Origin of the sequence: Streptomyces pseudovenezuelae, from assembly GCF_029892565.1 — a bacterium.
GTDB classification, from domain to species: domain Bacteria; phylum Actinomycetota; class Actinomycetes; order Streptomycetales; family Streptomycetaceae; genus Streptomyces; species Streptomyces pseudovenezuelae_A.
This window is the reverse complement of record NZ_JARXVH010000010.1, coordinates 1-115,343: the sequence shown is the minus strand read 5'-3', so window position 1 is coordinate 115,343 and position 115,343 is coordinate 1. Positions and strand designations below refer to the sequence as shown.

The following is a 115,343-nucleotide window of genomic DNA, read 5'->3' as shown; positions in this document are numbered from 1 at the left end:
CATCGCGGTGAACACCGACAGCGGGGGCGACTTGCCGTAGCCGGGCGGGGCCACCAGGCAGCCGGCGCCGTTCGCGCCCACGCCCACCTCGCCCGTCGGCACCAGCTTCGGCAGCTGATGGTGGATCAACTCCTGCGGCACCGCGGCGTAGTGGTCCAGGAACGCCTGCAGATGGCACAGCTGCGAGACGCTGCTGTCGCCCGCCACGGAGCCGGCGAGGCCGGGCATGGACAGGAAGACCAGGAGGTTCGCGGCGATCAGCGCATACGTCACCCAGGGGGTGCGGCGCACCGGGTTCACGTCATGGACGGGGATGACCACAAGGAATAAGTGCCCGCGATGGGCCCGGCGAATCGGTGAACACCGGCACGCGTGCGTGCGTATGTGTCGACAACTGCCCGCGGCACGGGGAAGGCGGGTCGCGGGGACGACGTGAGGAACAGGCGATGAACGACCGAGTTACTCCTCCGATGCAGGCCACGCCGGACGGCGAGGCGGAGATCTCCCTGGTGATCCGGCTGCCCTGGGAAGACGTGGCCCGGCTGGGCCAGGAGGCGGGACGGCTGGCCGCGCAGATGCAGCGGCCGGTGACGCTCGATGAAGCGGTGAGCAATCGGTTGCGGTCCACTCGGCCCGCGGCCACGCATGCGAAGCCCGCGGGGGAGCAGCCTGTCGCCATGCCGGCGGCCGCGTCGGTTTCATCGTTGCCGCCGAGGCCTCCGGCGGATCAGGCGCGTCAGGCTATCGAGCGCATCAATGGGACCGCCTGACAGTCCCGCGCCCCTCAAGGGCGTTGCTGTACCGCTCTTGACGCTTTGCGGGCCGCTACCAGTACCGGGTCCCAGACTGGGCTGAACGGGGGTGCGTAGCCCAGGTCCAGGGTCGTCATCTGTTCCACCGTCATGCAGGCCGTGAGGGCTACCGCTGCGATGTCGACCCGCTTGCCCGCGCCCTCCCTGCCGACGATCTGGACGCCCAGGAGGCGGCCTGTTCGGCGTTCGGCGAGCATCTTGACGGTCATCAAGGAGGCGTTGGGGTAGTAGCCGGCGCGGCTGGTGGATTCGATGGTGACCGCTTCGAATTGGAGGCCGGCTCGGCGGGCGTCCTTTTCGCGTAGGCCGGTGCGGGCGATCTCCAGGTCGCAGACCTTGGACACCGCCGTGCCCACGACGCCGGGGAAGGTGGCGTAGCCGCCGCCGATGTTGGTGCCGATGACCTGGCCGTGTTTGTTGGCGTGGGTGCCCAGGGCGATGTGGCGCTCCTGGCCGGAGACCAGGTCGAGGACCTCGACGCAGTCGCCGCCGGCCCAGATGTTCTCGTGTCCGCGGACCCGCATCGCGAGGTCGGTGAGCAGGCCGTGGTGGGCGCCGAGGGGGAGGCCGGCCGCGACGGCGAGCGTCGTCTCCGGGCGTACGCCGATGCCCAGGACCACCACGTCCGCCGGGTACTCGGCGTCCTGTGTGGCCACTGCCCGGACCCGGCCGTCCTCGCCGGTGAGCACCTTGGTGACCTGGGTGTTGTTGACCATGGTGATGCCGAGGCCCTCCATGGCCTCGTGCACCAGGCGCCCCATGTCCGGGTCGAGCGTGGACATCGGCTCGCTGCCGCGGTTGACGGCCGTCACCTCGTAGCCGCGGTTGATGAGCGCCTCGGCCATCTCCACCCCGATGTAACCGGCGCCGACGACCACCGCGCGTCGCCCACGCGTGCGTGCCAGCGAGTCGAGGAGGGCCTGGCCGTCGTCGAGCGTCTGGACGCCGTGCACGCCCGGCGCGTCGGCACCCGGCATGTCCGGGCGGATCGGCCGGGCACCGGTCGCGATCACGAGTTTGTCGTATGACGTCCAGGACTCGGCGCCGGAATCGACGTCACGCGCGCGTACGCGTCCGCCGGCCACGTCGATCTCCGTGACCTCGGTACGCATGCGCAGATCGATGTCCCGCGCGCGGTGCTCCTCGGGCGTACGGGCGATCAGCTCCTCGGGAGCCGAGACGTCACCGCCCACCCAGTACGGGATGCCGCACGCCGAGTACGAGGTGAAGTGGCCGCGTTCGAACGCCACGATCTCCAGCTCGTCCGGACCCTTCAGACGGCGTGCCTGCGACGCCGCGGACATTCCCGCGGCGTCGCCGCCGATCACGACCAGTCGTTCCCGTGCAGCACTCATGTCCATGCGAACACGCTACGGGCACACGGCATTTCAGTCCTGCTCGCCGCCCTCCCGGCGACCGGTGGTGTCGGGTACGGGCCGGGCCGAGGGCAGCGGGCCCAGCGCGCTCGTCGCGGGCGCGGTGGCCGGGCGGCGCGGCAGCCGGGGCCGGATCAGCCGCAGCCAGGCCAGCACCAGCAGGGCCGCCACCGCGAGGAACGGCAGCACCGCGCCGAACGCCACCGCCAGCCAGCGCAGCATCGTCACGAACGCGTCCCAGCCCCCGGCCAGCGCGTCCACGAACCCGGTGTCGTCGTCCTTCGCGACCGCCTTCACGGGTGTCTCCGTGAGGGAGAGGGTGATCGTGGCCAGGCTCGTGCGGTCCTTCAGGGACGCCTGCTGGGCGAGCAGCGCCTCCAGGTCCGACTCCCGGGTGCTCAACTCACCCTCCAGCTCCAGCACGTCGCTCAGCTTGGTGGCCTGGTCCATCAGCTCCCGCACCCGGGCCACGCTGACGCGCTGCGACTTGATGCGGCTCTCCACGTCGACGACCTGGTCGGTGACGTCCTGGGCCTTCGCGGTCCGGTGCAAGAGCTTGCCCGCGCCCTGCAGATCGACGAGGACCTCGTCGTACTTCTCGACCGGCACCCGCAGCACCACGCGCGTGTGCTCGTCGCCCTCCTCGTCCCGGCTGGTGGTCTCGTCGCCGACGTAACCGCCCGCGTTCTCGGTGGTGGTACGGGCCTCGTCGAGCGCCTTCGGTACGTCCTTGACCTGCACGGTCAGCGAGGCCGTGCGGATGATGTGGCTCGCGGAGAGCTTGGGCGCGGTCGGTGCCTTGCCACCGCTCGCGTTCTTGTCGCCGGCGCTGTCCTGCTCGCCGCCCGGAGCCGCCTCGGCCGCCTGTGGGCCGCTCTTCGCGTCGGCGGCGCTGGTGGTGCCGGAATCGCTGCTGTCCGAGCCGCCGCAGCCGGCCAGCGCGAGCGACGCGGCGAGCAGGAGTCCGGTCAGGGCGTGGACCGGTCGTACGGAATGTCGTGTGCGCATGAGGCGTACCCCCGAGTGTCATGACCGACTGATGCTTCTTCGACGCCCGGAGGGGCCCGGACGTTGGGGTGGATCGGTCCCGATGAGGTCACGGTCGGGACTCGTGCCGGACACCGGGCCCCGGCGGGAGTGTCAGTGGGGTCTGCGAAAGTGGAGGGCATGAGCGCAACGGGTAGCAGTGCGGGGCACGTCGTCGTCATCGGAGCCGGTATCGCGGGTCTCACCGCGGCCCACCGGCTGCTGGAGCGGGGCGTGCGGGTCACCGTGCTGGAGGCGTCGGACCGGGTCGGCGGCAAGCTGCTGCCGGGCGAGATCGCGGGCGCGCGCGTCGACTTCGGCGCCGAGTCCATGCTGGCCCGCAGACCGGAGGCCGTGGCCCTCGCGCGCGAGGTCGGGCTGACGGACCGGCTCCAGGCACCGGCCACCGCGACCGCCTCGCTCTGGACCCGCGGCGCCCTGCGCCCCATGCCCAAGGGCCACGTCATGGGCGTACCCGGCACCGCCGCCGCCCTCTCCGGGGTCCTGTCCGACGAGGGCCTCGCCCGCATCGAGCGCGACGCGGAGCTGCCGCGCACGGAGGTCGGGGACGACGTGGCGGTGGGGGAGTACGTGGCGGAGCGGCTGGGCCGCGAGGTCGTCGACCGCCTCGTGGAGCCCCTGCTCGGCGGTGTGTACGCGGGCGACGCGTACCGCATCTCGATGCGCTCGGCCGTCCCGCAGCTCTACCAGGCCGCGCTGACGCACGACTCCCTCACGGAGGCGGTCCGCGAGATCCAGGCCCGGGCCGCCGCGGCCCAGCAGACGGGGCCGGTGTTCATGGGCATCGAGGGCGGCGTGGGCCAACTGCCGTTCGCCGTCGCGGAGTCGGTACGGGAGCGTGGGGGCGAGATCCTGACCGGGACGCCGGTGCGGGAGTTGCGCCGCAACGGCGCATCGGGTTGGCGGGTCGTCGCCGGAGAGCGCGTGCTCGAAGCCGACGGTGTGATCGTCGCCGTACCCGCTCCGGCCGCCGCCGGACTGCTGGGGGCCGAAGCGCCCGCCGCCGCGGCCGAGTTGGGCGCCGTCGAGTACGCGTCCATGGCCCTGGTCACCCTCGCCTACCGCCGCGCCGACACCGACCTCCCCGACGGCAGCGGCTTCCTGGTGCCGCCGGTCGAGGGGCGCACCATCAAGGCGTCGACGTTCGCATCTCAGAAGTGGGGCTGGATCGCCGACGAGAACCCGGACGTGGTCGTGCTGCGCACCTCCGTCGGGCGGTACGGCGAGACGGCGGTCCTGGAGCGGGACGACGCCGGCCTGGTCGACGTCTCCCGGCACGACCTGCGCGAGGCGACCGGCCTCGCGGCCACGCCTCTGGAGACCCGCGTCACCCGCTGGACCGACGGCCTGCCCCAGTACCCCGTCGGCCACCACGCGCGCGTGGCCCGCATCCGTGAGCACGTCGCCAAGCTCCCGGGCCTCGCGGTCTGCGGCGCACAGTACGACGGCGTCGGCATCCCGGCCTGCATCGCCAGCGCGTATGCCGCGGTCGACCAACTGGCGGGCGACCTGACGGCGGTCCGGGAGCTCACCGCCAACCCGGTGCAGAGCCTGCACGGCGGAGCGGGAGAATAGCCGCATGAGTGACGACGCCCCCACCACCGAGCCCGGCCGTGTCCCGAACAAGGGCAAGCTGGCCAAGGACCTCAACGAGGCCATCCGCTACACCCTGTGGTCCGTCTTCAAGCTGAAGGACGTGCTCCCCGACGACCGCGCCGGTTACGCCGACGAGGTCCAGGAGCTGTTCGACCAGCTCGCCGCCAAGGACGTGACCATCCGCGGCACGTACGACGTGTCGGGCCTGCGTGCCGACGCCGACCTCATGATCTGGTGGCACGCCGAGACCGCCGACCAGCTCCAGGAGGCGTACAACCTCTTCCGCCGCACCAAGCTCGGCCGCGCGCTGGAGCCGGTCTGGTCGAACATGGCGCTGCACCGTCCCGCAGAGTTCAACCGCTCGCACATCCCGGCCTTCCTGGCCGACGAGACGCCGCGCAACTACATCAGCGTGTACCCGTTCGTGCGCTCCTACGACTGGTACCTGCTGCCCGACGAGGACCGTCGCCGCATGCTCGCCGACCACGGCAAGATGGCCCGTGGCTACCCGGACGTGCGCGCCAACACGGTCGCCTCGTTCTCGCTCGGCGACTACGAGTGGATCCTGGCCTTCGAGGCCGACGAGCTGTACCGCATCGTCGACCTCATGCGCCACCTGCGCGCCTCCGAGACCCGTCTGCACGTCCGCGAGGAGGTCCCGTTCTACACGGGCCGCCGCAAGGAGATCGGCGAGCTGGTAGCCGGCCTGGCCTAGGGCCCGGCTTTCGATGCCGGTGCGCTCCGCGCCCCGAAAGGGGCGCGGGGAACTGCGCGACCAGCCCAGGACGGCCTGCGGACGGCGTTATTCGGCGACCCCAGGCTTCGGCTCCGCATGCCCCGCACAAGCAGCCCGCCGCACCGGCAGCCGCCCCTCCAACAGATACGCGTCGAGATACCCGTTGACGCACCGGTTGGGGCCGCCCGCGATCCCGTGAGTCCCGGCATCCCGCTCCGTCACCAGGACCGAGCCCGACAAGCGCCGATGCAATTCGAGGGCTCCGTCATAAGGTGCCGCGGCATCCCGCTCGGCCGCCAGGATCAACGTCGACGGCAGCTCCCCCGGCGCAGTCCGCACATCGACGGCCTGCTGACGCGGCGCGGGCCAATACGCGCAGGGCAGGTTCATCCAGACGTTGTCCCAGGTCTCGAACGGCGCCACGCGCGCGAGGCGCGTGTTGTCCCGGTCCCAGACCTTGAAGTCCGTCGGCCAGGACGCGTCGTTGCACTCGACGGCCGTGTACACGGCGTTGGAGTTCTCCGCCTCGGCCGCCGCCTCCGGATGCGGTCCCGCCTGCTGGATCAGCGGCTTCGGGTCGCCCTTCAGATACGCCGACAGCGCCTGCGCGCGGTGCGGCCAGTAGTCGTCGTAGTACCCGGCCGTCAGGAACGCGCCCTGCAACTGGGCCGGTCCCACCTTGCCGCCCGCCGGCTCCGCGGCGAGCTGTGCGGCCGCCTTGTCGTAGCTGCCCTGCACCGCGTCGGCGGTGTCGCCGAGCCCGTACACCTTGTCGTGCTCGGCCATCCACTCGCGGAAGTCCGTCCAGCGGCCCTCGAACGCGGCCGACTGGTCGAGGTTGTTGCGGTACCAGATCTGCTCCGGGTCCGGGTTCACCGCCGAGTCGAAGACCATCCGCCGCACGTGCGAGGGGAACAGCGTCGCGTACAGCGCCCCGAAGTAGGTGCCGTACGACGCCCCCATGAACGTCAGCCTCTCCTCGCCCAGCGCCGCCCGCAGGACGTCCAGGTCACGGGCGTTGTTGAGCGAGGTGTAGTACCGCAGCGAGCTGCCGGTCCGCTGGGCGCAGCCGCGCGCGTAGGCCTTCGCCTGCGCGATGCGTTCCTGCTTGTAGGACTCCGAGGGGTACGTCGGCGACTGCGAGGGCGCCTTGCTGAAGTGCTTGGGGTCCTGGCAGGAGACGGGGGCGGAGCGGCCGACCCCGCGCGGGGAGTAGCCGACCAGGTCGTACGCGGACGCGATGCGCTTCCACTCCGGCATCAGGCCGATCAGCGGGAAGTAGAACCCGTCGCCGCCGGGGCCGCCCGGGTTGTAGACCAGGGCGCCCTGGCGCGGCACCCGGCGCTTGCTGTTGCGCGGGTCCTTGTGGGTGGCCCGCACCCGGCTGACGGTCAGCCGGATCTGCTTGCCACCGGGGTGCGCGTAGTCGAGCGGGACGGAGACCGTGCCGCACTGCATGCTGCCGGGCATGTCCTGCGCGTCGGCGCAGTTCCCGAAGTCGACGCCGGCGGCGGCGGCGCGCGATGCGGCCACGGCGGTGCCGCGCTGTTCGACGGCGCCCGGGACACCGGGCAGACCGGTGGCGGGGGCGGTGGCGAGGGTGGTCAGGAGCAAGGATCCGGCGGCCGAGTAGAAGGCGGCTGCTCTCATCGCGTATCCCTTCGGTGCACGGCGGCGACAGAAGGGATGTTTCGTACGAGTTCGGGCGAAGGCAAGCACCGCCCGCCGGTGTCGGGCTCAATGCCCCCTATGCGCCCCCGGCGTGTGGTTCGCGCCACGGCTGGTCCCGGTGCTCGAAGGCCTCGCGCAGGTCCGGTTCACCGATCGCGCGGACCCCTCGTACGGCGACGGAGGTGAGGTACGTACGGTCGTCACCGCCCCCGGCGCGCCGGGTCAGGGCGCCCAGGAGGCGCTGGCCGGCCGGGGAGGCCCAGCGGGAGTACGGGTGGACCTCGACGCGGGCGATCGCCAGGCAGCTCAGGGCCAGGGCCAGCGGCAGCGCGAACCACAGGGCGACCAGGCCGCGCGGCATGTCCGGCGGGGCCGGCAGCAGCAGCGCCGCCACCCCGAGGCCGAACACGGCGAGCGCAGCGAACTGCACCTGGCGGATGCCCGCCGCGATGCCGCCGCGGCCGTCGGCGGGCACCGCGAGGCCCGCGCTGACCAGCCGGTCGCCGAGGCTGCCCACGGCGTCCGCCGAGGCCGTCGCGGCTCGCACCGGGGCGATACGGCTCTGCCCCTCGGGCCCGATGGCCCCTATCACCGAACGCTCCATCTCGTCGCGCCCGCGCGGGTCGACGACCGTCGCCCAGCCGGTGCGGGCCAGCAGCAGCCGCTGCTGCCGGGCCATCGAGACCATGGTCAGATCGGCGACCCGCCCGGGGCCGCCGGACAGGAACGCCGCCTCGTAGAGCGTCAGACCGCGCCCCCGGACGTCCGTGCCGGCATCCGCGTCCACGGCCGCCACACGTACGGCGGCGAGACACAGCCGTGTACAGGCCGAGCCGGCGACGGCCCAGGCCAGCAGCAGAAGAAGGACCCAGAACATGCCGCGTTTCTATGCCAGGGGCGCGGGGAAGCGCCATGCCCTGTTCACAATCCGGACGGAGTGTTGTCGGTATGTGACGTTCCGATTGGCGTGAAACGGCCTACGGCAGTGGCTACGGCTGTGGGGGCGGCGGGCTGGAGGCGGGCGGCGGGAGCGTGAACGACGACGGCGGCGGCTGGAAGGTCGGTGACGCCGACGGTGCCACCGGGACCGGGTCGGTGCTCAGCCCCGTCGGAGAGTTGGCGAGCGGGGGAGTGCTCGCGGCGGCCATGTCCCGGGCCAGGGCGTCCCAGTCGACGTACCCGGTGGCCTCCAGCACCTCGATGTGGTCCAGCACGGTCGTGTTCGCGTCGTCGGCCAGCGTGCGCACCAGCGAGTTGCGGGTGCTCGCGCGGACCTGGGCGACGACCGAGAACACCTTGCCGTGCGCCACCCGCAGCAGGTTGGCGAACTTGCTGTCGTAGTCGACGCCCTGGGCCGTGTTCAGCGTCGCGAGCCACTGCTTCTGCTGGTCGTTCGGTTCGTTGGGCAGCGCCAGCCCGAGCTTGGCCGCGACGTCGCGCACCCGCTGGTCCAGGAAGGTGTGCCCCTCGACGAGGTGCTGTCCCGCCGTCCGTACGGCCTGGGTCGTGCCCTTCTGCTCGGCCTGTTTGCCGGCGGGCAGCTCCCACAGCCCGGCCAGCCGCACCTTGGTGATGAACTCGCGGTCGAGCGCGGACAGCGGACCGTAACTGGTCGACACCGTCTGGGCGTTGAGCACGTTCGCGTCCGCGCTGACTCCGGACCGGTCGGCGTAGGACCAGATCGGAAAGATCAACGCCAGTAGCGTCGCGGTCAGGCCCATGATGATGAGCCCGGTGCCACTGAAGATGCCCCGTCCTCTGACAGGGGGTCGCGGTCGCATGGCCCCTCCCGGTGCGGCACCGCACAGCAGTGTGCTCAGGGTGCGGAAGTTGCTATGTTACCGCCCGGTCTGCCCCGCGATGCTGTGTGGCCCCTCACGTGGCCACTCCCGCAACCCTTCGCTCAGCCCCCACTCAGCGGCGCAGCAGCACCCGTCGCGTCGCCCTGGCCAGCCGCACCCCGGGCCGCCGCGAGTGCGGCACAGGACCCGACCGCTCCAGCCACCACTCCCGCAGTTCCTGCCGTGCTCCCGTCTCTTCGACCAGCCCGGCGAGCAGCAGATGTTCGGCGAAGTCCAGGGCGTCCCGCCGGTAGCCGCCGGTCATCGGGTGCCCATGGGCGTACGCGAGGAAGTGGCCGCGATAGTCCGCACCGAGGATCTCCGGCAGCTCCGGCGCGAGCTTGCCCACCACATCGGCCCGCTTCCCGTCCAACGCCCGCGCCTGCACGCCGAGCCGGACCCGGTCGAACCCCTCGGGCACGGGCGTACCGGCGACGAGAGCGGAGAGCAGCGCGGCCTGGGCCAGGGCGAGGCGCTGGCGGGCGGGGGCGACGGGGGTCGCGGGCTCGGTCGGTTCGGTGGGGGTTGTCGGTGCCGGGTCGGTTGCCGCTCGCCCGGCGGACCGCAGCTCCCCGGTCCCGTGTCCCGCCGCGACGCCCTCCCGGGCTACGCGCCCCACCGTCAGCGCCTTCCTGATCGCCGCCAACTCCCCTTCCAGCTTCGCCGGTTCGGGGAAGTTCTCGTCCCGCTCCAGCAGCACTCCGGGCGGCGACACCCGCGATGCGAGGTCGGTCAGGATGTCGAGGACCGGGCGCGCAACGGGGTGGGCGTGGCTGTCGTGCCAGACGCCGTCCCGCTCGAAGCCGCCCGCGACATGGACGTACGCGATGGCTTCCAGGGGGAGTTCGGCGAGGGCCTTGGCCGGGTCCTCGGCACGGTTGACGTGGTTGGTGTGCAGGTTGGCCACGTCGATGAGGAGCCGTACGCCGGTCCGGTCGGCCAGCTCGTACAGGAACTGTCCCTCGGTCATCTCCTCGCCGGGCCAGGCGATCAGCGCGGCGATGTTCTCGACGGCGAGCGGTACCGGCAGCGCGTCCTGTGCGATGCGGACGTTCTCGCAGAGCACGTCGAGGGCGTCCCGGGTGCGCGGGACGGGCAGCAGGTGCCCGGCCTCCAGCGGCGGGGTCGCGGTCAGTGGGCCGCCCGCCCGGACGAACGCGATGTGCTCGGTGACCAGCGGCGATCCCAGTGCCTCGACCCGCTCGGCCAGCGCGGCGAGGCGGCCGGCGTCGGGCCGGTCGGCGCCGCCGAGGCCGAGGGAGACACCGTGCGGGATCACGGTCACCCCGCGCTCGCGCAGCCGCCGCAGCGACTCGGGGAGGTGTCCGGGGCACACGTTCTCGGCCACCGCCTCGACCCAGTCGATCCCCGGCATCCGCTCCACGGCGTCCGCGATCTCCGGCCGCCACCCGATGCCCGTCCCCAGCCTCGTCACTCGCTCCATCGCCCGTCCCCTCCTCGGCTTCCTCCGCATGTCCGTGCCGTCTGCGTCGACGTGGAGGGGGTATGGCCCCGGCCGCCGCGCGTGAACCGCTCCCCCTCCGCCTTCAGAGCAACATTTGAGGTTGGGACGCGTCCGCGGCCTACGGGGTCACTGGAGGACGCCCGCCGTGTCCACCGGGTCCGGGCGGCCGGTGTTGACGGTGCCGGGTGCGCCCGGCGACGGCCGGGACGTCGTACCGATGTCACCGCTGGCCTCGGCGGCCGGGGCCGAGGGCGCCACCTGGCCGGGGACGGGCGCCGCCGGGCCGGTCGGGCTGGCCGTGGTGCCGGCCACCGCGTCGTTGGCAATGGCGTCGAAGTCGACCTTGCCGGTCTTCTCCAGGATCGTGATGTGGTCGAGCACGGTCTGGTTGGCGTCCGAGGCGAGCTGGCGGACGAGCGTGTTGCGGGTGGTGTTCCGTACGGTGCCGATGGCCGGGAAGATCTTGCCGTGCGCGGCCCGCAGCAGGTTCACGAACTTGTACTCGTACTGCGAACCCTGCGCCGCGCTCATCTCCTGCAGCCACCCCTGCTGCTGCTCGTTCGGCTGGTTCGGCAGCGCCACCCCGAGCTGGGCCGCGATGATCCGCACCCGCTTGTCCAGGTCGGTGTGGCCGACGATGAGATGGTCGCCCGCCTCCTTGATCGCCTGGCTGGGCGCCCGCTCGATCGCCTGCTGCCCGGCCGGCAGCTCCCAGAGCCCGGCCAGCCGTACCCGCACGATCAGGTCGCGGTCCGCCGCGGTCAGCGGTCCCCACTGGGTGTTCACGGTGCTCGCCGCCACGTTCGCCTGCCCCGTGCCCATGCGGTCGGCGTACTGCCACATGGGGAACGCGAGCGCGCCGAGGGTGGCGACGAGTGATGTGACGAAGACGGCTGTGCCGTTGATGCGCGGCAAGGGTGCCTCCCGGATGAGACCGACGGTGCCAGGAGGTACGGGCGGGACGATGGCGATGTTCAAAGAACGGGCAAAGATCTAAAGGGTCGGCAAAAGGGTGAGGTCGGGGGCTTGCGGTCGGTGTTGGCGGCTTGGGAGCGAGTTCGGCGGTTCAGGACGACTTCGCGCCGGCCCGCAAACCGTCCATCAACGACCCGATCAACCGGTCGCCTTGGGCTCTCCAGTCCCCGGACGCGTCCAGCCGGAGCAGTCCGCTCATCGCCAGCACCACGTCGGCCGTCTCCAGGTCGGAGCGGATCGTCCCGGCGGTGACGCCCGCGGTGACGAGGGCGCCGATGGTGTCGGTGACCTTCGCGTAGGACTCGGACGCCCAGGTGTCGCCGGTGCCTATGGTCCGCAGCGCCTCGGACATGTGCTGCTTGGTGACCAGCAGGCTCGCCAGGTGCCTCTGATGTTGGGGCCCAGACGGGCCGCCTCCGCCAGCATCCGCGCCTTGGTCGTCGCCTCGCCGCTCAACTCGGAGGCGCGCAGCAGGGTGGTGATGGCACCGACGGCGTCACCGCGGCGCAGCGTCCCGTAGGCCACGCGGTGGAGCAGGGACGCCACCTGATCGTCCGGTCCGACGGCCGCCGCGGCCAGGTGCCGGGCCCGGCGCTCGGAGCCTTCAGGGAACTCACCGGCCAGGGCCAGATGCCCTCGCCGGCGCTCCGCACTCGTCGACAGTTCCATCACCGCGGAACGGGTGAGCGGGTGCCGGAAGACGAGCCGGCCCGTCACGGAATCGACCTTCACCAGCCCCGCCTTCTCGGCGGGGCCCAGCTCGGTCAGCGCGTCGGAGCTGCTCATGGACCGCTCCAGGACATGCAGATCGCCCGAGGCGTCCAGCACGGCGAGCAGCAGCAACTCCCTTGTGGCGTACGGGAGTCCACTGACCCGTACGGAGAAGATCCGCTTGAGCCGCTCGGACAGCGGCAGTACGGCCGGCAGCGGTCCGCGCTCCGTCTGCTGGGCCTCGTTGAGCGTGCCGGGCAGTTCCAGCAGCGCCAGCGGGTTGCCGGCGGCCTCCGCGACCAGCCGCTGGCGGACCCTGGCCGCCATGGCCGGGAAGCGCTCCGCCACCAGTTCGTTCGCGGACTCCTCGTCCAGCGGCTGCACCTCGTACGTGGGTATCCCGGTGCTGCTCAGGAACGACTCGTCGCCGGTCCGGGAGGCCGCGAGCAGGGCCAGCGAAGCCCTCAACGGCGCGGTCAGCGACCCCTCTTGGCAGACCAGGCCCAGCTGGTACCTGGTCGCGGCCGACGACCGGATGATCCCGCCGCCGGCCCAGCGGGCGATGGCCGAGCGCGCCGGTGCCACGGTCGCCGAGGCGCCGGGCAGCCACTCCATCTACGTGTCGCGGCCCGACGCGGTCGTCGACCTCATCAAGCAGGCCACCACCGGCTGACCCATCGGCCGCCCCATGACGCTCCGGCCCGCTGCAGACCCTCCCCCCGGACTGCACGCGGGCCGGAGTTCTCTCATGTGGTCGGGGGATTCCCCGCGATGTCCCGCTCCATGGCCAGAAGGTCCTCATTCGGCACCGCACCGCCGAAGCGGCGGTCGCGGGAGGCGAACTCGACGCACGCCCGCCACAGATCACGACGGTCGAAATCAGGCCACAGGACGTCCTGGAAGACCAGTTCCGCGTACGCGCTCTGCCACAGCAGGAAGTTGGAGGTGCGCTGCTCCCCGCTGGGCCGCAGGAACAGGTCCACGTCCGGCATGTCCGGGTAGTACAGGTACTTCGCCAGGGTCTTCTCATTCACCTTGGACGGGTCCAGCCGGCCGGCCTTCACGTCCTCCGCCAGGGCCTTCGCCGCGTCCCCGATCTCCGCCTGGCCGCCGTAGTTCATGCAGAAGTACAACGTCAGCCTGTCGTTGTCCTTGGTCTGCTCCTGCGCGATCAGCAGCTCCTTGGCCACCGACTTCCACAGCCTGGGCATCCGCCCCATCCACCGCACCCGGATCCCGAGTTCGTCCAGGGTGTCGCGGGTCTTGCGGATGAAGTCACGGTTGAAGTTCATCAGGAAGCGCACCTCGTCCGGCGACCGCTTCCAGTTCTCGGTGGAGAAGGCGTACAGGGAGATCGCGCCGACGCCCCCCTCGATCGCCCCCTGAAGCACATCCAGGACACGCTCGGCGCCGACCTTGTGGCCCTCGGTACGCGGCAGCCCGCGCTCCTTGGCCCACCTCCCGTTGCCGTCCATGACGATCGCCACGTGCTTCGGCACCAGCTCACCCGGCAGCTTCGGCGCCCGGGCGCCCGACGGGTGCGGCTCCGGCGCCTTGTACTCACGACGCTGACGCCCCAGGAACCCGCGTACAGCCATGACTCTCTCCTCAGATGATGTGGGCGGTGGATCGGGCCGCGGCCTGCTGGGCGGCGACGCGGTCCACGCGGACCGTCTCGCCGTCCTCGACGACGGGCTCGCCCGCGACCCAGACGTCCTTGACCGCACGGGAGCCGGCCGCCCACATGAGGTTGGAGACGAGGTGGCTGTCCGAGACGTCCAGGCCCGCGGCGAAGTGGGGCCCGTCCACGGAGATGTGGACCAGGTCCGCCCAACTGCCCGCGCGCAGGGCGCCGATGTCGGTCCTGCCGAGGGCCGCGGCCCCTACCGTCGTGGCCATGAGGAACGCGTCCTCGGCGGTGAGCGCCAGGGGGTCGGCGGTGGAGAGGCGGGCGAACATCATCGCGAGCCGGGCCTCCTCCCACAGGTCGAGGTCGTCGTTGCTCGCGGGTCCGTCGGTGCCGAGGCCGACCGCGACGGATGCCGCGCGCAGCTCGTGCAGCCGGGCCGTTCCGGAGGCGAGCTTGGCGTTCGAGCCCGGGCAGTGCGCGACACCGGCGCCCGCCTGCGCCAGCAGGGAGATGTCGTCGTCGGACAGGTGGACGGCATGGGCGGCCAGCAGTCGCCCGTCCAACAGCCCGGTCTCCTTGAGGAGTTGAGGGGCGGATCCGAACCGCTCCCGGGTCGCGATGTCCTCGGCGGTCGTCTCGGCGGCATGGATGTGGACCAGGGCGCCGCGCCGCGCGGACTCCTCCGCGGTGACGCGCAGGGCCTCCGGCGGCAGGGTGTACGTCGAGTGCGGCCCGTAGCACAGCTCGATACGGTCACCCGGACCGAAGCGGAGGCCGTCCGTGTCGATCCACTTGCCGATCGCGGCGATGTCGCTGCGCCAGTCCGTTCCGGGCAGGTCGAAAACGGCGGGGGCGACGAGGACCCGGCTCCCGGCCTCCAGGGCCGCGTCGACGACCTGTTCGGCGTGCGCGTACATCTCGGCGCTCGTCGTCACACCGAACCGGAGCATCTCGACGCAGCCGAGCAGCATTCCGGCGCGGGCGTCCTGAGGCCGCATCCGTGCCTCGGCCGGCCAGATGGCGTCCTGGAGCCACTGCAGCAACGGCAGGTCGCCGCCGAGGCCCCGCAGCAGGGTCATCGGGGAGTGCGCGTGGGTGTTGACCAGTCCCGGGGTGAGGATTCCGGTCAGGTGGGTGCGGGGGATCTCGTCGACGATGGGGGGAGCCGCGGCGGCCGTACCGCAGTACGTGATGCGGCCGTCCGGGCCCACGTCGAGGACCGCGTCGCGGATCACGGAGCAGGACGGGTCGGCGGGCAGGGCCACCGGGGCATGGAAACGTCGTGACGTCGACATGGGTCGGGGTGGTTCCAATCTGGTGCGGGGGAGGGGCGGACGGATGTCACCGCACACAAGACGGTAGGCCGGTGCGGGAGTTCGTTCCGCGGTGGGTGATCCCTCTCACAGAAATGCCGTGGTCGGTGACGACGGTTGTCGCCACCGACCACGGCCGGGCCGCCCTCAACGCCCTTGAGGGCAGCCGCTTCAGGAGTCGCGTGTGTCCTTCACTCGGCGCAGCTTGCCCACCGACCGCTCCAGGGTCTCCGGGTCGACGACGGCGACCTCGACGGTCACGCCGATCGCGTCCTTGATGCCCCGCGTGATGTCCTTGACGGCCGCCTCGCGCTGAGCGGGCTCGCTGCTGGGCCGGGCCTCCACGCGGACGGTCATGTGGTCCATCCGGCCACGCCGGCTGAGCTGGATCTGGAAGTGCGGGGCCACCGCCGGCGTCCGCAGCACGATCTCCTCGACCTGGCTGGGGAAGACGTTCACCCCGCGCAGGATGATCATGTCGTCGCAGCGGCCGGTGATCTTCTCGATCCGGCGGAACCCGGGCCGGGCGGTGCCGGGCAGCAGCCGCGTCAGGTCCCGCGTGCGGTAGCGGATGATCGGCAGCGCTTCCTTGGTGAGCGAGGTGAAGACCAGCTCGCCGCTCTCGCCCTCGGCCAGCACCTCGTCGGTGAGCGGGTCCACCACCTCGGGGTAGAAGTGGTCCTCCCAGACGTGCAGCCCGTCCTTGGTCTCCACGCACTCCTGCGCGACGCCGGGGCCGATCACCTCGGACAGCCCGTAGATGTCGACCGCGTGGATGTCGAGGCGCTCCTCGATCTCACGGCGCATCTCCTCGGTCCAGGGCTCGGCGCCGAAGATGCCGACCTTGAGCGAGGTGGAGCGGGGGTCGACGCCCTGGCGCTCGAACTCGTCGAGGAGGGTGAGCATGTACGAGGGCGTGACCATGATGATCTCGGGCCGGAAGTCCTGGATGATCTGCACCTGGCGCGCGGTCATGCCGCCGGAGGCGGGGATCACCGTGCAGCCGGCCCGTTCGGCGCCGTAGTGGGCGCCGAGTCCGCCGGTGAACAGGCCGTATCCGTACGAGACATGGACCTTGTGGCCGGGGCGGCCGCCCGCGGCGCGGATGGAGCGGGCCACCACGTCCGCCCACATCGAGAGGTCGTTCTCGGTGTAACCCACCACGGTCGGGCGGCCCGTGGTGCCGCTGGAGGCGTGCACGCGCCGCACCTGGTCCATGGGCACGGCGAACATGCCGAAGGGGTAGGTGTCCCGCAGGTCCGCCTTCGTGGTGAAGGGGAAGAGAGCGAGGTCGTCCAGGGATGTGCAGTCGTCGGGGGTCACCCCGGCCGCGTCGAACTTCTTGCGGTACAGCTCGACATGGTCGTAAGCGTGCCGCAACGTCGTGCGCAGCCTGGTGAGTTGGAGAGCCCTGACCTCCTCGCGCGACATCCGCTCGGCGTCGTCCAGCAGTGCCTCGGGAAGCGGGTCCCCTCGGCGGGCTCCCAAGGGCGACATCACTTCGCTGCTCATTGCGGCTCCTCATGTTGTGTGCTGCGGAGGGTGCGACTGCGGCCGCGGAACTCAGCGATCACTTCGTCACCGCGCAGGACACTCACGTCGTAGATGCCGCTACGGCCGAACCGGATGCGCTCGCGCGCGGTGGCCACCAGTTCATCGCCCTCGTGCGCGGGGGCGATGAAGTCGACGTCGGCGGCCGCGGCGACGGTCACGGGTCCGTGACTGTTGCAGGCGCAGGCGAAGGCCGTGTCCGCGAAGAGGAACAGGTAACCGCCGTGGGCGATCCCGTGTCCGTTGACCATGGCGGGCGTCACGGTCATCCGCAGTACGGCTGTCCCTTCGCCGTACTGCACCAGCTCGATGCCGAGCCGCTGTGATGCCTCGTCCGCGGCGAACATCTGCTCGACGGGACCAGGTGTCGTGCCAGGTGCCTGGGTCGTCATTTCCACCACCTTGTGGACCGACCGAACATTCGGTTAGCGTGCGACACGGCCAAGTAATCCAGCAAGACCCCTGCATGTCAAGAGGTGGATCGCATGCCACAGCACAACCCCGGGGGGCCTGACCATCTCCGGCGTCACCGCACGTTGACCGAGTCCGCTGTCGAGGAGTCCGCCTGATGTCCGACGTCTATCTCATCGACGGGGCCCGCACCCCGCAGGGCCGCTACGGCGGTGCCCTGGCCTCCGTACGGCCCGACGATCTCGCGGGTCTCGTCGTCGCGGAGGCCGTCCGCCGCGCCGGCGTTCCCGGTGAGGTCGTCGACGAGGTCATCCTGGGAGCCGCCAACCAGGCGGGCGAGGACAACCGGGACGTGGCACGGATGGCGGTGCTGCTCGCAGGGCTGCCGCACACCGTGCCCGGCTACACCGTCAACCGCCTGTGCGCCTCGGGCCTGACGGCGGTGGCCTCCGCCGCCCAGGCGATCCGCGCAGGGGAGGCGGACCTCGTGGTCGCCGGGGGAGTGGAGTCCATGACCCGCGCGCCCTGGGTGATGGAGAAGCCCGGCACGCCCTGGGCCAAGCCGGGACAGGTGCACGACACCGCACTGGGCTGGCGGTTCACCAACCCGCGCTTCACCGCCGCGGACCGGGCCGTGCCCGAGGGCGCCGACCCGCTGACCACCAAGCTCACGCTGACCATGGGGGAGACCGCGGAAGAGGTCGCAGCCCTGGACGGCATCACCCGCGCCGAGTCCGACGCCTTCGCCCTGCGCAGCCATCAGCGTGCCGTGTCAGCCCGGGACGAGGGCCGCTTCGACCGCGAGATCGTGCCGGTCCCGGTGGGCGACGGCGAGGTGACCCGCGACGAGGGCCCCCGCCCCTCCACCACGCTGGAGAAGCTGGGCTCCCTGCGGACCGTCTTCCGCGAGGACGGCATCGTCACGGCGGGCTCGTCCTCACCGCTCTCCGACGGCGCCGCCGCTCTGGTGGTCGCCAGTGCCGAGGCGGTGGACCGCTACGGGCTCACGCCACGCGCGCGGATCATCGCCTCCGCGTCGGCCGGCGTACAGCCCAACCTCATGGGCCTGGGCCCGGTACCGGCCAGCGAGAAGGCCCTCGGCCGGGCCGGCTGGCAGGCCGGCGAGCTGGACGCCGTGGAGCTCAACGAGGCGTTCGCCGCACAGGCGTTGGCCGTCATCCGCCGGCTCAAGCTGGACGAGGACAAGGTCAACGCCGACGGCGGCGCCATCGCGCTGGGGCATCCGCTGGGCTGCTCCGGCGCCCGCATCCTGCTGACGCTGCTCGGCCGCCTTGAGCGCGAGAACGGCCGCCGTGGTCTGGCCACGCTGTGCGTGGGTGTCGGCCAGGGCGTCGCACTCCTGGTGGAGCGGGTATGACGGCCACGACCGACCGCCGGTCCTACGACACCCTGCTGGTGGAGGAGCGGGCCGACCGGGTCGTGGTCACCCTCCACCGCCCCGAGGCCCGCAACGCCATCAGCGGCCGCATGATCAGCGAACTGCACCAGGTGTGCGAGCTGCTGGAACGCGACCCCAAGCTGCTCCTGCTGACCGGCCACGGCGGTGTCTTCGCGGGCGGCGCCGACATCGCCGAGCTGCTGCAGCGCGGTCGCGACGAGGCGCTGCGGGGCATCAACAGCCGCCTCTTCGAGCGCGTCCGGCGCCTGCCCATGCCGACCCTCGCCGCCGTCGAGGGCTGGGCCCTGGGCGGCGGCGCCGAACTCGCCTACGCCTGCGACCTGCGGATCGCCGGCCCCGCTGCCGTGTTCGGCAACCCCGAGCAAGGCCTCGGCATCATCGCCGCGGCCGGTGCCTGCCGGCGCCTGCCCGAGCTGGTCGGCGAGTCGGTGGCCAAGCAGATCCTGCTCGCCGGACGCAACCTCGACGCCCGTGAGGCGCGGGCGGCGGGCCTGGTCATGGACGTCGTACCGACCGAGAAGCTGCTGGAGGAGGCGCACGCGCTGCTGGACCGCATGGCCCGCTCGTCGGCCGCGGCCCTGCGGCTGACCAAGCTCGTCGTCGACTCGCCCGGCGCCCACCCCGTCGCCGACGACCTGGCCCAGGCCGTGCTGTTCGAGGGCGAGGACAAGAAGGACCGTATGACACGCTTTCTCGAACGAAGGAGCCGCGCATGACCTCGGCACCCAAGACCGTCGGCGTCATCGGCGGTGGTCGCATGGGCGCGGGGATCGCCCAGTCCTTCGCCACCGCCGGTTCGGTCGTGACCGTGGTGGAGAGCGGGACGGAGGCCGCCGCGGCGGCCCTGGAGCGGATCGGCGCCGGTCTCAGGCGGGCCGAGGAGCGCGGCCATCTCGACGAGCCCGCGGAGCGGGTGACCCGCCGCGTCACCGTCGTACCGGCGGTGGACGCCCTGTCCGCGGACACCGAACTGGTCGTGGAAGCCGTCCCCGAGGACGCCGGGCTCAAGTCCCGCGTCCTGAAGGCGGCCGAGGAAGCCGTCGGGGGTACGACGGTGCTCGCGACCAACACCAGCTCGCTGTCGGTCGCCGATCTCGCCGCCGTCCTGGACCGGCCTGACCGCTTCCTGGGCATGCACTTCTTCAACCCGGTGCCCGCCTCCGCGCTGGTCGAGATCGTGGTCGCCCCCGACACCGCCGCGCACACCGTCGAGGCCGCGCTGGAGTGGACCAAGGCGCTGGGCAAGCAGGACGTCGTCGTCAGGGATTCCCCCGGCCTCGCCCTCGGTCTGGAGGCGATCCGCATGGTCGAGGAGGGCGTCGCCGCGCCCGAGGCCATCGACGACGCGATGCGGCTCGGCTACAAGCACCCCATGGGGCCACTGCGCCTGACGGACCTCGTCGGGCTCGACGTGCGGCTCGCCATCGCCGAGTACCTGCACGCCACCCTGGGCGAGCGTTTCGCACCGCCGCGGTTGCTGCGCGAGAAGGTGGCGCGCGGGGAACTCGGGCACAAGACGGGACAGGGCTTCTACCCATGGTGACCGGGACAGGGCCGTTCCGGATGGGAACCCGCGGCCCAGAGCTTGCCAGCCCGTGGGGGGTTCACCGTATGATGAACCGAACGAATGGTCGGTAGGGGAAAGGTGGTAGAGATGTCCACGGCACACGCCGCCGCGTCGCCCGACAGTGACGCCGTGCAGGAGCTGGAGTCGCAGTTCGACGCGACGATCGCGCGCGACCAGCGGATCGAGCCGCGTGACTGGATGCCGGAGGGCTACCGCAAGACGCTGGTCCGGCAGATCGCCCAGCACGCCCACTCCGAGATCATCGGTATGCAGCCCGAGGGCGAGTGGATCACCAGGGCGCCCTCGCTGCGCCGCAAGTCGATCCTGTTCGCCAAGGTCCAGGACGAGGCCGGCCACGGGCTGTACCTGTACTCGGCGGCCGAGACCCTGGGCATCGACCGCGCGGAGCTGACGCAGCGGCTGCTCGAAGGGCGCCAGAAGTACTCCTCGATCTTCAACTACCCGACGCCCAGCTTCGCCGACGTCGGCGTCATCGGCTGGTTCGTGGACGGCGCGGCGATCTGCAACCAGGTTCCCCTGTGCCGCAGTTCGTACGGGCCCTACGCGCGCGCGATGGTGCGGATCTGCAAGGAGGAGTCCTTCCACCAGCGCCAGGGCTACGAGTTGCTGCTGACGATGATGCGCGGCACCCGGGAGCAGCGGGAGATGGTGCAGGACGCGGTGGACCGCTGGTGGTGGGCCTCGCTGATGATGTTCGGTCCGCCCGACGACGACTCGCCCAACTCGGCGCAGTCGATGGCCTGGAAGATCAAGCGGCACAGCAACGACGAACTGCGCCAGCGCTTCGTCGACATGACCGTGCCGCAGGCCGCCAAGCTCGGCGTGACCCTGCCCGACCCGGAGCTGCGCTGGAACGAGGAGCGCGGCCACCACGACTACGGCACCCCTGACTACTCCGAGCTCAAGCGGGTGATCAGCGGCGACGGCCCGTGCAACGCCGAGCGGATGGAGCGGCGCCGGGCCGCCCACGAAGAGGGCGCCTGGGTACGCGAGGCCGCGAGCGCCCACGCCGCCAAGCAGGCGGCCCGAGCCCGTGCGGAGGCGGCGGCATGAGCGACACGCAGAACGAGAAACGCGAGTGGCCGCTGTACGAGGTGTTCGTGCGCGGCAAGCGCGGACTCAACCACGTCCACGTCGGCTCGCTGCACGCGGCGGACGACCAGATGGCCCTCACCCACGCCCGCGACCTCTACACCCGGCGCAACGAGGGCGTCAGCATCTGGGTCGTGCGCTCGGAGCACATCGCCGCCTCCACCCGGGACGAGAAGGACCCCTTCTTCGCGCCCAGCGCCGACAAGGTCTACCGGCACCCGACCTTCTACGACATCCCCGACGATGTCCCGCACATCTAGGAGCCGGGTATGAGTGACGACCACGTCTACATGACCCTGGCCGAGGGGCACGACGACAGCGACGCCCGCTGGGCGTTCGGCACCGGCTTCGAGGACCCGCTGCACGGGGTGGACACCACCGTCCCCGAGGGCGTCGACGCCGTCGAACTGGTCGCCCTCTGCGCGGCGTTGGGCGACGACGCCCTGGTCCTGGCCCAGCGGCTCGCCGAATGGGTCACCCGGGCCCCGGAGCTGGAGGAGGAGGTCGCGCTCGCCAACATCGGGCTCGACCTGCTCGGCCAGGCCCGGCTGCTGTACGCGCGCTGCGGCCAGGTGGACGGCACCGGGCGCGGCGAGGACGCCTACGCCTACTTCCGCGACGCCGACGAGTTCCGCAACGTACGCCTGGCCGAACTGCCCAACGGAGACTTCGCGTTCTCCATCGTGCGGTTGCTGGTGCTGTCCAGCTGGCGCCTCGCCCACTTCGTCGAGCTGTCCGCCTCGCCCGACCCGGTGCTCGCGGCCATCGCGGCCAAGGGCGTCAAGGAGCTCACCTACCACCGGCAGTACGCCGCCGAGTGGACCGTGCGCCTGGGCGACGGCACGGAGGAGTCCCGCGCGCGCACGGAGGTGGCGCTGGAGTCGCTGGCGCCGTACTGGGAAGAGCTGTTCGTCGCGCACGACGTGCGTGACGCCGTGACGGAAGACCTCCGGCAGGTCCTCGGCGCGGCCGGACTCCCCGTGCCGCAGGCCGAGTTCCTGCCCGGTGCCGGCCGGCAGGGCGCGCACACCGACCATCTCGGCCCGCTCGTGACCGAGATGCAGAGTGTCGCCCGCGCTCACCCGGAGGCGACATGGTGACCGTCCTGCACGACGTCCGACGCGCCCGGTACCTCGCCGAACAGGTGCCGGACCCGGAGCTTCCGATGCTCACCCTGGCCGACCTGGGTGTCCTGCGCGACGTCACGATCGAGGACGACGGGACGGTCGTCGCGAGCCTCACCCCGACCTACTCGGGCTGTCCCGCCATGGCCGAGATGCGCGCGGGCGTCGACGCTCGGCTGCGCGAGGCCGGCTTCGACCGGGTCGAGATCCGTACGGTGCTGAACCCGCCGTGGACGAGCGACTGGATCACCGCCGCCGGGCGCCGCAAGCTCGCCGAGCACGGCATCGCACCGCCGACGGCGGCCCCGAGGCACTCGGCGGGCCCCGTTCCGCTGAATCTGTCGCCGACCCGGCGCACGATCGCGTGTCCGCTCTGTGGTTCGGTCGACACCGAGGAGACCTCGCGCTTCGCGGCCACCCCCTGCAAGGCGTTGTGGCGCTGCCGCACCTGCCAGGAGCCGTTCGAGTACGTCAAGGAGATCTGATGGCAGAGGTGATGACACCGATCGCCGGTGCCCCCGCGGCGACCGTGCGTCGGCGCCGGGCGGCGTTCCATCCGTTGCGGGTCGCCGCGGTGGAGCGCCTGTGCGAGGACGCGGTCGCTGTCAGCTTCGAGGTCCCGGACGCTCTCGCGGACGAGTTCGCCTTCAGCCCCGGCCAGTCGCTCACCCTGCGCCGTGACATCGAGGGACGTGACGAAAGGCGTTCGTACTCGATCTGCTCACCGGCGGGCGCACCGCCGCGCATCGGCGTCCGTGAGGTCCCCGAAGGCCTCTTCTCCTCCTGGCTCGTCCACGAGGTCGAAGCGGGCGACACCGTCGAAGTCATGGCCCCCGTCGGAGCGTTCACCCCTGACCTCACCGCGCCGGGCCACCATGTGCTCATCGCGGCCGGCTCGGGCATCACCCCCATGATGTCCATCGCCGAGTCGGTCCTGGCGTCCGACGACCGCTCCCAGGTCACGCTCTTCTACGGCAACCGCCGCACCGACACGGTGATGTTCGCCGACGAACTGGCCGACCTGAAGGACGAGTACCACACCCGCTTCCAGCTCGCCCACGTCCTCTCCCGCGAACCCCGCGAGGCCGACCTCCTCTCCGGCCGACTCGACGGCGACCGCCTGGCCGCCCTCATCGACGGACTGGTCGACGTCGAGGGCGTCGACCACTGGTGGCTGTGCGGCCCCCACGGCATGGTGCTCGACGCCCAACAGGTCCTCGCCGGCCTGGAGGTACCCGGCGAGCGGGTCCATCAGGAACTCTTCTACGCCGATGAGCCGCCCAGCCCGGTCCACCACGAGGAGAAGGCGGCCAGCGGGCCGGTCAGCCATGTCACCGTCACCCTCGACGGCCGCTCCACCACCGCCGGACTGTCCCGCGAGAGCACGCTGCTCGACTCCGCCGCCCGCATCCGCCCGGACCTCCCGTTCGCGTGCAAGGGCGGGGTCTGCGGCACCTGCCGGGCGCGGATCACGGACGGCGAGGTGGACATGCGCCGCAACTACGCCCTGGAACCCGCCGAGGTGGACGCCGGCTATGTACTGACCTGCCAGTCCTACCCGGTGTCCGAGAAGGTGACGGTCGACTACGACAGCTGAGCCCTGGCCGGCCGAGGGCGGTCACTTTTGCAGCTTCTGGTCCAGGAACCCGGTGATGATGCCCATCACCTTCTGCGTCGACCAGGGCAGGCCGGCCTTCGGGTCGCCGAGGAACGACATGTCTCCGTGGTCGGCTCCCTTGATGACATAGCGCGTCGCCTCAACTCCCTTCGCCTTGAGGGCGTCGAGAAGTATCAGCGACTGGCTGGGGGAGATGATCCGGTCCCTGTCCCCCTGGAGCAGGATGAAGGGAGCGGAGGTCGAACTCAGGTAAGTGGCAGGGTTCGCGGCCTTGTTGGCGGCCGGGTCCGTGGTGACGGTCTCCTTGGATCCGGGACCGAAGACGTAGGCGTTGACGAAGCTGCCGGGCGCCTCGTACGTCGCCTTGGTCGCCGCGACGTAGTCGTCGGCCAGCTTCGCCAGGTCGCCGGCGCCGAACTCGTCGACCACGGCCTGGACATCACTGCCCTGGTCGAGGTCGTCCCCCGAGACGAAGTCCTTCGTCCCGCTGGTGGCGCCGGCCATGGCAGCGAGGTACCCGCCGGCCGACTGACCCCAGACGGCCACCTCGCTGGTGTCGATCCCGTACGTGCCGGAGTGGGCCCGTAGATAGCGGATGGCGCTCTTCACGTCCGCGACGCCGTCCTTGTAGGTGGAGCCGGTCGACGTGGTGCGGTACTGGAGCCCATCCGGGGGATCGGCCGGCTACTCCGCTTTCGGCGCGGGCCTGACCAGGCCCATCACCTGCTCCACGGTCTCATTGCCGAGGCTGGGAGTCGTCAGGGGCGGATTGTCGGGGCGTTGCCTGAGGCCGTTCAGAAGGATCTCGATGTAGCGGCGCCAGATGTCAGGCCGCTTGCCCTGGGTGAACTGGGTGGCCTGACTCAGCATGTGCACCATGACGGGGATGTCGGAGGGAGTGACCTCCTCGCGCAACTGACCGCTTTCCTGGGCCCGACGGATCAGTTCCTCCAGAAAAGGGAGCATGCCGCCGCGTGCCGTTTCGAGGGGCGCGGAGCTGTGATTGCCCAGCATGATCACTTCGTGCAGACCGCGGTTCTCGGCGAGGTCTGCCGTCATCAGCATCAGGAAGTCGACGAGGCCCTGCCAGGGGTCGGGCTGAGCGAGCGCCTCCTCGGCCGACTTCTGCCGCAGGGCCAGGTCGTGCTCGAACAGGGCACGCACCAGTGCTTCCTTGGTGGGGAAGCGGCGGTACACCGTGCCGACCCCGACTCCGGCATGACGGGCCACGTCGTCGAGGGTGACCCCCAGCCCGTGCTGACCGAAGATCTCGCGAGCGGCGTGCAGAATTCGTTCCCGGTTCAGGGCGGCGTCTCGCCTCAAGGGGCGGCCGTCGTCCGGCGTACCTCCCCGGGAACTGTCAGTCATAACCGTATGCTAACCCCGTTGATCACACCCCCGGTGATCACTCCCGCTCAGGTGTGCCGGATATGATCGCCGAATCGCGCCGCGACGGCGCGCATCGAGGAACCCCGCTTGTGCGAACGCAGTGAATCCACGGAGTAGCGGTGACCCACGACCCAGCAGATGTGAGTGACTTCGAGCCGTTCGTGGACGAGTCACGTCTGCGCCGTGATGTCGAATTCCTCAGCGCACACCCGCGAAGCCGACGCCGGGCGCCGGACATCATGTTGCGCGCCGAGTCATATGTGTCCGAGGAGTTGGTCTCCGCCGGCTGGCAGGTGGAACGCCAGCCTTTCGATCTGCGCTGGCGGATCGGCGCGACCGACCAACAGGGCCACCGGGCCATCGCGTTGAAGCCGCGACTGCACCGACGCCTCCAAGGGGCCAACCTCATCGCGTCGTTGCCCGGTGCCGACAACTCCACCACGGTGCTGATCGGGGCACACCTGGACAGTGTCGACGGCAGCCCCGGCGCCGATGACAACGCGTCAGGAGTCGCCGCGGTACTGGAGATTGCGCGCCTGCTGGCCCGGCTGCCCGTCGCGCCCTCGGTCTCGCTCGCGCTGTTCGACATGGAGGAGCTCGGCCTGATCGGGGCCCAGCACGCCGCGCGCGTACTCACCTCCAGGCAGCGCGTGTCGGGGATGATCTGCCTCGAATCGGTCGGCTACTTCGTGGACGAGCCCGACACCCAGCGCCTCCCGGCCGGCTTCTCAACCGCCTTTCCCGGGGCGGCCGCAGCCACCGAGGCCAATGGCTTCCGGGGGAACTTCACCCTCGTCGTCCACCGCAAGACCTCCACCGCCGCTGCCAGGTCCTGGGAGCGGGCCGCCGCGGCCACGTCGACCGGGCTGCCGAGCATCCTGCTGCGCGACCCGAGGCCCGACGGACTCCTGGGCATGCTCATCGGGTTGGTGGTCCCACCGGCCAACCACTTGGGCCGCAGCGACCACGCACCCTTCTGGAACCGCCGTATCCCCGCAGTCATGTTGACGGACACGGCCAACTTCCGGAACCCGAACTACCACCGGCCGACCGACGTGCCGGACACCCTCGACTTCCGACGTCTGGCCGCGGTCACCGCGGCGACGGCCACCACCGCGGTCAACTGGGTCTGACCATGTGCACCGGCAAACAGCCGGGTCGGTCGAGCGTGCGGGCCAGGTGAGTCCTGTGGCGGTCGAGGTGTCAAGGGGAGACGTTCAACGGTTGCCCTGGGCACGGTCTTTCCCGGGCAAAATCCCATCCGTACAGCTCCCTTGACACCGGGTGCACGGCTCCCTTTACTCACCAATCACCAAACGACCAATCGTTCGGTCGGTTGGTCTTCAGTCGACGGGAAGGGCCCGGGCGCCACCGTGCCCCTGCCTTCCGTCGGTCAGTACTGGCGCTGCCGGTTCACCCATCCCGTGACCCCATGGACGCCAGTCGCGCAGCGCCCTGTTTGAGCCGCGACCTCAGCTGAGTGAGTCCGTCCGTGGCTTCGTTTCGGCATGCGTTCCTCTCCCCGAGCCCCGTTGAACAGCGTCTGCGGCACCGCTCACCCTGCCAGGAGACAAAAGTGACCATCGACCGAAATCTGTCCGAGGCGGTCACGCCACAGCGGGTCCGTCCGCCGCGGGTGGCCACGGCCAGCTTCATCGGAACGGCCATCGAGTGGTACGACTACTTCATCTACGGCATGGCCGCGGCCATCGCGTTCGGGCCGCTGTTCTTCCCGACCGTCTCCCCGGCGGCGGGCACCCTGGCCTCGTTCGCCACATACTCGGTCGGATTCGCGGCCCGGCCGATCGGCGGCATCGTCATGGGGCACTTCGGTGACCGGGTCGGCCGCAAGTCGATGCTGGTGATCTCCCTGCTCACCATGGGTCTCGCGACGGTGGGCATCGGCCTGCTGCCCACCTACGCCACCATCGGCGTCTGGGCGCCGGTCCTGCTGGTCACTCTGCGGTTCATCCAGGGCCTGGGGGTCGGCGGCGAGTGGGGCGGCGCGGTCCTGATGGCCGTCGAACACGCCCCGGACCGCAAGAAGGCCTTCTACGGCAGCTTCCCGCAGATGGGCGTGCCGGGCGGGCTCATCGTCGCCAACCTGGTGTTCCTCGGACTCACCACCAACCTCAGCAGTGACGCCTTCCTGTCCTGGGGCTGGCGCGTGCCCTTCCTGGCCAGTGCCGTCATGGTCATCGCCGGCCTGGTGATCCGGCTGACCATCTCCGAGAGCCCCGACTTCGAGGCGATCAAGCAGACCAGGTCCGAGCAGCGCATGCCCTTGGTGGTCGTGCTGCGGGAGAGCTGGCGCGAGGTGGGCCTGTCCGCCGGTGCCTTCATCGGGATCAACGCGGTCGGTTACATCTTCATGGCCTATCTGCTGGCCTACACGACCGCGGGGCTCGGACTGAGCCGGAACCTCATCCTCACCTTCACCCTCATCGCTTCCTTCGTGTGGCTGGCGGTCATCCCCTGGGCCTCGGCCTACTCGGACCGGAACGGCAAGCGCAGGGTGCTCATGGTCGGTTCCATCGGCCTGGTCGGCTGCGCGATCATCCTGTTCCCGCTGGTCGACACCGCCGAATCACCACTGATCCTGCTCGCGCTCCTGGTGACAGCGGTGTTCATGGGCCTGGTCTACGGCCCGATAGCCGCGCTGTTCTCCGGACTCTTCAAGGCCGAGGTCCGCTACAGCGGAGCCTCGCTCGGCTATCAGCTGGGAGCCATCCTGGGCGGCGGCCTCGCCCCGATCGTCGCCACAGCCCTGTACGACAACTGGTCGTCGACCACACCCATCACCATCTACCTCACGGCGGTGACCCTGATCAGCCTCGGCTGTGTCTGGGTGCTCATGCGCAGGCAACGGGTCGACCTCACCTAGAACGCCCGGGTCGGCATGTGTACGCAGGGGACGGGACGCACCCCCGGTGCGTCCCTACCTCGGATGCGTCCCCACCTCGGGGTCGGCGGACCGCAGCCCGCCGAAGACCAGAGTGGCCACGGCATCGGCGAGAACCGGCACGGGAAGCTCCCCGTCCGGTCGGTACCACTCGATGAGGGAGTTGACCGTGCCGAAGATCAGCCGGCTCGCGAGATGCGGATCGATGTCCGCACGGATACCGCCTTCCCGCGCCGCGAGGACGACGAGTTCGGCGACGCGGTGGTCGAACTCGCGCCGCCGCTTCAGGGCCCGCTGTTCGGTGGTGCTGTTTCCATGCACCCTCAACAGCAAGGTGACATACGGCAGTTCGGCCGCAAGTACCTCGACGCTTCCCCGCACGATGTGCTCAAGCCGGGCGGTCGGGGTGAGCTTGGCCGCGACGGGTTCGTCGATGAGGGCGAAGAGGGCGTCGAGCGCTCGGCCGACAGCGAGTCCCAGCAGCTCCTCCTTGCCGGAGACATGGTGGTAGATGCTGGACTTGCTCAGGCCCAGCCGCCTGGCCAGCTCCTCCATGCCGGTGCCGTCGTAACCGCGTTCGTTGAACACCTCGACCGCGATGTCGAGAATCGATTCGCGGTCGTAGTTGGGTCGGCCGCGGCGACCCCGGTCCTGTGCTGCTGACGCGTCGTTCACGGGCCCATTGTGGCAAGGGTGCCGCCGAGGACTTCCCAGGTGGCATAAGTGGAGATACATTCTCCATATCGTGGTGATTGCGGGGAGTGCGGGTGCAGGCCCGCGATCTCGGGTCAGGAGGAGAAACCCATGGCGGCATCGAGACCTGCCGGCCCGCTGGCCCGAGGCCTGGGTGCTCTGCACGGCAAGGTCGTGGGGCTGCCTCCGGCCCGTACGCGGTACGGCGTCCGCAGGGCGGTGCGCGTGCCGACCCGTGACGACGCCGAACTGCTCACCGATCACTACATGCCCGAGGGGGAGGCGCGGGGCACGGTGCTGATCCGGTCACCGTACGGCCGTGGTGTTCCGGTGAACTGGATGCAGGGCCGGATGCTGGCCGCCCGCGGCTATGACGTCCTGCTGCAGAGCGTGCGCGGCACGGCCGGATCGACCGGGACCCTGCGGCCGTTCGTCCAGGAGGCCGAGGACGCGCAGGACACCGTGGCCTGGCTGCGGACCCAGCGGTGGTTCGACGGGCGCCTCGCGACGTTCGGCGGGTCATACTCCGGCTGGGCTCAGTGGGCCCTGCTGCAGGACCCGCCGCCGGAACTGCGGGGCGCGGTCATCGCGGTGGGCCCGCACGACATACAGAAGGCGATCTACGGCACGGGCGCTCTCGCCCTCTCCGACTTCCTCACCTGGAGCGCGACGGTCGGGGCCCAGGGCGACGGCGGACTGCGGGGAATTCGCGCCCAGTTGGCCGCGCGCCGGCAACTGGCGACCGCGTGGGAGGAGCCGACCCCCGAGGCGGCTGCCGCTTCGGTACTGGCGGGCGGCGCGGCCGACTGGTTCGACGAGTGGCTCGACCATCCCGCCGCGGACGACCCGTTCTGGACCGACTACCGGGCCGACCCGGCACTGGACCATGTCGACGTACCGGTCCTGCTGGTCGGTGGGTGGCACGACGTCTTCCTCGACCAGACCGTCCACCAGTACCAGACGCTCCGCCGCCACAACCAGTCCGTCACGTTGACCATCGGCCCATGGACACACATGGACACCGCGGCGAAGGCGGCACAGGTCGTGGACCCGCAGCTGCTCCGCTGGCTCGACCGGCACCTGGCCGGCGACGAGGCGGCTGCCGAAGCCCCCGTGCGGATCTACCACACCGGGGCCAAGACATGGCTCGAACTGCCTGACTGGCCGCCGCCCGGAACCGAACGGGTGCTGTGGCTGCGACGGGGCGGCGGCCTGGGCATGCGGGCGGACGGGGGAGTGGCCGGGTTCCGCTACGACCCGGCCGATCCCACCCCCTCGGTGGGCGGCCGGCACATAGCCACCAAGTCGGCCACGGTCGACAACCAGAGCCTCGAACAACGCGCGGACGTCCTCACGTTCACCACCGAGGTGCTCACCGACCCCTTCGATGTCATCGGCACACCCACCGTGGAGTTCGAGCTCACCGTCGACCACCTGCACGCGGACGTGTTCGTCCGACTGTGCGACGTCGACCGGCGCGGCCACTCACACGTCATCACCGAACGCTTCGCCCGACTGCGCCGAACCCCGCGCGAAGTCACCACGGTCCGGCTGGAGTTGGGAGCCTGCGCCCACCGATTCACCACCGGCCACCGGTTGAGGCTCCAGTTCAGCGGCGGCGCCTACCCACGCTTCGCCCGCAACCCCGGAACGGACACACCGGGCAGCTTCGCCCCGGTCGAGTTCCGCATCGGCCTCGGCACGTCCAGCCTCACTCTCCCCGTACCGAAGGAGACACCTTGACCCGGCGCCGTCAGGCGGACTGTTGATCCGCCTCGGCCGTGCTCGTCGCCGACACCTCGGGCGCGGTGTAGAAGACGGACGAGCCCTGCTTGGTCCGCTGTACATGACTCCTGGCGACCAGCCCTTCAAGGGTGGTGCGCACCACGGTGGTCTTGATGGTCCGGTCCGGATGCCGCTCGCTGAGAGCGGTGGCGATCTCGGCCGCGGAACGCGGTTCGCCCTCGGCCATCAGGAACTCGCGGATGATGTTGACGAGGGTGGGCTGAGCGGTCGCCGAGGTGGCCGAGCCCTTCTTCGCCGCGGTCTTGCGGGCAGCTGCGCCGGACTTCTTGCGAGGCGCGGGGGCCGCTGCCTCTGCCTTGGTGGCCGAGGTGACGCCCAGTGCCTGCTGCACGTTGGTCAGCACCGCGTGATCCTGCTGCAGCGTTGCCAACTGCTCCTGGAGAGCTGCGATGTCGGCATCGACACGCTCCTGCTCCTTGAGGTTGCTCTCCAGATCCCCGGCCACCTGAGTGGCGTACTGCGATGTCAACCCGGAAACCCCAGTGGTGGTTTCGGACATAACGCTCACAACCCTTTCCGAATGTCGCAACCCGTGAGGGCGACAGCAGTTACTGCTGCAAGCCTGTTGGCTTGATACCACGGAACGAGTTGGCAAACCTACCCCATGGAACGTTTGGCCCCCGTGGCCCGACTACGCCATGACCAGCCCGGGAGGGCGGCCGCAGGGTCCCCTCGACTCCGCGGGAACCGACCCGGACGGCTCGGCCGACACACCTTTCAACTCCGCCACTGTGCTGGCATCCAGCCACTCGCTGTGGCGGCTGCCGGCCCGCCCGGGACGGTGCACCGCGGGCTCCTGCGGGAACATCTCGCGCATCAGCACGACGGGCCGCAACCCCCCGAGTACCTGCAGCACCTTGAAGCGAGTACCGGGGAGAAAGACCACTCTTTCCGGGGTATACGGATCGACCGCGTCCGTACGACGCCCGGTCAACGACCAGACCAGATACCCGGGCCCACCCGCGCTCACCGCCGCCGCCGATGTCATCGCGCTCCAGAAGCCCTGGTCGACGACGATCGGGTGGTCGCGATACCAGCGCACCACGCTGTCGGCGACGTCGATGCGCACCTTCGCGGGACCTTGGTAGGCGGGCAGCCTGCGCAGGCCCGATGCGACACAACGGGCGAGGGGCAGGTGTGCGCCGAGGGTTCCTTCGAGTTGTGCCGGATCGAGCCAGGCCCATTCCTCGGCCACGTACAGGTGGACCGCCGCCAGGTCGGCGAGCGCGCGGACACCGTCGTCGACGATGTTGACACCGTCGTCGTCAGGGTGGCTGCCGCCGGGGCTTCGGGCCTCCTCCACCGCCCGTGCCATGGCCGACATGGTCCTGCGGTACCGCCTGCCGTACTCGCTCCACAGCCGGACCCGGTCCCGGGCGATGCCGCGTCCGCCCGTCGGGATGATCCGGGCGGCGGCGCGGGGAAGTGGTTGCACTCGGAACTCGATGTCGTCCAGGGACTCAATCGTCACGTTCATGACTGTATGAACGCCGGACGGCTCCGGACACATGTCAGGGCAGGGTCGGCGCGAACGGGCACCGGGTGCTCCCGTTCGTACAAGTACATGGCTCACCCGAGCCATGTACCTGCACACGGCTCGGGTGAGCCCCGCGACCTCAACTCATGAGACCTGCTGCGGCACCCTGGTCCTCGGTGTGGGGAAGGTCCTGCGGGAGCAGCAGGGTGAGGGCCTCCAGGTCCGGGCTGGCGATGCTGCCGAGGCGGCCCGCCTGCCGGGTCATCATCGACTCGACCAGTTGGCGGGCCAAGCGGGCGTTGCCGAACGAGCGGTTGCGCGGCAGGCCGTCGAGGTAGGTGTGCAGGGCCGTCAAGGTGGACGGGGCGCACTTGTAGCCGGCGCCGACGGTCATCTCCCGGACTATCTCCAGCAGTTCGGCCGTCGAGTAGTCATCGAACTGCACATGGCGGGAGAAGCGGGAGGCCAGGCCCGGGTTGGACTCCAGGAACCGCCGCATCTCCTGCGGATAACCGGCGACGATCACCACCACCTCGTCGCGGTGGTCCTCCATCAGCTTCAGCAAGGTGTCGACCGCCTCCCGGCCGAAGTCCTGCGGCGCGTTCTCCGGAGTGAGGGTGTACGCCTCGTCGATGAACAGCACCCCGCCCAGGGCCTTCTCGAAGGCCTCGGTGGATCCACCACTCCTCGACGGGCGCGCACATGTCGTGTCCGACGGTCGGCGTGTAGGTGTCCACGTAAGTGGCTCCGGCGCGATGTGCCTGCTTCCTCAGCATCGCGTTGAGCGCCAGTTCGCCGTCCCGCATCCACGCGAAGTCACCCGCGGCGAACGGCGCCGTCGGGCTCGTGCCGGAACCCCCGTCCGCGGGGAAGATGTCCGCGTACCCGACGACCACCACACGGGCGTGCGGAGCGCGCTTCTTGATGCCCCGCAGCACATGGGCGACCTTCGGTGCGGTCGCGTTCACCGCGTCCTGGACCCGGTCGGTACCGCCCTCGTTGTACTTGGCCTTGCAGGGCGCTCCGGCCGGATCCGTGGCCGACACCGTCGCGCAGGTCGTGATGATCGAGGTGGAGCCGATGTCGTTGCCCCCGACGGTCAGGGTGACCAGCTTCGTCGAGCGGCTGAGCGCGTCGAACTGCGGCGGTGCCGTCCCCTGGGGCGCCGTCATCTCCGCGGTCGTCGCGCTGGAGCAACTGACGTCGGTCAGCGTGGCCTTGAACGAGGTCGCGACGAGCGACGGGTAGTTCCGGTCGGACCGCAGACAGTTGGCGTCGACCTGGTCGGGGATCGCCGGCCCGGAGGCCGAGGAGTCCCCGAGCGCGACGTACGACAGCTCATGTGTCTTTCCGTGCAGCGGCGAGGCGCTGGAGGCCGGCGCCGTCGCGGCGACACAGGCCAGGGCAAGGACACCGCTGGCGACAGCGGATCTGCCGATGCTGCGCGTGCGTGGGGTATCCACGTGTTCACCCTCCGGTGATGGGCGTTGATATCGCACGCAGGACGCGGGAGCGGGGGAAAAGTTCGACGTGGGGCCTGTGTTGACGATCACAGGCCGACTGCCGAGGTCAGTTCCAGGTGGCCGCTCGGTGGACGTGATCCGGCAGGGCGCCGACACGGTCGTACCCCTCGACCGCGACCGTCAGCCCGGGCGCGATCTCCGTGAAACCGGCGTCGCGGACCAACGGCAGCCCGCTCGTGGTCAGTTCGGGCCAGCGGGCGAGGTCGGCGGTCCGCACGGCGAGCGGGAAGCCGGCCGCGCGCCAGGCGTCGCGCTCCTTGTCCGACAGTTCCCACCAGGCCAGTTGGGCGCCGTGACCGGCCTGCGCCATCGTCTTGCCGGCGGTCATGTCGAGGTCCGGGTTCAGCCAGATCACGGGCTGCGCCGTCGGGTCGGCGGCCAACGGCGGTTCCGGGTCGTCGAGTTCGGTGCCGGACACCTGGAGCCGGGCCAGGTCCTTGGGCCATCCGTCCAGCGGCACCGGCGGGAAGACGCGCACCTCCGCCGACTCCCCGCTCACCGTGATCCCGGGCAGCGCCTCGGCCCGCCGCCACTCCGCGCCGCGGGCCCGCCGCACGACCTTCCGGATCCGGGCGTCCTGCCAGTCCCGCACGGCCTGCGCCCACTCGCCCTCGTCGAGCGACCGCTCGTCACTGAGCATCACGAGCACGGCCCGCGCGGCGGTCTCCAGGGCGTCGGTACGAGCGGGCGGCGCCGCCTTCTCGATCCGCACGACGAGGGGCAGTACGAACTGCGGCGCCTCGTCGCGGGAGGTGGGCTCGTTACGGAAGGGGCTGGCGTCGGGGGAGGAGGAATCAAGGCTCACAACGGCCAACCCTAAGCCTGTCGCCCACCACCGATGAGCCCCGCCCGGCAGCCCCACCCACGCGCCACGCCTAGGACCCGATCAGCTGTGACACCTTCACGAACCGGAAGCCCCGCGCGCGCAGCTCCGGCACGATCGTCCGCACCGCCCGCTCGGTCGCCGGAGCCGCACTCCGCGTGCAGTGCATGACGACGACCGACCCCGGCAGCACCCCTTCGAGCACCTGCTGCGCCACGGCACCCGCGTCGGTGGCGAACGCGTCCCCGCTCACCACGTCCCACTGCACCGCGGTGACACCGGTCGCGGAGAGCGTCCGGAGCGCCTGATGGTCGTAACACCCGCCGGGGAAACGGAAGTACGGCATCGCGTCCGGCACCCCGGCCCGGCGGAACGCGGTGTACGCGCGCTCCACGTCCGCCCGCATCCGGTCCTCGGACACCGTCGGCAGGCCGTAGCAGTCGCCGGTGAAGGCGTAGTGGCTGTAGGAGTGGTTGGCGACCTCGAAGAGCGGGTCCCTGCCGATGGACCGGGCCTGGACCGGGTACTGCTCCGCCCACCGCCCCGTCATGAACACGGTCGCCGGCACCTTCAGCGCCCGCAGCGTCGCGATCAGCCGCGGATTGTCGAACCGTTCGCCCGACGCCGCCCGGGCCCCCTGGTCGGCGGTCATGTCGGCGTCGAAGGTGAGCGCGACGGTCTTGCCGTGCGCGCGCGAGCCGTTCTTGAAGACGGGCGTGAGACCGGCGGGCCCGGGGGCGAGCGTGGGCGGCCGGGACGGGACGGCGGAGGTCGCGGAGGGGGCGGGCCGGGCGGCGGGAGGCGCCGCGGGGGCGCCACAGGCGGTGAGCGCGGCGCCGAGCGCACAGGCGGCGGCTGCAAGGCGTACTCGAATGATCACCGTACGAAAGTAAACGGACTAATCAGGCAAATCGCGGACCGCCGCGCCTCCCGTCCGAGCCTTCCCGTCCGCGCCTCCCGGTCCGGGTCAGGACTGCTTCAGCAGCCGCTCCCGGTACTCCGCCGCGTCGAACTGCGCCTTCGGGTACTGCGGATCCAGGGCCTCCAGGTGTTCGAGGAGGAGCCGGCTGATCGCCCAGTTGCGGTACCACTTGCGGTCGGCCGGGATCAGGTGCCAGGGGGCGTGCGGGGTCGGGCAGCGGTCCAGGACCTTCTCGTAGGCCTTCTGGTAGGCGGGCCACAGAGCGCGGTCGTCGATGTCGCCGGGGTTGAACTTCCAGTGCTTGTCCGGTCGGTCCAGGCGGTCGAGCAGGCGCCGGCGCTGCTCGCCGTAGGAGATGTGCAGAAAGCACTTGATCAGGGTCACGCCGTCGTCGGTCAGGGACTTCTCGAACTGGTTGATCTCGTCGTAGCGGCGCTCGATCTCTCTGCGCGGGACGATCTTGCGGACGCCGGCGGCCAGGACGTCCTCGTAGTGGGAGCGGTCGAAGATGCCCAGTTCGCCGGGGAAGGGCAGCGGCTTCCAGACGCGCCACAGGAAGTGCTGCGCGAGCTCCTCGGGGGTGGGGGCCTTGAACGCCTTGATCCGGCAGGCGGACGGGTTGAACAGGCCGATGACGTGCTTGACCGTGCCGCCCTTGCCGCTGGTGTCCATGCCCTGCAGCACCAGCAGAATCCGCCGCCGGTCACCGGCCGTGCTCGCCGCGAACAGGCGTTCCTGCAGGTCGGCGAGGTGCTCCGCCATGACGGCGGTGGCTTCGAGCCCCGCCTCCTTGTCCTGCGGACCGCTCGGGGTCGCCCGTGCGTCGTACGCCGCCAGCTCGATCCGCTCACCGCCCGGCACCCGCAGCGACTCCCGCACATCCGCCGCGTCGGCGTTCCAGATCTCGTGCTTCCTGTGCTTGCCGTCCTTGGCCATGGGCACCCCTTCCGATCCTGTTCCTCGATCCTCCGGTGCGGGGGTGGGGCGCGCCAGTCCTGCTCTGACCGTGCCGGCTGACGGCGCACGACAATGCCCGGCGCCCGCCCCGGGGTCACGATCACCCTCGGAGCAGACACCGGGCAGGTGCCTACGCGCTTACGCCGCCGTGACCTTCACCGGCTCGGTGCCGGCCGCGCTGTGCCGCTCGGCCCAGTTCTCAAGGGCCGTACGGCAGGCGTGGTCGAGGTGGTGCAGCCCGGACAGGTCCAGCTCGACCGGCCTGTCCTGGGGGAGTGCCTCCAGGTTGTCGAGGATCTTCGGCAGCCGCAGGAAGGTCGCGTTGCCCGACAGATACGCCTGGACCGGTCCCGCGCCCTTGTCGACGACCTCCAGCTTGAGGTGCGAGGCCTCCCAGGCGGTCTTCGCGACGGCCAGCGCCAGCCCGATGAGCACGCCCTCGAACATGCTGACCGCGACGATCGACACCGCCGTGACGACCAGGATCAGCGCCTCGCCGCGGTGCTCGCGCCACAGCGACACGATCTCGCGTACGGGGATCAGCTTGGCGCCCGAGTAGACGAGGATGCCGGCGAGGGCCGGGATCGGGATGTAGCCGAGGACGCCGGGCAGCAGCGCCGCGAACAGCAGCAGCCATACGCCGTGCAGCACCCGGGACGCCTTCGTCCGCGCGCCCGCCTGGACGTTCGCCGCGCTGCGCACGATCACCGCGGTCATCGGCAGCGCGCCCAGCGCCCCGCAGATCGCGTTGCCCGCGCCCTGCGCCACCAGCTCCTTGTCGTACTCGGTGCGCGGCCCGTCGTGCAGCCGGTCCACGGCCGCCGCGCTGAACAGTGACTCGGCGGACGCGATCAGCGTGAACGCGACGATCGTGCCGAGCAGCCCGACGCCCGCCAGCTCGCCGAAGGCGCTGAGGGAAGGCGGCTGGACGGCGTCCAGCAGGCCCTTCACCTCGACCATGGCGACCGGCAGCGAGAACACCGCCGCGCCGAGCGTGGCCAGCCCGACCGCCGCGAGTGGCCCGGGGACCGTACGCAGCCGCTTCGGCATCCGCTTCCACAGCACGAGTACGGCGATGGTGCCGACGCCGAGCCCCAGCGAGGCCAGGGCGTCCGTGTGACCGACGGCGTCGAGGAGGGCGCCGGGGAGTCGGGCTATCTTGTCGAGCCCCGAGACGGGGGCCTTCGCGTCGGCCATCGAGTAGAGCTGCCCGGCGATCAGGACGAGCCCGATGCCGGCCAGCATGCCCTCGACGACCGAGACCGAGATGGCCCGGAACCAGCGCCCCCACTTCAGGACGCCCATGAGGATCTGGAGCAGACCGCTGGCGAGCACGATCACACCGAGTGCCGGCAGCCCGAACTCCCGCACGGCCTCGAAGACCAGCACGGTCAGCCCGGCCGCGGGTCCGGAGACCTGGAGGCTGCTGCCCCGCATCAGACCGGTGACGATGCCGCCCACGATGCCGGTGACCAGGCCCAGTTCGGCCGGGACACCGGAGGCGACGGCCACGCCCACGCAGAGCGGGAGCGCGACCAGGAAGACGACCAGGGACGCGGCGAAGTCCTGCCGCAGATGAGGGTATTTCGCTGTCAGTGACATGGGCGCGCTCACAGGGCCGCGAAGGCGTCGGTCTGCGGGTCGTGCGCCAGTACGGCGCCCGTGTGGACCTCGTAGTACCAGGCGTGCAGCGACAGTTGACGGTCCTTCAGCTTCTTGTCGAGGTACGGGTAGGAGCGCAGCCGCAGCAGCTGCGACAGGACGTGGCTCTGCACGCCCTCGGCGACGGCGGGATCCTCGACCGCTCCCGAGGGGCGCGGGGTGGCGTGCGCGAGCCAGTCGCGCACGGCCGGTACGGCGGTGAGGTCGTCGCCGCGCACCAGGGCGCCGACGGCGCCGCAGTGCGAGTGTCCGCAGACGACGATGTCGCGGACGCCGAGCACCTCCACCGCGTACTCGATGGTGGCCGCCTCGCTTGTGGGGTGTTCGGAGGCGTACGGCGGAACGATGTTGCCCGCGGTGCGCAGTTCGAAGAGCTCGCCCGGGCGGGCGCCCGTGATCAGGGCCGGGACGACCCGGGAGTCGGAGCAGGTGATGAACAGCACCTGCGGAGACTGGCCTTCGGCGAGTTTGGCGAACTCCTCAGGGCGCTGTCCGAACGTGCGGGCGTTGTCGATGAGGGGCTGCATGAGGTGACTCCTCCTGGCGCGCGGCGAGGCGCGCGTCGGTGTGGGGGCAGGACAGATATGCGTGCAGACACGTACGTGTGCAGACGGGTACGTGTGCAGACAGAGATGTGTGGGGGGACTGCTCTGCTGTCAGCAGCGGAAGACTTGAAGTGCCGCTGGCGAGTGGGCGGTCGAGGGTCTCGACATGTGCGGCGCCCGGGGCGGGACCGGTGGGTGCTCGGCCGCCGGGTCCTGGGCCAGCAGCGGGAGTTCGGGGTCTTCCGGTGTGACGTCGGCCGCGCGGTGGCGGTCGCGGGTGCGCAGGGGACCGGTCGGATCCCCCGGGTGATCGCAGTGCCGGGACGTGATCGTCTTGTCGCGAAGTGCCTTGCCGGAGAGGTTGATTCCGGGCTGGGCCTTGGCCTCGACTTGACGGACCGTGTGCGCGGATGCGAAGGAAGCGGTGGGTGCGAAGAACTGGAGGGCGAGCAGGACGGCGGCGAGGGTCGCGGTTGCGGTCCTGGTCGTCGTACCTCGGAACATGCGCCCCCCTCCGGACACTTCACGCCTCTTGCACAGACCAAAGCCTGGTCAATGGCTGGTCAAGAAACAACGGTAACCCTGCGAAGTCGTTTGCAGGGTTAACTTAACGTTTCGAGCTGAAGAGAGCCTGAAATGTGCGGGTGGCTTGGCGTGATCAGGTTGGTTTACCCCGCCGCTAGCGGGTCTCGACCAGCGCCTTGCCGTCCCGGGCCAGCGCGGTGAGCCGGGAGATCGCCCGGAAGTACTTCTTGCGGTAACCGCCGTTCAGCATCTCCTCGCTGAACAGCTGGTCGAACGGCTGCCCCGAGGCGAGGACCGGGACCTCACGGTCGTAGAGCCGGTCCGCGAGCACGACGAGCCGCAGCGCCGTCGACTGGTCGGGGACGGCCTGGACGTCGGTCAGGCACACGGCCGTGACTCCGTCGGTCAGCGCGCCGTACCGGCTCGGGTGGACCTTGGCCAAGTGGGCCAGCAGGTGCGGGAAGTCGTCGAGCGAGGCGCCCGCGGTGGCGTACGCCGCCTTCGTCACCTGCTCGTCCGAGTACGGCGTCGGCGCCGCGGGCAGGCCGCGGTGGCGGTAGTCCTCGCCGTCGATGCGCAGGGAGCGGAAGCGGGCGGACAGGCCCTGGATCTCGCGCAGGAAGTCGGCGGAGGCGAACCGGCCCTCGCCGAGCTTGCCGGGCAGGGTGTTGGAGGTGGCGGCGAGCGCGACGCCCGCGTCGACGAGCCTGCCGAGCAGGGTGGACACGAGGACGGTGTCGCCGGGGTCGTCGAGCTCGAACTCGTCGATGCACAGCAGGCGGTGGCCGGAGAGGGTCTGGACGGTCTGCTGGAAGCCGAGGGCGCCGACCAGGTTGGTCAGCTCGACGAAGGTGCCGAACGCCTTGAGGGCCGGTTCCGCCGGGGTGGCGTGCCAGAGGGAGGCGAGCAGGTGGGTCTTCCCGACGCCGTAGCCGCCGTCCAGGTAGACGCCCCTGGGCCCGGCCGGGGTCTTCGGCGCCTTGGCCTTGCCGAACCCGAGGAATCCCCGCTTGCCGCCACCGACGGAGTGCGCCCCGCCAAGACCGGCCGCGAAGCCCTCCAGGACCCGTACGGCCTCGGTCTGGCTCGGCTGGTTCGGGTCCGGGATGTACGTGCTGAAGCGGACCGAGTCGAAGCGCGGCGGCGGCACCATCTCGGCGACGAGCCGCTCCGCGGGGACGTGCGGAGAGCGGGCGCACAGGGACAGCGGGGCCGGGTCGGCTATCGGGCTGAGACCGGGAGCGGCAGGGGAGGACGACACGGTTCACCATGGTAGGCGCCGTGCCACACTGCACGACATGCGACGCCTGTTCCCTGTGACGGACGAGACAACGACGAGGGCCTCCGGCGGGGAGCCGGACAGTGGTGGGGCTGCTGGTGCCGACCCGGGTGAGCGCGAGTGGAGCCTCGCCGAGCTCTCCGCCGCCTACGCCTATCCCGAGGCGCCCGCCGACGGGCCGGCCGTGCCCTACCTGCGGGGCAACATGGTGTCCACGCTCGACGGGGCCGCGCAGCACGGCGGGAAGTCGCAGGGGATCTCCAACGCGGCCGACATGCGGATCTTCGGCACGCTGCGAGGCCTGGCGGACGTCGTCGTGGTCGGTGCTGAAACGGTACGCCAGGAGGGTTACCGGCCCGCACGCGCGCGTGAAGACTTCGCCGAGGCGCGGTCGGCGGCCGGTCAGGGCCCCGCACCCGCCATCGCGGTGGTCACCGCGAGCCTCGACCTCGACTTCTCCCTCCCGCTGTTCACCTCGCCCCTGGTGCCGACGCTGGTCCTCACGGGGGCCGCGGCCGCCCCGGACCGGGTCGCCGCCGCCGAGAAGGCCGGTGCCCGGGTGGTGGTCGCCGGTGACGGCGTCGGAGTGGACCCCGCCCGTGCCGTACGCGCCCTGGGCGAGCTGGGTCACACGCGGCTGCTGACGGAGGGCGGTCCCCGGCTGCTGGGTCAGATGATCGCCGCCGGAGTCCTCGACGAGCTCTGCCTCACGCTGTCGCCGATGCTCACCGCGGGGGACGCCCAGCGCATCGCGGGCGGTCCGTCCGTCGCGGTTCCACAACGATTCGCACTGGTGTCCCTGTTGGCCGAAGAAGGCTTCCTTTTCGGCCGCTACCAGCGGACTTGAAATTCGTTCAACGGTATCGCCGCTCCCGAAATCGGCGGAATCTACCGTTCCGCTTAGCGTTCGGCGGGCACACTGAATCTCGCAAGTCCCCGTGACACCACGGGGCAGGATGGTTTCCGCAGAAGGGGCGCCCGGTGTTCACAAGCGTATTGATGATCGAGAAAGCCCTGACGTCCGCCGACGTGGAGTTCGTCACCTCTCTGCACGGTGACGAGCAGGTCGCCTTTCATGTGCTGCTCCAGCCCCGCGGCGACCAGGCGGACCGCCTGCTGCGGGCCATCGACGACGTCGCGCTCGGTGAGCTGGACGAGGCCGCCCGGGAGAACGAGGTGCCCGAGGGCGATGACGCGAAGGACTTCGGCGAGCGGGCCCTGGAGGTGTCGCTGCAGGCGCTGCACGCGGCCGGCAGCGAGGCCGAGGGCCGGATCGTCGAGGACCACCCGCTGGACGCCCTCAGGGCGCTGGTGGAGGAGATCGGCGCGGACGAGGTGCTGGTGCTGACGGACCCGCACTACGTGGAGGAGTTCTTCCACCGGGACTGGGCGTCCAGGGCCCGGCACAAGGTCGGCGTACCGGTGCTGAAGCTGTTCTCGCACAGCAAGGCGTGACACCGGCCCGGCGCCGGGCGTGACACCGGGCGGACGTCCCTGATTGTCAGCGGCACGGCATAGGCTGGGCCGCTGAACGTCAGCCTCAGCAGCACGCAAGCAGCACGCACAGGGAGACACGCATGGCACCCGGCCTTCCCACCGCCATGGACCGACCGCACTTCATCGGCATCGGCGGCGCCGGGATGTCGGGGATCGCGAAGATCCTCGCGCAGCGCGGAGCCGAGGTGGCGGGCAGCGACGCGAAGGAGTCGCCGACCGCCGAGGCCCTGCGCGCGCTGGGCGTGACGGTGCACATCGGGCACGCGCGCGAGCACCTCGCCGACGACGCGAGCTGTGTGGTCGTCTCCTCGGCGATCCGCAAGGACAACCCGGAGCTGGCCCGCGCGGCCGAGCTCGGCATCCCGGTGGTGCACCGCTCGGACGCGCTGGCCGCCCTGATGGAGGGCCTGCGGCCGATCGCGGTCGCCGGGACCCACGGCAAGACGACCACGACGTCCATGCTGGCCGTGTCGCTGGGCGAACTGGGCCTGCGGCCGTCGTACGCGATCGGCGGCGACCTCGACGTCCCCGGCTCCAACGCGCTGCACGGCGAGGGCGAGATCTTCGTCGCCGAGGCGGACGAGTCGGACCGCAGCTTCCACAAGTACGCCCCCGAGGTCGCGATCGTCCTGAACGTGGAGCTGGACCACCACGCCAACTACGCCTCGATCGACGAGATCTACGAGTCCTTCGAGACCTTCGCCGGCCGCATCGTCCCCGGCGGCACGCTGGTGATCTCCGCGGACCACGAGGGCGCGCGCGAGCTGACCCGACGGCTGGCCGGTGCCGTAAAGACGGTGACCTACGGGGAGGCCGCGGACGCCGACGTACGCGTGCTGTCCGTCGTCCCGCAGGGCCTCAAGAGTGAGGTCACCGTCGTCCTCGACGGTCAGGAACTCACCTTCACGGTCTCCGTCCCCGGCCGCCACTACGCGCACAACGCGGTGGCCGCGCTCGCCGCGGGCGCGGCCCTGGGCGTCCCGGCCGCCGAGCTGGCCCCCGCGCTGGCCGCCTACACCGGCGTCAAGCGCCGCCTCCAGCTGAAGGGCGAGGCGGCCGGCGTCCAGGTCATCGACTCCTACGCCCACCACCCCACCGAGATGACGGCCGACCTGGAGGCCATGCGCGCCGCCGGGGGCGACGCCCGCATCCTCGTCGTCTTCCAGCCGCACCTCTTCTCCCGCACCCAGGAGCTCGGCAAGGAGATGGGCCAGTCCCTCTCCCTGGCCGACGCCTCGGTCGTCCTCGACATCTATCCCGCGCGCGAGGACCCGATCCCCGGCGTCACCAGCGAGCTGATCATCGAGGCCGCCCGGGCGGCCGGCGCGGACGTGACGCCCCTCCACGACAAGGCGGACGTCCCGGAGGCCGTCGCGGGAATGGCGAAGCCCGGTGATCTCGTTCTCACCATGGGCGCGGGTGACGTGACGGACCTCGGCCCGCTGATCCTGGACCGTCTCGCCAAGTAAGGGGCTGAGCTTCATGTCGTACGACGTCGAAAAGCCGGACGAGGAATGGCGCGCGGAGCTGAACCCGGCCGAGTACGCGGTGCTGCGGCAGGCCGCCACGGAGCCGGCGTTCACCGGTGAGTACACCGACTCCAAGACCAAGGGCGTCTACTCCTGTCGCGCCTGCGGCGCCGAACTCTTCACCTCCACCGAGAAGTTCGAGTCCCACTGCGGCTGGCCGTCCTTCTTCGACCCCAAGGACACCGACGCGGTGGAGCTGATCGAGGACCGCGCCCACGGCATGGTCCGCACAGAGGTGCGCTGCGCCCGCTGCGGCTCGCACCTCGGGCACGTCTTCGAGGGCGAGGGGTACGCGACCCCGACCGACCAGCGGTACTGCATCAACAGCATTTCGCTGCGGCTGACGCCCGACGAGGGCTGACGCGGGACCGCAGGTTCGAGCCCTGGGCGGGGTACCGACAACATCTGTACGATCCGGTGGCCGCCGTGAGCTGGTGCTTTCCGGAACAGCGGCTGGTGCGGACGACCCCGGCAGCCCGCACGCGGGCGTCGACGCCTCCCTGACCGCAGTCCGGTCACCCCGGCCAACGCCGTCGCCCGGCTGACCGCGGCCAGGCCCACCGATGTGCTGTGCTCCCGGGCGATGGACGCCGGCCCCGACCGCGGCTCCGGACGCCGGCAGCGTTGGCGAGTGGGTTTCAGCGGCGGCGCAGGCGTTTGTCGGTGATCGGCGGGGTGGGGTCGATGTAGAAGTCGCCGGGATTCACGTCGACGCCGGGCGGGACGATCTCGTCGATGCGGTCGAGGATGTCGTCGCCGAGTTCTACGTCGGCCGCGGCGAGCAGGTCGGTCAGCTGTTCGGGGCGGCGCGGGCCGATGAGTACCGCGGTGACCGCCGGATGGGCACGGACGAAAGCGGTGGCCAGATGAGGCAGCGGCAGGCCGGCCTCGGCGGCCAGAGCGGTCAGTTCGCGCACGGCGTCGGCCTTGGCCTGTACGCCCGGCCGGCTGAGGTCGAACATCTTCGCCCCCGCGCCGGCGCTGCGGTGCCCGGCGGTGGGATCCGCGCGGCCCGAGAGCCAGCCGGAGTTGAGCGGGCCGAAGGTCAGCACGCCCATGCCGTAGCGCTGGGCGGTGGGCAGCACCCGGCTCTCCACACCGCGGGTGAGAATCGAGTACGGCGGCTGCTCGGTGCGGAAACGGTGATGGCTGCGGCGCTCGGCCGTCCACTGGGCCCGCACGATTTCCTCGGGGGAGAAGAACGAGCCGCCGACGGCACGGACCTTTCCGGCCCGGATCAGGTCCGACAGAGCGCCGAGGGTCTCGTCGATGTCGGTGTGCGGGTCCGGGCGGTGCATCTGGTAGAGGTCGATGTGGTCGGTGTCCAGGCGGCGCAGGCTGTCCTCCACCGCGCGGCGGATCCAGCGGGCCGAGCCGCCGCCCCGGTTGGGGTCCTCGCCCATCGCCAGCCCGAATTTGGTGGCCAGGACGATGTCGTCGCGGCGGCCCTTCAGTGCCTTGCCCACGATCACCTCCGACTCGCCGCCGGAGTACACGTCGGCGGTGTCGACGAGGTTGATCCCGGCGTCCAGCGCCGTGTGGATCATGTGGACCGACTCGTCGTGATCGGTGTTGCCCATCGCGCCGAACATCATCGTGCCGAGTGCGTATTCGCTCACCGACATGCCGGTGCCGCCGAGAATCCTGTGCTTCATCAGGGGTCCCTCCAGGTGCGTGCTTGCCTTCCACCAGGCGAGCACCCCTCGCGGCCGGGGCGGGAGACCCGCTTCGACCGGGGGTCCAACAAACCCCCTCTGGCGCAGCTACTCCCCAGGTCACCCCGGTCTACGGTGGTGGTATGGCCCAGGAACCCAACAGCGAGCTGCGGGACTTTCTCCGCTCGCGCCGCGCGAAGATCACCCCCGAAGAAGCGGGCCTGGCACCCCAGCCCGGCACCCGCCGCGTTCCGGGCCTGCGGCGCGAGGAGGTCGCCCAACTCGCCGGCGTCAGCGTCGACTATTACGTCCGCCTGGAGCGCGGACGCCACCTCAACGTCTCCGCATCCGTCCTGGACGCGATCGCCCGCGCCCTGCGCCTCACCGATCTGGAGCGCGGCCACCTGTTCCGGATCGCCAAACCGGCCCGCACCCGTCCTCGCCCGCTGCCCCCGCAGCGCGTCCGTCCCGGTCTGCGACTGCTGCTCGACAGCCTCACCGACGTCCCCGCCCTCGTCTACGGCCGCCGCATGGACGTCCTGGCCGCCAACGACCTCGCCGTCGCCCTGTACACGGACTTCGAGGCCCTGCCCGCCCACAGCCGGAACATGGCCCGCCTGGTCTTCCTCGACGACCACTTCCGGACCCTGTACGCCGACTGGGAAGGCGCGGCCCGCGGCATCGTCGCCTCACTTCGCCTGTACGCGGGACGTCACCCGCACGACCCCGCCCTGGCCGAACTCATCGGCGAACTCTCCGTCCAGGACGCGGACTTCCGCCACTGGTGGGCCGACCATGACGTGTTCCAGCGCACCCACGGCACCAAGCGCTACCACCATCCCGTCGTCGGCGAACTCGTCCTGGGCTACGAGGCCTTCGCCCCCGCCGACGACCCCGAGCAGACCCTGGGCGTCTCCACCGCCGAACCAGGGTCCCCCTCCGCGGAACGCCTGAAGCTGCTGGCCAGTTGGTCCCGGTCCCCGCAGCACCCGGCACCGGCCGCACAACCGGACGCCCCACGGCCCTGAAACCGTTCACCGCGCACCGCGCACCGAGCCCAGGACCACGCCGACCAGGGCCCGGGTACCGGTCTCGACCACGGCCATTACCGACAACAGAGGACAGGCCGGCCACCGCGCCGGCCGCGAGCTCGTGTCGGCCCAGCCAGGCCCGCCGGGCGGGGCGCCCAGCCCGGCATCGGTCGGCATCGCCACCCGGCACCCCACAAGGCTCTGTTGTGCCTGTGTCAGGCGCCCAGTGTGAGCGTGCCCGCGCCTTGTCCGGGACTGTCCTCCCAGCGGCGGATCCTGGCCGCGAGCCGCCTCAGGCGCGGGTCCGAGGGGGGTACGTCGATCTGGAAGTGGGACTCGTTCGGGCGGCGGAAGTCTCCTCCCCAGGCCACCACGTCCTGGCACTCCTTGAGGATGTCGCGGACGGCGGCCAGTTGGTGGGGGAAGAGACCGCCCTTGGCGCCGTCCGGGTACCAGGTCGGGCGGATCGCGACCGCGGTCCCCGAGGCGTGGTTGGTCGCGTAGCCCTTCAGAGCGCTGTCCGCCGGGCGGAAACCGATCACCTCGCCGTGAACGAGGCTGTCGATCTCGTAGTGGTAGCGGCGGATGACATGGACGAGCACGGTGGCCGCTTCACCGATGCGCAGGGCCACGGAGACCGAACTGCCCGGCACCTGGCGGGTCCAGATGCCTCCCGACGCGTCGGCCTGCGGTTCCATCGGCCAGCCGTTGGCGCTTGTGGGGTGTGCACGCGGGCCTTCCTCGGCGGCCCGCGCGGACGCGGACGCCGGGGAGGGGGTCACGAACGTCGCAAGGCTGGCCGCTGCCGTCAGGCCGAGTCCGGTGCGCAGTACGCGACGGCGCGGCGGGTGCGGGGATGAGAGGGGCATGCCGGTCCCGTCTGAGAGTGAGAGGTGCGATGGGTGGCGATCAGTGCCGTCACAGGCCACGCAGGGGCGCGTTGTACTTCTCGAACACCCGGTGCAGGCCGAGCATTGCGGTGCCGTAGTCCTGGGCTCGTTCACCTTCGCCGTTGAAGCGGGCCAGCGTGAGCCGGGTGTGCTCCTCACCGGTGACCATGGACGGCTGGGGAACGCCGATCTCGTCGGCTCCCTGGATCAGAACGGCGGGCAGCGTACCGATGTTGTAGTTGTGGTCGTTGTGCAGTTGCTGCCAGACGTTCCACAGGTCGTTCTCGTTGGCGGCGTCCATGATGGTGCCGCCGGTCAGGCCGGCCCGGATGCAGTGGTTGCGTCCGCGGATGGCGGTGGCGGCGAAGATCTGTGCGAGGCCGGTGCTGGCGTCGTTCTTCGTGCTGAGTCCGGTCCCGTCGTAATGGTCGATGACCGCCTCGTCGCCGACGACATCCAGGCTGTTGTACATACGCGTCTCCCACAGCAGCGGGCTCTGGATGATGGCCTTGCGCATTCGGAAGGTGCGCGCGAGCTGGGTGACCAGCCCGTCGAAGCTCATCAGAATGTCGAACGCCTGGGTGGTCGACCGGTACGTGAGAATCTGCGCGCCCTGGTTCCCGCCCTCCTCCGGCACACCCATGCTGTTGAGGAGATACGACTGGACGTCCGCGAGCAGGGAACTCCGCCTGGACATGTCCATATTGACGTCCAAGTCCGCGGTGATCTGCTCAGGGTTGTAGGTGTTCTGGCCGGCGTCACGGCCGGACACGATGTTGTTGTCGATCTCGATGAGGCCGCCGCCCGCTCCCACCGAGATCGTGGAGATCTGGTCGAAGGCCCAGTCGTTGGGCAGCGGATAGCCCAGATTCCCGGAGAACCCGGTGGACATGTCGCAGACGAAACTGGCCGAGGTGTATCCCGCGGCGGCGACGCGGCTGCATACGTTGCGGGGTCCGTAGATGCCCGCCAGGTACCCCTGGCCGTGCTCGTTGACGACGTCCCGGATCGCACGGAAGTGCGGAAGGATGTTGTCGGTGACCTCGTGGTCGAGGGCGTCGAAGTCGACCGCGAAGTAGATACGTGTGCCGGGTCTGAAGCCGTAGTGCTTGGCCCGCTCGATGGCGGCGAAGGCGTCGGCGATTCCCTGCTCGCGGCGGAAGTAGGCAGCCTCCCCGCCCCAGGTCTGGTAGATCGGGAAGCAGTTCAGACCGTAGGCGGCCATCCGGCCCAGCTCGCCGGACTTGATGTTCTTGTCGAGTGAGGAGTTGGGGACGTTGGACAGGTAGCGGCCCACGATCTGGTAGCCCGCGTCCCTGAGCGCCGCCGCCCGCGCGTCGGTGACCTCGGTGACGCAGTCGGCCGCGGTCCCCTTGCGGGTGGCGTCGCCGGTGGACACCAGCAGCGAGGCCCAGGTCTGGAAGTCCCCGCGCCCGGTGACCGGGAGCTTCGCGAAGTTCTGGAAGCTACGCACGCGTGTCGCCAGGTCGGCGTCGAAGTGGCTGTCGAAGAACACCCCGCCGCGCTTGTTGAAGATCATGGCGGCCGTGAAGAGACTCACCCACGTCCCCGACGAGCCCTCCGAGAGGGGGTTGTTCCTGATGCCCTGCTGGGTGCCGGGGCCGAAGACCCCGTTCGCGACGTCGTCACTCATGCCTATCTCGAACTGGATCGCAAACATCAGCGCCTTCTGCACATCCCGTGAGAAGTGACCGTCGCACGGCACGATGAAGAAGTTGCGGCGGCCGACATAGCGGCCGTTCATCCACTGCTGCACCGCGCGGGTCAGCTCGCTGCCGCCCTCGATGACGACATACGCGTCCATGGTGAGCAGCGCCTTGAACACCTTGGGCACCACACCGTCCGCGAAGGAGCCGTCGACGCCCATGTTCTGCGTCAACTCGCGGACCGACGCGGCCACGGAGCCGTTGTAGGTGCCGTCGATGCCGCCACCGTCGTAGCCCTTGCAGTACAGCGCGGACTGCACCACCTTGAGGATCTTCGCGTGCTGGGTGCCCGCATTGATGACGGGGTGGCGGGACTGGAGGGTGGCGAGCGTCGTCGGACCGAAGCTGTCGGACAGGGAGGTGATGCCCAACTCGTACTGGAGCGCCCGGGTCAGCGCGAACATGACGGCCCAACTGGTGCGGCCGTTCTCCTCGACCTTCGGGATTCCGGCTACGTCGTAGGAGTTGATGAATTTCTGTGCCTCGATGACCATCTGGTCGGCCACGCTGTGTCCTTTCACGGGCTCCTGCGCGGGCGTGCAAACTCCGGTGCGGGCGGGAACGGGGCTGACGGGCGGGCAGGATCAGCGGCCTGCCGAACCCGCTGTCGCAGGCAGTGATCGGGCCGCACCGCAGCCGTCCCGTCCCGTCCCGCCAACACGGGACAGCGGACTGCCTGGTCCGGTACGCGCACCGGACCAGGGATAGGTGCTCGCTCTGTGTCGGTCGTGTCTTTCGACGCCGCGTCAGCAGTCCGGGACGCCGTCGATCCAGTTGGTGGCGTTGTCGATGTAGTAGCCGGCCATGTAGCCGTGGTGGCCGCTCGCGGTGAGGACCCACACCCAGTACGGGTTGCCGCCGACGCTCTGAGCGCCCTCCTGCTGGCAGTACACCCACACCTGGGCCGGGCTGCTCACCGTGGTCTGCACGGTCGGGCAGTTGGCGGACGACGGGTACAGGTAGCACTGCTCCCCGCCGCCGGCACGAACATTGACGCCGGAGGCCCAAACGCCGTAGAAGCCCTCGCCATGACCGGTCGCGTGGGCAGCGCCCGCCGTGCCGACAACGAGGCCGGCGGTGGCGACGACGGTGGATGCCGTGGCCACAGCGGCGGCCTTCAGGGAACGGATCATTACTGATTCCTCCTTGGAGTGTTAACGGTCGGTGCGGGCCCGGGAGCCACACCGGGCGGCACGCAGCACATGGGAAATGCTTCGAAGGGGTACTTCAACGCCGAGTCGGCGCTCATGAACAATCGACGGACACACTGGGACATCGCCAGGCACACGCAGTCGGCCCGCTCCAACAGCGGGAACCACGTGGGGAGAAACGAGAGAGCGCTCGACCCGCGATCGGGGCTGCCGGCGCGGAGTGCTCACGAACATCGCGAACCGCGGTGCGCGGTGGGATCGCCCGCCACCGTTCATGCTTCGGGCCCCGACAAGTGCCCAGGCCACCATCAGTGCGGCTACGAGCCGTCTGGTGCGGGTCGTTGGGCGAACGTGCGCCGCCGCTGTGGACGGGACGGTCACCAGGCGGCGACGCGGGCCGCCGATCGGACGGCTGTCACCAAATGCCGCTCTGGACATACGGGTTGACGGCCCGGAAGTTGCTGTCGTAGCCGGTGCCGTCCGAAAGAGCGGACCCGGCCGACCTCAGCAGTGTCCTGCGGTCCATGGAGCGACTCATGAGTTCCCCTCGTCTCAGAAGCAACGGCGTCGACCTACAACCGGCGACGTGGACAGACCCTAGCCAGACAGCGGGAGCTGAAGTCCTGACACATGTCAGGGCAACCCTCCGGTATGCGCTGCGACCCCACCGGAGATCCTCAACGCGCTGGCGTACTGGCTGGGGGCCGGATGCACCTGGAGCCCTTGGACAGCGAGCCGGCCCCGCGTATGCGTGCGGGGCCGGCTGTTGGTATCGGTACGGTGTTCCTCTGCCTGCTGGTTGATCACTTCGCCTGGGCGAGCCAGACCGCGTCGGGGCCGGCCGGGAATCGCAGCTGGCCGGTCGTGTCGTGCACGGCGTGCCACACCGTCTCGGCGACGTCGCTCTCCTTGGTGAACAGGTCCTGGCCCGTGAAGGCGTCCATGGTCTTCTTCGCCCACGGTGCGTAGGGCGCCGGGACCAGCTCGTCCACCGACGCGTCGTTCGTCGCGGTGGCGGCGAAGTTGGTCGTCAGGCAGGCACCCGGCTCGACCGTCTTCGCCTGCACGCCGAAGGGCGCGAGTTCGAGCGAGAGGGATGCGGTGAACCCCTCGATGGCCATCTTGCTCGCCTTGTAGACGGCCGAGAGGGGCATGTGGCCCAGCACCACGCTGGAGGTCACGTTGACCACCACGCCGGAGCCTCGCTCGCGGAACTGGGGAAGCACGGCCTGGGTTGTTGCCATCACGCCGAACGTGTTGGTCTCGAAGACGTCCCGCACCCGGGCCATGGGGGTGCCCTCGAACACGCCGATCGACGGGACGCCCGCGTTGTTGACCAGGACGTCGACGGGCCCCGCTGCCTCGAACGCGGCGGTGATGGTCTCGGGCTTGGTCACGTCGAGCTCGATGACGCGCAGCCGGTCCGACTCGGGCAGGACGCCCGCACGCGGCGTGCGCATCGTGGCGATGACGTTCCACCCCTGCGAGTGGAAGTAGAGGGCGGTCTCCCGCCCGTATCCGGATGAGGCACCAGTGATCAGAACTGTCTTCATGCTGGGATCCTTGCGATGGGGTGGGATCCGCAACGAGCAGGCATTTTCCTACTCAGCGGAGTAACTGCTGATCCCAGTAAATCGGTCTTACCTGCGGAAATAGTAGAATCATTCTCCCCTTTACTTGCACGATCCTCTTCTGTTTTCCGGTTCCGCTCTGGGCGGGATGCTCACGGGTGTGCGCACGGTGTTCCGCAGGAGGGCCGCGTCCTGGCTGACTGCGGTGTCGAGCAGGGCGGGCGGGGCGTCGCTGACGGCGCTCCCCGACGGCGTGCCTCCGCCGGTGCGGGGGAGTTCGCCGGGACCAGCCCTCAGCAGGAGTTCGGCGGGCCGGGCATGCCGGTCCAGCAGGGTTCGGAACACTTCCAGGGGCATGCGCCCACTGCAGCCCTCCGTCGCCATCCTGCTCCCGAAGCCGCGAGGATCGTGCAAGTGCTCGCGAGCATCGTTCTAACGTTTCAGCAGGTCAGGGGCATTGAATGGAGCCACTTCACTCCAGCGATACGGAAGAAGGAATCCATGAATGCCAAGTACGGCTTCAACGCCACCCTGACCGCCAAGCCCCACATGGGCGACCGGCTGGTCGAGCTGCTGCTGACCGGCCTGGACGAGGGCAGCCCCGGTGCGAGCGAACACTGCGTCGTCTACCTCGTCTCCCGTTCCGCGTCCGACCCCGACGTCGTCCATGTCACCGAGGGCTGGACCAGCGAGGAGGACCACCACCGGATCTTCGCCGGCGAGGCCGCCCAGGCCATCGTGGCGCAGATAGACGGACTGCTGGCCAAGGAGTCCGAGTACACCGACTACGTGCCGGTCCGCGGCAAGGCCGCCTTCTGAACCCCGGATCGCTCCGGTCTGCCGTCTCGGCGTCCGCCGAGGCGGTCCAGTCCCCGCCCGAATGTCCGGTACCACCCTGCGAAAGGCAATGACCATGGCCACAGCACGCCCCGCCCTCGACCCCGAACTGCGTGAACTGCTCGCCGACATGCCGCTGATGTCACAGCTCAGCCCGGAAGTGCTCGCGCAACTGCGTCAGCTCCCCTCGCCGCCCGTCGAGCCCCTCCTCGCCCGCCGGCAGGTCGACCGTCGCGAGCTCACCGTGCCCGCCAAGGACGGTGCCCCGATCCCCCTGTCGGTCTTCAGCCCCGCGAACACCGAGCGCACCACGGCCGCCCCCTGCGTCTACTGGATCCACGGTGGCGGGATGGTCATGGGCGACCGCTTCTCGCAGATCGACATCCCGCTGGAGTGGCTCGACGAGTTCGGCGCGGTCGTGGTCTCCGTGGACTACCGGCTCGCACCGGAAGTCACCGGCACCACCCTCGTCGACGACTGCCACCAAGGTCTGCTCTGGACCGTCGAACACTCCGAGGAACTGGGCATCGACCCCGCCCGGATCGTCGTCGCCGGTGCCAGCGCGGGCGGCGGCCTCGCTGCGGGCCTCACCCTGCTGGCACGCGACCTCGGCTCCCCGGCGATCGCCGCGCAGGTGCTGATCTGCCCCATGCTCGACCACCGCAACACCACCACCTCCAGCCGCCAGTACTCCGGCGTGCCCGGTGTCTGGACCGGCGAGATGAACGAGTTCGGATGGCGAGCCGTTCTCGGCGACCGCACCGTCGACGAGGTGTCCGCGTACGTCTCGCCCGCCCGGGCCGAGGACCTCTCGGGCCTGCCGACCACCTACATCGACGCCGGCTCCGCCGAAGTCTTCCGCGACGAGGACACCGACTACGCCACCCGCATCTGGGCGGCCGGCGGCCAGGCCGAACTCCACGTCTGGGCAGGCGGCTTCCACGGCTTCGACGCCCTGTACCCGCAGGCAGACATCTCGGCCACGGCCCGCCGAACCCGCACCGACTGGCTCACCCGACTCCTGCTCACTGACGGCTCCGCCTGACCACGGGTGACGACCACGGCTGCCCGCTACGGATTCGTGATCTCCGCGATCACGGTGGCCGCCAGGGGAAGCCTGGCGATATCGGCGGCGATTTCCTGGCGCGCCCGGCATCCACCCCCGTTGGTTCAGCCGTTGTACGGAGTGGTGACGTCCAGGACCCAGGTGACGCCGAAGCGGTCGGTGAGCATGCCGTACAACGGTGCCCACTGCGCGGGCTCCAGCGGACTCACGATGGTCGAGCCCTCGGCGAGCTTGCCCCACAGGGCGCTGATCTCCTCGGCTTCGTCTCCCCGCACGGAGACGAAGAACGAGTTCTCGCCCTGGTTCCAGGGCAGTTGCGAGGGCACGTCGTAGGCCATGACGTGGAAGCCGTCGTCGCCGACCACCTCGCCCCACATCACCCAGTCCGCCTCGCTCTCGTTCCGTACGGCGCCCACGTCCTTGTAGGTGACCGCGACAGTCCGTCCGCCGAAGACGGACCGGTAGAAGTCCAGCGCCTCACCTGCGGTGCCCCGGAAGTTCAGGTGAGTGGTGGTCGTGACGGACATGACCTGCTCCTTGCCTCGGTGTGACACATGTGTGCCGTCGGCCGTCGATGCCGAGCGGCGGCTGCCGTGACCAGGGGTCACGCCTCCCGAACGGCGCGTATGCCACGTTGGCAGAGGTAGAGGACAGGGCGTGTCCGGTACTCCGGGAAGTATGGGTGTCATGCACAAGACGTCCGCCCGGCTGCTCGCGCTGCTCTCGCTCCTTCAAACGCCCCGTGACTGGTCCGGCGACGATCTCGCCGAGCGTCTCGGCGTCACCTCGCGCACGGTGCGCCGTGACATCGAGCGCCTGCGCGAACTCGACTACCCGATCACGACCGTCAAAGGACCGGCCGGCGGCTACCGCCTGGAGGCCGGCACTCACCTGCCGCCCATGCTGTTCGACGACGCGCAGGCCGTCGCCCTGGCCGTCGCGCTGCAGACCGCGGCCGCCGGCACCACCGTCGCCGAAGACGCCTCCCGCGCGCTGGCCACCCTCCGCCAGGTCATGCCGCCCCGCCTGCGCCACCGCATCGACCTGTTGCACATCACCGCGGTCCAGCCGCCCGCGGCGGCCGGCGACACCCCCCAGGTCGACGCCCAGGTCCTGCTGGTCCTGAGCCGCGCCATCCACGCCCACGAGGAACTGCGCTTCGACTACGCCCCGGGTCCGAGCACCTCGGCCGCTGACGTCCGCCGCGCACAACCCCACCACCTGGTCACCTGGCGGCATCACTGGTACCTGGTGGCCTGGGACCTCCACCGCGAGGACTGGCGTACCTTCCGCGTCGACCGCATCCGGCCCCGCACACCCACCGGCCCCCGCTTCGCCCCGCGCGACCTCCCCGGCGGCTCCGTCGCCACCTTCGTCACCAGCCGGTTCCGCGGCAACGACGGCACCACCACCGACTGGCCCTGCCGAGGCGAAGTCGTCCTCCACCTCCCGGCCGCCGATGTCGCGCCCTTCGCCCAGGACGGAATCGTCGTGGAACTCGGTCCCCACCACTGCCGGCTCATCCTCGGCTCCTGGTCATGGACCGGACTCGCCGCCGCCATCGGCCGCTTCGACACCGATATCGAGGTCATCGGCCCGCCCCAACTGGCCACCGCGTTCGGGGACCTCGCCGCCCGCTACGCCCACGCAGCCCGGCCGCGGCAACTGTGACGCGTAACGAGTCTTGAGACACGTTTTACGTGGTACGTGCAACTGCGGGGCACGCCCCGACCGTCTGACAGGGAGCCGGGTCTGTCAGGGCCGAAGAGCGAGAGAGAGTGGGGCACGCCGTGGGACGGCGCAAGGGCAGCATAGGGATCGCGCTCATAACGGGTGTGGTGCTGGTGGGCGCGAGTGCCTGCGGCGGGGGCGGCAGTGACAAGGCGAGTGGGGGCGACGCGAAGGCGTCGGGCAAGGCGAGTGTGAGTGCCTCGCCCTCACCGACGAAACCGGCCGGACCGCCGATGCTGCTGGACACCATCACCCCGCAGACCGGAACCACCGTCGGCGTGGCCATGCCGATCTCGGTGATCTTCACGAACCCCGTGGCGGCCAAGGCACGGGCCACGGTCGAGAAGCACATGAAGGTGAGTGCCTCGCAGCCGGTGGCCGGCGCCTGGCACTGGATGGGCGACAAGCGAGCCGACTGGCGCCCGAAGGCGTACTGGCCCTCCGGTACGACGGTGAAGATCGACGCAGACATGAAGGGCGTCAGCAACGGCAACGGACGCTACGGCGTGCACGGCTACACGCACACCTTCAAGATCGGTGACGACGTGCGCGCGGACGTCTCCGTGACCGGCCACACCATGAAGGTGACCCGCAACGGCAGCCCGGTGCGCACCCTGTCGATCAACGCGGGCAGCGCCGAGTACCCGACGTGGAACGGCACGATGGCCGTCATCGACAAGCAGGAGAAGGTCCACATGACCTCCTGCAGCGTCGGCATCAGCTGCGACAAGGGCAGCCCCAACTACTACGACCTGACGCTGCCCTGGGACGTCCACCTCACCCAGTCCGGCACGTACGTGCACTACTCGACCGGCGACCCGAACCCGGGCAGCGGCAGCGCCCGCGGCTCGCACGGCTGCGTCCACCTGTCCATGGCCGACGCCAAGTGGTTCTACGGCCAGGTCAAGCAGGGCGACCCCATCACCATCACCGGCTCGCCCCGCGCCAAGGCCCCGGCCGACAACGGCTACGCCGACTTCAACCTGGGCTGGGACCAGTGGCTCGCGGGCAGCGCCTCCGGGGAGAGCACGACCGCCACGCTGTGACGCGCTGAAGAGGCGGCCGGCCTCCTACGAACCGGTCGTCCCGAAGGTCACCTTGTAGTAGCAGGCCCCCTTGCAGGGCATCGTCGCCCCGTCGTCGAAAGCGTACGAATAGGCGTACGGGGCGGCCCGCTTGAAGACCTGGGTGTAGTCCACCGGCCACTTCGAGGGCACGCAGTTCTCGCGGCCCGCCCAGGCGCCCCGACAGCAGTACGTGTCGCCGCCGAACGCCGCGCACGGAGGCTTGCAGCCGATGACCTGGCCGCCCGAGGTGGCCCGCATCGTGGTGGGGCAGTCGACGTCCGTGGTGCAGACGCCCTTGTAGCAGCCCGCGGAGCTGACCGGGTCGACGGTCGTGGTGTGCGAGACGTTGATGTACATCGGCAGGTTCGAACCGTCGACCATGCTCACGTCGTAGAAGTCCATGCCCGCGTACGCGTCGAAGGTGAACTCACCCAACGTGGTGGGCGGGTTGGGGCCGTTGCAGACGCTGGTGCAGTCGCCGGTCGCGCAGTACCCCGCGGCCGTAGAGGTGCAGCCCGTGCGGCCCCAGATGCGGCCGCCCCAGTTGTTCGCCACCGTCACCGACAGGCTCTGGCCCGGGGCCAGTTTGCGGCCCTGCGGGTAGACGGCGGTGTTGGTGACGATCGCCCAGACCGTCTTCGGGGTCCGGTTGACGACCGTGATCAGACGCTTGCCCGCGGGCGCCGACGACGGCTGACCCGCCGACCCCTCCGACCCGCCGGTCGGCTTCCCCGTGCTCTTTCCCGACGCGCCGGCCTTGACCGAGGGCGAGGCCGAGACCGAGGCGGACGGCGAAGGGGAAGGGGAAGGGGAAGGGGAGGCAGAAGGGTTGTGGCTCGGCGAGGGCGACGGGCCGCCCGGTCCGGACGGGAGCGCGGCGGCGTCCTGGCGGTCCACCGTGCGAGGGCCGTCGGTTCCGGACGGCGACCACGCGCCGTAGGCGATCAGTACCGTGGCGGTCGTCGCGAGGGCGGCTGCCCCGGCGTACCACCACCGGCGTCGGCGGGGTGCCCGTGCGCCGTGTCGTCTGCGTCCTCGTGCCATTCCTGCGCCCTTCCTCGTCCTCTTCAGATGCGTCCCTGCCTATCGGTGACCTGGTCCACGGCGGCCGGACAACATAAATTGCGAAGCCGATCGGCCGATTTTTCTGTTGTACCCGGCTGCGCAGGCGGTCTCCGTTCCAGGGAGCGCGCTCCTCAGGTCCGGTTCCGGAAGTCCGGTTCTGGGCCTGGGAAGCCGCCACAGCCGGACCACACGCGGAGGAACAGACCCACATGCCCAAGTTCCACAGGAGTGGACCCGACTCCGGCGTGGTGACCGCCGCGGGCGCGGGCGACAGACAGGCCCTGGACGCCCTGGTCACGCAGTCCCTGCCGCTGGTCTACAACATCGTCGGCCGGGCCCTGAACGGTCACGCCGACGTCGATGACGTCGTACAGGAGACGCTGTTGCGCATGGTGCGGGGGCTGCCGAAACTGCGGGACCCCTCCGCGTTCCGGTCCTGGCTGGTGGCCATCACGATCAGACAGGTGCGGGACCGTGAGCAGTCGCGGGCCACCGACCGCGACCGCCGGGCGCACCTGGAGGACGCGGAGGCGATCACCGACCCCGCCCTCGACTTCGCCGGTCTGACCATCCTGCGGCTGGGACTGACCGAGCAGCGCCGCGAGGTCGCCGAGGCCACGCGCTGGCTCGACACGGACGATCAGGAACTGCTGTCCCTGTGGTGGCTTGAGGAGACCGGGGAGCTGGAACGCGCCGAACTCGCGGGCGCGCTGGGGCTGTCCGACCGGCACGCCGCCGTGCGGGTGCAGCGCATGAAGAAGCAGATGGAGATATCGCGGGTCGTGGTGCGGTCGCTGACCGCGACCCCGCGCTGTGCCGAGCTGGACGAGATGGCCGCCCTGTGGGACGGCACGCCGAGTGCCCTGTGGCGCAAGCGGTTCGCCCGGCACATCCGTGACTGTCGGGTGTGCGAGGGCCTGGACGACGGGCTGCTCCCGATGGACCGGCTGCTGAGCGGTCTCCCACTGCTGGCCGTGCCCGCCAGCCTCGACCCGTCCCGCGTGCTGGTCACCGTCACCGGTGGCGGTCAGTCGGCCGGCTCGGGCGCCGGTTCCTCGTCCGGTACGGGTTCCGACGGCGGTTCCTCGTCCGGTTCCGGCGCCCCGTCCGCGCACAGGGGAGTGGGCCGCGGCCATCGGGGAGCGCGGCGAGGTCACGGGCGCCGGACCGGTCGTACGGCTGCGCGTGGTGTTCGTAACCAGGTCATCGGTGGTTCGGCCGTCGCCGTCGTCGCGGTGGCCGCGCTGGTCGCGGCGCGGATGACGGGAGGCTCCGCCGCCCCGGCCGCGGAGTCGGCACCGCCCACCCCCGTCGCCGTCACGTCCCCCAGCGCCACTCCGTCCCCCTCCCTCTCCAAGTCCGCGAGCCCCAGCCAGTCCCCGACCCGGAAGCCCAAGCCGACTCCCTCCAAGCACACCGCCGCGGCCCCCGTGCAGATCGCCTCCGGCGCCAAGAAGGGCGTCGGCGTGTGGACCTTCAACGGGGTGAGTCAGGCGCTCGGCGCGAGCGGGGCGAGTTGGTACTACACCTGGAACACCCAGCACCAAGGGGTCACGACACCGTCGTCGACCTCCTTCGTGCCGATGATCTGGGGAGCGGACTCCGTCACGGACGGAGCCCTGGCCCAGGCCCGCGCGAACGGTCCCTATCTCCTCGGGTTCAACGAACCGGACATGGCGCAGCAGTCCAACATGTCGGTCGAGCAGGCGCTGGGTCTGTGGCCCAAGCTCATGGCGGCCGGCAAGACCCTGGGCAGCCCCGCGGTCGCGTACGGCGGGGACACGGCGGGTGGCTGGCTGGACCGGTTCATGTCCGGTGCGGCGGCGAAGGGGTACCGGGTCGACTTCATCACGCTGCACTGGTACGGCGGTGACTTCCGCACCCCGCAGGCGGTGGACCAGCTGAAGTCGTATCTGGCCGCGGTGTACGCGCGCTATCACAAGCCGATCTGGCTCACCGAGTACGCGCTGATCGACTTCTCCCAGGGGACGCGTTTCCCCTCCCCGCAAAAGCAGGCGGACTTCGTCACCGCGTCCACCAAGGCGCTGGACGGCCTGTCCTACGTGCAGCGTTACGCGTGGTTCGGGCTGGGCGCGGATCCGTCGAAGCCGAGCAGTGGGCTGTTCACGAACGGTACGACGGCGACGGTGGCGGGACGGGCCTTCCAGGCCGCCCGCTGATCGACGAGACAGGCGCCCGCCCCGTGGAGACGGGGACGGGCGCCCAGCACAAGGTCATGCCAGGTCATGCGAGGCGGCGACCCGGGTGGCCGCCTTGCCTGCCACCCGGGTCGCCGGCGTCACCGCCTAACTGATCGCGAGCCGGAACCAGCCAGCGGCCCAGCCGCCCGTGCCGTCCCACCACGTGCTCTGGACCAGGCCGTCCGTGCCGACCGAGAACACGTCGAGGTGCTCGGTGACCCGGCTCAGCGCCGCGATCTGGCTGCCGGGCTTGGCGAGGCCGCCGGAGACGTTGAACCAGGCGGCCCAGCCCGTGGTGTCGTGCCACCACGTGGAGTAGACCCGGTTGTCGGTGCCGACGACGAACAGGTCCATGTGGTTCGTGTAGCGGACCACGGCCGTCACCGGGGAGCCCGCCGAGGCGACGCCGCCGGCGATCTGGAACCAACTCGCCCAGCCGCCACGGGCGTCCCACCACGTCGACATGATCTTCCCGTCGGACGCGGTGGTGAACAGGTCGAGATGGTCGGGGTGGCGGGCGACCGCGGTGACCGTGGAGTCGGGACGGCAGCTGATGCCCGGCAGCGGGAACCAGGCCGACCAGCCGGTGCGGTCGTCCCACCAGGCGCTGTAGACGCGGTTGTCCGTGCCCACCGTGAACACGTCGAGGTGGAACGGGTGCCGGGCGACCGCGGTGACGGAGGCGCCGTTCGCCGCGACCCCGCCGCCGATCTGGAACCAGTCGGCGGCCCAGCCGGTACGGGCGTCCCACCACGTCGACATGGTGCGGCCGTCGGAGGCGGTGGTGAACAGGTCCAGGTGGTCGGAGTAGCGGCTGACCACGTTGACCGTCGAGCCGGGGCGGGCGACGAGGCTGCCGACCCGGAACCAGGGCGCCCAGCCGCTGGACCGGTCCCACCACGAGGAGTAGACGCGGTTGTCGGTGCCGACGACGAACAGGTCGAGGTGGCCCGAGTAGCGGGCGACCGAGGTGATCGGCGAGCCGGTGCCGCCGGGTGAGGCGAAGCCGCCGGACAGCTGGAACCAGCCCGCCCAACCGCTCGACTGGTCCCACCAGTCGGACATGGTGCGCCCGTCCGAGGCGACCGCGAACACGTCGAGGTGCTCGGGGTAGCGGGCGACGACGCTGATCGGCGTACGGTCGCGGGCGGGCAGGGTGGCCAGCGGGCCGATCCGGTTCCAGATCACCTGACGGCAGACCCGGCAGAACGGGATGCTCAACTCCCGCATCTTGCAGTTGTGTTCGGGGCGGAAGGCGCCGCAGTGGTAGTAGTGCGCGCCCTCGAAGCAGCCGACCGTGCCGGCCGCCACCGTACTGGCCCGGTTGTCCACCGTCGCGCAGTCCGGGTTGCTCATGGTGGGCAGGGCCGTGGCCGCGGCGACCGCCCAACCCCACTTCAGCGTCGTGCGGTTGGTGTTGAGCGTGACGTTCGGCTCGCCCGGCTCACCGGCCGGGTGGTGGTCGTGGCCGGTCTCGTTGCCGCCGGCGTAGTACGGGTACTCGTCCGCGAGACCGTAGGCCGTGTGCCCGATCTCGTGGAGGGCGATCTCGGTGGCGCCGGCGGCCAGCGAGTACGTGCCGACCGAGCCGCCGCTGCCGCCGTAGACCGTGGAGTTGACGACGACGATCGCCACGGAGAACTCCGGCACCTGGGCCGCGGCCGTCTGTAAGACGGTCGAGTTGTTGCAGACCAGCAGCCGGCGGATGCCGTTGCCGCCGAAGGTGGAGTCGAAGTAGGTGCGGGCCGTCGCGCCGGTGCCGCCGGGGGCGGAGGCCGGGTCGTCGGCGCCGGAGTCGGTGGAGGTGACGTTCACACGCCAGATGTTGATCGCCGGCGCGAGTTCGTCGTAGGGCGGAGTCGCGATCAGGGCGTCGACGAACTCCTTGCAGACGGTCTCGAAGTCGGTCTGCTGCGCGGCGGTGAAGCCGTCGCCGAGCAGGACGACGGAGAAGGCGCGGTTGGGCGGCGCGGAGCCGAATATCTGTGTGCGGCCCTGGACGGTGCCGTCGGTCGTGGTCACGGCCGCCCCCTACCGCTGGAGCCGGAAGGTGGCGAGGTCCACGTCGGACACCGCACCGGGCGGTGGGCTGGTCGCGCCGCCGAAGGGCTGCGCCCCGGACCCGGCCCGGTCGACACGTACGACGGCGACCTCGGTGGCCTCGGGCGGGGCCGGGAGCAGCACGGTGAACGCGCCGCGCGCCGCCACGTCGACGCGGGTGATGGGCTCCGAGTGGTCCTCGGGAAAGACCTCGGCGCTCTCCTGGAAGGCACCGCGCGCGGCTACCCGGGCCAGGCCGTGCCCGTCCTCGTCCCGCGCCTCCACGAAGTGGCCGGGGCTTACGTCCGGGTGGGCGTCGAAGCCGCTGACGACGGTGTCGACGGGCTGCTGTGCGACAAGCGTGACGGACTCGCCCTCGTACTCGAAGATCAGGCGGACCGCCTGGGTGCTCGGTGTCTGTTCTGGGCTGGTCATGATGAATCATCCCCAGAGAAGTCGGTTGTCCGGAGACGTTCCTCGGTGACCATGTGCCCGGCAAGCCCTGGGAGTTGCAGGGCACGAGAAGTCGCAGGCGCCTGCCCTGTGCCGTCTAGTGGAGGCTCGGGCAATGGGGTGAGGGCCGCGGGAGGTAGGACCCCGTCCGCTCAACTCCCGCCGCCATGAGGCTCACTGACGCGCGTCCTGCTCAGAGCACCTTTCGCTGGACGAGTGCCGACAGCACCAACGCGCCCGGCACCAGCGGCAACCAGACCGTCAGGACGCGGTAGCCGATGAGGCTGGCCGCGGCGAGGTCCACGGGGGCGCCGAGCGCGGACAGGGTGAAGACCATCGCCGCGTCGATCGGGCCGATGCCGCCCGGCGCGGGCACGGCGCCGACCGCGGTGCTCGCGACCAGGAACGCGAAGGTGACCTGCGCCCAGGTCAGGGTGAGGCCCAGCGAGGCGCCCACGCACATGATCACGGTCGCCTGGAGCACCGGCGCGGCGGCCGCCCCGCCCCACAGGGCGATGATCCGGGAGGGCCGGGTGTGCAGCGTCCGTACGTCGGTCAGGGCGGTGCGTACGCCGTCCAGGAGCGGGCGGCGCAGCGGTCGTACGGTCGTCACCAGGACGGCCGCGGTGCCGAGGCCGAGCGTCGCGCTGCCCGTGACCAGGAACAACGTCCGCTTGTCCGGGACGAGTTCGCCCAGGCCCAGCAGATCGGGGTAGGCCACCAGGAACCCGAGCAGCACCATCGTCTTCGCGATCGGCCTGACCAGGGAGTACAGGGCGAGGGAAGCGGTGGCCCGGGCGAAGGGGATGCCGCGGCCCAGCAGGAAGCGCAGGGTGACGGCGTGGGCGCCGAGGCTCGCCGGCAGTACGTGGTTGGCGGCGCCGGCGGCGAACTGCGACGCGATCAGCAGTCCGGTCGGGAGCCGCTCCGGCAGGGCGCCCTGCCGTACGCACGAGGCGGACAGCCAGCCCAGGCAGGTGAAGAAGAACGCGGCCAGCAGCCACCAGGGGTCGGCCGACCCCAGCCGGGTGGTGCCGTCGTACAGGGTCCGCCAGTCGTTCACCACCCAGGCGCCGATCAGCAGGACGGGGAGCAGTACGAGGGTGCGGCGGATCAGCCGGGCCCAGGAGCGGGGCAGGCGCGGGAGGGACAGGAACGAGGGGAGTGGCGGGAGTGAGGGGAGGGGGAGGGGAGCGAGGGCGGGGGACTCGGTGCCGGTGGGGGCGCCGGCGACCGCGGGGACGAGGGATGCGGCGGGGCAGGTGGCCGGGGCGGGGAGTGGCCCGGCGGCGAGCGGTTCGGAGGGGGCGGTGGGCGTGGCGTCGAGCGGCAGCAGGGTCACGGCGCACGTCGTCCTTCCACGTCACTCCCGCGCGCCGCGGGGGCGGCGAGCGAGCGGGACGGATACGGGGCGAGGCAGGAGGGGACGGCCGAACCGTTCCCGTCCGGCGTGACGCCATGGTGTCCGGAAACCGACGCGCCGCGGGCGCGTACACGTACGAGTCTTCCCACCCCACCCGGATCCACCCGCCCAGGGCCCCGTCACCGCTCCCGCCACCGGTCCTGTCCGATGTCCCACCACGGCACGCCCCGGTGACGCGGCCACCGCCGGGCACGAAACGCAGGCCGCTGGGTCGGTGAATCAAACAATCCAAGGGCATGTTGACTTTCGGCTGATTGAGCCAGAAGAATTCCGAGGGTGACCCCCGAGCGCGTGTCCGTCGGCCAGGCCTCCGCCCCGGCCCTGTCCTCCGTCTCCTCCGACCTGGACGAGGCGGTCCACCGCTGTCTGGTCGCCGGCTTCGAGGGCACCACCACCTTCCCCGACACCCTCAAGCGCCTCGTCGACCGCGGCCTGGGCGGCGTCATCCTGTTCACCCGCAACGTGCGCGACGCCGAGCAGGTCCGCGAGCTCACCGACGCCCTGCACGCCCTGCGCCCCGACCTGATGATCGCCATCGACAACGAGGGCGGCGGCATCGGCCACCTGGTGAAGGCCGGCGCCCCCGAGGTCCCCGGCTCCTACGCCCTCGGCGTCGCCGACGACCCGGACCTCACCGCCCGCTGCGCCGACGCGCTCGCAGGCCACCTGGCCACCCTCGGCATCAACGCCTCGTACGCCCCGGTCGCCGACCTCCAGTTCCGCCCGGACAACCCGATCGTGCGCACCCGCTCCTTCGGTGCCGACCCCGACCTCGCCGCCCGCCATCTGCGCGCCTGGATCAGCGCCACCGAGGCCCGCGGCATCGCCTCCTGCGCCAAGCACTTCCCCGGCCACGGCGGCACCGTGACCGACAGCCACCACGACCTCGCCGTCGACCCCCGGCCGTACGACCAACTGTGGGCCGACCTCGCGCCGTTCCGTGCGGCGGTCGCGGCCGGGGTGCCGATGATGATGAGCGCGCACGTCGTCTTCCCCGCCCTCGACGCCAACCGCCCCGCCACCCTCAGCCGCCGCGTCCTGCGCGACCTGCTCCGGCACGAGATCGGCTTCGACGGCGTCCTGGTCAGCGACGCCCTGGAGATGAAGGCGATCGCCGACCGCTACGGCGAGGCGGCCGGCGCGCGCATAGCCCTCGCCGTGGGCGCCGACCAGGTCATCGTCGCCGTACCCGACCTGGAGGTCACCCTGGCCTGCCGGGACGCGGTGCTTGACGCCCTGCACACCCGGCGGCTGACCGAGGAGCGGGTGTACGAGGCCGCCGGGCGGGTCCGGCACCTCGCCGACCGGTACGCGGCACCGGCCGTCGCATCCGTCGCGGGCTGGGACTCCGGTGCCGGCCTCATCGCGGCACGCAAGGCCGTACGCAGCCGCTCCCTGCCGGCGCCCATACGCGGGGCCCACGTCGTCGACCTCTTTCCGACACCGCACCCCGCACTCAACTGGGGCGGCGAGGACCTGCTCACCGAACTGCGCCCGCTCGACCCCACGGCCACCGGCACCGCGGTCACCGGCGAGCCGTGCGACCCCTCCGACCTCGTCGACGGCATCCTGCGCGTGGTCGGCAACTCGCCCCTGATCGTGGCGACGTGCGACGCCGGCCTGCACCCCTGGCAGACCCACCTCCGCGACGCCCTCCTGACCCGCCGCCCGGAGGCGCTACGCGTGGACACCGGCCTCCCCGAGGGCGGCGCCCTCTGCTCCTACGGACGCGCCCGGGTCAACTTGCGGGCGGCGGCAGAGGTGTTGGCGGGGAAATAGGGGCGGGGGAGCAGGGGCGGGACTGAGAGTTCCGGGCCCGCATCGATCAGCGCCGTGCCCGTCCGCTCTTCACAGTCGTACGGTCCTCACGATCCCCCGCGCCGCCAAGTACCCGGCGTCCTCCGCCCGTTCGGCCAGCACCACGGCAGGTCGTTCCCCCTCCTTGCGCAGCCGCATCCACGCCTCGAAGTACGCCCCGCCCGGGCCGGAGACGGAACGGGTGGACGGGGTGCAGTCCAACACCAGGGCGGTGTCGCGCGGTTGGGGGGAGATGGGCTCGGCCCGCAGCTCGGCGATCGTGCCGGCGAGGGCGGTGGCGATCGGCTTGGCGTGGCCGGCGGAGTCGAAGAGGCCCAGGGTGTACTCCAGTTCAGGGAAGTCGAGCAACGCCCGGTCCACGTCGTGGGAGCACCACCAGGTCACGCCCCACAGGTCCGTGCACCCGGCCGCGTTGAGCACGGTGGCGCGCGCGAAGGCGGGGGCGTCGGCCGCCGGGATGTGCGGCTCGGGCGCGCCCGTCTCCTGGATCCAGACCGGCCGGGCCGGATCCTTGGCGTAGGCCTTGGCGAGCTCGGTGCCGTACTCGGCCAGGTGCAGCACCTCGGGGGAGCCGGGGCCGTAGCGGCGGGCGCAGTCGGCGGAGAACACCCACGGGTGGACGGTCGTCACATCGCCCTTGCGGGCCGAGGCCTCGGGGGTGAAGGGGTGGTCGTCGCCGTACCAGGCCGCGTCGTAGGCGGAGTGCGTGGCGAGCTGCCCCGGGCGCAGGCCCTCGCGGGCGGCCGTCAGCAGCGTGTCGAGGTAGTGGTCCACCTCGGCCGCGGTCACCGGGTTGTGCTCGACCAGGTTGTTGAGCTCGTTGCCGAGCTGGAGGCCGATGAGGTTCGGGCGGTCGGCGAGGGCCCGGCCCAGCGTGCGCAGCAGCTCCGCCTGCGCCTCGATCGCCTCGGGGTCGGTGAAGACATTGCGGTGGTGCCAGCCGCGGGCCCACTCCGGGTAGAAGTCGAAGCTCGACAGGTGCCCCTGCACGCCGTCCACCATGACGTCGAGGCCCGCCTCGCCCGCGAGGTCGACGAGGTGCGCCAGCTGGTCGACGGCCGCGGTGCGGATCAGCGCGCGGTTGGGCTGGAGCAGCGTCCACAGGTGGAAGACGCGGACGTGGTCGAGGCCGAGGGCGGCGATCTGGGCCAGGTCCTCGCGGGCGCGCGCCGGGTCGAAGTCCTGCCAGGAGTGGAACCAGCCGCGGCGGGGCGTGTAGTTGACGCCGAAGCGGGGCGTGGGAATGGGATCCTCCTCGCGTCGCCGACCTTGGAAGGTCGGGGGCTTGTCCTAGCTGAATGTATCAACCACCATGGTCGGTAATGGATAACGATTTCAACCAGAGCGTTCTTCGTACGGATGCCGATGCACCGGCGCTCGTCGTCGGCCTGGACGCCGGCGGCACCCGCACCCGTGCCGTCCTCGCCACCGCGGCCGACGGCCGCCCCCTCGGCGAGGGCTCCGCCGGTCCGGGCAACGCCCTGACCGTTCCGCTGCCCGAGCTCACCGACCATCTCGTCGAGGCCGTGGCCCGGGCGGTGCCGGAAGCATGGCGGGGCCGGGTCGTCGCCGTGGCCGGCGGTTTCGCGGGCGCGACCGGCGTCTCGGCGGACGACCGGGGCCACCGCAACGCCCTGACCGCCCTCACCGTCGCCCTTCGCAGCCTGGGCATCACGGCAGGCCCGCCCGGCATCTGCAGCGACATCGAGGCCGCCTTCGCCTCCGCCCCGGGCACCCCGGCCGACGGCCTCGCCCTGGTCGCGGGCACGGGAGCTGTCGCCATGCGCATCACCGACCGCCACTGCACGGCCACCGTGGACGGCGACGGCTGGCTCCTCGGCGACGACGGCAGCGGCTTCTGGATCGGCCGCGCTGCGGTACGGGCCGCGTTGCGGATGGCCGACGGGAGGGGACGGGAGACGGTACTGGCGGGGTCGGTGGGACGGGCGCTGGGGTTGCCGGAGGGGGTGCTGCCGGAGGGTGTCTCCCGGCCTGAGGGCTCGCACGGCGGAGCCTCGCAGGAAGGCGGCTCGCAGTCTGAGGGCTCGCAGGGCGGAGCCTCGCAGGAAGGCGGCTCGCAGGAAGGCGGCTCGCAGTCCGAGGGCCCCACCTCCTGGCCTCGCTCCGGCCGAGAGGCCTACCGCATGCACCTGCTCCCCGTCGTCATGGCCGAGCTCCCGATCCGCCTCGCCCGTCTCGCCCCGCTGGTCGTCGAGGCGGCCCAGGACAAGGACGCCGTGGCGCTGGCGATCCTCGACGAGGCCGCTGATCAACTGACCGCCACCGTGCGGGCGTTGGACCCGCAGCCAGGCGAGCGGGTCGTGGCGACCGGCGGTCTCCTCGGCCCCGACGGACCCCTCACCGGCCTCCTCGCCGCCCGCCTCCACACGCTCGGCCTGCCCCTGGACTGGGTCGCCGACGGCTGTCGAGGTGCCGTGGCCCTCGCCCGGCTTGAGTACGGACGCCGGTCATGACACAGGCAGCAGCCCTGAGCGGCACCTATCGCGACCCCGCCGCCCCCACGGACGCCCGCGTCCGGGACCTCCTCTCCCGTATGACCCTGCGCGAGAAGGTCGGCCAGCTCAACCAGCGCATGTACGGCTGGGACGCCTACCGCCGCACTGCCACCGGCTTCGAACTCACCGACGCCCTGCACGCCGAGACCGACCGCTTCGGCGGACTCGGCGCCCTGTACGGCCTGATGCGCGCCGACGCCTGGTCCGGCGTCGACCACGCCAACGGACCGGACGCCGAACACAGCGCGGAACTCGCCGAGTTGGTTCAGCGGCACGTCATCGACAGCAGCCGCCTCGGCATACCGGCACTGTTCGTCGAGGAGATGCCGCACGGGCACATGGCGCTGGACGGCACAGTCCTCCCGGTCAACCTGGCCGTCGGCGCCACCTGGGACCCCGAGCTGTACGAGCGGGCCGCCGCGTACGCCGCCGCCGAACTGCGCGCCCGCGGTGGCCATGTCGCCCTGGTCGCGGCCCTCGACATCGCCCGCGACCCCCGCTGGGGCCGCACCGAGGAGTGCTTCGGCGAGGACCCGTACCTCGCGGCGAGGCTCACCGAGGCCCTCGTGCGCGGCATGCAGGGCGCACCGGGCGAGCACTTCGCCGCCGACAAGACCCCCGTCGTCCTGAAGCACTTCGCCGGACAGGGCGCCACCGTCGGTGGCCGCAACTCCGCCGAGTCCGCGCTGAGTTCGAGGGAGCTGCACGAGATCCACCTGCCCGCCGCCCGCGCCGGCGTCCGAGCCGGGGCCGCGGCCGTGATGGCCGCGTACAACGAGGTCGACGGCCTGCCCAGCGCCGGCAACCGCGCTCTGCTCACCGAACTGCTCCGGGACCGCTGGGGGTTCACCGGCCTGGTCATGGCGGACGGCCTCGCCGTGGACCGGCTGGCCCGCATCACCGGCGACAAGGTCTCGGCGGGCGCCCTCGCGCTCAACGCCGGTGTCGACCTGAGCCTTTGGGACGAGGGCTTCACGCATCTGGCGGAGGCCGTCGAGCGGGGGCTGGTCGAGGAGTCCGTGCTCGACGCGGCCGTGGCGCGCGTCCTGCGCCTCAAGTTCCGCCTCGGCCTCTTCGAACGGCCCTACGGGCGAGGGGAGTTGCCGCCTCCCGAGCAGGGCCGTGCCCTGAGCACCGACCTCGCCCGAGCGTCGGTAACTCTCCTGAGCAACCACGCCGGCACCCTCCCGGTCTCGCCCACCGTCTCCCGTATCGCCGTTGTCGGCCCCCAATCCGCCACCACTGAACACCAGTTGGGCGACTACACCGCCCCGCAGCGCCCCGGCACCGGTACCAGCGTGCTCGACGGGCTGCGCCGGCTCGTCCCGTCCGGCGTCGACATCCGGCACGCCCCCGGTTGCGCCCTCACCGGCGACGACCTCGCCGGCATCCCCGAGGCGGTCGCCGCCGCTGCCACCTCCGACCTCGCCGTACTGGTCCTGGGCGGCAGCAGCGCCCGTACGTCCGGGACGGACTTCGCCGCCAACGGGGCCGCTGTCACGGCCGTTTCGGAGATGACGTGCGGTGAGGGGGCCGACCTGGCGGGGCTGCGGCTGGGGGCGGCTCAGTACGCCCTGTTGGACGCCGTCGTCGCGACGGGAACGCCGACGGCGGTCGTGCTGGTTCAAGGCCGCCCGCACATCGTGCCCGACACCGCTGCCGCGCTGCTCACCGCCTGGTACCCGGGCCAGTGGGGCGGCGAGGCGATCGCCGAGGTGCTGCTCGGGCTGGCGGAACCCGCGGGCCGCCTCTCCGTCTCCGTCCCGCGTTCGGCCGCCCAACTCCCCGTCCACTACAACCACAAGGACATCGAGTACAGCGGCTACGTGGACGAGAGCGCCGAGCCGCTCCACTCCTTCGGGCACGGGCTGTCGTACACGAGCTTCGCGTACGGCACGCCACGTCTGTCGGGGCTGACCGTCGACGTCGATGTCACCAACACCGGGGAGCGGTACGGGCGTTCGGTCGTCCAGTTGTACATTCGCAGGCTGATCACGCCCGTATGGCCGCGCACCCTCGAACTGTGCGCGTTCGAGGGCGTCGGGCTCGCGCCCGGCGAGCGGCGAACGGTCTCCATGTCACCTGACGCCGACCAACTCGCCCCGTCCGAGGTCGTCGAGATCCGGGTCGCCGAGTCGGCGCGGGCCGCGCTCGACGCCGTACCCGTCGTACTGGACCTCAGAGTGCCGGGCCTCAGAGCTTGACCGCGCCCGACGAGACGCCCTTGTAGAACCACCGTTGGGTGATCACGAACAGCACCAGGACCGGGATGACGGAGATCACCGAGCCGGCCATGACCACGCGTTGGTCGTAGCCGAACGACGAGCTCTGCAGTCGGGAGAGGCCCAGCGTCAGGGTCATGTGGCTCTCCGAGCGCAGCACGATCAGCGGCCAGAGGAAGTCGTCCCAGGCGCTGATGAAGGTGTTGATGACGACCACCAGGATCGCGCCCCACGCGGACGGCAGATACAGGTGCCGGAAGCGCTGCCACTCGTTCGCGCCGTCGAGCATGGCCGAGTCCTCGATCTCGCGCGGGACCGCGAGGAACGCGCCGCGCATCAGCAGGACGTTGATGGCGCCGACGAATCCGGGCAGCCATACGCCGGCCAGGCTGTCGACCAGGCCCAGGTCGCGGATGCTCAGGAACAGCGACACCATGATCGACTCGAAGGGGAACATCATCGAGGCGATCAGCACGACCCAGACCGCCTTGCGGCCCTTCCAGCCGGGCTTGGAGAGCATGTAGCCGGCCGTGGTGGAGAACACCAGTTGGCTGGTGACCGACAGGGCGACCACGATCAGGCTGTTCCTGATGTACGTGACCACCGGCACCTGGTCGAAGACCGTCCGGTAGGCGCGCAGGGTCGGGTGTTGCGGGAGCAGCGAGGCGTTCGCGCCGAAGACGTCCTCGCCGGTGCTCTTCAGGGAGGCCAGCAACTGCCACAGCAGGGGGCCGACGGTGAGACCGAGCACGAGGAGCAACAGCAGGTAGCGGACGACGAGTTCGCGTGGGCGCCCGTAGTCCCGCCAACGGGGCGTCAGGCGACGGGACTTGTGCGGCAGGGCGGTCGTCATGACTCGTCCTCCTTCGTCAGGCGCTGCGCCAGCAGGGTCAGGCCCAGGGTCAGGGCGAACAGGGCCACACTCACCGCCGAGCCGTATCCGGCGTTGCCGGTGATCGGGTCGAGGCCGACGTCCCGGATGTAGAAGGGGAGGGTGCGGTCGGCGCCGCCGGGGCCTCCGGTGGAGCTGCCGAGCATGTAGATCTCGGTGAACACGCGCAGCGAGCCGATGCCGGTGAGGGTGCCGACGAGCATCATCGCCTGCCGTACGCCGGGCACGGTGATGTGCCAGAAACGGCGGGCGGCACCGGCGCCGTCCATGGAGGCGGCCTCGTGCAGTTCCTTGGGCACGTTCCCGAGGGCGGCCAGGTAGAAGACCATGTACCAGCCCAGGCCCTTCCACAGGGTCAGGCCCATCGCCGACAGCAGGATCAGCCACGAGTCGGAGAGGAAGGGGATGGCCGACCGGATCAAGTGGGCTTTCTCCAGCCAGGTGTTGACCAGGCCGTCGTCTGCCAGCAGCCACTGCCAGCTCAGGCCGACGACCACGCTGGAGGCGAGCACCGGGGTGTAGAAGGCGGAGCGGAAGAAGCCGATGCCGGGCAGGTTCTTCTCCACCAGGACGGCGAGCAGCAACGGCAGCAGCACCATGAGCGGGACGACGATCAGCGCGTACAGGACGCTGTTGCGGGTCGCCAGCCAGAAGTCCGAATCGTCCAGCATCCGGGTGTAGTTGGAGAGTCCGACGAAGCTCGCTGCGCCGCCGAGCGGCTTGGCGTCGGTGAACGACAGCAGGAGGGTGTTGAAGAAGGGGAACACCCCGAACACCACCGCGCAGCCGATCGCCGGCGCGGTCCACAGCCACGGCAGCCACCAACGGCGGTACATCGCCGCTCCGTTGGCACCGGGAGCGGGTCCCGGCAGCACGGCCCGGGCGAGTCGGCGGGCGCGGGACGGGGCCGCGCCCGGCACGGAGGCGGTGCCCTCCACGCCGGGCACGGACACCGGCTCGGTGATCTGCGTCGCCACCGTCAGCCCGCCTGCTTCAGCAGCTCGTCGGCCTTCTCCTGGGCGTCCTTGACGGCCTGTTCGGGGCTCTTCTTGCCCTGCATGGCCAGCTGCACCTGGCCCACGATGGCGGTCAGCACGGCCGTGGAGATGTTGGTCTGGTAGGCGGTCGCCGTCTTGAGCTGCTCGGCGACGAGCTTGCGGGCCTGCGAGAACGGGTCGTCGCCGCTGGTCTTCTGGAAGAACGGGTCGTCCAGCGAGGTCGTGGTCGTCGGGAAGATCACCACGTTCGGGTCCTTGCACCAGGCCGTCTGGTTCTCGGCGTTGGTGAGGAACTCCGCGAACGCCAGTGCAGTGGGAGCGTTCTTGCTCGTCGCGGCGGCCGCTATGTACTGCGGGGCGGCCGTGGTGTGGCCGAGCGCGTCGAAGGGCTGCTGGCCGACAGCGGTCCTGGCGTAGATCGACGGGCTGTTCTGCTTCACGAAGCGCACGAAACTCGGGTTCGTCGAACCGTAGGCGACCTTGCCCTGGCTGTAGAGCGTGGAGGGGTCGTTGTTGGAGGACAGCGAGTCCTTCGGCATCGCGCCCTCCTTGTACAGCTTCGCCATCCAGGCGACCCACTGCGCGGTCCGCGGATCGTCGGCGAACACCGCGGACCTGCCGTCGGCGGAGAGCGTCTTGATGTTCATCTGGTCCCAGTCGGCCGGGATCCGCCAGACCGGGTTGGCCATCGTCGCGAAGTACTTGCCGTCGGCCTTCTTCGCGATCTTCTCGTAGTCGGCGAACAGCCCGAACATGGTCGTCGGCGGCTTCGCCGGATCGACCCCCGCCTTCTTCAACAGGTCGGTGTTGTACGTCAGAAGGACACCGCCGGTGTACCAGGGCAGCACGGTGTGCACCGACGTGCCCGAGGCGTCCTTCATGGTGCTGGACTTCCAGAACGCCGGGACGAACGGCTTCGCGGCGTCCGGGTCCTTGACGCCCAGGTCGAGCAGGTAGCCGGCCTTGGTGAGGGCGGTCGCGGTGGGGGAGTCGACGTTGAGCACGTCCGGCAGGGTGCAGGCCTGGGCGTCGGCGACCGTGCGCTGGCCGAAGGTCGCGTCGCCCGGATCGTCGATCCACTTGACCTTGGTGCCGGCGTGCGCCTTCTCGAAGGCCTTGATCACCCCGTTGAAGAAGTCCCCGAAGTCCTTCTTCAGGTTCGTCGTCTGGAAGGTGATGTCGCCCTTGACGTCGCCGGTCAGTTTCCCGGACCCGACATTGCCCTTGTCGACCTTGCAGCCGCCGGCGGTGGCGTCGCCGCTGTCGGAGCCACCGGACAGGCCGCACCCGGCCGCCGTCAGCGTCAGGGCGATGAGTCCCGCCACGGATGCGGTCAGTCTTCCAGCGCGCATGTCCACCCTCCTGGGACCAGCCGACGGCTGGTTCAATGAACCGAATTCGACTCCGATTGATGAAAAGGTGGACCAGAATTCATCGGAGGTCAATGGGTTCCCGTGTTGCTTTTAGGTTCCGTGGACGATCAATGACGGTGTTCGTGGTCCGGGTGCGCGGGGTCGCCCGGGTGCTCGTGACCGGCCGCGTACTCCACGTCGGCGCGGGCCCGGTCGAACCACGCGAAGAAGGCGCGGGTGCCCGCCGCGCGCCGCAGTTCGGCCGCCACGCTCCCGCTGACCTGCCCGTACGGCAGGAAGTCAGCGGGCGTCGGCCGCCCGAACGGATCGACCCCGCGCCGCAGCGCGTCCGGCGTGAGGAAGCGGTCCGGGTTGCGCTCGTAGTAGTCCCGTACGGCCGTCTCCGGCACGTCCTGCTCGGCCTCCAGCTCGGCGAGCAGGACGCGGGCGGCCGGGGAGTGGGCGAGCGCCGCCGCGACGATGCTGCCGAGGTCGGCGACGTCGGTCTCGGCCACGGCGAGCAACCGGGTCGGCGACACTTCGGGCGGGAGCGCCAACCCCCGTTCCGCGCAGGCCCGTCGGGCCAGTTCGTCGGCGACCACCACCTGGGTCGCCCAGCGCCGGCGCTGCCGCTCCGCCCGCGCGAGGGACTCGGGGCGGGTCGTCTCCCGGTCGCGTGCCGGTACGGACTCCAGCAGCGCGTCCACGGCCTGTCGCGGCACCGCTCTGCCGTGCACCACGGCCGCGTGCTCCGAGGTCATGGCGTCACCTCCAGCTCGACGGCCTCGGTGTAGGCGACCCGCCCGTGCCAGGCGATCTTCGCGAGCAGCCAGTACGAGCCCGGTGCCACGGCCCCGCCGTCCACGTCGACGCAGACCTCCACCTCTTCCCCGCCGGGCACGGTGAAGCCCTGGCAGCCCGGCCCGACCCCCGGCCAGGTGCCCCACGCGGACACCGCCCACAGGGTGCCGTCGATCGTCCCGCGGGTGGTGTTGCGCAGGGTCACCGGGACGCGGGTTCGCTCGCCCCTGCGTACGCTGATCCGGCCAACTCCCAGATCGGCGTGCAGGGTTGGTGCGGCGTGGCGCTCGCCCGGAACGTCGAGCGCCACGACATCCTCGTAGTCCTGTCCCTCGTACGACAGGCGTGCGGTGAGCCAGTGCCGGCCGGGTACGGCGCCCGGCGGGGGTGTCACCGTGACCTCGGCGAGCGTGAAGCCGCCGGGGCCCAGGGCGTACGGCAGTTGGGCGGGCGCGGCGGACCAGCCGGGCGGGACGCCGACCGTCACGGTGCCCGAGACCGGTGCGTCGGTGATTTCCGAGGAGACCCGGACGGTCGCGGTGACCGGGCCGCCGGACGCGGTGAGTGTGGCCGGTGAGAGATAGACGGCCACGGGCATGTTGCCGCGGGGCGCGGGGCCCGAGTTGTGGAGCCAGTAGCGGGTGGCGACGGGCTGCGCGGGTTCGTACGCGGCGACACCGGGGTCGTACGAGATCCGGGTGCCCTCCCCGGGTGTGGCCAGGAGTGTGGCGACCTCGAAGCCGGTCAACCCGACGTCGAGCGCGCCCTGTTGGTCCGCGGCGAGCGGCTCACCGGGTCTCTCCAGTACGTCCGCACGCGCGCCCCGCGTCCACTCTCGCGGTCCGCGCACCCGCGCCCGCACCGGACGCCCGTTCACCTCGTGGACGCGGACGACGACCCCGCGCCCCGGGTCGACGGGGGCGACTCCGCCCCGGGCCAGCGGCGAGCCCAGTGGCTTGAACGCGTCCAGCAGGACCTCGCCGGCGGGCTCGATGCCGAGCAGTACCGACTCGCGCGGCAGGACGGGATCGCTCGTCGCCGCCTCACGCACCCGGGCGGTCAGTGGGTGGTTGAACTCATGGCCCAGGCGCGGCAGTTGCTGCTCGCGCCAGTCGCCCTCGCCCGCGACCACGGCGTACTCGAAGGTGTGCGACCAGCGTTGCAGCTGGAACGCCGAACCGTCCGGCGCGGTACGGCGGGGCGGGTCGACCCAGATGCCGGACGGCCAGCCCGTGCAGGAGCGCATCAGGGACATGCAGAGGTCGCCGGAGGAGGTGACGACACAGCCGGGCGTGCCCCGGTTGAGGACGGCGAAGCCGCGCCCGTCCCAGGCGTCGCCCGGCGGCAGCGCCTCACCGCCGCCCGCCGCGGTGGCCCGTACGACCGCGCCGCCGAGGTCGGCGACCAGCGCGTCCACGGCCTTCGCGTCGCCCTCGGTGTCGACGCCCGCGACCACCAGCAGCGGCAGCCGCTCCAGGTCGCGCAGGTCGGCCCCGGGCACCCACTCCTCGCGCAGCCCGGCCCGCGGCGCGATCCAGACGGACGCCACGCCGCCCTCGGCCAGTTGGCGCCCGAGTTCACGCCCGGCGGCCGGGTCCCAGCCGAGCGCCTCGGCGACCACGGCGTTGCGGTCGGGGCCGCCGACGGCGATCCGGATGTCGGGCAGGTTGGAGTCGACCTCCAGGTCGCCGTAGCGCGGGCCGCCCGCGATCGTCGAGGTCGCCGTCACCCCGGCGCGGACCAGCGCCGCCGCGAGCGGGGTGCCCAACTCGCCGGCCTCCGCCCAGGAGGCGTACACCAGCTCGGCGACTCCGATCGACCGATGGCCGAGCAACGCGCCCATGTCGTCCCGGAGTTCGACCCGTGCCGTCGAGCCGAGGCCGAACCAGGTGTTGGCCGGGTTGTCCAGCGTCCACGGGAACCGCTCGCTGTCCACATCGACGAACCCGAACCCGCGCCCGATCACCGCGTCCGCGACCTCGTGCACGGGCAGTCCGCCCTGCACGTCGGAGGGCCAGCGCACCCGGATCAGCCGGTCCGCGCCGTCGTAGCCGTCGATCGTGGTGGTCACGTCGAGGCGTGGCACCCCCGTCCACAGCGTCAGCCGCTGGGTGTACCGGAAGAGCCCGAGGTCGGCGCGGACGGTGATCCGGGAGCCGGCCGGCGCGTGCTCGACCTCGACGTCGGCCCGAACGTCCCGGCTGCGGGCGGCGGTTGTGCCGGTCGGGGTGAGGTGCCAGGGGCCCTCGCCGAAGCGGGGGTGCCTCGGATACTCCTCCTGCACGACCAGCTCGTTGCCGATGTCGCCGGGGCGCAGCAGCTCCCGGCCGCCCTCGGCGAGCCCGCGCAGGCTGCTGACGCCACCACCGCGTTCGGGGTCGACCGTCACCTCGTAGAACTCGTTGCGGATGGCGGTTCCGGGGACGGGGGTCCACTCGGGGGCCGAACTCCCGGTGAGCGGGAGGGCTTTGAGGCCGATGCCGGGGATCTCCGGTACGACGACGTGGAGTTGGCCGTCCTCCAGCACGGCGGGCAGAGGGGCGCCGGAGTCGTCCAACGGGACGTGGCCCGGGTCGGGGATCGTCAGGACGTCCCGGCGGGGCCAGCTCGCGGAGTTGAAGACGACCAGGTCGGGGCCGTCGCCCGGGGTGACCCGGTCGGCGAGGGCCTGGGTGGCGTCGGCGTGCACGGTCTCGGCGAGGTCGGCCAGTTCGCGCCAGCCGGTCAGCAGGTCGATGTAGACCTGGTCCGACTCGGAGCCGGTGATCGCGTCGTGGTGAGCGCCGTAGATCAGCTGCCGCCAGGCCTTGTCCAGGGCCGCGTCCGGATAGGGGTGCCCGGTGACCAGGGACGCGAGGGTCGCCCAGGCCTCCGCGTCGGCGAGGAGCGTCTCGCCGTACCGCTGGGCCTGCTTGGTGTCGATGTAGGAGACGTCCTTGCCGGTGTAGACCGGGTTCATGTCCCGCGTCTGTGGTGACGCCCTGCGCCCCTCCGCCGCCAACTGCCCCCGCACGGCGGCGAAGAAGTCCCTCGGCACGGCGCTGACGAAGCGCGGCCAGAGGTAACGGGCGTTCCAGTCCCGGTGGATGTCCATCACCCAGCGGCACGGGGGCGCGTAGTCGCCGCCGACCGGGAGCAGCACATTGCGGGTGAGCGCGACCTTCTTCAGCCCCCGGAAGAGCTTGAAGGCCGCCGCCTCCGCCTCCGGGAGAGTGGGCGCGTTGTCGATCGCCCAGCCGGCGCCGTAGTGGTTGACCATGTAGGCCGTCAACAGCCCGCGCCCGGAAGGGGCGATCCAGCTGAACTCGGCCGGGAACTGCATCCGTTGGGGATCGCGCGGCTCCTCCCCGAACACGGAGAGCGTCGGCCCCCACTGGTGGAACGGCCCGCGCGCCCACGAACTCGAACCGAGCCCCGCGTCCGCCATCAGCCCCGGGAACTGCGGATCGTGCCCGAACGCGTCCAACTGCCAGGCCGTCTCCGGCGATCCGCCCATGATCCCGCGCTGGAAACCGTCGCCGTACAACGCGTTGCGTACGGTCGCCTCGGCGCCGGTGAGGTTGGTGTTGGGCTCGTTGTAGGTGCCGCCCATGATCTCTACGCGACCGGTGCGGATCAGCTCGCGCAGGAAGGCGCGCTCCTCCGGGAAGGAGTCCCAGTACGGCTTGAGGTAGTCGACCTCGGCGAGCACGAAGGTGTAGGCCGGATCGCGGCGGGCCAGGTCGCAGTGGGCGCGGACCAGGCTCATCCCGGACTGGCCGCGCGAGTCGAAGGTGCGGGCCGGCAGCCCGGTCAGGGCGGGGTCGTCGGCGACGTCCCAGGTCTCGGTGTAGGCGGCCTGGGTGTTCCACCAGACGGGGTCGTAGTGGAAGTGGCTGACCATGAACATCGTCCAGCCGGGCTCGGCGGCCGTGAACTCGACGGTCTGCCGGGCCACTTGGTCTCCGCTGACGACGGTGAGCATGACCTCGCGGCGGTCGCCGGGCGCCATGCCGTCGACGCTCACGGGTATCTCGGCGCGCACGCCGCCGTCCTCACCCGTGGTCGCGACGCAGTCTCCGGTGACGCCCGGGCCCTCGATGGTGCACAGGACCGTCGGGCCCGGAACGTGCTCGATCTCGGCGGCCACCACCTGGTGCGGGTGCTCGGCGGTCCCGACGAAGAGCTCGGTCGACTCGGTAGCCGTGACGCGCATGGGTCTCCTACGAGGAAGCTCGGCGGAGTTCCATCCTGGCATCGCCGGGATGGTTCAAACAACCATCTTCGTGTTTCCTCGGTGGTTCATCCATGCACCCTCGGCCGCACTCACCTCGTCCGGCGGGACTTCACCGCGTGCTGCGGGGTGATGTGGTCGGTGAGGGCGAGGGAGGCGCTCGCGCGCTGGTAGGAGAGCTGCGCGACCCGGACGTAGAGGCAGTCGATGAGCATCAGGACGGAGTGCCGGCCGCCGATGCTGCCGGTGCGGAAGCTGGTCTCCGAGGTGGCCGAGATGAGTCGGATGTCGGCGGCCCGGGCGAGCGGCGAGCGCGGGTCCGTGGTGAGGGCGATGGTGGTCGCGCCCCGCTCCTTGGCCATCTCGAACGGTTCGAGCGTCTCGCGAGTCGCCCCCGAGTGGGAGATGCCGATGGCCACGTCCGCCGGGGTGAGCAGGGCCGCGGAGGTGGCCGCCGCGTGCACCTCGGTCCAGCCGCGCACCGCGCAGCCGATCCGGAACAGCCGGGTCTCCGTCTCCTGTGCCACCGCGCCGCTGCCGCCCACGCCGTATACGTCGATCCGGCGCGCGCGGGCCAGGGCCTGGGCCGCGCGCTCGATCGCGTCGAGGTCGATCCGGTCGATCGTCTGCTGGATGGCGCGCAGGTCGGCGGTGCCGACCACCTGCACGACCCGCTCCAGATCGTCGTCCGGGGAGATGTCGGGACCGATCTCCGCGGAGCCCCAGTCGGAGACCTCGCCCCGGCCGCGCTCCTGGGCCAGTTCGATCAGCAGATGCTGGTAGGAGTCGAGCCCGACGGCCCGGCAGAAACGGGTCACCGTCGCCTGCGAGGTGCCGGTGCGACGGCCCAGCTCGGCGGCCGAACAATGGGTCACGGCGGCCGGATCCTCAAGGATCAGCTCGCCGACCTTCCGGAGCGAGCCGGGCAACCTCGGCAACTCGGTGCGGATCAGTGTGGTGACGTCCGTCGAGGGCATGAAGAGAAGGTATCAGCCACCGATGAGGAGGCTGTTTGAATACCAGGACCGTCCGATGGAGCCAACATCGGCTCATTGCCCGGATCCCGGGCATGTGATTTATTGATTCACTAGATGGGTCATACACAAGGTGGTTCAATCCACCAGTGGGGAGTGTTTGCGTGTCCGTCGAGTCTGTGAGCGCCGAGGGCTTCGCGCGCGAGAGCCTGGCCGTCCTCGAGGACATCACGCGGTCCGCGCGCGACGAGGTGACACGTGCCGCCGAACTGATCGCCGACTGCGTGCGAGGCGACGGCGTGATCCAGGCCTTCGGCACCGGCCACTCCCAGGCGATGGTCCTCGAACTCGCGGGCCGCGCGGGCGGGTTGGTGCCCACCAACCGACTGAGCATCGCCGACCTCGTGCTCTACGGCGGTGAGGACCCGAGCGTCCTGGACGACCCGCTCCTGGAGCGCCGGGCCGGTGTCGCCGAGCGGATCTACCGGCTCGCCGATCCGCGCCCCGAGGACCTCTTCGTCGTCATCTCCAACTCCGGCGTGAACAACGTGATCGTCGAGACCGCCCTGCGGGCCAAGGAGCAGGGTCATCGCCTCCTGGCCATCACCTCGCTCGCCCACACCCGGGCCGTCCCGGCCGGCCACTCCAGCGGCAAGAAGCTCGCCGACCTCGCCGACGTCGTCCTCGACAACCGGGCTCCGCGCGGCGACGCCCTCCTCGACCTCCCCGGCGGCGGCGCCGTCTGCGCCCTGTCCACCCTCACCGGCGTGATGCTGATCCAGATGACGGTCGCCGAGGCGTCCCGGCAGCTCCTGGCCACCGGCGACCGCCCGCCCGTCTACGTCTCGGCCAACGTGCCCGGCGGCTTCGAGGGCAACCTGGAGCTGGAGAAGCGGTACGCCGGACGGATCCGACGCACCGCGAGCTGACGGCCGGGGACGGCGCCGGGGCTCAGTCCCGGCGGGCCACCAGCCGGTAGGCGTTCGACAGACCCAGCCGCCGCGAGAGCGGCTTGACGGCGAACCGGTCCAGCAGCGTGCCCAGCAGGAACGCCGGGATACCGGCGATGAGGACGGCCGTGCGCAGGGCGCGGCGGAACGCGGACGGAGGCGCCGCGACCCACGGCACATCGTCGGGCACCGCCGTGTCCAGAGCCAGCCATACGGCGGCCAACAGGTCGACCGGGTCATGGGGTTCGGCGTGCTGCTCCGCGACCACCGTGAAGCCCAGGTCCGTCAGCCGGCCGCGCAGATTCCCCACCGGGACGAAGTGCAGGTGCTGCGGCTGGAGCCAGGGCAGCCACCAGCGGCCGAGCAGCCGGGCGAAACGGCTGTCCGGGTCCGGGACCTCGATCAGCAGGTGGCCGCCGGGACGGATCGCCCGGTAGGCGGCCCGGAGTTCGAGACCGGGCTGCGTGCTGTGCTCCAGGTAGTGGAACATGCTGACCACGTCGTAGTGGCCCGAGAACTCCGGCGCCAGCTCGGGGAAGCTACCCCGGTAGCCGCGCTCCACCCGCCCTGCCCGCTCGGCGAGTTCGGCACCGTCGGTGAAGTCGAGACCGTCGAACGTGGTGTCGGGGTAGACCGTGCGGGCCGACTCGCAGAAGTGGCCGTGGCCGGTCCCGACATCCAGCCAGTTCTTGGGAGTCGGCGAGTGCGGGAGGAGCGACTGCGCGCGCTGCTCGTACATCTTGGTCCGGCCCGCGAAGGTGGTGCCGACCTGCTTCTCGCCCAGGCCGTCGTAGAAGTCCCGGTAGTAGAACTCCAGCCCCGCCTCGCTCAGTCGGGGGTTCTGGAAGGTGTGCCGGCAGTCCTGGCAGCGGTCGAGGACGAAGGCGCCCGGCTTGTGCTGGAGCAGGTCCGTGGTGCGCAGCCGGGTCTTCAGTTCCGCCGAACCGCACCACGGGCAGGTGGTGCGGCGGGGTTCGAAGAAGCGGTCGGTGCCGTCGGCGAGGTCGGCCTGGTATACCGGCCGCAGAGCGGCGACCTGTTCGGTGCGCGAGGGCGCGGGGGGCTCAGGGGCCTCAGAAGTCTCAGGGGGCTCGGGGGTGTTGCTCACTGGTCCTCCTTCGAAGGACGCGCCAGTCGTTCCAGGTGAGTTGCCGCCGCCCCGGTGCCGCCGGCCGCGCGGAAGGCCGTGCCGATCCGCTCGGCGGCAGCGCGGTGCTCCGGCTCGTGCAGCACGGCGTCGATCGCCGCGCCCAGCTTCACCGCGGTCACCCGCCCGAAGCGGACCCGGACCCCGGCTCCCGCGGCGGTGACCTGGCCCGCGACGACCGGCTGGTCGTCGCGGATGGGGGCCACGACGAGCGGGACCCCGTGCCACAGGGCTTCGCAGACCGTGTTGTGCCCGGCGTGACAGATGACCGCGTCGACCCGTTCGAGGAGCGGGAGTTGGGGGACCGAGGCGACGATCAGTACGTCCTTGTCGTCGGTGGCGTTGTCGTCGACGGTGTCGGCGTCGGGCCCGGTGAGCGTGCCGCCGGGATCCACGATCACCGACTGGACCCGGTCCGCCCGCGCCCGCAGCGCGGTCAGGCACTCGGCGAGGAAGCGGCCGCCGACGTCGGTGTTGGCGGTACCCAGGGTGACCAGGACCTTGTCCCGGGACGGGTCGAGCCAGTCCCAGGGGAAGCCGGGGGCCACCGGGCGGGACGCGATCGACGGGCCGACCCAGCGGATCCGCTCGCCCTCCAAAGCCTCGGGACCGGCCAACTCCCGGGTGCTGAACGCGAGTACGAGGTGCGGGGAGAACCGGGGGTCGGCACTGCCCGCCGGGTCGCCGATACGGGCGCGCAGGGCGCGCAGCCCCTCGTCCAACCATTGCCTGACCTTCGGCAGGCCCGCCAGCGCGTCGGTGAGTTCGGCGGACGTGGTCGCCGAGGTGGCCCACGGGACACCGAGCCGCTCGGCCACCAGCCCACCGGCCAGGGTCTGCTGGTCGGCGACGACCGCGTCCGGCGCGAACTCCTCGACGGCCGCCCGCACACCGGGCGCCATCTCGTCGGCCAGCGGCACCAGGAACCGTTCCCACAGGAACTTCAGCGCCTCCGGGCCGCGCAGCTCCGGCGGCCGCGTCCCGTCGCCCGAACCCAGCATCGGTCCGGCGCACGGGTACACGCGGACGTCGTCCCCCGCCAGCCGCCGGACCAGAGCGGGATCGGCGCAGGCCCACGCCGACTCGTGGCCCCGGGTGGCGAGTTCGGCGGCCACACCGACGGTCGGGTTGATGTGCCCCACCAGGGGCGGCACGACGAACAGGAATCTGCTCACCGGACGGCCGCCGCGGTGGCCGCCTGGATCTGCGCGTTGGTTTTCTGGATCTGCTCCAGCACATGGCCGCCCACCACACCCGCCGCCTCCACCAGCACCGAGTGCTCGTGCCCCGGCAGGACGACCGTCCGGCAGTCGGGCAGCAGCTTCTCCAGCCACGGTGTCAGCAGGGCGAGTTCCGAGTCGCCGCCGTACACCCCGAGCACGGGGCAGTGCACGGCGCGGATCTGATCCTCCGTCAACACCGCGCTGGTCCGCATGTCCTGGGCGAGGGTCGTCTCGCGGATCAGACGGGCCGCGCCCTTGGCCAGCCGGGCGGTGTTGTGGCTGCGGTTGTCGGCGATCCAGGCGAGTGCGAGGTCCTCGTTGAACGCCAGCTCGTGCAGCACCTGTTGGAGGACGCCGTCCATGTTCCGCGACCAACTCGCGGTCGCCGGCTCGGACTCGATCAGGCACACGCTGGCCGCCCGCTCCGGATGACGGGCCGCGTAGCCGAAGGCGATGGTGCCGCCGTAGGAGTTGCCGACCAGGTGCACCGGGCCGGTCACCGCCAGGGTGTCGAGCAGGGCCTCCAGGTCGTCGATGTTGTCGTCGAGGGAGTAGCCGCTCGCCGGGCGCCCGCTGCGGCCGTGACCGCGCAGGTCGAACATGATCACGTCGAGGCCGGCCGCCGCGAACGGCGGCCCGAACGTGAAGTAGTAGCTGGCCAGACTGTCGGTGAGCAGACCGTGGACCAGGACCACCGTGGCGGTGGGAACACTGCCGTCCCGTGGCCCCATTCTCTGTACGTGCACCCGGAGTTGACCGGTGTCGACCATGGCCATGGCTCAGCCCGCCTCCGCCGACTTCAGACTCTGCACCACGTACTCGACGAGCCGCCCGACGGTGAGCTCGATGATCTCGTCGAACTCCATGCCGGCCACGAACTCGGCGAAGTTGACCCGCCTGCCGTACTTCTCCTCCAGCAGCCCGGCCAGCGTCACCAGGTCGATGCTCTCCAGCTCCAGATCGCGGTTGAAGGTGGTCGTCATGCCGATCTCAACGTCGTCGAGGCCGTACTCGTCCTCCAGGAGGCGCTCCAGCATGCCGGTGATGTCGGCGAGAACCGCGTCCTCGTCCGTGGCGGTGGAAGTGGCGGTGGGATCGGTCATCGGTCGTACGACTCCTCTGCGTGCTGCGGGCCGGTGGTCCAGGCCACGACGTAGTCCCGGTCGGGCAGTGCGGGGGGATTGCCGGTGCGTTCGTGGTGCACGGTGTACGCGCGTTCCAGTCGCCCCGAGACCAACAGCCGGTCCCCGTCGGTGACTTCGAGCACCTCGAAGTCCCGTGGACGTCCGCCGAACCCGGTTCCCTCGGCCTTGGCGACCGCCTCCTTGGCGGCCCAGAACCGGGTGAACCACAGCGCCTCGGACTCGCCGGCGCCGGCTCCGGCACCGGTGTCTGCGCTTGTGCTTGTACTTGTCCTTGCGCCTGTGTCGGCGCAGATGGCGTGCAGGAGCCGGAGTTCGGCCGGGCCGAGTGCCGTGGCGAAGGTCGACGGGTCGCGCTCGACGACCTCTTCGAGATCGATGCCGGGACCGGGACCGGGCGTGTGCGGCCGTACGATCGCGACCGCCGACTCGGCCCGGTGCGCCAACGAGACGTCCAGCGCGGGCAGTTCACGCCCGTGCAGACCGGTGACGTACGGGCGGCCCAGGTCGTCGTTGTGCACCCGGATCTCCGCCGGGTAGACGGGACCCACGCCGTGGTCCCACAGCCACTGCCGTACCGCGTCCTTGAGCGCGATCCGGCCGAGCAGCCACTGCCTGCGGCCCCGCGGTGCGTGCTCGGCGTACTGCGAACGCTCCGCGCCGCTCAGCGAGTTGCGCATGATCAGGTCGCGCGAGGCGAGGTCGGGCCAGCGCTCGTGCAGCAGGCTCCAGCCGCCGGAGCGGGCCTCCGAGAGGGTGTTGCGGTCCGGGAAGCGCTCGACGGGACGGGTCTTGGGGTCGTTGTCGAAGCGCCGGTCCTGCCAGCCGGTCAACTCCGCCCAGACCTGGCCGCCGACGCTCAGCCGGACGTCGGCTTCGAGGACGGCGGCGGTCAGGGAGGTGATCCGGACCACGCACTCCACGTCCGTACCGGGGCGCGGGTGAGGACCGTAGAAGCGCATCTCGCGCATCTGGACCGGGAAGACGACCGTCCGTTCCGTGCGGGTCGCCATGATCCAGTAGCCGAGGATCTGACCGACGTTGTCGAGAAGCGCGCCGGGGGCCGGAGGGGTCGTGATCACCCCCCGGACGTGGTGCTCGCCGATGCCGGTCAGCTCGGTGACGCCCTGGAACGCCGGGCCGTGGAACATCCAGCGTTCGCTGTAGAGCTGGGCGGCGGTGTGCTCGGGGGTGCGGTCCCCGCCGGGGTGGGGGTGGTGTGCGGGGGCGGCCGGGTAATGCGGGCCCAGCTCTACGACGGCTCGGGCGCCGGGGCCGAAGGTGACGGCGAGGCGGTTCGGGCCGTCGGGCGTGACGGTCACCGGCACGTCTACGGGGGGTGTCGCCGTCAGCCACTGGTCGAAGCGTGCCCCGTGGACGGCGACCGCCCGCATGCCGGGGGCGGCTGCCTCCGCCGTCTCCATGATGTGCTGCACGATCGTGGTCGCGGGGACGACCGGCCACCGGTCGGCGACATCGGGCCAGCCCGGGCGCTGCGGGAAGAAGCAGTGGTCGAGGAGGTAGGGCATGGCGTCGGGGGAGACGCGGACGGTGGTGGTGCGGCGGGCGGCGGGGGCGGGCTGAGGGGCGGGAGCGGGGGCCGCTGGGGAGGCGGGGGCGCGGAGGTCCGAGGGTGGGGAGACGGAGGTGCGAAGACCCGGGGGTTGGGAGGCGGAGGTGCGAAGACCCGGGGGTGGGGAGACGGTGGTGTTGAAGCCGCCGGACACGGGGGTGTGGCGGCCGACGGTGGCAGACGTCGCTTGACTTGCGCTCGCCGTGATCAGCTCGACGGCGGTGTCCGCGGTTTCGCGGAGGAGGGCCGACAGTTCGGCGGCGACGGGCGAGCTGGACACGAGGGCGTCGAGGGTGGGGGAGCCGCCGACTGTCGTCAGGGGAGGGTGAGTTGGCGCCGAGGGCGTGCGCGCGGCGGTCGCCGTCGCCAGCTCTGCGCGGAGTTCCGCGAGTGCCCCGCGCTCCAGCGACACCAGCGACCCGCCCAGGTCGAGCCGGATCGGAGGTCGCTCGACCCGTGCGGTTGCGCGTGGGGTGCGTCCCAGAGGCGTACTCGCCTGAGGTTCACGTCCCTGAGGCGTACGTCCCTGTGCTGGCAGGTCGGGTGCGACCCCCGCCCCCGTCGTCCACAACGCGGTTGCCACCCGGCGGAGTTGGGCGAGGCCGGTGCGGTGGGGTGAGTTGGCGGCGACGACCAGATGGTCGCGGGTGCCGAGGGTGTCGCCGACCAGGGAGCCGAGCTGGCCGGTGCCGACCTGGACGAAGACGCGGTGGCCGGCGGCGTACAGCCCCTCGACGAGCTGCCGGAACCGGACCGGCTCCAGCAGGTGTCGGACGAACAGTGCCCGGATGGCGGCCTCGTCCTCGGGGAACGGTGACGCGGTCGTCCCCGACCACAGGGGGACCGCCGGTGGGTACAGCCGGAAGCGGTTCGTGGCCTCCTCGATGGGGCCGAGGTACGGCTCCAACATCGGTGTGTGGAAGCCGGATTGGAACGGCAGGACCTGACTGATCACGCCCTCGGCCCGAAAGGCCCGGACGAACTCCGCGACGGCCTCCTCCGGGCCGCACACCATCGACTGGCCCGGCGCGTTGTCGTGCGAGAGGACGACACCGGCCGCCGCCCACTTCTCGTCCAGCGCGGCGAGGACCCGTTCGGCGGACGTGCCGATCGCGCCGAACGCCAGCCCGGGGACGGTCAGTTGATCGGGGTCGAACGACTCCATGAAGGCGCCGACCTCGTCCACCGCGTACACCCCGGCCACCACCATCGCCGTCCACTCGCCCACGCTGTGCCCGGCGACCGCGTCCGGCACCACGCCCATACGGCGCAGGGCGGCGTCGAGGAGCCGGCCGACGGAGACGACGCCCAGACCGTGCCGGCCCACGTCCCCCACCCGCGCAGGGCCCGCCGAACGGACCGGCGGCAGGTCGAAGTACGCGGCCACGTCGTCGATCTGGGGAGCGAAGTCGCCTTCCAGACCGGGGAAGAGGAACGCCGTCCGTCCGGCCAGCGGACGCGGCGCGAACCACACGTCACTGCGCCCCTGCCACGCCCGGCCCTTCGTGACCGCCCGACGGGCCAGCGCGAGCCGCTTCGCGGTCGGGTCGACGATGCCGAGTCGCGCGCCGCCCGCCGCGGCCGGTAGGTGCGTGGTGTCCAGGCCTGCCGCCAGTACGACGCCGTCCTCGGCGTCCAACAGGGCGGCCAGGCCTTCGGAGTTCGCGGCGGCGAGCGCGAGGACCCGCTCGGGCTCGATGACGGTCACCGGACCCGCCCGCCGGGGGTGCTTGGCGCCGGGCGCCTCCTCCAGCACCACATGGGCGTTGATCCCCCCGAACCCGAACGCGTTCACCGCCGCCCGGCGCACCGGCCGTTCCGGTGACGTCTCCCAGGGCGTCGCCTTCTCCAGGGGGCGGAAGCGGGTGGCCGTGAGCGCGGGGTGCGGGTCGTCGCAGTGCAGGGTCGGCAGGAGCATGCCGTGGTGGACGGCGAGGGCGGCCTTGACCAGGCCCGCGACTCCGGCGGCGGGCATGGTGTGGCCGATCATCGACTTCACCGAGCCGATCACCGCGTCGCTCCCGCCCCGGCCGAACACCTCGGTCAGGGTGGCCAGTTCGGCCCCGTCACCGGCGGGCGTCGCCGTGCCGTGCGCCTCCAGGAGGCCGATCGAACCGGGCTCGGCGGGGTCGAGACCGGCCGCCCGCCACGCCTGCCGCACGGCGTGCGTCTGGCCGGCCGAGTCGGGGTTGAAGAGGCTCGCCGCGCGGCCGTCGCTCGCGACCCCGGTGCCCCGGATCACGGCGTAGATCCGGTCGCCGTCGCGTTCGGCGTCGGCGAGACGCTTGAGGGCGACCACACCCGTGCCCTCGCCGATCAAGATGCCGTCGGCACCCCGGTGGAAGGGCCGGATCCGCTGGCTCGGGGAGAGGGCGCGCAGTTGGGAGAAGACGCTCCAGAGCGTGATGTCGTGGCAGTGGTGGACGCCCCCGGCGAGCATCAAGTCGCAGCGCCCGGAGTCGAGTTCGGTCACCGCCTGGTCGACGGCGACCAGCGACGAGGCGCAGGCCGCGTCCACGGTGTAGGCGGGGCCGCGCAGGTCGAGGCGGTTGGCGACCCGGGAGGCGGCCAGGTTGGGCACCAGTCCGATGGCCGACTCGGGACTGTCCGGGCCGAGCCGTTCGGTGAACGCCGTCCGTACCTTGTCGAGTTGGCCGGGTGACAGGTCGGGCAGCAACTCGCCCAGTGTGCGGACGAGTTGTCCCGCCGTACGCACCCGCTGGTCCAGGCGGACCAGGCCGGGGGTCAGATAGCCGCCCCGGCCCAGGATCACCCCCACCCGGTCGCGGTCGGGCAGCCGGTCCTCGCCGCCCGCGTCGGCGACGGCCTGCGCGGCCACCTTCAGCGCGATCAGCTGGTCCGGCTCGGTGCCGGCCACCGAGTTCGGCATGATCCCGAACCGGGTGACCTCGACCTCCGCCAACGAGTCGACGAACCCGCCGCGCCGGCAGTACACCTGGTCGGCGACGGCCGGACCGTCGGCGGAGCCCGGCCGGTAGTACGCGTCCGCGTCCCACCGGCCGTCCGGCACATCCGTGATGGCGTCGGTGCCGTCCAGCAGGTTGCGCCAGTAGGCGTCCAGATCCGGAGCGCCGGGCAGCAGCACCGCCATGCCCACGATGGCCACGGGGCCGGTCATGTCACCAGCCCGACGCGGTGTAGACGACGGATCCGACCGACTCCTCGCCCCAGGCGAGTTCGCGCAGCAGTGCCGCGGTGCCCTCCTCCGGGTCGATCAGGCCGATCCCGCGCCGGGCGTACTCGCGGCCCAACTCCGGTGTCACCATGCCGTGATGCCCGCCGGTGGGCGCCCACGGCCCCCAGTGCACGGTCAGCGCGCGCCGCCCGGTGCGGGCCGCCCAGGCGGTGCCGAGGCTCTCCAGCGCGTCGTTGGCGGCGGCGTAGTCGACCTGGCCACGGTTGCCGAGCACGGCCGAGATACTGCCGAACAGGACGGCGAAAGCTGGGCCGTTGGGGAGTTCGGCCAGCGCCGACAGCAGGGTCTCGGCGCCCTCGGTCTTGGTGCCGTAGACCCGTTGGAAGGACTCGGCGGTCTTCTCCGCGATCAAACGGTCCTCGATCACCCCGGCCGCGTAGACGACCCCGTCGAGGCGGCCGTGCTCGGCGTGGATCTCCTTCACCGCTTGGAGGGCGCCGTCGGGTTCGCGGAAGTCGACGGAGTGGTAGCGGGCCGGGCTGCCGAGCGCGGCCAGTTCGGCCAGGGTGGCGGTGATCTCCCGCTGGGCCAGCAGGAGTTCGGCGGCGCGGTTGATGTCGGCGGGGGAGCGGCCGCCCTGGGCGGCGAGCGCGGCGCGCAGTTCGGCGGGGGTGCTGGCGGCGGCGGTCGCCGGGTCCTCGGGGCCGGCCGGCGCGGGTGTACGGCCGAGCAGTTCGACACGGCACCGGGAGGCCCCGGCCAGCGTGGCGGCGAACTTCGCGGTGATGCCCCGCGCGCCGCCGACCAGCAACACCACCGAGTCGCGGTCCAGGCCGAGCGCGGCGGCCTCGGCGGCACCGTCCCCGGCCGGTCCCGCGCCGTTAGTGGCGAGCGCGCCGAGCGGTACCTCGGTCAACTCCAGGCCGTGCCGCCCGGACGCGCCGCGCACCACAACGGGAGCGTTGTCGTCAGCGGTCAGCTCGCCAACGATCGCGTCTGCCACGGCGGTTGGGGCGAGGTCGTCGACGTCGACGATCCGTGCACGGATCTCCGGGTACTCACGGGCGACCGTACGGAACAGGCCGTGCAGGCCGGCCGAGCGGAGGTGCGCGGCGGCGGGGCGTACGGCCAGCAGGTGGCGTGGGGCCCGCGTCAGCACCGCCTGCAGGACGGGGAACGCGTCGGGCAGCACCGGCGGTCGGGCGGTCGCGAGCGGGTCGAGGAACAGTACGCCGTCCACGGCTCCGTCGGCATCGGTGAGCAGGTGGCCGGCGGTGAGCGGGGTCACCTCGGCGCCGTGGGCGGCGAGCCGGGCGGCGACCTCGCGGGCCACGGCGGCGGTGTCGTCGTCGCCGAGGAGGACGAAGCGCTTCCCGGACAGGGCAGGGGAGTTGCGGGCGTCGGGGATGCCCTGACCGTCGGGTGCGCTTCCGTGGCCTGGGAGGAGAACGGGCCGGAGCACGAAGCGCCGGGGAGCCACCCCAACAACATCCGGGGTGTCCGGTGTGGCGGGAGTGTCCGGGGCAGAGGGGGTGCCAGGGGCCGTCGCCGGTTGCTCGGGTGCCGCCGTCGTCGGCCCCGTCAGGCGGGCCGCCAGCCACTCCGTCACCGAGGCCGCCGTGCGGGCCTTCGCCAGGTCCTCCAGCTCGGAGTCGTCGAGGGCGGTCACGTCCATTCCGGCGCCGATGCCCAGCCGCTTCGCCAACTCCCCCGCTATCTCGGCCCGCTTGATCGAGTCGATACTGAGGTCCGCCTCCAGGTCGAGGTCGGGCTCGATCATGTCGACGGGGTAGCCGGTGCGTTCGCTGATGATCTCCAGGACGACGGCGAGGACGTCGGCCTCGCCGAGAGCCTCAGGGGCGGGCGCGGGTTCCGGTGCGGGAACAGGGAGTTGGGGCAGGGGTGCTTCCTGCGGGACGGCGGCGACCGCTGTCTGCGCGGGTGCGGTGCTGGCCCCCGGGACCCACTGCATGGGCGGGGCCGCGGGTGCGGGCACCCACTGCCCGGGTGCCCCGGCGCCGAAGTACGTCAGCAGTACGTCCCGTTGCGCGGCCACCATCTCCCGGCTGGTGCGCAGGAATTCGGCGATCAGCTCGTCCCTGTTGACCGGGGCCGGGCCCGGCTGGTTCGTCGTCACGGTCGCCTCCACAACGCGTCGAGCCGGTGCGAGCGCACCGGGAAGGGTGTCTCCTGCGGCCGTACGGACCAACTGGCCGTCGACAGTCCAGCCGGGGCGCCGGGGCGCGGTCGCCTTGGTCGCGTCCACGGCGTCACGCCCCTGGAACAGCCAGCCGGTGCGCACCGGCACGCCGGCCACGGCCAGTTGGGCCAGCGCGTCGAGCCAGCCGCGCAGCCCGCTGCCGGGACGCGGCTCGCACGCGACGACCTGATGCGGGCGGTCACCGAGGATCTGGCCGACCAGCCGGGTCAGCACCGACCCGGGCCCCGCCTCGACGAAGATCCGCGCCCCGGCCTCGTACATCGCCTCGATCTGCGCGACGAAGCGGACCGGTGCGCCTATCTGGGCGGCGAGTTCGGCACGGATCGCGTCGGCGTCACCGGCGTACGGCGCGGCCGTGCGGTTGGACCAGACCGGGAACTCCGGCGGATGCACCGGGCGGGCCGCGAGTGCCTCGGCGAACCGGGCGCCCGCGTCCGCCACCAGGGGGCTGTGGAATGCGCAGGCCACGGGGATGCGTTTGGCGCCCAGACCGGCATCGCGCAGCAGTCGTACGGCGGTGGTGATCGCGTCCGTCGGACCGGAAATCACGGTCTGCCGGGGCGAGTTGTGGTTGGCGACGACGACCGACTCGGGAGCGCCGGTCGCCTGAAGGGTCCTTGACACGTCCTCGGCACCGGCGGCGACCGCGGCCATCGCGCCTGGGTCGTCCTCGCCGGTGGCCGCGAGGATCGCCGCGGCGCGTTCGGCGCTCAGCTCCAGCAGCGCCTCCGGCCCGATCACGCCGGCCGCGCACAGGGCGGCCAACTCGCCGTAGCTGTGCCCGGCGGCCATGTCGGGCCGCACGCCCGCCGCGCCGAGCAGGGCGTACGCGGCGAGCGAGGTGATGCCGAGGGCCGGTTGGGCGACCCGTGTGTCGGTCAGGTCGGCCTGTGCGCGGTCGCGTGCGGTGTCGTCGAAGGCGGTGGGCGGATAGAGCGCGGCGGCGTGGTCGCGGCCGAGCTGGAGGTAGTACTGGAGTTCGGGAAAGGCGACGAAGACGTCCGCAAGCATCCCGGGCCGCTGGCTGCCCTGGCCGGGGAAGAGGAAGGCGACCTTGCCGGGTGGTTCCGGGGCGGACCGTACGCCGGGTTCTGTTCCGTTCGCCGCGACAGGTTCTGCGACGCTCTCGACGAACGGTTCCGTGACGCTCTCCATGACGGCTTCCGCCAGATGGATCCCCGCCGCCGGATCGTGCTCGCCCGACAGCGCGCGCCGCAACTGCGTCACCAGTCCCTCGACGTCCGTCGCGACCACGGCCGCCTGGACGGGCTCATGGCGTGCGTCCGACCTGCGGGACGCGGCGAGCGCGAGATCCCTCAGGCGCCAGGGCAAGTGGCCGTCGGTGCCGGAGGACTCCGCGGTCTTCAGGAGTGTCTCCATGCCGCGTCGGGCCGCCGCCTGGTCCGTGCCGCGGAAGGTGAACAGCTCGGCCGGCCAGGCGTCGAGGCCGTGGGCCGGCGGTACGGCCTCGCGGTGGGCCTCGATCACGGCGTGGAAGTTGGTGCCGCCGAAGCCGAACGCGCTCAGGCCCGCGATCCGTTCGCCGGCCGGGGCCGCCCAAGGACGGGCCTCGGCGTGGAAGACGAAGGGGCTCTCGCCCTCCCGCCAGGCCGCGTTGGGCCGCCGTACGTGCAGGGTGGGCGGCTTGACCCCGGTGTACAGAGAGAGCACGGTCTTGATCAGTCCGGCGAGACCGGCGGCGCACTTGGTGTGCCCGATCTGAGACTTGACCGAACCGAGCGCACAACTGCCGGGCGCGGCACCGGACTCGGTGAACACCTCGCTGAGAATGGTGAGTTCGGTACGGTCGCCGACCACCGTCCCGGTGCCGTGCGCCTCGACGAGACCGACCTCGGCCGGCGAGACACCCGCGTTGCGGTACGCCCGCTGCAGCGCGGCCCGCTGTCCCTCGGGGCGCGGCGCGGTCAGACCCAGTGAGCGGCCGTCGCTGGAACTGCCGACTCCCTTGACCACGCCGTAGATCCGGTCGCCGTCGCGCTCGGCGTCGGCCAGCCGCTTCAGGACGACGCACGCGACGCCCTCGCCGAGCGCGATGCCGTCGGCCGAACTGTCGAAGGCCCGGGAGCGGCCGGTGGGGGAGAGGGCGTGCACGGACGAGAAGAGGACGTAGTCGTTGATGCCGTTGTGCAGGTCGGCGCCGCCGCACAGCACGACGTCGCTGGTGCCGCCCACGAGTTCCTTGCAGGCGACGTCCAGAGCGGCCAGCGAGGACGCACAGGCCGCGTCCACGGTGTAGTTGGCGCCGCCGAGGTCGAGCCGGTTGGCGATCCGGCCGGAGACAACGTTGGCGAGCATGCCCGGGAAGGAGTCCTCGGTGAGGTCCGGCAGCTGCTCGGCCAGACCGTCGGGGACCTTGCCGTAGTACGAGGGCAGTACGGCCCGCAGGGTGGTGGCGTTGGAGAGGTCGCTGCCCGCCTCCGCGCCGAACACCACCGAGGTGCGGGCCCGGTCGAACTCTCGTCCTCGCTCGCCGTATCCGGCGTCCTCCAGCGCCCGCCGGGCCGCTTCGAGGGCCAGCAGCTGCACCGGTTCGATGTTGCCGAGGGAGGTCGGCGGGATGCCGTAGCGCAGCGGGTCGAAGGGGATCTCGGGCAGGAAGCCGCCCCACTTGGACGGGGTGACGCCCGTGCCGTCCTCGGACCAGTGCACGGCGGGGTCCCAGCGGGCGGCCGGCACCTCGCCGACCGCGTCATGACCGCCCAGGACGTTGGCCCAGAAGGAGGCCAGGTCGGGCGCCCCCGGGAACATGCAGGCCATGCCGACGACGGCGACGTCGAGCGGCTCGGGTACGGCCTCCTCGCCCAAGTCACCCTCCCTGACCAGGAGTTCGACCGACCGACCCGCGTAGAACTCGGCGGCGCCCACCGTCACCGAGCGGTGCAGCGCGCCGACGGTCGTGGTCGCCGAGCGCAGCACGGCCACCTCGCCGGCCATGAACATCCCCTCGGCGAGCTGGCGTTCCTCGTCGACGGCGGCCAACTCCCCGCTCGCGTCCCGCTCGACGCCCTTGCTGGCGATCCGCAGGCGCCCGACGTTGAGCCGCTCCAGCTCCTCCCACATCCGCCGGTCGGGTACACCCTGCTCCCGCAGCCGGTCCCCCAACTCCCGGAACCCATCGCTGAATTGGCTCCGTACACAGCGGGTCGCATGGCCGGGGGCGGTCTCCAGCAGGGCGGTGCCGGTCGCGCGTACGACCTGTTCCTGGAACAGGGGCCGGATCGCCCCGCACTCCACCGCCTCCTCGGTGAACAGGTAGGCGGTGCCCATGAGGACGCCCACGGCCGCGCCGCGTGCGGTCAGCGGGGCGGCGAGCGCGGCCACCATCGCGGCCGACCGCTCGTCGTGCACACCGCCCGCGAAGAACACCTCCAGGCCCTCGGCCTTGGGGAAGTCCTCCAGTACGGCGAGTTGGGCCTCCCAGAGCGGAAAGCTGTTGCGCGGTCCGACGTGGCCGCCGCACTCCGAGCCCTCGAAAACGAACCGGCGGACGCCCGCCTCCAGGAACTGCCGCAGCAGCCCCGGCGAGGGCACGTGCAGGAAGGTGCGGATCCCGGCGCCCTCCAACGCCTCAGCCTGCGAGGGCCGGCCCCCGGCGATGATGGCGTGCGTGGGCCGGAGTCGGCGTACGGCTTCGAGCTGGGCGTTCCTGGTCTCCTCGGGCGCGAAGCCGAGCACTCCGACCCCCCAGGGCCGGTCGGCCGCGGCGTCCCGGGTCTGGGTGAGCACGGTGCGCGTCTGCTCGCCGTTCGCCAACGCCAGCGCGATGAACGGCAGTCCGCCGCCGTCGGCGACCGCGGCGGCGAACCGCGCCTGGTCGCTGACCCGTGTCATCGGCCCCTGGGCGATGGGCAGTTCGGTGCCGAGCGCATGGCTCATGGGGGAGTCGTGGCGCAGCGCCCGGGCGGGCGCGTCGTCCTGCACGGCGTCCCGCACGGCGGCCGTCAGTCCGCGGACCACCCCGCCGACGTCACCCCAGCGCTCGGCGAACTGAGCGGCGAGGAAGCCGTCTTGGCCCACGGGCAGGAGTTGCGTGCGCAGATCCTGGGCACCGAGGGAACGTGCCACCTCGGCCGGATCCTCGGTACGCACCTTCGGGGCGTCCGGCCCCCTGCGGTGCAGCACCCGGTGACCGGCCACGACCGTCGTCTCGGAGCCGTCCATCGAACGCAGCGCCGCGGCCGCCGCCTCGGGCAGCCCGGACTCGGCCAGCAGCGCGAGCTGGCTGTCCAGGACGACCCCGGCCGCTCCGCCGGCCACCGCAGCGGCGGCCGTACGCGGACCGATGCCCCCGCAGGCCCAGACCGGGACGTCGACACCGGGTTCGGCCAACACCTGCTGCAGGAGCACGAACGTACTGAGCTCGCCCACGCGCCCGCCGCTCTCACTGCCCCGGGCGATCAGCCCGTGCGCGCCGGAGCGAACCGCTTCCAAAGCCTGGTCCAGGTCGGTGACTTCGACGAGAACGCGATGGACCCCGGCGAGATCCGCGATCCGCAACGGGGCGTCGGCGGCCAGGATTATGGTGGCCGGGCCGGCCACGAGCTCACCGGGTCCGATCCGGCAACCCGCGCCGAGACGCACCCCGTAGGGCCCGGGCACCCAGCGGCGCAACCGCGCCAGGGCCTCTCTCGTTCTTCGGTCGCCGGGTCCCAGATCCAGTACGCCTAGACCGCCGGCGCGGCTGACGGCCGCGGCGAGTCTCGCGTCCGGCTCACGGAACGGCGTGATTCCAATGATCAAGTCTTCGGCGCGCAGGGCAGACGTCATGATTCTCCGAATGAACGGCGAAACTGCACGGTGGGGGGAATACGGCCTACGAGCGGCGAACCGGTGCGAAAGGGCACACCGTTATGCGTGGAAAGTCGTGTGGATAACTAGTGAAAAGCTAGCCCTACGGTTACCCGCGGGTCAACATCGCCTCCGCAGTCGGTCGGCACCTCGCGCTGATCCAGCCAGTCGCGCCAGCTCACCCCAAACATCCGAAAATCCGGCTATTCTCCGATCAATTCCCTCCGGCGCGCGCTCGCATTCACTTGTGTCACATGCCTTCGAAACGTGACGGACAGGGGGCGGAGCCCACGTAAACATTTCGTATCGCGGCCGGCGCGTGAGTTGTGTGCGGAATTGTGCGTCTCCGAATTCCGTCCAACCGTAGCCAAAAGCCGCTGTTGTAATGTCAGTCGACGGTCAGCGGAATGTCAGCGTTTTCTTCCCGCTTGCGTTCTTCCGGCCGGGATCCTCACCACCCCGTCAGCAACAGGTGATTGACGAGCAGCGCGAGTACGGCCTGTCCGGCCAGCCACGCACGCGGCACCGTCAGGAACGCGCCGGCCGGCAGCAGCCACAGGGCGAAGGGCAGCCAGATGCGTTCCGTCTCCGCCTTGCTCATGCCGGACAGGTCCGCGACGAGCAGAGCGAGCAGTGCGGCGGCGACGAGCAGCGCCAGGCGGCCTGCCGACGTCCGGTCGCGTCGCAGGAGGGTCGCCCCGGTGCGACGCAGGCCGGCCGCCGTCGCCGGGCCCACGATGATCGCCGTACCGGCCAGGTTCGCCCACACCCAGTAGCCGTACGGGCGGACGCCGCCCGAGCCTTGGTGGTAGCGGGTGACCAACAGGCGGTACGCCTCCCACCAGTTGAAGCCCAACGCGGTGAACACGACTGGTACGACGGCGAGTCCGGCCAGGACGAGGGGCAGCGGGCGGGTGCGGGCGCGGCCCAGGAGGAGGACGGCGGCGGCGATCAGGGCGAAGAGGGTGAGGCCGTACGAGAGATAGGCGGCCAGACCGAAGAACAGGCCGGACGCGAGGCCGAACGTGCGGCTGGTCCACCGCGGCCGGTGTCCCGTGACCGCCAGCGCGAGCAGGGCGAGTGCCCACGCGGCGACCGCCGCGAAGTACCCGTCGACCGAGGTCCCCACCCACACCGCGGCCGGCGCCAGCGCCAGGAAGGGGGCCGCCCGCCGGGCCAACTCCTCGTCGGCCAGGGCCCGTAGCGCGACCAGGACCGCGACCGCCCCGGTGGTACCGACGGTGATCACGAAGGCACCGGCCCAACCGCCGCCGCCCAGCCCGATCCGGTCCAGCAGGACGAAGGTGAGGGTGGCGCCCGGCGGGTGCCCGGCGACGTGGGCGGGCCAGTTGTCGGGCGAGTCGATCAGGATGTGATGGGTGAAGTCCCGCAGGGCGTACGGGATGTCGTGGAAGCGGCCGACGGAGCGCAGGTACTCGCTCCTCGTCGTCAGCTGTTCGGCGACTCCTCGGTACCAGCCGTCCACCAGAGCCAGGGACCAGGTCCACGCCGAGCCCGTCGCCCAGACGGCGAGGAGCAGCGGGCGCCAGGGGAGCCGGGCGGCGAGCGCGGGGCCGTAAGCCACGACGCCGGCCGCGACGGCGAGCGCGGCCGGGGTGCCCGGACCCACGTGCGGGTGCCAATCCGCGAGCAGGGGCGGCCAGTTGACGCGGAGGGAGCCGTCTCGGTGCTGGATCGCTCGGCCGACGAGGACGGCGGCGAGGACGAGGAGCGCTGCCGCGAGGGCCGCGTACAGATCGCGGCGGAGGTCGCGGGAGGGGGCCCGGGGAAGGCCACGGGGGAGCCGGCGCCGAGGGGCGCGGGAAAGGGCGGGGAGAAGGTCGCGGTGCACGCGGGAACGCTAGGCCGCCGTGGCCCGCCCGAGACGCTGACGTGGGCGGACGTCAGACTTTCGTCATGGTTCGCAGACCCTTTCAAGGGTGGTCGCGGACCTACGGTCGGGGCATGCCACGCTCTCCCTTCTCGCCCGCGTTCTGGCGCAGCCCGTTGCGCGGGCCCTGGTTCACCTCGCTGCTCGGCCTCGTCCTGCTCGGCGGGATCACGGTGCTGTTCGTGACGGGACTGCTGTCGTACGCCGCCTACAACCCCGACCTGTCGCCGGTGAACGACAAGACCCCCGGCAAGGGGCTGCTCGGCTTCTACCTGTTCGCCTGGCCGACCGACCCGCACTGGCTCTACCGACTCACCCAGGGCGTCCATGTGACGCTGGGGATCACACTGATCCCCGTCCTGCTGGCCAAGCTGTGGTCGGTCGTGCCCAAGCTGTTCACCCTGCCGCCGGCCCGCTCCCTGGCCCACGCGCTGGAGCGACTCTCGCTGTTGCTGCTGGTCGGCGGCGGCCTGTTCGAGTTCGTCACCGGCGTCCTGAACGTCCAGCTCGACTACATCTTCCCCGGCTCCTTCTACGCCCTGCACTTCTACGGCGCGTGGGTGTTCTTCGCCGCCTTCGTCGCGCACGCGGTGCTGAAGACGCCGCTGGCCCTGCGGAATCTGCGCGAACTGCGCGGAGCGAGTGGGCCGGCCGAACTGCGGGGTGAGAAGGACGAGTTGACCTCCCCGAACCCCGCCCCGCCCACCGTGTCCCGGCGTGGGGCGGTCGGGCTGGTCGGGGGCGGTTCGCTGTTGCTGTTCGGTACGACGGTGGGGCGGAGCTTCGACGGGCTGCGCTGGAGTGCCGTCCTCGCCCCGCACGGCGGCGCCGAACCCGGGAACGGACCCGGCGACTTCCAGATCAACAAGACGGCCGCGTACGCCGGGATCAGCGAGACCGAGACGAGCGAGGAGGCCTGGCGGCTGGTCGTGAGGGGGCGCGGCGGTACCGTCCGGCTCAGCCGTGCCGAACTGCTCCGACTCCCGTTGCACAGCGCCGCGTTGCCCATCGCCTGTGTCGAGGGTTGGGCCACCTCCGACCAACTGTGGCGCGGGGCACGGCTGCGGGACCTCGCCGCCCTCGTCGGACACGACGACCCGACCGACGTCTTCGTCGAGTCGCTGCAACGGCACGGCGCGTTCCGCCACGCGGCCCTGCGCGCCAACCAGGTCGGCGACCCACGCTCCCTGCTCGCCCTGTTCGTGGGCGGTGCGGAGTTGACCCCCGACCACGGCCACCCGGCCCGGATCATCGTGCCCGCGGCACCCGGAGTGCTCAACACCAAGTGGGTCGGCCGGCTGACGTTCGGAGACCTGTGATGCGACCGACCCTCGGAGTTCTGTGATGCGCCCCCGGTTCCAGCTCGGCAGCACGTTCCAACTCCTGCTGCTCGCCTGTTCGTTCGCGCTCGCCGCCTACGCGGGAGTGCAACTGCTCGCGCGTGACTGGTTCGGCGTCGCGCTGTGGATCGTAGGCGTCGCCCTGCTCCACGACCTCGTCCTGCTGCCGCTGTACGCGGCGGCGGACCGCGCGCTCGTGCGGGCGGCGGGCCCACGCCGACGCGCGGTGATGTACGTCAGGGTGCCCGCCGCCCTGTCCGGGCTGCTTCTGCTGGTGTGGTTCCCGCTGATCGGCGGCGAGGTGGCGGGGCGTTACACCTCCGCCACCGGCCTGTCCGCCGACGGCTTCGCGACCCGCTGGCTGCTGCTGACGGCGGTGCTGTTCGGCGGCTCGGCGCTGCTGTACGTACTGCTGCACGCGGTGCGGCTGCGCAGGGCGACGAAGGAACGGCCGTCGGCCGACCACTGATCGACGGCACGCCAGCCCGCGCGGTCGCCGTGCCGCAGCAGGGCCGGCGTGCCGAGCCGGGCCCACGGGAAGGCGGTGCCGACGGTCCCGTGGGCGTCGGCGACGCGTACGTGGATCTGCTCGTCGACGTCCAGACCGGCCACCGTCTCGGCGATCAACAGGCCGCCGGGAGCGAGAAGTTGGGCGGTACGGTCGAGCAAGGCCCGTGGGTCGCCGCCGATGCCGATGTTCCCGTCGATCAGCAGCACCGTGCCCCAACGGCCCTCACCGGGCAGCGGTTCGAAGACCGACCGGTGCAGGGCCTGTCCGCCGAGGGCCACCGTGCGGGCGACGGCCGCCTCGCTCACATCGATGCCGAGCACACGCCGGCCCCGTACGCCCAAGGCCGCGACCAGGCGCCCCGGCCCGCACCCGACGTCCAGCACCGCACCCTCGCACCGCCGCAACACCTCCAGATCCGCCGCGTCGGCGTCCGCACACCAGCGCTCCACCTCCAACGGCAACAGCCAGCCGTCGGCCCGCCGTAGGAAGAGCGGGCCGCGCCCGTTGCGCAGGGCGTCGGAGTAGGGATCGGCGGACCATGGCCGCCCGTCGACCGAGCCGCCTTGCCGGAGGCTCCGCTCGGCCACCCTCGCCACTCCGCTCATCGAACCCCCGCTCACCGAATCCCCACCCCGCCCAACTCAGCCCACCGCGCCGCGAACCGTCCCCCGGCCGCCGCTCTCGCCACGACCTCCGCGTCGTCCGCCGTGTCCACGTCCCGAAGGCACGGCAGCTCCCGTACCCGCAGTCCCGCCAGCCGGGCCCGTTGGGCGGCGCCCGTGTGAGGGGTCGACATGGGGACGCCGAGCAGGAGGGCGGGGTTGGGGGCGGCCAGGCCGAGGGCCCAGAAGCCGCCGTCCTCGGCGGGGCCGAAGTACGCGTCGCGGTCGGTGAAGTCGACGGTGAGGAGTTCCGGGGTGACCTGGGGGGTGTCCATGCCGATGAGGAGGGCCGGGCCGGTACAGCCCGCGAAGGCCGCCGCCAGGCGTTCGTCCAGGCCGCCCGCGCACTGCGGCACCACCTCGAAGCCGGGCGGCAGCCAGGGCCCCGGTGCGCCGTCCAGGACCAGGACCCGGCGGTCGGCGGGGGTGCGGGCCACCGTGTCCAGGGTGTCCGCGAGTGCCGCCTCGGCGAGAGCCGCGGCCTCCTCCGGCGTGAACGGTGGGGTCAGTCGGGTTTTGACCCGGCCCGGTCGGGGTTCCTTGGCGATGACGAGGAGTGTGGTCATCGCGGGGCCCCTTCTCCGGTGGGGCGTTCGGCCAGTACGCGGTTCATGTCGCGCACCGCCTGCCAGGTACCGCGCCAGGTGCCGGTGACCTTGGAGGCACCGAGGCGCGGGTGGTACGGGACGTCGTACTCGGCGATCCGCCAGCCCGCCTCGGCGGCGCGGACGACCATCTGGAGCGGGTAGCCGCTGCGGCGGTCGGTCAGGCCGAGGTCGAGGAGGGGTTCGCGGCGGGCGGCGCGCAGGGGGCCCAGGTCGTGCAGGCGCAAACCCGTGCGGCGGCGCAGGAGTTGGGCGAGGGCGAGGTTGCCGGCCCGGGCGTGCGGCGGCCAGCTGCCGCGGCCTTGCGGTCGGCGCCGGCCCAGGACCAGGTCGGCCTCGCCGGAACGGATCCGGTTCACGAAGGGCACCAGGTCGGCGGGGTCGAGAGACGCGTCGCAGTCGCAGAAGCAGACGATGTCCGCCGTAGCGGCCAGCAGGCCCGCGTGGCAGGCGGCGCCGAAACCGCGCCGCTCCTCGCGCACGACGGTCGCGCCGAGCGCGTGGGCGAGGTCGGCCGAGCCGTCCGTGGAGCCGTTGTCCACGACGAGGGCACGCCAGCCGGGCGGCACACGCGCCAGGACCCGGGGCAGCGCCTCGGCCTCGTCGAGACACGGGAGCACCACGTCGACGCCAGGCGACGTCATGGCCGGGAAGGGGCTGGGAGCGGGGGTGGTCGTCACGGTCTCACCCTACGAACGGAGAACGGGCATTTCGGACTTCGGATCCTTACGAAACACGGACGTCAGGGGCCTGCCACGGCATCCGCGCGTGCCGGGTGCGAGGCTGGCCGCATGGAGCAGCAGCAGCCGTACGCACCGGACGGGGCGAGGGTCCTCGTCGTGGACGACGACCCCACCGTCGCCGAGGTCGTCTCCGGGTACCTCGACCGGGCCGGATACGTGGTCGACCGGGCCGGTGACGGCCCCGACGCGCTGGCCCGGGCCGCCGCGCACTGGCCGGATCTCGTCGTCCTCGATCTGATGCTGCCCGGCATGGACGGCCTGGAGGTGTGCCGGCGGATGCGGGGGCAGGGGCCCGTGCCGGTCATCATGCTCACCGCGCGCGGCGACGAGGACGACCGCATCCTCGGCCTGGAGGTCGGCGCCGACGACTACGTCACCAAGCCCTTCAGCCCCCGCGAACTGGTCCTGCGCGTCGAGTCGGTCCTACGCCGTGCCCGGCCGGCGTCGGCGCCGCGCGGCCCGTTGCGCGCGGCCGGCCTCTCGCTCGACCCGGCGGCCCGCCGCGCCGTCAAGGACGGTGCCGAACTCGCCCTCACCATCCGGGAGTTCGACCTCCTCGCCTTCTTCCTGCGACATCCCGGGCGCGTCTACAGCCGGGAGGACCTGATGCGGGAGGTGTGGGGGTGGGACTTCGGTGATCTGTCGACCGTGACGGTCCATGTCCGGCGGCTGCGCGGCAAGGTCGAGGACGATCCGGCCCGGCCCCGCCTGATCCAGACCGTGTGGGGGGTCGGCTATCGGTTCGACGCGTCGGGGCAGGACGCCGGGGGACAGGGCGGCGCGGCACAAGACGCCGGGGGACAAGACACCGCAGGACAAGACACCGCAGGACAAGACGCCCCCGGACAGGGGGCGTGAGGCATGCGTGACACCCTGCTCATCGTTCTCTTCGCCTTCCTCGGCGCAGCCGCGGCCGGTCTCCTCGGGGCCGGCGTCCTGCTGCTGATCCGACGGCGTTCGGTCGTCGCGCACCTCGCCGTGGTGGCCGCCGTCGCCGTCACCGCGATGCTCGCGGGGACGCTGGCCGTCGCGCAGGCGATGTTCCTGTCCAGCCATGACCTGAGTGTCGTCACGACGGTCGTCGCCATGGCCACGGTGGTCTCCCTGGCCACCGCTCTGCTGCTGGGCCGTTGGGTCGTCGGCCGCAGCAAGGCCCTCGCGCTCGCCGCCCGTTCCTTCGGCGACGGCGGTGACTTCACCACCCCCGAGGGCCCGGCGACCGCCGAACTCGCCGCCCTCAGCCGGGAGTTGGAGAACACGAGCGCCCGTCTCGCCGAGTCCCGCGAACGCGAACGTGCCCTGGAGTCCTCCCGGCGTGAACTCGTCGCCTGGATCTCCCACGACCTGCGCACCCCGCTGGCCGGCCTGCGTGCGATGTCCGAGGCGCTGGAGGACGGCGTCGCCGCCGACCCCGACCGCTACCTCCGACAGATCCGCACCGAGGTCGAGCGCCTCAACGACATGGTCGGCGACCTCTTCGAACTCTCCCGCATCCACGCGGGGGCGCTGGCGCTGAGCCCCAGCCGGATCTCCCTGTTCGACCTCGTCGGCGACGCGCTGGCCGGTGCCGACGCGCTGGCGAGCGAACACGGCGTGCGGCTGGTCGGTGACCGGGTCGAACCCGTGCCGGTGGAGGTGGACGGCAAGGAGATGAGCCGGGTGCTGGGCAACCTCCTGATCAACGCGATCCGCCGCACCCCGGCCGACGGCACGGTCGCGGTGGCCGCCGAACGCTCGCCCGAAGGCGTGGTGCTGTCCGTCACCGACGGCTGCGGAGGCATCCCGGAAGAGGACCTGCCCCGCGTCTTCGACACGGGGTGGCGGGGGACCCATGCCCGAACTCCCCCTGCGGGAGCGGGCCTTGGCCTCGCCATCGTGCGGGGCATCGTGGAGGCGCACCAGGGTCGGGCCACCGTACGCAACATCCCCGGGGGATGCCGGTTCGAGGTGACGCTGCCGGTTCCGGTGCCGGAGGGGTGAGCCGCGCGGCCGTCGCCACGCCCACCGCACCCCACTCCACTCCAGCCCGCCCCTCACTCCGCCGCAGCGAACTCCCGCATCCCCTCCTCGAACCCCACCCCCGCCTTCCATCCCAACTCCGTGCGCAGCAACGTCGAGTCGGCCGCGATATGGCGTACGTCGCCGAGTCGGTACTCCCCGGTGATCACCGGCTCCGGGCCCCCGTGGGCCTCCGCCAACGCCCGGGCCATCTCGCCGACCGTGTGCGGTTCGCCGCTGCCGGTGTTGTAGACCGTCAGCGCGCCTTCGCGTGAACTCGCCTCCAGTGCGGCCACGTTGGCCGCCGCCACATCCCGTACGTGCACGAAGTCCCGTAGCTGGCGCCCGTCTTCGAAGACGCGCGGAGCCTCACCGCGAGCCAGCGAGGAGCGGAAGAAGGAGGCGACGCCCGCGTACGGGGTGTCACGGGGCATGCCGGGGCCGTACACGTTGTGATAGCGCAGCGACACCGCCGAGCCGTCGGTCGCCCGGGCCCACGCCGCCGCCAGGTGCTCCTGGGTCAGCTTGGTCGTCGCGTACACGTTCCGCGGGTCGACCGGGGCGTCCTCCCCGACCAGCCCGCGCGACAACTCCGCCGCGCAGACCGGACAGGACGGCTCGAAGCGGCCGGCGTCGAGGTCGGCGACCGCACGCGGGCCCGGCCGTACGACCCCGTGCGCGGAACAGACGTAGCGCCCCTCGCCGTACACGACCATCGACCCGGCGAGCACCAGCCGCCGTACGCCCGACTCGGACATGGCGGTGAGCAGCACGGCGGTGCCGAGGTCGTTGCGGGAGACGTACTGTGCGGCGTCCGCGAAACCGGCGCCGAGGCCGACCATCGCCGCCTGGTGGCAGACCGCGTCGACGCCGGACAGGGCACGACGGACGGCGTCCGGGTCCCGTACGTCGCAGGCGGGGTCGGCGCGGTCGTCGTACACGACGGGCTCGTGCCCGTGTGCCTCCAGTGCCCGCACGACATGGGACCCGATGAACCCGGCACCGCCGGTGACCAGTACACGCATGCGCCCACGCTAGGGCGGCATCCGCACCGAATGCGGAGTCACGCCCGGTACGTCATGGGTCCGTAAGACCTGCCGTACCGCTGAGTGGGAGCCGTACGGTGAACACCGTCTCTCCCGGCCCTCCGCCCAACTCGATCGTCCCGCCGTGCGCCCGGATCAGCGCGTTCGCGACCGACAGGCCCAGGCCGCTGCCGCCCCGGTCGCGGCTGCGGGCCTTGTCCACGCGGTAGAAGCGGTCGAAGACGCGCTCCCGGTCGGCGGCCGGGATGCCAGGGCCCGCATCCGTGACCCGGACCGTCGCGCTGGAGCCCTCGGCCGAGACCGACACGGAGACGGGCGTGCCGACGGGCGTGTGGATGGCCGCGTTGGTGAGGAGGTTGTCCAGGACCTGGCGGATGCGTTGCGGGTCCAGGCGTAGACGGAGCGTCTCGGGGCCGTCCTCGACCGTCAGCGGATGGTCGGGGTGGCTCGCGCGGAACGCGTCCGCGGCCTCCTCGGCCAGTTCCACCAGGTCCGCGTCCCGCATCCGCAGCGGCGCCTCCACCTCGGCCGCGTCGAGGCGGGCGAGCAGCAGCAGGTCGTCGAGGAGCACGCCCATGCGGGCGGCCTCGGCGCGCAGCCGGGCGAGGTGCTTGTCGCGCTCCTCGGGAGCGTTGGCGGCGGCGTACTGGAAGAGGTCCGCGTAACCCCGTACCGACATGAGCGGCGTACGCAGCTCGTGCGAGGCGTCCGCGACGAACCGGCGCAGTCGCTGCTCGGCCTCCGCGCGGACCGCGAGGGAGTCGTCGATGTGCTCCAGCATCGTGTTGAAGGCGGTGCGCAGTTCCTCGACCTCCGGGCCGCCGCCCCGCTCGTCCGCACGCAGCGGCAGCCGCGCCGCCGACTCGGTCAGGTCGTGCGAGGCGATGCCGTGCGCGGTGTGGGCCATGTCGCTCAGCGGCTGCAGACCGCGCCGCAGCAGTCGCCGGCCGAGCACCACCAGCGCCAGCAGCGCCGCCCCGAAGGCGACCACCTGGATGATGACCAGCTGCTGGACCGTGTCGTCGATGTTGTCCATCGGCGCCCCGCTGACCAGCACCACCCCGGGCTCGACCTCGCAGCCGCGCAGCCGGTACTCGCCCTCGCCCGTGATGTGCCGGGTGCGCAGCACCTCGGTCTTGGCGGAGACCTGCGCCTTGGCCAGGGCGGTGAGGTCCTTTATGTCCGTGGGCAGGTCCGAGCTGTCCTCGGGCTTGCGCAGCACCGGGTCGCCGTCTCTGACGTCGTACACGGCGTAGTACCAGCGGTAGTACTTCTTGCCCTCAAGGGAGCCCTTCGCCGCGATGTTCTTGGACTGGGCGGTCTGGGCGAGGCCGAGCTGGTCGTCGAGCTGGGCCGACAGATAGTCCCGCATGTAGGTCGTCAGGGCGGTGCCGACGACGGCGAACGCCACCAGGGCCAGCGCTCCGAGCCCCAGCGCGAGCCGGGTACCGAGCCGCAGCCTCCCGTACGTCCGGCGCAGCCGCCCGATCACTCCGCGACCTGCCGGACCACGTACCCGAAGCCCCGCACGGTGTGGATCAGCGGCTCACCCGTGTCGTCGAGCTTGCGGCGCAGCCGGCTGACGACCAGCTCGACCACGTTCGAGCGGCCCCCGAAGCCGTACTCCCACACATGGTCGAGGATCTGCGCCTTGGTCATCACGGTCGGCGACTTGCGCATCAGGAAGCGCAGCACCTCGTACTCGGTCGGGGTGAGCGTGAGCAGCTTGTCGCCGCGCCGCACCTCGCGCGTGTCCTCGTCCATCGTCAGGTCCGCGACCTGGAGCACCGACCGCTGGAACCCGGGCCCGGCGCTGCGCCGCAGCACCGTCCGCAGCCGGGCCATCAGCTCCTCCACCGCGAACGGCTTGACCAGGTAGTCGTCACCGCCCCGGGTCAGCCCCGCCACCCGGTCGGCGACCGCGTCCCGCGCGGTCAGGAACACCACGGGCACCATCGTCCCGGAGCCGCGCAGCCGGTCGAGCACGCCGAACCCGTCCAGGTCCGGCAGCATCAGGTCGAGCACCACGATGTCCGGATGGAACTCGGCGGCCCGCCGCAGCGCCTCCTCGCCGGAGTTCGCGGTGACCGCCTCCCAGCCCTCGTAGCGGGCGACCGTCGCGACGAGATCGGCGATCGGCGGGTCGTCGTCCACGACGAGGAGTCGTACTTTTTCCACCCGCACATAGTGCGCCACTCGGGCGCGGATGCCACTGCCGGTGTCCTCGGGCGACCGGATCGATAAGCACTTGAAAGTTGTCCGACAGTAAAACGACAGCTCTGGCCAGCCAAGCTTCGGATATCCAGGTCCCGATCTAGGAGCTGCCGTCCCGTGACGACCGTCCAATCGCCCCCCGCGCCCCCCACGGCGATACGGCCCAGGGTGGTGGCGCGCACGAGCCTGTACGCCGTGCTGGCCGCGAACGTGGCCGTGGTCGCCTACTTCTTCGGCCAGGCGGGTTTCGCCTCCAACGCGCTGATCGTGATCGGCCGGGTCACCGGCCTCTACGGCGCCCTCCTCATGGCCTTCCAGCTGGTCCTCGTGGCCCGGCTGCCCTGGCTCGACCGCCGCATCGGCATGGACCGGCTGACGTCCTGGCACCGCTGGACCGGCTTCGGCATCCTGTGGACGCTGCTGGCGCACGCCGTCTTCATCACCTTCGGCTACGCGGACGGCACCGGCGTGGGCCCGATCAGCGAGGTCGTGGACCTCGCCGAGACGACCGAGGGCGTGTTCCGCGCCGTCGTCGCCTTCGGCATCATCATCGTGGTCGGCGCGGTCTCCGCCCGCTCCGCCCGCCGCCGCCTCGCCTACGAGACCTGGCACTTCATCCACCTGTACACCTACGTCGCCGTGGTGCTCGCCTTCACGCACCAGGTCGCGGTCGGTACGACCTTCACGTCCTCGTCCGCCGCGACGACGTACTGGTACGGGGTCTGGGGCGTCGCCCTCGGCTCGGTGGTCCTGGGCCGCGTGATCCTCCCGCTGTGGCGCAACACCCGCCATCAGTTCCGCGTCTCGGCGGTCGTGCCCGAGTCCCACAACGTCGTCTCGATCACCATCACCGGCAAGGACCTCGACAAGCTGCCCGCGCAGGCAGGCCAGTTCTTCCTCTGGCGCTTCCTGACCCGGGACCGCTGGTGGCAGGCCAACCCCTTCTCCCTCTCCGCCGCCCCAGACGGCCGCAGCCTGCGCCTCACCGCCAAGGCGGCCGGCGACGGCAGCGCCGCCCTGCGCCACCTGAAGGTCGGCACCCGCGTCTTCGCCGAGGGCCCCTACGGCGCCTTCACCACCCTGCACCGCACGAAGGCGGAGTCCCTGCTCATCGCCGGCGGCGTCGGCGTCACCCCGATCCGGGCCCTCCTTGAGGACCTGGAGGGCCACGCCGTCGTCCTCTACCGCGTCTCCTCCGACCGCGACGCCGTCCTCTACGACGAACTGCGCGACCTCGCCCTCGCCAAGGGCGCCGAACTCCACCTGGTGACAGGACCGCCCGTGCCCGACCGACTGGCGCCGCGCGAACTGGCCCGGCTGGTACCGGACATCGGCGACCGGGACGTCTTCCTGTGCGGACCGCCCCCGATGATGAACGCGGTGCTGCGCAGCCTCGGTGACCTGGGCGTGCCCAAGCAGCAGATCCACTTCGAGCGCTTCAGCCTGGCCGGTTGAGAGAGACTGAGAGAGCCATCGTGAAGCGAGCCATACCCGTCGTCGTCCTGAGCATCGCCGGTCTCGTCCCGGTCTGGCGCTACGAGCCGTCCCTCGGCACGACGACCACCGAAGCCTCCGAGCCCGCCTCGGCGCCGTCCACCTCCTCGGGCACCTCGTCCGGCACGGTCGTCAAGGGCACGCTGGTGAACACCGAGAAGGGTCCCGTGCAGGTCCAGGTGACCTTCGACGGCGACAAGATCACCGCCGTGAAGATGCTCCAGCAGCCGAACCACCCTCAAACGACGGCCGCGGTACCGCAGTTGGTCTCGGAGACGCTGGAGGCGCAGAGCGCGGACATCGACACGGTGTCCGGCGCGACGATCACCAGCGGCGCCTACAAGGAGTCCCTCCAGGCCGCGATCGACGCGAACGACGAGGCGGTGTCGGCGTCCCCCTCGGCGTCCGACTCCCCATCGGCCTCGCCCTCTTCGTCCCCTGCCGACGTCTCGCAGGCCCTCACCGGTTCCACGGTGAACACGGAGAAGGGTCCCGTGCAGGTTCAGGTGACCCTTGAGGGCGACAAGATCACCGCCGTGAAGATGCTCCAGCAGCCGAACCATCCGCAGACGACGGCCGCGGTGCCGCAGTTGGTCTCGCAGACGCTGGAGAAGCAGAGCGCGGACATCGACACGGTGTCCGGCGCGACGATCACCAGCGACGGCTACAAGGAGTCCCTCCAGGCCGCCCTCGACGCGAAGGCCGCCTGAGATGCGCCGCGTCGAACACGTCATGGGCTTCCCGGTGTCGTTGCGCGTCGATGACGAACTCGGCCAAGAGGTCGATGGCGAGGGCGATTTCGAGGCCACCGCCGACGCCGTCTTCGCGTGGCTGCGCGAAGACGACGCCCGCTTCAGCCCGTTCAAGGCGGACAGCGAGGTCTCCCGCTACGACCGCGGCGAGCTGGAGCGGCACGAACTCAGCGCCGACCTGACCGAGATCCTCGCCCTGTGCGAGCACTACCGCCTCGCCACGGGCGGTGCCTTCGACGTCCGTCTGCCCGGCCGCCGCCTCGACCCCTGCGCGGTGGTCAAGGGCTGGTCCGTGCAGCGGGCGGCGGAGCTGCTGACGTCCGCCGGTGCCCGGAGTTTCTGCCTCAACGCCGGGGGAGACGTGGTGACTTCCGGTGGTCCCTGGCGTGTCGGCGTACGGCACCCCGAGCACGCCGACCGGCTGTGCACCGTCCTGGAGCTCACCGACGGCGCGGTCGCCACCTCCGCCCGCTACGAGCGTGGCGACCACATCATCGACGGCCGCACCGGGCGTCCGGCGACCGGCCTGCTCAGTCTGACGGTCGTCGCCGACTCCCTGACGGAGGCCGACTCGGTCGCCACGGCCGCCTTCGCCATGGGCACCGAGGGCATCGACTGGGCCGCCTCGCTAGCTGGTTGCGAGGTGTTCGCGGTCGACGCGGACCGGCGGGTGCTGCGCACGCCCGGCTTCCCGAGCGTCGCGAAGCAGCCCGCGGCGGCCTGAGCGGACGTACGAGAAGAGCGGGCGTACGACAAGAGGCGGGCCGCCGGTTTCTCAACCGGCGGCCCGCCCTTCGCTGTTGTGCCAGGTGTCAGCCGACGTCGGAGGCGTCCAGGCGGTACAGGCCGCTGTAGTCGCTCACCGCCGTGCCGTGCTTCTTGACCCAGGTGGAGATCTCGGAGTTGGTGCCCTGCCCGCCGTCACTGCTGACGACGATGTAGTGCAACTTGCCCGACTTCACCAGGCTCTTGAGCTTGGCCAGGGTCATCGCGTTGTCGGAACCGGACCAGCCGCCCATGGAGATCACCGGCTGACCGGACTCCAGGATGATCGAGGAAGCGGTCTGGTCGGTGGCCACCGCCACCAGCCAAGTGGCGCCGTCCTGGTGCTTCTTGAGGTAGGTGATCTCCGCGGAGGAGACCGACCCGCCGCCCATGCCGCCGGTGGTGCCGGACTCAGTTTTGGATGACGAGCCGGTGCTCGACGAGTCGGCACCCGAAGACCCCCTGCCCGACGGCGCGCTCCCCGACGGAGGCGTCCCCGTGGACTGTCCGCCCGAGCCGCTCTTGCCGCTCGAACTGCTGCCGCCGGGACCGCCGTTGCCGCTGGGCCGCTGACCGCCGCCCATGCCACCGCCGCCGCCCATACCGCCACCGGTGCTCGGTCCGGCCGTCGGGTTCGTGCCGTTGGTGCTGGAGGTCGCCGCCGACACCGAGTACGCGGCGGGCCCGGCGAGCAGCGCGACGATCGCCGCCAGTACCGCGATGCCCGTCAGTCGCTGCCGCTTGGTGAACCGCCCGACCAGGAGGCCGATCACGGCCGCAGCGCCGGCGACCCCGGCCACGACCTCCGCGACCGTGTACAGCGTCCCGGAACCGGAGACCCGCTGGAGCAGGACGACCGCCCACACCGAGCTCACCGCGATCGCCGCAGGCAGCACCCAGCCCCACTTCGCCGCCGAGCCGTCCTTGAAGGCGCGGTACAGCATGACCCCGCCCGCGCCGGCCAGGGCCGCGATGCCGGGTGCCATGGCGGTGACGTAGTACGGGTGGAACGTGCCCTCGGCGAGGGCGAAGGTCAGGTAGTGCAGGACGAACCAGCCGCCCCACAGCATCAGCGCCGCCCGCTTGCCGTCTGTCCGGGGTGCCCGGCCGCGCAGCACCAGGCCGCCGATCAGGGCGATCGCCGCGAAGGGGATCAGCCAGGAGATCTGGCCCCCCATGATGCTGTTGAACAGCCGGTAGACGCCCGCCTCGCCGCCGAAGCTCGCGCCGTTGCCCTGCGAGCCGACCGACGAACTCGCCCCGAAGATACGGCCGAAGCCGTTGTAGCCGATGACCAGGTCCCAGACCGTGTTGTCGGTCGAGCCGCCGGTGTAGGGGCGGGAGGAGGCCGGGATCAGGTCGACGACCACCATCCACCAGGCGCTGGAGGCGATCAACGCCACCGTGCCGACGGCCAGGTTGCGGATGCGGCGGCCCACGGAGATGCGCGTGGCCCACAGGTAGACCAGGAAGAACGCGGGCAGGACGACGTACGCCTGCATCATCTTCGTGTTGAACGCGAAGCCGATCGCGACCCCGGACCACACCAGCGGCATGAGCCTGCCGGTGCGCACGGCCTTCATCAGCGCGGCGGCGCCCAGCAGCATCAGGAAGACGAGGATCGGGTCGGGGTTGGTGTCGCGGTTGATGGCGACCGTGATCGGGGTGAGCGTGAGCACGAGGGCGGAGATCGTGCCCGCCACCACGCCGAAGTCCCGCTTGACCATGCGGTACAGGAGGGCGACGGAGCCCGTGCCGACCGCGACCATCGGCAGCATCAACTGCCAGGTGCCGTACCCGAAGACGCGGGCCGACAGGCCCATCACCCACAGCGCGAACGGTGGTTTGTCGACCGTGATGAAGCTGCCGGAGTCCAGCGCGCCGAAGAAGAACGCCTTCCAGCTCTTGGTGCCGGAGTAGACGGCCGCGTCGTAGAAGGTGTTGCCGGTGATGGAGGAGAGGTTCCAGGCGTACAGCGCCGTCGCCAGGACCAGGATCGCCCACAGCGCGGGGCGGGCCCAGCGCGGGTCCTCGGGGGCGCCGGTGAACAGCCTTCTGATGCGGGGGACGGGCGGGGTCGTTGCCCGGTGCCGGCCGTCCTGGGCCGGGGGCGCGGGGGGCGGGGCGAGGGTCGTCATGACGCGTACTCCAGGTGCTCCGAGCGGGAAGAGGCGTGCGCCCCGGTGGGCGGTACTTCGAGGGACTCGCGGGCGGCCGGCACCTGGGGAGTGCTCGTCCGCCGGGATACGTCGGTGACGCGGGTGCGGCCGGTCACGGTGGCGCGCAGCATCCGGCGCACGCCCCTGAGGTCGTCGAGGGCGGTGCGGACGATGTCCACGCGGCTGTCGGGGTCGTCGACCCAGTCGACCGGCACCTCGTGGATGCGCAGCCGGTTGCGCTGGGCCAGGACCAGCAGCTCGGTGTCGAAGAACCAGGCGGTGTCCTCGATGTGCGGGGCGAGCGCGCGGAACACGTCGGCGCGCACCGCCTTGAACCCGCACTGCGCGTCCGAGAAGCGGGCGGCGAGGCCGAGCTTGAGGAGCAGGTTGTACGAGCGGGAGACGAACTCCCGCTTCGGGCCGCGCACCACGGCCGACTGCCGGTGCAGCCGGCTGCCGATCGCGAGGTCGCTGTGCCCGGACAGGAGCGGGGCGACCAGGGGAAGGAAGCCCTCCAGACCGGTGGAGAGGTCGACGTCCATGTAGGCGACGACGTCCGCCGTCGACTCGCTCCACACGTCCTTCAGCGCCCGGCCCCGGCCCTTGGCCGCCAGCCGGACGGCGTGCACGTGCGGCAGCGACTCGGTGAGCGAGGCCGCCACCCGCCAGGTGCCGTCCGTGCTCGCGTTGTCCGCGATCGTGATGCGGAACGGGAACGGGAAGGACTCTTCGAGGTGTGCGTGGAGCGTGCCGACACTGTCGGTGAGGACGTGCGCCTCGTTGTGGACCGGCACCACCACCTCGACCGACCGGCGTCGGACGCCTCCCGCGTTCGTTTCGTTCATGTCAGCGACCATCCGGGCGCTGTCTGGGGGATCCCTGAGCGACCTCTGAGCGGAAAGTGAGAATCAGCGGACTCACAGGCAGGGCACAGCGTGATGACTACGGACCCCAAGAATCCGGCCCTGCGGCGGGGTCGGCGGCCCGGTTCGTAACGGGCGGATGAATCTCGCCCGCTCCAGGCGATACGTCAAAACCCGGACGGTTTAGACTCTCCCGGCAACGGCCTGTGACCGTTGGCCAAAGCGGGCATTTTCTGCCAGTCCCGAAGGGTATTCGGCGTTTTGATACGGATAGATTCAGTCACCAAGCGGTACCCGGACGGCACGGTGGCGGTCGATCGTCTCTCGTTGGAGATACCCGACCGCTCGATCACCGTCCTCGTCGGTCCTTCGGGCTGCGGCAAGACGACGACCCTGCGCATGATCAACCGGATGATCGAGCCGACCGAGGGCACCATCCTCATCGACGGCAAAGACGTCATGAAGCAGCCGGTCAACACCCTGCGCCGGTCGATGGGTTACGTCATCCAGAACGCCGGGCTCTTCCAGCACCGCACGATCATCGACAACATAGCGACCGTGCCCCGGCTGCTGGGCTGGAGCAAGGACAAGGCCCGGGAGCGGGCCCGGGAGCTGATGGGCCGGGTCGGCCTCGACGGCGCGCTCGCCAAGCGCTACCCCTACCAGCTCTCCGGCGGCCAGCAGCAGCGCGTAGGCGTGGCCCGGGCGCTCGCCGCGGACCCGCCGGTGCTCCTCATGGACGAGCCGTTCTCGGCCGTCGACCCCGTGGTCCGCAAGGGTCTGCAGGACGAACTCCTGCGCATCCAGGAAGAGTTGGGCAAGACCATCGTCTTCGTCACGCACGACATCGACGAGGCCGTCAAGATCGGCACGATGGTCGCGGTGATGCGCACCGGCGGCAAGCTCGCCCAGTTCGCACCGCCCGCCGAGCTGCTGTCCGCCCCCGCCGACGCGTTCGTCGAGGACTTCCTCGGCGCGGACCGAGGCATCCGCCGGCTCTCCTTCTTCTCCTCCGCCGGCCTCGACCTGCTGACCACGCCGATCGTGGCCGTCGACGCCACCGCCGAGCAGATCGCCGCCCGCACCACCCCGGACGCGCCCTACCTCCTCGTCACCGACCTGAACGGCAAGCCGCTGGGCTGGAGTGAGCCGGGCGCCCTGGCCGCCGGGCGGATCGACCCCGCCCGCCTCGTGTCGCACGGCCGGCCCTTCGTGCACGGCAAGGAGTCGCTGCGCGCCGCGCTCGACGGCTCCGTGCTCTCGCCGACCGGCTGGGCCGTCGCGGTCGACACCGAGGGCCGGGTCGCCGGCGTCGTCTCGCAGCAGACCATCGGCGAGGCCATCCGGGCCGCCCACGCCGAGGGCCGCGCCGACGCGAAGGTCGCCGGATGAGCGGCTTCTTCGACATACCCAGCGACCTCCAGAACACCTACTGGGGCCTGGTCGGACTGCATCTGCGCGAGGCCCTGATCCCGGTCCTGGCCGGCCTGGTCGTGGCGCTGCCGATCGCCCAGCTCTGTGTGCGGCTGCGCTGGCTGTACCCGCCGGTGCTGTGGATCACGACCGTGCTCTACGCGATCCCCTCGCTCGCCTTCTTCGTCGTCCTCATCGACTACACCGGCCAGACCGAGACCACGGTGATGATCCCGCTGGCCGTCTACAGCCTGGTCGTGTTCGTGCCGGCGATCGTCGACGGCGTCCGCTCGGTGCCGCAGGAGACCCTCGACGCCGCCACCGCGATGGGCCTCGGACCGATCCGCCGCTACGTCCAGGTGCAGTTGCCGATCGCCGCGCCCGCGATCATCGCCGGCCTGCGGGTGGCGACGGTGTCGAGCATCTCGCTCGTCAGCGTCGGCATGCTGATCGGCAACCAGGGCGGCCTCGGCAACCTGCTCAACGACGGCATGATCTACCACCAGCCGCGCCTGATCTGGCTGTCCGTCATCGGCACCGCCGTCCTCGCCATCCTCGCGGACGCCGTCCTGGTCGTCATCCGGCTGGTCGTCACGCCCTGGATGCCGCGCGGTGGCCGCAAGACACGCCCCGTCGACGAACCGGCCCGGCCCGAACCGGTCGCGCCCGCCCTGGAGGACGTGGTCCGGTGAACGTTCTGAACTTCATCAACGACTTCTTCAGCAACAGCGCCCACTGGCACGGCTACGACGGCATCCCCACCCGGCTGCGCGAGCACATCCAGTACTCGCTGACCGCCCTCGCCATCGCCGCCGCCATCGGGCTGCCCATCGGCCTGCTCACCGGCCACACCGGACGCGGCGGCAACTCCCTGGCACTCATCGCCACCGCCGCCCGCGCCCTGCCCAGCTTCGGTCTGCTGGTGCTGATGTTCGTGCTGCTCGGCCTCGGCCATCTGCCCGTGATGATCCCGCTGGTCGTCCTCGCCGTCCCGCCGATCCTGGTGACGACGTACGAGGCGATGCGGTCCGTCGACCCGTCCCCGGTGGACGCGGCACGCGGAATGGGCATGGCGGAGCCCCGGATCCTGTTCCAGGTCGAACTCCCGGTCGCGCTCCCGCTGATCCTCAGCGGACTGCGCTCGGCGGCCATCCAGATCGTCTCGACGGCCACCATCGCCGCCTACGTCAGCCTCGGAGGCCTGGGCCGCTACATCGTCGACGGCCTCTACCAGCGCAACTACGAGAAGGTCGTGGGCGGCGCCACCCTGGTCGCCTTCCTCGCCCTGATCACGCTCGGACTGTTCTGGGCGATCAACCGGTTCGCGGTCTCCGCGGGCGTACGCCGCAGCACCTGACGACTCACGAGAAGCGGGGGCCGGCGCGGCCCGGCCGGCCCCCCCCCCCCCCCCCCCGCGGGGGGGCGGGGCCGCCGCCCCCCGCCCCCCCCCCCCCCCCCCCCCCCC

General features: G+C 71.3%; 97 protein-coding genes and 3 pseudogenes (1 of these 100 running past the window's edge). 38 read left to right on the top strand and 62 right to left on the bottom strand.

All coding sequences use genetic code 11. The features are described from left to right. Window positions 1-321: the beginning of a rhomboid family intramembrane serine protease gene (locus M2283_RS29965; RefSeq protein WP_280879554.1), read on the bottom strand. 504 nt of this gene lie to the left of the window's left edge; only the first 321 of its 825 coding nucleotides appear in the window; it begins with the start codon at window positions 319-321; the stop codon falls past the left edge of the window. 125 nt (window positions 322-446) lie between these two features. Here M2283_RS29965 and M2283_RS29960 point away from each other — a divergent pair, with 125 nt between their 5' ends. Continuing rightward, window positions 447-770: a hypothetical protein gene (locus M2283_RS29960; RefSeq protein WP_280879553.1), complete on the top strand. Its 324-nt coding sequence runs from the start codon at window positions 447-449 to the stop codon at window positions 768-770. Window positions 771-784: 14 nt separating this feature from the next. On the opposite strand, the gene M2283_RS29955 is transcribed toward M2283_RS29960, so the two are convergent. Next, window positions 785-2,173: an FAD-dependent oxidoreductase gene (locus M2283_RS29955; protein ID WP_280879551.1), complete on the bottom strand. Its 1,389-nt coding sequence runs from the start codon at window positions 2,171-2,173 to the stop codon at window positions 785-787. A gap of 27 nt (window positions 2,174-2,200) precedes the next feature. Further along, entirely contained in the window at window positions 2,201-3,196 is a 996-nt protein-coding gene (locus M2283_RS29950; protein WP_280879550.1) for a DUF4349 domain-containing protein, read from the bottom strand. Between the two features lie 159 nt (window positions 3,197-3,355). Here M2283_RS29950 and hemG point away from each other — a divergent pair, with 159 nt between their 5' ends. Next, entirely contained in the window at window positions 3,356-4,810 is a 1,455-nt protein-coding gene (gene hemG, locus M2283_RS29945) for a protoporphyrinogen oxidase (protein ID WP_280879549.1), read from the top strand. 4 nt (window positions 4,811-4,814) lie between these two features. Continuing rightward, a complete protein-coding gene (hemQ, locus tag M2283_RS29940) occupies window positions 4,815-5,546 on the top strand; it encodes a hydrogen peroxide-dependent heme synthase (RefSeq protein WP_280879548.1) in 732 nt (243 codons plus the stop codon). An 87-nt stretch (window positions 5,547-5,633) separates the two neighbouring features. On the opposite strand, the gene M2283_RS29935 is transcribed toward hemQ, so the two are convergent. The 7 genes from M2283_RS29935 to M2283_RS29905 form a co-directional block, all read right to left on the bottom strand. After that, entirely contained in the window at window positions 5,634-7,217 is a 1,584-nt protein-coding gene (locus tag M2283_RS29935) for an alpha/beta hydrolase (protein ID WP_280879547.1), read from the bottom strand. Window positions 7,218-7,314: 97 nt separating this feature from the next. Then, window positions 7,315-8,115 (bottom strand): TIGR04222 domain-containing membrane protein, encoded by an 801-nt coding sequence (locus M2283_RS29930; RefSeq protein WP_280879546.1) that lies wholly within the window; start codon window positions 8,113-8,115, stop codon window positions 7,315-7,317. A 112-nt stretch (window positions 8,116-8,227) separates the two neighbouring features. Next, a complete protein-coding gene (locus tag M2283_RS29925) occupies window positions 8,228-9,019 on the bottom strand; it encodes a DUF4142 domain-containing protein (protein WP_280879544.1) in 792 nt (263 codons plus the stop codon). A 133-nt stretch (window positions 9,020-9,152) separates the two neighbouring features. After that, window positions 9,153-10,514 (bottom strand): DUF692 domain-containing protein, encoded by a 1,362-nt coding sequence (locus M2283_RS29920; protein WP_280879746.1) that lies wholly within the window; start codon window positions 10,512-10,514, stop codon window positions 9,153-9,155. Between the two features lie 156 nt (window positions 10,515-10,670). Continuing rightward, a complete protein-coding gene (locus tag M2283_RS29915) occupies window positions 10,671-11,459 on the bottom strand; it encodes a DUF4142 domain-containing protein (protein ID WP_280879543.1) in 789 nt (262 codons plus the stop codon). A gap of 151 nt (window positions 11,460-11,610) precedes the next feature. Next, window positions 11,611-11,871 (bottom strand): hypothetical protein, encoded by a 261-nt coding sequence (locus M2283_RS29910; RefSeq protein ID WP_280879542.1) that lies wholly within the window; start codon window positions 11,869-11,871, stop codon window positions 11,611-11,613. Then, on the bottom strand, window positions 11,847-12,557 hold the full coding sequence (locus M2283_RS29905) for a hypothetical protein (RefSeq protein ID WP_280879541.1): 711 nt from the start codon (window positions 12,555-12,557) through the stop codon (window positions 11,847-11,849). Before M2283_RS29905 ends, M2283_RS29910 begins: the two co-directional genes overlap by 25 nt. On the opposite strand from M2283_RS29905, the gene M2283_RS29900 reads away from it, so the two are divergent. Further along, on the top strand, window positions 12,556-12,903 hold the full coding sequence (locus tag M2283_RS29900; protein ID WP_280879540.1) for an alpha/beta fold hydrolase: 348 nt from the start codon (window positions 12,556-12,558) through the stop codon (window positions 12,901-12,903). The genes M2283_RS29905 and M2283_RS29900 overlap by 2 nt on opposite strands. 73 nt (window positions 12,904-12,976) lie before the next feature. Here the strand turns inward: M2283_RS29900 and M2283_RS29895 are convergent, their stop codons facing one another. The 4 genes from M2283_RS29895 to paaI all read right to left on the bottom strand — a co-directional run bounded on the left by M2283_RS29895 (window position 12,977) and on the right by paaI (window position 17,116). Next, window positions 12,977-13,828, bottom strand: a complete 852-nt coding sequence (locus M2283_RS29895; protein WP_280879539.1) for an isoprenyl transferase — start codon at window positions 13,826-13,828, stop codon at window positions 12,977-12,979. Window positions 13,829-13,838: 10 nt separating this feature from the next. Then, complete coding sequence (locus tag M2283_RS29890; RefSeq protein WP_280879538.1) at window positions 13,839-15,155, bottom strand: amidohydrolase family protein; 1,317 nt, start codon at window positions 15,153-15,155, stop codon at window positions 13,839-13,841. 189 nt (window positions 15,156-15,344) lie between these two features. After that, entirely contained in the window at window positions 15,345-16,685 is a 1,341-nt protein-coding gene (paaK, locus tag M2283_RS29885) for a phenylacetate--CoA ligase PaaK (protein ID WP_280879537.1), read from the bottom strand. After that, entirely contained in the window at window positions 16,682-17,116 is a 435-nt protein-coding gene (gene paaI / locus M2283_RS29880; protein ID WP_280879536.1) for a hydroxyphenylacetyl-CoA thioesterase PaaI, read from the bottom strand. Before paaI ends, paaK begins: the two co-directional genes overlap by 4 nt. Before the next feature lie 173 nt (window positions 17,117-17,289). Between paaI and M2283_RS29875 the strand changes: the two genes are divergently transcribed. From M2283_RS29875 to paaE, 8 genes are all read left to right on the top strand, one after another. After that, window positions 17,290-18,513 carry a thiolase family protein gene (locus M2283_RS29875; RefSeq protein ID WP_280879745.1) on the top strand — a complete coding sequence of 408 codons (1,224 nt, stop codon included), beginning with the start codon at window positions 17,290-17,292 and terminating at the stop codon, window positions 18,511-18,513. Then, window positions 18,510-19,271 (top strand): enoyl-CoA hydratase/isomerase family protein, encoded by a 762-nt coding sequence (locus M2283_RS29870; RefSeq protein ID WP_280879535.1) that lies wholly within the window; start codon window positions 18,510-18,512, stop codon window positions 19,269-19,271. The genes M2283_RS29875 and M2283_RS29870 overlap by 4 nt, the downstream gene beginning before the upstream one ends. After that, window positions 19,268-20,098, top strand: coding sequence for a 3-hydroxyacyl-CoA dehydrogenase family protein (locus M2283_RS29865; RefSeq protein WP_280879534.1), 831 nt, complete (start codon window positions 19,268-19,270; stop codon window positions 20,096-20,098). Before M2283_RS29870 ends, M2283_RS29865 begins: the two co-directional genes overlap by 4 nt. 111 nt (window positions 20,099-20,209) lie before the next feature. Next, window positions 20,210-21,196 carry a 1,2-phenylacetyl-CoA epoxidase subunit PaaA gene (gene paaA / locus M2283_RS29860; RefSeq protein WP_280879533.1) on the top strand — a complete coding sequence of 329 codons (987 nt, stop codon included), beginning with the start codon at window positions 20,210-20,212 and terminating at the stop codon, window positions 21,194-21,196. Beyond that, on the top strand, window positions 21,193-21,495 hold the full coding sequence (gene paaB, locus M2283_RS29855; protein ID WP_280879532.1) for a 1,2-phenylacetyl-CoA epoxidase subunit PaaB: 303 nt from the start codon (window positions 21,193-21,195) through the stop codon (window positions 21,493-21,495). The genes paaA and paaB overlap by 4 nt, the downstream gene beginning before the upstream one ends. A gap of 9 nt (window positions 21,496-21,504) precedes the next feature. Beyond that, window positions 21,505-22,335, top strand: a complete 831-nt coding sequence (gene paaC, locus M2283_RS29850) for a 1,2-phenylacetyl-CoA epoxidase subunit PaaC (RefSeq protein ID WP_280879531.1) — start codon at window positions 21,505-21,507, stop codon at window positions 22,333-22,335. Beyond that, window positions 22,329-22,844 (top strand): 1,2-phenylacetyl-CoA epoxidase subunit PaaD, encoded by a 516-nt coding sequence (paaD, locus tag M2283_RS29845; RefSeq protein ID WP_280879530.1) that lies wholly within the window; start codon window positions 22,329-22,331, stop codon window positions 22,842-22,844. The genes paaC and paaD overlap by 7 nt, the downstream gene beginning before the upstream one ends. 11 nt (window positions 22,845-22,855) lie before the next feature. Continuing rightward, window positions 22,856-23,956 carry a 1,2-phenylacetyl-CoA epoxidase subunit PaaE gene (gene paaE / locus M2283_RS29840; protein ID WP_432423151.1) on the top strand — a complete coding sequence of 367 codons (1,101 nt, stop codon included), beginning with the start codon at window positions 22,856-22,858 and terminating at the stop codon, window positions 23,954-23,956. A 21-nt stretch (window positions 23,957-23,977) separates the two neighbouring features. Here the strand turns inward: paaE and M2283_RS29835 are convergent. Both M2283_RS29835 and M2283_RS29830 read right to left on the bottom strand, forming a co-directional pair. Further along, window positions 23,978-24,625 (bottom strand): annotated as a pseudogene (locus M2283_RS29835) (prolyl oligopeptidase family serine peptidase); the annotation flags it as partial. Between the two features lie 36 nt (window positions 24,626-24,661). Continuing rightward, a complete protein-coding gene (locus tag M2283_RS29830) occupies window positions 24,662-25,345 on the bottom strand; it encodes a TetR/AcrR family transcriptional regulator (protein ID WP_280879528.1) in 684 nt (227 codons plus the stop codon). A 140-nt stretch (window positions 25,346-25,485) separates the two neighbouring features. Between M2283_RS29830 and M2283_RS29825 the strand changes: the two genes are divergently transcribed. Continuing rightward, window positions 25,486-26,499 (top strand): M28 family peptidase, encoded by a 1,014-nt coding sequence (locus M2283_RS29825; RefSeq protein ID WP_280879527.1) that lies wholly within the window; start codon window positions 25,486-25,488, stop codon window positions 26,497-26,499. Between the two features lie 443 nt (window positions 26,500-26,942). Next, on the top strand, window positions 26,943-28,250 hold the full coding sequence (locus tag M2283_RS29820) for an MFS transporter (RefSeq protein WP_280879526.1): 1,308 nt from the start codon (window positions 26,943-26,945) through the stop codon (window positions 28,248-28,250). Between the two features lie 54 nt (window positions 28,251-28,304). Here the strand turns inward: M2283_RS29820 and M2283_RS29815 are convergent, their stop codons facing one another. Next, window positions 28,305-28,943, bottom strand: coding sequence for a TetR/AcrR family transcriptional regulator (locus M2283_RS29815; protein ID WP_280879525.1), 639 nt, complete (start codon window positions 28,941-28,943; stop codon window positions 28,305-28,307). 129 nt (window positions 28,944-29,072) lie between these two features. On the opposite strand from M2283_RS29815, the gene M2283_RS29810 reads away from it, so the two are divergent. Continuing rightward, window positions 29,073-30,704 carry a CocE/NonD family hydrolase gene (locus M2283_RS29810; protein ID WP_280879524.1) on the top strand — a complete coding sequence of 544 codons (1,632 nt, stop codon included), beginning with the start codon at window positions 29,073-29,075 and terminating at the stop codon, window positions 30,702-30,704. 10 nt (window positions 30,705-30,714) lie between these two features. Here the strand turns inward: M2283_RS29810 and M2283_RS29805 are convergent, their stop codons facing one another. The 11 genes and pseudogenes from M2283_RS29805 to zapE all read right to left on the bottom strand — a co-directional run bounded on the left by M2283_RS29805 (window position 30,715) and on the right by zapE (window position 40,462). Then, a complete protein-coding gene (locus tag M2283_RS29805) occupies window positions 30,715-31,236 on the bottom strand; it encodes a hypothetical protein (protein WP_348538935.1) in 522 nt (173 codons plus the stop codon). Between the two features lie 162 nt (window positions 31,237-31,398). Next, window positions 31,399-32,238: a hypothetical protein gene (locus M2283_RS29800; RefSeq protein WP_280879522.1), complete on the bottom strand. Its 840-nt coding sequence runs from the start codon at window positions 32,236-32,238 to the stop codon at window positions 31,399-31,401. Between the two features lie 145 nt (window positions 32,239-32,383). Continuing rightward, a pseudogene (locus tag M2283_RS29795) lies at window positions 32,384-32,914 on the bottom strand (AAA family ATPase); the annotation flags it as partial. Between the two features lie 10 nt (window positions 32,915-32,924). Next, window positions 32,925-33,707 (bottom strand): annotated as a pseudogene (locus M2283_RS29790) (SGNH/GDSL hydrolase family protein); the annotation flags it as partial. 106 nt (window positions 33,708-33,813) lie between these two features. Further along, the gene (locus M2283_RS29785; RefSeq protein ID WP_280879521.1) at window positions 33,814-34,572 is read right to left on the bottom strand and encodes a peptidyl-tRNA hydrolase; all 759 of its coding nucleotides are present in this window, start codon (window positions 34,570-34,572) and stop codon (window positions 33,814-33,816) included. Between the two features lie 70 nt (window positions 34,573-34,642). Further along, on the bottom strand, window positions 34,643-35,470 hold the full coding sequence (locus M2283_RS29780; protein WP_280879520.1) for a polysaccharide deacetylase family protein: 828 nt from the start codon (window positions 35,468-35,470) through the stop codon (window positions 34,643-34,645). Window positions 35,471-35,557: 87 nt separating this feature from the next. Beyond that, entirely contained in the window at window positions 35,558-36,448 is an 891-nt protein-coding gene (locus M2283_RS29775) for a PPK2 family polyphosphate kinase (RefSeq protein ID WP_280879519.1), read from the bottom strand. 159 nt (window positions 36,449-36,607) lie between these two features. Beyond that, window positions 36,608-38,071, bottom strand: coding sequence for a SulP family inorganic anion transporter (locus M2283_RS29770; protein WP_280879518.1), 1,464 nt, complete (start codon window positions 38,069-38,071; stop codon window positions 36,608-36,610). Between the two features lie 8 nt (window positions 38,072-38,079). Beyond that, the gene (locus M2283_RS29765; protein ID WP_280879517.1) at window positions 38,080-38,658 is read right to left on the bottom strand and encodes a carbonic anhydrase; all 579 of its coding nucleotides are present in this window, start codon (window positions 38,656-38,658) and stop codon (window positions 38,080-38,082) included. Between the two features lie 129 nt (window positions 38,659-38,787). After that, window positions 38,788-39,180 carry a hypothetical protein gene (locus M2283_RS29760; protein ID WP_280879516.1) on the bottom strand — a complete coding sequence of 131 codons (393 nt, stop codon included), beginning with the start codon at window positions 39,178-39,180 and terminating at the stop codon, window positions 38,788-38,790. A 175-nt stretch (window positions 39,181-39,355) separates the two neighbouring features. After that, the gene (gene zapE, locus M2283_RS29755) at window positions 39,356-40,462 is read right to left on the bottom strand and encodes a cell division protein ZapE (protein WP_280879515.1); all 1,107 of its coding nucleotides are present in this window, start codon (window positions 40,460-40,462) and stop codon (window positions 39,356-39,358) included. A 37-nt stretch (window positions 40,463-40,499) separates the two neighbouring features. Here zapE and M2283_RS29750 point away from each other — a divergent pair, with 37 nt between their 5' ends. From M2283_RS29750 to msrB, 4 genes are all read left to right on the top strand, one after another. Next, on the top strand, window positions 40,500-41,327 hold the full coding sequence (locus M2283_RS29750) for a pyrimidine reductase family protein (RefSeq protein WP_280879514.1): 828 nt from the start codon (window positions 40,500-40,502) through the stop codon (window positions 41,325-41,327). A 134-nt stretch (window positions 41,328-41,461) separates the two neighbouring features. Further along, the gene (locus tag M2283_RS29745; protein WP_280879513.1) at window positions 41,462-41,935 is read left to right on the top strand and encodes an indole-3-glycerol phosphate synthase; all 474 of its coding nucleotides are present in this window, start codon (window positions 41,462-41,464) and stop codon (window positions 41,933-41,935) included. A gap of 122 nt (window positions 41,936-42,057) precedes the next feature. Then, complete coding sequence (murC, locus tag M2283_RS29740) at window positions 42,058-43,446, top strand: UDP-N-acetylmuramate--L-alanine ligase (RefSeq protein ID WP_280879512.1); 1,389 nt, start codon at window positions 42,058-42,060, stop codon at window positions 43,444-43,446. Between the two features lie 13 nt (window positions 43,447-43,459). After that, complete coding sequence (gene msrB, locus M2283_RS29735; RefSeq protein ID WP_280879511.1) at window positions 43,460-43,867, top strand: peptide-methionine (R)-S-oxide reductase MsrB; 408 nt, start codon at window positions 43,460-43,462, stop codon at window positions 43,865-43,867. 277 nt (window positions 43,868-44,144) lie between these two features. Here msrB and M2283_RS29730 read toward each other — a convergent pair whose 3' ends face one another. Continuing rightward, window positions 44,145-45,161 (bottom strand): aldo/keto reductase, encoded by a 1,017-nt coding sequence (locus M2283_RS29730; RefSeq protein WP_280879510.1) that lies wholly within the window; start codon window positions 45,159-45,161, stop codon window positions 44,145-44,147. A 143-nt stretch (window positions 45,162-45,304) separates the two neighbouring features. Between M2283_RS29730 and M2283_RS29725 the strand changes: the two genes are divergently transcribed. Continuing rightward, a complete protein-coding gene (locus tag M2283_RS29725) occupies window positions 45,305-46,189 on the top strand; it encodes a helix-turn-helix domain-containing protein (protein ID WP_280879509.1) in 885 nt (294 codons plus the stop codon). Window positions 46,190-46,407: 218 nt separating this feature from the next. Here M2283_RS29725 and M2283_RS29720 read toward each other — a convergent pair whose 3' ends face one another. From M2283_RS29720 to M2283_RS51995, 6 genes are all read right to left on the bottom strand, one after another. Beyond that, window positions 46,408-47,061: a hypothetical protein gene (locus tag M2283_RS29720; RefSeq protein ID WP_280879508.1), complete on the bottom strand. Its 654-nt coding sequence runs from the start codon at window positions 47,059-47,061 to the stop codon at window positions 46,408-46,410. Between the two features lie 49 nt (window positions 47,062-47,110). Then, window positions 47,111-49,315 carry a glycoside hydrolase domain-containing protein gene (locus tag M2283_RS29715; protein WP_432423144.1) on the bottom strand — a complete coding sequence of 735 codons (2,205 nt, stop codon included), beginning with the start codon at window positions 49,313-49,315 and terminating at the stop codon, window positions 47,111-47,113. 240 nt (window positions 49,316-49,555) lie between these two features. Beyond that, complete coding sequence (locus M2283_RS29710) at window positions 49,556-49,942, bottom strand: hypothetical protein (protein WP_280879507.1); 387 nt, start codon at window positions 49,940-49,942, stop codon at window positions 49,556-49,558. 433 nt (window positions 49,943-50,375) lie between these two features. After that, the gene (locus M2283_RS29705; RefSeq protein WP_280879506.1) at window positions 50,376-50,498 is read right to left on the bottom strand and encodes a hypothetical protein; all 123 of its coding nucleotides are present in this window, start codon (window positions 50,496-50,498) and stop codon (window positions 50,376-50,378) included. Window positions 50,499-50,763: 265 nt separating this feature from the next. Beyond that, on the bottom strand, window positions 50,764-51,513 hold the full coding sequence (locus tag M2283_RS29700; RefSeq protein WP_280879505.1) for an SDR family oxidoreductase: 750 nt from the start codon (window positions 51,511-51,513) through the stop codon (window positions 50,764-50,766). Between the two features lie 120 nt (window positions 51,514-51,633). Next, a complete protein-coding gene (locus M2283_RS51995) occupies window positions 51,634-51,888 on the bottom strand; it encodes a hypothetical protein (RefSeq protein WP_432423143.1) in 255 nt (84 codons plus the stop codon). Between the two features lie 144 nt (window positions 51,889-52,032). Between M2283_RS51995 and M2283_RS29690 the strand changes: the two genes are divergently transcribed. Beyond that, entirely contained in the window at window positions 52,033-52,350 is a 318-nt protein-coding gene (locus M2283_RS29690; protein WP_280879504.1) for a putative quinol monooxygenase, read from the top strand. A 94-nt stretch (window positions 52,351-52,444) separates the two neighbouring features. Further along, the gene (locus M2283_RS29685; RefSeq protein ID WP_280879503.1) at window positions 52,445-53,413 is read left to right on the top strand and encodes an alpha/beta hydrolase; all 969 of its coding nucleotides are present in this window, start codon (window positions 52,445-52,447) and stop codon (window positions 53,411-53,413) included. Window positions 53,414-53,538: 125 nt separating this feature from the next. Here M2283_RS29685 and M2283_RS29680 read toward each other — a convergent pair whose 3' ends face one another. Beyond that, window positions 53,539-53,961 (bottom strand): VOC family protein, encoded by a 423-nt coding sequence (locus M2283_RS29680; RefSeq protein ID WP_280879502.1) that lies wholly within the window; start codon window positions 53,959-53,961, stop codon window positions 53,539-53,541. Between the two features lie 160 nt (window positions 53,962-54,121). On the opposite strand from M2283_RS29680, the gene M2283_RS29675 reads away from it, so the two are divergent. Beyond that, a complete protein-coding gene (locus M2283_RS29675) occupies window positions 54,122-55,105 on the top strand; it encodes a helix-turn-helix transcriptional regulator (RefSeq protein ID WP_280879501.1) in 984 nt (327 codons plus the stop codon). A gap of 119 nt (window positions 55,106-55,224) precedes the next feature. Beyond that, window positions 55,225-56,211, top strand: a complete 987-nt coding sequence (locus tag M2283_RS29670; RefSeq protein ID WP_280879500.1) for a L,D-transpeptidase — start codon at window positions 55,225-55,227, stop codon at window positions 56,209-56,211. 24 nt (window positions 56,212-56,235) lie between these two features. Here the strand turns inward: M2283_RS29670 and M2283_RS29665 are convergent, their stop codons facing one another. Beyond that, window positions 56,236-57,276, bottom strand: coding sequence for a thaumatin family protein (locus M2283_RS29665; RefSeq protein WP_280879499.1), 1,041 nt, complete (start codon window positions 57,274-57,276; stop codon window positions 56,236-56,238). Window positions 57,277-57,506: 230 nt separating this feature from the next. Here M2283_RS29665 and M2283_RS29660 point away from each other — a divergent pair, with 230 nt between their 5' ends. Beyond that, complete coding sequence (locus tag M2283_RS29660) at window positions 57,507-59,477, top strand: sigma-70 family RNA polymerase sigma factor (RefSeq protein ID WP_280879498.1); 1,971 nt, start codon at window positions 57,507-57,509, stop codon at window positions 59,475-59,477. A 126-nt stretch (window positions 59,478-59,603) separates the two neighbouring features. Here the strand turns inward: M2283_RS29660 and M2283_RS29655 are convergent, their stop codons facing one another. From M2283_RS29655 to M2283_RS29645, 3 genes are all read right to left on the bottom strand, one after another. After that, the gene (locus M2283_RS29655; RefSeq protein ID WP_280879497.1) at window positions 59,604-61,520 is read right to left on the bottom strand and encodes a M64 family metallopeptidase; all 1,917 of its coding nucleotides are present in this window, start codon (window positions 61,518-61,520) and stop codon (window positions 59,604-59,606) included. A 9-nt stretch (window positions 61,521-61,529) separates the two neighbouring features. Then, a complete protein-coding gene (locus M2283_RS29650) occupies window positions 61,530-61,973 on the bottom strand; it encodes a hypothetical protein (protein WP_280879496.1) in 444 nt (147 codons plus the stop codon). Window positions 61,974-62,184: 211 nt separating this feature from the next. Beyond that, window positions 62,185-63,333, bottom strand: coding sequence for a lysylphosphatidylglycerol synthase transmembrane domain-containing protein (locus M2283_RS29645; protein WP_280879495.1), 1,149 nt, complete (start codon window positions 63,331-63,333; stop codon window positions 62,185-62,187). A 372-nt stretch (window positions 63,334-63,705) separates the two neighbouring features. On the opposite strand from M2283_RS29645, the gene M2283_RS29640 reads away from it, so the two are divergent. Further along, window positions 63,706-65,193, top strand: coding sequence for a glycoside hydrolase family 3 N-terminal domain-containing protein (locus M2283_RS29640; protein WP_280879743.1), 1,488 nt, complete (start codon window positions 63,706-63,708; stop codon window positions 65,191-65,193). A 69-nt stretch (window positions 65,194-65,262) separates the two neighbouring features. On the opposite strand, the gene M2283_RS29635 is transcribed toward M2283_RS29640, so the two are convergent. Next, window positions 65,263-66,477: a glycoside hydrolase 5 family protein gene (locus M2283_RS29635; protein ID WP_280879742.1), complete on the bottom strand. Its 1,215-nt coding sequence runs from the start codon at window positions 66,475-66,477 to the stop codon at window positions 65,263-65,265. A 77-nt stretch (window positions 66,478-66,554) separates the two neighbouring features. On the opposite strand from M2283_RS29635, the gene M2283_RS29630 reads away from it, so the two are divergent. Next, window positions 66,555-67,706 carry an N-acetylglucosamine kinase gene (locus M2283_RS29630; RefSeq protein ID WP_280879494.1) on the top strand — a complete coding sequence of 384 codons (1,152 nt, stop codon included), beginning with the start codon at window positions 66,555-66,557 and terminating at the stop codon, window positions 67,704-67,706. Next, window positions 67,703-69,952 (top strand): glycoside hydrolase family 3 N-terminal domain-containing protein, encoded by a 2,250-nt coding sequence (locus tag M2283_RS29625; RefSeq protein ID WP_280879493.1) that lies wholly within the window; start codon window positions 67,703-67,705, stop codon window positions 69,950-69,952. Before M2283_RS29630 ends, M2283_RS29625 begins: the two co-directional genes overlap by 4 nt. Here M2283_RS29625 and M2283_RS29620 read toward each other — a convergent pair. The 6 genes from M2283_RS29620 to M2283_RS29595 form a co-directional block, all read right to left on the bottom strand. Continuing rightward, a complete protein-coding gene (locus tag M2283_RS29620; protein ID WP_280879492.1) occupies window positions 69,942-70,823 on the bottom strand; it encodes a carbohydrate ABC transporter permease in 882 nt (293 codons plus the stop codon). The genes M2283_RS29625 and M2283_RS29620 overlap by 11 nt on opposite strands. Then, entirely contained in the window at window positions 70,820-71,839 is a 1,020-nt protein-coding gene (locus M2283_RS29615) for a carbohydrate ABC transporter permease (protein WP_280879491.1), read from the bottom strand. Before M2283_RS29615 ends, M2283_RS29620 begins: the two co-directional genes overlap by 4 nt. 2 nt (window positions 71,840-71,841) lie before the next feature. Further along, the gene (locus M2283_RS29610) at window positions 71,842-73,212 is read right to left on the bottom strand and encodes an extracellular solute-binding protein (RefSeq protein WP_280879490.1); all 1,371 of its coding nucleotides are present in this window, start codon (window positions 73,210-73,212) and stop codon (window positions 71,842-71,844) included. A gap of 128 nt (window positions 73,213-73,340) precedes the next feature. After that, entirely contained in the window at window positions 73,341-73,973 is a 633-nt protein-coding gene (locus M2283_RS29605; protein WP_280879489.1) for a peptidyl-prolyl cis-trans isomerase, read from the bottom strand. Further along, entirely contained in the window at window positions 73,970-78,208 is a 4,239-nt protein-coding gene (locus M2283_RS29600) for an NEW3 domain-containing protein (RefSeq protein ID WP_280879488.1), read from the bottom strand. Before M2283_RS29600 ends, M2283_RS29605 begins: the two co-directional genes overlap by 4 nt. 110 nt (window positions 78,209-78,318) lie before the next feature. Then, a complete protein-coding gene (locus tag M2283_RS29595) occupies window positions 78,319-79,203 on the bottom strand; it encodes a MurR/RpiR family transcriptional regulator (protein WP_280879487.1) in 885 nt (294 codons plus the stop codon). Between the two features lie 161 nt (window positions 79,204-79,364). On the opposite strand from M2283_RS29595, the gene M2283_RS29590 reads away from it, so the two are divergent. Then, complete coding sequence (locus tag M2283_RS29590; protein WP_280879486.1) at window positions 79,365-80,129, top strand: SIS domain-containing protein; 765 nt, start codon at window positions 79,365-79,367, stop codon at window positions 80,127-80,129. A 22-nt stretch (window positions 80,130-80,151) separates the two neighbouring features. On the opposite strand, the gene M2283_RS29585 is transcribed toward M2283_RS29590, so the two are convergent. The 7 genes from M2283_RS29585 to M2283_RS29555 form a co-directional block, all read right to left on the bottom strand. Continuing rightward, window positions 80,152-81,258: a class I SAM-dependent methyltransferase gene (locus M2283_RS29585; protein WP_280879485.1), complete on the bottom strand. Its 1,107-nt coding sequence runs from the start codon at window positions 81,256-81,258 to the stop codon at window positions 80,152-80,154. Beyond that, window positions 81,255-82,472 (bottom strand): glycosyltransferase, encoded by a 1,218-nt coding sequence (locus M2283_RS29580; protein ID WP_280879484.1) that lies wholly within the window; start codon window positions 82,470-82,472, stop codon window positions 81,255-81,257. The genes M2283_RS29585 and M2283_RS29580 overlap by 4 nt, the downstream gene beginning before the upstream one ends. After that, a complete protein-coding gene (locus M2283_RS29575; RefSeq protein WP_280879483.1) occupies window positions 82,469-83,296 on the bottom strand; it encodes an alpha/beta fold hydrolase in 828 nt (275 codons plus the stop codon). Before M2283_RS29575 ends, M2283_RS29580 begins: the two co-directional genes overlap by 4 nt. Before the next feature lie 3 nt (window positions 83,297-83,299). Continuing rightward, complete coding sequence (locus M2283_RS29570; RefSeq protein WP_280879482.1) at window positions 83,300-83,623, bottom strand: acyl carrier protein; 324 nt, start codon at window positions 83,621-83,623, stop codon at window positions 83,300-83,302. Next, entirely contained in the window at window positions 83,620-88,374 is a 4,755-nt protein-coding gene (locus tag M2283_RS29565) for a type I polyketide synthase (protein WP_280879481.1), read from the bottom strand. The genes M2283_RS29570 and M2283_RS29565 overlap by 4 nt, the downstream gene beginning before the upstream one ends. A gap of 1 nt (window position 88,375) precedes the next feature. Further along, entirely contained in the window at window positions 88,376-95,401 is a 7,026-nt protein-coding gene (locus M2283_RS29560; protein ID WP_280879480.1) for a type I polyketide synthase, read from the bottom strand. Between the two features lie 472 nt (window positions 95,402-95,873). Beyond that, entirely contained in the window at window positions 95,874-97,274 is a 1,401-nt protein-coding gene (locus M2283_RS29555; protein WP_432423142.1) for a hypothetical protein, read from the bottom strand. Window positions 97,275-97,387: 113 nt separating this feature from the next. Here M2283_RS29555 and M2283_RS29550 point away from each other — a divergent pair, with 113 nt between their 5' ends. Next, window positions 97,388-98,632: a molybdopterin-dependent oxidoreductase gene (locus M2283_RS29550; RefSeq protein ID WP_280879479.1), complete on the top strand. Its 1,245-nt coding sequence runs from the start codon at window positions 97,388-97,390 to the stop codon at window positions 98,630-98,632. A 333-nt stretch (window positions 98,633-98,965) separates the two neighbouring features. On the opposite strand, the gene M2283_RS29545 is transcribed toward M2283_RS29550, so the two are convergent. The 3 genes from M2283_RS29545 to M2283_RS29535 are packed head-to-tail and all read right to left on the bottom strand — an operon-like array spanning window position 98,966 to window position 101,075. After that, window positions 98,966-99,769 (bottom strand): class I SAM-dependent methyltransferase, encoded by an 804-nt coding sequence (locus M2283_RS29545; protein WP_432423141.1) that lies wholly within the window; start codon window positions 99,767-99,769, stop codon window positions 98,966-98,968. A gap of 11 nt (window positions 99,770-99,780) precedes the next feature. Then, a complete protein-coding gene (locus tag M2283_RS29540) occupies window positions 99,781-100,392 on the bottom strand; it encodes a TIGR04282 family arsenosugar biosynthesis glycosyltransferase (RefSeq protein WP_280879477.1) in 612 nt (203 codons plus the stop codon). After that, window positions 100,389-101,075, bottom strand: coding sequence for a glycosyltransferase family 2 protein (locus M2283_RS29535; protein WP_280879740.1), 687 nt, complete (start codon window positions 101,073-101,075; stop codon window positions 100,389-100,391). Before M2283_RS29535 ends, M2283_RS29540 begins: the two co-directional genes overlap by 4 nt. A 147-nt stretch (window positions 101,076-101,222) precedes the next feature. On the opposite strand from M2283_RS29535, the gene M2283_RS29530 reads away from it, so the two are divergent. Next, the gene (locus M2283_RS29530) at window positions 101,223-102,032 is read left to right on the top strand and encodes a response regulator transcription factor (RefSeq protein ID WP_280879476.1); all 810 of its coding nucleotides are present in this window, start codon (window positions 101,223-101,225) and stop codon (window positions 102,030-102,032) included. A gap of 3 nt (window positions 102,033-102,035) precedes the next feature. Continuing rightward, window positions 102,036-103,154, top strand: a complete 1,119-nt coding sequence (locus tag M2283_RS29525) for a sensor histidine kinase (RefSeq protein ID WP_280879475.1) — start codon at window positions 102,036-102,038, stop codon at window positions 103,152-103,154. Window positions 103,155-103,207: 53 nt separating this feature from the next. Here the strand turns inward: M2283_RS29525 and M2283_RS29520 are convergent, their stop codons facing one another. The 3 genes from M2283_RS29520 to M2283_RS29510 are packed head-to-tail and all read right to left on the bottom strand — an operon-like array spanning window position 103,208 to window position 106,396. After that, entirely contained in the window at window positions 103,208-104,197 is a 990-nt protein-coding gene (locus tag M2283_RS29520) for an NAD-dependent epimerase/dehydratase family protein (RefSeq protein WP_280879474.1), read from the bottom strand. 52 nt (window positions 104,198-104,249) lie between these two features. Beyond that, window positions 104,250-105,710 (bottom strand): sensor histidine kinase, encoded by a 1,461-nt coding sequence (locus tag M2283_RS29515; RefSeq protein WP_280879473.1) that lies wholly within the window; start codon window positions 105,708-105,710, stop codon window positions 104,250-104,252. Beyond that, window positions 105,707-106,396: a response regulator transcription factor gene (locus M2283_RS29510; RefSeq protein ID WP_185146008.1), complete on the bottom strand. Its 690-nt coding sequence runs from the start codon at window positions 106,394-106,396 to the stop codon at window positions 105,707-105,709. The genes M2283_RS29515 and M2283_RS29510 overlap by 4 nt, the downstream gene beginning before the upstream one ends. A gap of 153 nt (window positions 106,397-106,549) precedes the next feature. Here M2283_RS29510 and M2283_RS29505 point away from each other — a divergent pair, with 153 nt between their 5' ends. The 3 genes from M2283_RS29505 to M2283_RS29495 are packed head-to-tail and all read left to right on the top strand — an operon-like array spanning window position 106,550 to window position 109,402. Further along, entirely contained in the window at window positions 106,550-107,887 is a 1,338-nt protein-coding gene (locus M2283_RS29505; RefSeq protein WP_280879472.1) for a ferredoxin reductase family protein, read from the top strand. 20 nt (window positions 107,888-107,907) lie between these two features. Then, window positions 107,908-108,636 carry an FMN-binding protein gene (locus tag M2283_RS29500; protein WP_280879471.1) on the top strand — a complete coding sequence of 243 codons (729 nt, stop codon included), beginning with the start codon at window positions 107,908-107,910 and terminating at the stop codon, window positions 108,634-108,636. A gap of 1 nt (window position 108,637) precedes the next feature. Continuing rightward, a complete protein-coding gene (locus M2283_RS29495) occupies window positions 108,638-109,402 on the top strand; it encodes an FAD:protein FMN transferase (RefSeq protein ID WP_280879469.1) in 765 nt (254 codons plus the stop codon). Window positions 109,403-109,490: 88 nt separating this feature from the next. On the opposite strand, the gene M2283_RS29490 is transcribed toward M2283_RS29495, so the two are convergent. Together M2283_RS29490 and M2283_RS29485 are read right to left on the bottom strand one after the other, a co-directional pair. Then, the gene (locus M2283_RS29490; protein WP_280879468.1) at window positions 109,491-111,581 is read right to left on the bottom strand and encodes an ArnT family glycosyltransferase; all 2,091 of its coding nucleotides are present in this window, start codon (window positions 111,579-111,581) and stop codon (window positions 109,491-109,493) included. Continuing rightward, on the bottom strand, window positions 111,578-112,447 hold the full coding sequence (locus M2283_RS29485) for a glycosyltransferase (protein ID WP_280879467.1): 870 nt from the start codon (window positions 112,445-112,447) through the stop codon (window positions 111,578-111,580). The genes M2283_RS29490 and M2283_RS29485 overlap by 4 nt, the downstream gene beginning before the upstream one ends. Before the next feature lie 279 nt (window positions 112,448-112,726). Here M2283_RS29485 and M2283_RS29480 point away from each other — a divergent pair, with 279 nt between their 5' ends. The 3 genes from M2283_RS29480 to M2283_RS29470 are packed head-to-tail and all read left to right on the top strand — an operon-like array spanning window position 112,727 to window position 115,235. Continuing rightward, window positions 112,727-113,857 carry an ABC transporter ATP-binding protein gene (locus M2283_RS29480; protein WP_280879466.1) on the top strand — a complete coding sequence of 377 codons (1,131 nt, stop codon included), beginning with the start codon at window positions 112,727-112,729 and terminating at the stop codon, window positions 113,855-113,857. Further along, a complete protein-coding gene (locus tag M2283_RS29475) occupies window positions 113,854-114,570 on the top strand; it encodes an ABC transporter permease (RefSeq protein WP_280879465.1) in 717 nt (238 codons plus the stop codon). Before M2283_RS29480 ends, M2283_RS29475 begins: the two co-directional genes overlap by 4 nt. After that, entirely contained in the window at window positions 114,567-115,235 is a 669-nt protein-coding gene (locus M2283_RS29470) for an ABC transporter permease (protein ID WP_280879464.1), read from the top strand. The genes M2283_RS29475 and M2283_RS29470 overlap by 4 nt, the downstream gene beginning before the upstream one ends. The last annotated feature ends 108 nt before the right edge of the window (window positions 115,236-115,343 follow it).

Bases quoted from the DNA above. Each gene is read 5' to 3' on its own strand.
- M2283_RS29960 (WP_280879553.1), top strand. From the start codon at position 447: ATGAACGACCGAGTTACTCCTCCGATGCAGGCCACGCCGGACGGCGAG.
- M2283_RS29955 (WP_280879551.1), bottom strand. From the start codon at position 2,173: ATGGACATGAGTGCTGCACGGGAACGACTGGTCGTGATCGGCGGCGAC.
- M2283_RS29950 (WP_280879550.1), bottom strand. From the start codon at position 3,196: ATGCGCACACGACATTCCGTACGACCGGTCCACGCCCTGACCGGACTC.
- hemG (WP_280879549.1), top strand. From the start codon at position 3,356: ATGAGCGCAACGGGTAGCAGTGCGGGGCACGTCGTCGTCATCGGAGCC.
- hemQ (WP_280879548.1), top strand. From the start codon at position 4,815: ATGAGTGACGACGCCCCCACCACCGAGCCCGGCCGTGTCCCGAACAAG.
- M2283_RS29935 (WP_280879547.1), bottom strand. From the start codon at position 7,217: ATGAGAGCAGCCGCCTTCTACTCGGCCGCCGGATCCTTGCTCCTGACC.
- M2283_RS29930 (WP_280879546.1), bottom strand. From the start codon at position 8,115: ATGTTCTGGGTCCTTCTTCTGCTGCTGGCCTGGGCCGTCGCCGGCTCG.
- M2283_RS29925 (WP_280879544.1), bottom strand. From the start codon at position 9,019: ATGCGACCGCGACCCCCTGTCAGAGGACGGGGCATCTTCAGTGGCACC.
- M2283_RS29910 (WP_280879542.1), bottom strand. From the start codon at position 11,871: ATGTCCGAGGCGCTGCGGACCATAGGCACCGGCGACACCTGGGCGTCC.
- M2283_RS29900 (WP_280879540.1), top strand. From the start codon at position 12,556: ATGGCCGGGAAGCGCTCCGCCACCAGTTCGTTCGCGGACTCCTCGTCC.
- M2283_RS29905 (WP_280879541.1), bottom strand. From the start codon at position 12,557: ATGGCGGCCAGGGTCCGCCAGCGGCTGGTCGCGGAGGCCGCCGGCAAC.
- M2283_RS29895 (WP_280879539.1), bottom strand. From the start codon at position 13,828: ATGGCTGTACGCGGGTTCCTGGGGCGTCAGCGTCGTGAGTACAAGGCG.
- M2283_RS29890 (WP_280879538.1), bottom strand. From the start codon at position 15,155: ATGTCGACGTCACGACGTTTCCATGCCCCGGTGGCCCTGCCCGCCGAC.
- paaK (WP_280879537.1), bottom strand. From the start codon at position 16,685: ATGAGCAGCGAAGTGATGTCGCCCTTGGGAGCCCGCCGAGGGGACCCG.
- paaI (WP_280879536.1), bottom strand. From the start codon at position 17,116: ATGACGACCCAGGCACCTGGCACGACACCTGGTCCCGTCGAGCAGATG.
- M2283_RS29870 (WP_280879535.1), top strand. From the start codon at position 18,510: ATGACGGCCACGACCGACCGCCGGTCCTACGACACCCTGCTGGTGGAG.
- M2283_RS29865 (WP_280879534.1), top strand. From the start codon at position 19,268: ATGACCTCGGCACCCAAGACCGTCGGCGTCATCGGCGGTGGTCGCATG.
- paaA (WP_280879533.1), top strand. From the start codon at position 20,210: ATGTCCACGGCACACGCCGCCGCGTCGCCCGACAGTGACGCCGTGCAG.
- paaB (WP_280879532.1), top strand. From the start codon at position 21,193: ATGAGCGACACGCAGAACGAGAAACGCGAGTGGCCGCTGTACGAGGTG.
- paaC (WP_280879531.1), top strand. From the start codon at position 21,505: ATGAGTGACGACCACGTCTACATGACCCTGGCCGAGGGGCACGACGAC.
- paaD (WP_280879530.1), top strand. From the start codon at position 22,329: ATGGTGACCGTCCTGCACGACGTCCGACGCGCCCGGTACCTCGCCGAA.
- paaE (WP_432423151.1), top strand. From the start codon at position 22,856: ATGACACCGATCGCCGGTGCCCCCGCGGCGACCGTGCGTCGGCGCCGG.
- M2283_RS29830 (WP_280879528.1), bottom strand. From the start codon at position 25,345: ATGACTGACAGTTCCCGGGGAGGTACGCCGGACGACGGCCGCCCCTTG.
- M2283_RS29810 (WP_280879524.1), top strand. From the start codon at position 29,073: ATGGCGGCATCGAGACCTGCCGGCCCGCTGGCCCGAGGCCTGGGTGCT.
- M2283_RS29775 (WP_280879519.1), bottom strand. From the start codon at position 36,448: ATGGCCAAGGACGGCAAGCACAGGAAGCACGAGATCTGGAACGCCGAC.
- M2283_RS29770 (WP_280879518.1), bottom strand. From the start codon at position 38,071: ATGTCACTGACAGCGAAATACCCTCATCTGCGGCAGGACTTCGCCGCG.
- M2283_RS29765 (WP_280879517.1), bottom strand. From the start codon at position 38,658: ATGCAGCCCCTCATCGACAACGCCCGCACGTTCGGACAGCGCCCTGAG.
- M2283_RS29760 (WP_280879516.1), bottom strand. From the start codon at position 39,180: ATGTTCCGAGGTACGACGACCAGGACCGCAACCGCGACCCTCGCCGCC.
- M2283_RS29750 (WP_280879514.1), top strand. From the start codon at position 40,500: ATGCGACGCCTGTTCCCTGTGACGGACGAGACAACGACGAGGGCCTCC.
- murC (WP_280879512.1), top strand. From the start codon at position 42,058: ATGGCACCCGGCCTTCCCACCGCCATGGACCGACCGCACTTCATCGGC.
- msrB (WP_280879511.1), top strand. From the start codon at position 43,460: ATGTCGTACGACGTCGAAAAGCCGGACGAGGAATGGCGCGCGGAGCTG.
- M2283_RS29730 (WP_280879510.1), bottom strand. From the start codon at position 45,161: ATGAAGCACAGGATTCTCGGCGGCACCGGCATGTCGGTGAGCGAATAC.
- M2283_RS29725 (WP_280879509.1), top strand. From the start codon at position 45,305: ATGGCCCAGGAACCCAACAGCGAGCTGCGGGACTTTCTCCGCTCGCGC.
- M2283_RS29720 (WP_280879508.1), bottom strand. From the start codon at position 47,061: ATGCCCCTCTCATCCCCGCACCCGCCGCGCCGTCGCGTACTGCGCACC.
- M2283_RS29710 (WP_280879507.1), bottom strand. From the start codon at position 49,942: ATGATCCGTTCCCTGAAGGCCGCCGCTGTGGCCACGGCATCCACCGTC.
- M2283_RS29705 (WP_280879506.1), bottom strand. From the start codon at position 50,498: ATGAGTCGCTCCATGGACCGCAGGACACTGCTGAGGTCGGCCGGGTCC.
- M2283_RS29700 (WP_280879505.1), bottom strand. From the start codon at position 51,513: ATGAAGACAGTTCTGATCACTGGTGCCTCATCCGGATACGGGCGGGAG.
- M2283_RS51995 (WP_432423143.1), bottom strand. From the start codon at position 51,888: ATGCCCCTGGAAGTGTTCCGAACCCTGCTGGACCGGCATGCCCGGCCC.
- M2283_RS29690 (WP_280879504.1), top strand. From the start codon at position 52,033: ATGAATGCCAAGTACGGCTTCAACGCCACCCTGACCGCCAAGCCCCAC.
- M2283_RS29685 (WP_280879503.1), top strand. From the start codon at position 52,445: ATGGCCACAGCACGCCCCGCCCTCGACCCCGAACTGCGTGAACTGCTC.
- M2283_RS29680 (WP_280879502.1), bottom strand. From the start codon at position 53,961: ATGTCCGTCACGACCACCACTCACCTGAACTTCCGGGGCACCGCAGGT.
- M2283_RS29675 (WP_280879501.1), top strand. From the start codon at position 54,122: ATGCACAAGACGTCCGCCCGGCTGCTCGCGCTGCTCTCGCTCCTTCAA.
- M2283_RS29665 (WP_280879499.1), bottom strand. From the start codon at position 57,276: ATGGCACGAGGACGCAGACGACACGGCGCACGGGCACCCCGCCGACGC.
- M2283_RS29660 (WP_280879498.1), top strand. From the start codon at position 57,507: ATGCCCAAGTTCCACAGGAGTGGACCCGACTCCGGCGTGGTGACCGCC.
- M2283_RS29650 (WP_280879496.1), bottom strand. From the start codon at position 61,973: ATGACCAGCCCAGAACAGACACCGAGCACCCAGGCGGTCCGCCTGATC.
- M2283_RS29630 (WP_280879494.1), top strand. From the start codon at position 66,555: ATGGATAACGATTTCAACCAGAGCGTTCTTCGTACGGATGCCGATGCA.
- M2283_RS29625 (WP_280879493.1), top strand. From the start codon at position 67,703: ATGACACAGGCAGCAGCCCTGAGCGGCACCTATCGCGACCCCGCCGCC.
- M2283_RS29620 (WP_280879492.1), bottom strand. From the start codon at position 70,823: ATGACGACCGCCCTGCCGCACAAGTCCCGTCGCCTGACGCCCCGTTGG.
- M2283_RS29610 (WP_280879490.1), bottom strand. From the start codon at position 73,212: ATGCGCGCTGGAAGACTGACCGCATCCGTGGCGGGACTCATCGCCCTG.
- M2283_RS29605 (WP_280879489.1), bottom strand. From the start codon at position 73,973: ATGACCTCGGAGCACGCGGCCGTGGTGCACGGCAGAGCGGTGCCGCGA.
- M2283_RS29600 (WP_280879488.1), bottom strand. From the start codon at position 78,208: ATGCGCGTCACGGCTACCGAGTCGACCGAGCTCTTCGTCGGGACCGCC.
- M2283_RS29595 (WP_280879487.1), bottom strand. From the start codon at position 79,203: ATGCCCTCGACGGACGTCACCACACTGATCCGCACCGAGTTGCCGAGG.
- M2283_RS29575 (WP_280879483.1), bottom strand. From the start codon at position 83,296: ATGGCCATGGTCGACACCGGTCAACTCCGGGTGCACGTACAGAGAATG.
- M2283_RS29570 (WP_280879482.1), bottom strand. From the start codon at position 83,623: ATGACCGATCCCACCGCCACTTCCACCGCCACGGACGAGGACGCGGTT.
- M2283_RS29565 (WP_280879481.1), bottom strand. From the start codon at position 88,374: ATGACCGGCCCCGTGGCCATCGTGGGCATGGCGGTGCTGCTGCCCGGC.
- M2283_RS29560 (WP_280879480.1), bottom strand. From the start codon at position 95,401: ATGACGTCTGCCCTGCGCGCCGAAGACTTGATCATTGGAATCACGCCG.
- M2283_RS29550 (WP_280879479.1), top strand. From the start codon at position 97,388: ATGCCACGCTCTCCCTTCTCGCCCGCGTTCTGGCGCAGCCCGTTGCGC.
- M2283_RS29545 (WP_432423141.1), bottom strand. From the start codon at position 99,769: ATGAGCGGAGTGGCGAGGGTGGCCGAGCGGAGCCTCCGGCAAGGCGGC.
- M2283_RS29540 (WP_280879477.1), bottom strand. From the start codon at position 100,392: ATGACCACACTCCTCGTCATCGCCAAGGAACCCCGACCGGGCCGGGTC.
- M2283_RS29535 (WP_280879740.1), bottom strand. From the start codon at position 101,075: ATGACGTCGCCTGGCGTCGACGTGGTGCTCCCGTGTCTCGACGAGGCC.
- M2283_RS29530 (WP_280879476.1), top strand. From the start codon at position 101,223: ATGGAGCAGCAGCAGCCGTACGCACCGGACGGGGCGAGGGTCCTCGTC.
- M2283_RS29525 (WP_280879475.1), top strand. From the start codon at position 102,036: ATGCGTGACACCCTGCTCATCGTTCTCTTCGCCTTCCTCGGCGCAGCC.
- M2283_RS29520 (WP_280879474.1), bottom strand. From the start codon at position 104,197: ATGCGTGTACTGGTCACCGGCGGTGCCGGGTTCATCGGGTCCCATGTC.
- M2283_RS29495 (WP_280879469.1), top strand. From the start codon at position 108,638: ATGCGCCGCGTCGAACACGTCATGGGCTTCCCGGTGTCGTTGCGCGTC.
- M2283_RS29490 (WP_280879468.1), bottom strand. From the start codon at position 111,581: ATGACGACCCTCGCCCCGCCCCCCGCGCCCCCGGCCCAGGACGGCCGG.
- M2283_RS29485 (WP_280879467.1), bottom strand. From the start codon at position 112,447: ATGAACGAAACGAACGCGGGAGGCGTCCGACGCCGGTCGGTCGAGGTG.
- M2283_RS29475 (WP_280879465.1), top strand. From the start codon at position 113,854: ATGAGCGGCTTCTTCGACATACCCAGCGACCTCCAGAACACCTACTGG.